The sequence below is a fragment of the Micromonospora sp. CNZ303 genome (genome assembly GCF_004345505.1).
Genome location: NZ_SLVT01000009.1, coordinates 57,473 through 172,332, shown reverse-complemented (window position 1 = coordinate 172,332; position 114,860 = coordinate 57,473). Strand labels below are relative to the sequence as shown.

The 114,860-nt window shown below is 74.6% G+C and carries 102 protein-coding genes and 1 pseudogene (2 of these 103 running past the window's edge); 45 read left to right on the top strand and 58 right to left on the bottom strand.

Annotated features, from left to right (window positions below; genetic code table 11):
* The 18 genes and pseudogenes from EV374_RS16610 to mraZ all read right to left on the bottom strand — a co-directional run.
* A protein-coding gene (locus EV374_RS16610) for a DUF167 domain-containing protein (protein WP_132236318.1) crosses the window boundary here: on the bottom strand, positions 1 to 229 show its 5' portion. It extends 71 nt beyond the left edge of the window; 229 of the gene's 300 nt are visible here — the first part of the coding sequence; it begins with the start codon at positions 227 to 229; its stop codon lies beyond the left edge, outside the window.
* Positions 230 to 247: 18 nt separating this feature from the next.
* Complete coding sequence (locus tag EV374_RS16605; RefSeq protein WP_132236315.1) at positions 248 to 871, bottom strand: hypothetical protein; 624 nt, start codon at positions 869 to 871, stop codon at positions 248 to 250.
* Between the two features lie 76 nt (positions 872 to 947).
* Entirely contained in the window at positions 948 to 1,760 is an 813-nt protein-coding gene (locus tag EV374_RS16600; RefSeq protein ID WP_132236313.1) for a DivIVA domain-containing protein, read from the bottom strand.
* A gap of 44 nt (positions 1,761 to 1,804) precedes the next feature.
* Positions 1,805 to 2,110 (bottom strand): YggT family protein, encoded by a 306-nt coding sequence (locus EV374_RS16595; protein ID WP_088999245.1) that lies wholly within the window; start codon positions 2,108 to 2,110, stop codon positions 1,805 to 1,807.
* Positions 2,111 to 2,140: 30 nt separating this feature from the next.
* Positions 2,141 to 2,836 (bottom strand): cell division protein SepF, encoded by a 696-nt coding sequence (locus tag EV374_RS16590; protein WP_132236311.1) that lies wholly within the window; start codon positions 2,834 to 2,836, stop codon positions 2,141 to 2,143.
* Between the two features lie 191 nt (positions 2,837 to 3,027).
* The gene (locus EV374_RS16585) at positions 3,028 to 3,774 is read right to left on the bottom strand and encodes a YggS family pyridoxal phosphate-dependent enzyme (protein WP_132236309.1); all 747 of its coding nucleotides are present in this window, start codon (positions 3,772 to 3,774) and stop codon (positions 3,028 to 3,030) included.
* 9 nt (positions 3,775 to 3,783) lie between these two features.
* Positions 3,784 to 4,899, bottom strand: a complete 1,116-nt coding sequence (ftsZ, locus tag EV374_RS16580; protein WP_132236307.1) for a cell division protein FtsZ — start codon at positions 4,897 to 4,899, stop codon at positions 3,784 to 3,786.
* A 245-nt stretch (positions 4,900 to 5,144) separates the two neighbouring features.
* Complete coding sequence (locus EV374_RS16575; RefSeq protein ID WP_132236305.1) at positions 5,145 to 5,960, bottom strand: cell division protein FtsQ/DivIB; 816 nt, start codon at positions 5,958 to 5,960, stop codon at positions 5,145 to 5,147.
* A complete protein-coding gene (gene murC, locus EV374_RS16570; protein ID WP_132236303.1) occupies positions 5,957 to 7,510 on the bottom strand; it encodes a UDP-N-acetylmuramate--L-alanine ligase in 1,554 nt (517 codons plus the stop codon). The genes EV374_RS16575 and murC overlap by 4 nt, the downstream gene beginning before the upstream one ends.
* Before the next feature lie 31 nt (positions 7,511 to 7,541).
* Positions 7,542 to 8,648, bottom strand: coding sequence for an undecaprenyldiphospho-muramoylpentapeptide beta-N-acetylglucosaminyltransferase (gene murG / locus EV374_RS16565; protein WP_132236301.1), 1,107 nt, complete (start codon positions 8,646 to 8,648; stop codon positions 7,542 to 7,544).
* Positions 8,648 to 10,060, bottom strand: coding sequence for a peptidoglycan glycosyltransferase FtsW (locus tag EV374_RS16560; protein WP_132236501.1), 1,413 nt, complete (start codon positions 10,058 to 10,060; stop codon positions 8,648 to 8,650). The genes murG and EV374_RS16560 overlap by 1 nt, the downstream gene beginning before the upstream one ends.
* A 308-nt stretch (positions 10,061 to 10,368) precedes the next feature.
* Complete coding sequence (gene mraY / locus EV374_RS16555; protein ID WP_132236299.1) at positions 10,369 to 11,496, bottom strand: phospho-N-acetylmuramoyl-pentapeptide-transferase; 1,128 nt, start codon at positions 11,494 to 11,496, stop codon at positions 10,369 to 10,371.
* Entirely contained in the window at positions 11,493 to 12,917 is a 1,425-nt protein-coding gene (locus EV374_RS16550) for a UDP-N-acetylmuramoyl-tripeptide--D-alanyl-D-alanine ligase (RefSeq protein WP_132236297.1), read from the bottom strand. Before EV374_RS16550 ends, mraY begins: the two co-directional genes overlap by 4 nt.
* Entirely contained in the window at positions 12,914 to 14,476 is a 1,563-nt protein-coding gene (locus EV374_RS16545; protein ID WP_132236295.1) for a UDP-N-acetylmuramoyl-L-alanyl-D-glutamate--2,6-diaminopimelate ligase, read from the bottom strand. The genes EV374_RS16550 and EV374_RS16545 overlap by 4 nt, the downstream gene beginning before the upstream one ends.
* A gap of 52 nt (positions 14,477 to 14,528) precedes the next feature.
* On the bottom strand, positions 14,529 to 16,742 hold the full coding sequence (locus EV374_RS16540; RefSeq protein ID WP_132236293.1) for a peptidoglycan D,D-transpeptidase FtsI family protein: 2,214 nt from the start codon (positions 16,740 to 16,742) through the stop codon (positions 14,529 to 14,531).
* Positions 16,743 to 16,747: 5 nt separating this feature from the next.
* Positions 16,748 to 17,353 (bottom strand): cell division protein FtsL, encoded by a 606-nt coding sequence (gene ftsL, locus EV374_RS16535; RefSeq protein ID WP_132236291.1) that lies wholly within the window; start codon positions 17,351 to 17,353, stop codon positions 16,748 to 16,750.
* Positions 17,343 to 18,456 (bottom strand): annotated as a pseudogene (gene rsmH, locus EV374_RS16530) (16S rRNA (cytosine(1402)-N(4))-methyltransferase RsmH). Before rsmH ends, ftsL begins: the two are co-directional and overlap by 11 nt.
* A gap of 204 nt (positions 18,457 to 18,660) precedes the next feature.
* On the bottom strand, positions 18,661 to 19,092 hold the full coding sequence (gene mraZ, locus EV374_RS16525; protein ID WP_132236289.1) for a division/cell wall cluster transcriptional repressor MraZ: 432 nt from the start codon (positions 19,090 to 19,092) through the stop codon (positions 18,661 to 18,663).
* Between the two features lie 355 nt (positions 19,093 to 19,447).
* On the opposite strand from mraZ, the gene EV374_RS16520 reads away from it, so the two are divergent.
* From EV374_RS16520 to EV374_RS16505, 4 genes are read left to right on the top strand one after another with little or no spacing between them, the layout of a single operon-like run.
* Complete coding sequence (locus tag EV374_RS16520; RefSeq protein WP_132236499.1) at positions 19,448 to 20,695, top strand: MurT ligase domain-containing protein; 1,248 nt, start codon at positions 19,448 to 19,450, stop codon at positions 20,693 to 20,695.
* On the top strand, positions 20,685 to 21,407 hold the full coding sequence (locus EV374_RS16515; RefSeq protein ID WP_132236287.1) for a type 1 glutamine amidotransferase: 723 nt from the start codon (positions 20,685 to 20,687) through the stop codon (positions 21,405 to 21,407). Before EV374_RS16520 ends, EV374_RS16515 begins: the two co-directional genes overlap by 11 nt.
* Positions 21,404 to 22,087 carry a VTT domain-containing protein gene (locus EV374_RS16510; RefSeq protein WP_132236285.1) on the top strand — a complete coding sequence of 228 codons (684 nt, stop codon included), beginning with the start codon at positions 21,404 to 21,406 and terminating at the stop codon, positions 22,085 to 22,087. Before EV374_RS16515 ends, EV374_RS16510 begins: the two co-directional genes overlap by 4 nt.
* A 58-nt stretch (positions 22,088 to 22,145) precedes the next feature.
* On the top strand, positions 22,146 to 22,988 hold the full coding sequence (locus EV374_RS16505) for a phosphotransferase (RefSeq protein WP_207914241.1): 843 nt from the start codon (positions 22,146 to 22,148) through the stop codon (positions 22,986 to 22,988).
* A gap of 64 nt (positions 22,989 to 23,052) precedes the next feature.
* On the opposite strand, the gene EV374_RS16500 is transcribed toward EV374_RS16505, so the two are convergent.
* Positions 23,053 to 23,709, bottom strand: a complete 657-nt coding sequence (locus EV374_RS16500) for a response regulator transcription factor (RefSeq protein ID WP_132236281.1) — start codon at positions 23,707 to 23,709, stop codon at positions 23,053 to 23,055.
* On the bottom strand, positions 23,706 to 24,953 hold the full coding sequence (locus EV374_RS16495) for a sensor histidine kinase (protein WP_132236279.1): 1,248 nt from the start codon (positions 24,951 to 24,953) through the stop codon (positions 23,706 to 23,708). Before EV374_RS16495 ends, EV374_RS16500 begins: the two co-directional genes overlap by 4 nt.
* A gap of 132 nt (positions 24,954 to 25,085) precedes the next feature.
* On the opposite strand from EV374_RS16495, the gene EV374_RS16490 reads away from it, so the two are divergent.
* Together EV374_RS16490 and EV374_RS16485 are read left to right on the top strand one after the other, a co-directional pair.
* The gene (locus EV374_RS16490) at positions 25,086 to 26,000 is read left to right on the top strand and encodes an ATP-binding cassette domain-containing protein (protein ID WP_486485797.1); all 915 of its coding nucleotides are present in this window, start codon (positions 25,086 to 25,088) and stop codon (positions 25,998 to 26,000) included.
* The gene (locus EV374_RS16485; protein WP_132236275.1) at positions 25,997 to 26,851 is read left to right on the top strand and encodes an ABC transporter permease subunit; all 855 of its coding nucleotides are present in this window, start codon (positions 25,997 to 25,999) and stop codon (positions 26,849 to 26,851) included. The genes EV374_RS16490 and EV374_RS16485 overlap by 4 nt, the downstream gene beginning before the upstream one ends.
* A 116-nt stretch (positions 26,852 to 26,967) precedes the next feature.
* Here EV374_RS16485 and leuS read toward each other — a convergent pair whose 3' ends face one another.
* Positions 26,968 to 29,802, bottom strand: a complete 2,835-nt coding sequence (leuS, locus tag EV374_RS16480) for a leucine--tRNA ligase (protein ID WP_132236273.1) — start codon at positions 29,800 to 29,802, stop codon at positions 26,968 to 26,970.
* Between the two features lie 580 nt (positions 29,803 to 30,382).
* Here leuS and EV374_RS16475 point away from each other — a divergent pair.
* The 3 genes from EV374_RS16475 to EV374_RS16465 are packed head-to-tail and all read left to right on the top strand — an operon-like array spanning position 30,383 to position 35,217.
* Positions 30,383 to 31,438 carry an AAA family ATPase gene (locus tag EV374_RS16475; RefSeq protein WP_132236271.1) on the top strand — a complete coding sequence of 352 codons (1,056 nt, stop codon included), beginning with the start codon at positions 30,383 to 30,385 and terminating at the stop codon, positions 31,436 to 31,438.
* Position 31,439: 1 nt separating this feature from the next.
* On the top strand, positions 31,440 to 32,738 hold the full coding sequence (locus tag EV374_RS16470; protein WP_132236269.1) for a DUF58 domain-containing protein: 1,299 nt from the start codon (positions 31,440 to 31,442) through the stop codon (positions 32,736 to 32,738).
* A gap of 16 nt (positions 32,739 to 32,754) precedes the next feature.
* On the top strand, positions 32,755 to 35,217 hold the full coding sequence (locus EV374_RS16465) for a transglutaminase TgpA family protein (protein ID WP_132236267.1): 2,463 nt from the start codon (positions 32,755 to 32,757) through the stop codon (positions 35,215 to 35,217).
* 256 nt (positions 35,218 to 35,473) lie between these two features.
* Here the strand turns inward: EV374_RS16465 and EV374_RS16460 are convergent, their stop codons facing one another.
* From EV374_RS16460 to EV374_RS16420, 9 genes are all read right to left on the bottom strand, one after another.
* Positions 35,474 to 35,869, bottom strand: a complete 396-nt coding sequence (locus EV374_RS16460) for a DUF3040 domain-containing protein (RefSeq protein WP_132236265.1) — start codon at positions 35,867 to 35,869, stop codon at positions 35,474 to 35,476.
* Positions 35,870 to 35,984: 115 nt separating this feature from the next.
* Entirely contained in the window at positions 35,985 to 37,244 is a 1,260-nt protein-coding gene (locus EV374_RS16455) for a DNA polymerase IV (protein ID WP_132236263.1), read from the bottom strand.
* A 52-nt stretch (positions 37,245 to 37,296) separates the two neighbouring features.
* Positions 37,297 to 38,478, bottom strand: coding sequence for an alkaline phosphatase family protein (locus EV374_RS16450; protein WP_486485796.1), 1,182 nt, complete (start codon positions 38,476 to 38,478; stop codon positions 37,297 to 37,299).
* Positions 38,475 to 39,239, bottom strand: coding sequence for a methyltransferase domain-containing protein (locus tag EV374_RS16445; protein WP_132236259.1), 765 nt, complete (start codon positions 39,237 to 39,239; stop codon positions 38,475 to 38,477). Before EV374_RS16445 ends, EV374_RS16450 begins: the two co-directional genes overlap by 4 nt.
* Before the next feature lie 57 nt (positions 39,240 to 39,296).
* Positions 39,297 to 39,470, bottom strand: a complete 174-nt coding sequence (locus tag EV374_RS32580; protein ID WP_165947806.1) for a hypothetical protein — start codon at positions 39,468 to 39,470, stop codon at positions 39,297 to 39,299.
* A 99-nt stretch (positions 39,471 to 39,569) separates the two neighbouring features.
* Positions 39,570 to 43,100, bottom strand: coding sequence for an error-prone DNA polymerase (locus tag EV374_RS16440; protein ID WP_486485795.1), 3,531 nt, complete (start codon positions 43,098 to 43,100; stop codon positions 39,570 to 39,572).
* A 306-nt stretch (positions 43,101 to 43,406) separates the two neighbouring features.
* Complete coding sequence (locus EV374_RS16430) at positions 43,407 to 44,969, bottom strand: Y-family DNA polymerase (protein WP_132236255.1); 1,563 nt, start codon at positions 44,967 to 44,969, stop codon at positions 43,407 to 43,409.
* Complete coding sequence (locus EV374_RS16425; RefSeq protein WP_132236253.1) at positions 44,966 to 45,766, bottom strand: hypothetical protein; 801 nt, start codon at positions 45,764 to 45,766, stop codon at positions 44,966 to 44,968. Before EV374_RS16425 ends, EV374_RS16430 begins: the two co-directional genes overlap by 4 nt.
* A gap of 87 nt (positions 45,767 to 45,853) precedes the next feature.
* A complete protein-coding gene (locus tag EV374_RS16420) occupies positions 45,854 to 46,303 on the bottom strand; it encodes an SAV_6107 family HEPN domain-containing protein (RefSeq protein WP_132236251.1) in 450 nt (149 codons plus the stop codon).
* A gap of 481 nt (positions 46,304 to 46,784) precedes the next feature.
* Here EV374_RS16420 and EV374_RS16415 point away from each other — a divergent pair, with 481 nt between their 5' ends.
* Genes EV374_RS16415 through EV374_RS16385 form a run of 7 tightly spaced genes read left to right on the top strand, consistent with a single transcriptional unit; the run spans position 46,785 to position 53,212 of the window.
* Positions 46,785 to 47,870, top strand: coding sequence for an EamA family transporter (locus EV374_RS16415; RefSeq protein ID WP_207914235.1), 1,086 nt, complete (start codon positions 46,785 to 46,787; stop codon positions 47,868 to 47,870).
* A gap of 34 nt (positions 47,871 to 47,904) precedes the next feature.
* Positions 47,905 to 48,393 (top strand): YbaK/EbsC family protein, encoded by a 489-nt coding sequence (locus EV374_RS16410; RefSeq protein WP_132236249.1) that lies wholly within the window; start codon positions 47,905 to 47,907, stop codon positions 48,391 to 48,393.
* Complete coding sequence (locus EV374_RS16405) at positions 48,390 to 49,136, top strand: monooxygenase (protein ID WP_132236247.1); 747 nt, start codon at positions 48,390 to 48,392, stop codon at positions 49,134 to 49,136. Before EV374_RS16410 ends, EV374_RS16405 begins: the two co-directional genes overlap by 4 nt.
* On the top strand, positions 49,133 to 49,708 hold the full coding sequence (locus EV374_RS16400; protein ID WP_132236245.1) for a GNAT family N-acetyltransferase: 576 nt from the start codon (positions 49,133 to 49,135) through the stop codon (positions 49,706 to 49,708). The genes EV374_RS16405 and EV374_RS16400 overlap by 4 nt, the downstream gene beginning before the upstream one ends.
* Positions 49,705 to 50,589, top strand: coding sequence for a carotenoid biosynthesis protein (locus EV374_RS16395; protein ID WP_132236243.1), 885 nt, complete (start codon positions 49,705 to 49,707; stop codon positions 50,587 to 50,589). The genes EV374_RS16400 and EV374_RS16395 overlap by 4 nt, the downstream gene beginning before the upstream one ends.
* On the top strand, positions 50,586 to 51,713 hold the full coding sequence (locus EV374_RS16390; RefSeq protein ID WP_132236241.1) for a glycosyltransferase family A protein: 1,128 nt from the start codon (positions 50,586 to 50,588) through the stop codon (positions 51,711 to 51,713). The genes EV374_RS16395 and EV374_RS16390 overlap by 4 nt, the downstream gene beginning before the upstream one ends.
* 11 nt (positions 51,714 to 51,724) lie before the next feature.
* Entirely contained in the window at positions 51,725 to 53,212 is a 1,488-nt protein-coding gene (locus tag EV374_RS16385) for a phytoene desaturase family protein (RefSeq protein ID WP_132236239.1), read from the top strand.
* Between the two features lie 111 nt (positions 53,213 to 53,323).
* On the opposite strand, the gene EV374_RS16380 is transcribed toward EV374_RS16385, so the two are convergent.
* On the bottom strand, positions 53,324 to 54,013 hold the full coding sequence (locus EV374_RS16380; RefSeq protein WP_132236237.1) for a CDP-alcohol phosphatidyltransferase family protein: 690 nt from the start codon (positions 54,011 to 54,013) through the stop codon (positions 53,324 to 53,326).
* 43 nt (positions 54,014 to 54,056) lie between these two features.
* Positions 54,057 to 54,974: a methylenetetrahydrofolate reductase [NAD(P)H] gene (gene metF, locus EV374_RS16375; RefSeq protein WP_132236235.1), complete on the bottom strand. Its 918-nt coding sequence runs from the start codon at positions 54,972 to 54,974 to the stop codon at positions 54,057 to 54,059.
* Between the two features lie 253 nt (positions 54,975 to 55,227).
* Here metF and EV374_RS16370 point away from each other — a divergent pair, with 253 nt between their 5' ends.
* Both EV374_RS16370 and EV374_RS16365 read left to right on the top strand, forming a co-directional pair.
* Positions 55,228 to 56,586: an NsdA family TPR-like regulatory protein gene (locus EV374_RS16370; RefSeq protein ID WP_486485794.1), complete on the top strand. Its 1,359-nt coding sequence runs from the start codon at positions 55,228 to 55,230 to the stop codon at positions 56,584 to 56,586.
* Between the two features lie 9 nt (positions 56,587 to 56,595).
* On the top strand, positions 56,596 to 57,678 hold the full coding sequence (locus EV374_RS16365) for a polyprenyl synthetase family protein (RefSeq protein WP_132236233.1): 1,083 nt from the start codon (positions 56,596 to 56,598) through the stop codon (positions 57,676 to 57,678).
* Positions 57,679 to 57,836: 158 nt separating this feature from the next.
* On the opposite strand, the gene EV374_RS16360 is transcribed toward EV374_RS16365, so the two are convergent.
* Entirely contained in the window at positions 57,837 to 58,229 is a 393-nt protein-coding gene (locus EV374_RS16360; RefSeq protein ID WP_132236231.1) for an Rv2175c family DNA-binding protein, read from the bottom strand.
* 164 nt (positions 58,230 to 58,393) lie between these two features.
* Here EV374_RS16360 and pknB point away from each other — a divergent pair, with 164 nt between their 5' ends.
* Together pknB and EV374_RS16350 are read left to right on the top strand one after the other, a co-directional pair.
* Complete coding sequence (pknB, locus tag EV374_RS16355) at positions 58,394 to 60,379, top strand: Stk1 family PASTA domain-containing Ser/Thr kinase (protein WP_132236229.1); 1,986 nt, start codon at positions 58,394 to 58,396, stop codon at positions 60,377 to 60,379.
* A gap of 2 nt (positions 60,380 to 60,381) precedes the next feature.
* A complete protein-coding gene (locus tag EV374_RS16350; RefSeq protein ID WP_132236227.1) occupies positions 60,382 to 61,245 on the top strand; it encodes a deoxyribonuclease IV in 864 nt (287 codons plus the stop codon).
* Between the two features lie 19 nt (positions 61,246 to 61,264).
* On the opposite strand, the gene EV374_RS16345 is transcribed toward EV374_RS16350, so the two are convergent.
* From EV374_RS16345 to EV374_RS16330, 4 genes are all read right to left on the bottom strand, one after another.
* A complete protein-coding gene (locus EV374_RS16345) occupies positions 61,265 to 62,239 on the bottom strand; it encodes a threonine aldolase family protein (RefSeq protein ID WP_486485806.1) in 975 nt (324 codons plus the stop codon).
* A 107-nt stretch (positions 62,240 to 62,346) separates the two neighbouring features.
* Positions 62,347 to 63,753, bottom strand: coding sequence for a class II 3-deoxy-7-phosphoheptulonate synthase (locus EV374_RS16340; protein ID WP_132236223.1), 1,407 nt, complete (start codon positions 63,751 to 63,753; stop codon positions 62,347 to 62,349).
* A 72-nt stretch (positions 63,754 to 63,825) separates the two neighbouring features.
* A complete protein-coding gene (locus tag EV374_RS16335) occupies positions 63,826 to 64,323 on the bottom strand; it encodes a hypothetical protein (RefSeq protein WP_132236221.1) in 498 nt (165 codons plus the stop codon).
* A gap of 236 nt (positions 64,324 to 64,559) precedes the next feature.
* Positions 64,560 to 66,185, bottom strand: a complete 1,626-nt coding sequence (locus EV374_RS16330) for a glycosyl hydrolase family 18 protein (RefSeq protein ID WP_132236219.1) — start codon at positions 66,183 to 66,185, stop codon at positions 64,560 to 64,562.
* A 169-nt stretch (positions 66,186 to 66,354) separates the two neighbouring features.
* Between EV374_RS16330 and EV374_RS16325 the strand changes: the two genes are divergently transcribed.
* Positions 66,355 to 66,849 carry a glutathione peroxidase gene (locus EV374_RS16325; protein WP_132236217.1) on the top strand — a complete coding sequence of 165 codons (495 nt, stop codon included), beginning with the start codon at positions 66,355 to 66,357 and terminating at the stop codon, positions 66,847 to 66,849.
* Positions 66,850 to 66,927: 78 nt separating this feature from the next.
* Positions 66,928 to 67,359 (top strand): hypothetical protein, encoded by a 432-nt coding sequence (locus tag EV374_RS16320; RefSeq protein ID WP_132236215.1) that lies wholly within the window; start codon positions 66,928 to 66,930, stop codon positions 67,357 to 67,359.
* A gap of 10 nt (positions 67,360 to 67,369) precedes the next feature.
* Here EV374_RS16320 and EV374_RS16315 read toward each other — a convergent pair whose 3' ends face one another.
* Entirely contained in the window at positions 67,370 to 67,810 is a 441-nt protein-coding gene (locus EV374_RS16315) for a DUF4259 domain-containing protein (RefSeq protein WP_132236213.1), read from the bottom strand.
* A 15-nt stretch (positions 67,811 to 67,825) separates the two neighbouring features.
* On the opposite strand from EV374_RS16315, the gene EV374_RS16310 reads away from it, so the two are divergent.
* Positions 67,826 to 68,710, top strand: coding sequence for an NADPH-dependent F420 reductase (locus EV374_RS16310; protein ID WP_486485793.1), 885 nt, complete (start codon positions 67,826 to 67,828; stop codon positions 68,708 to 68,710).
* Between the two features lie 299 nt (positions 68,711 to 69,009).
* Positions 69,010 to 69,957, top strand: coding sequence for a threonine/serine dehydratase family protein (locus tag EV374_RS16305; RefSeq protein WP_132236211.1), 948 nt, complete (start codon positions 69,010 to 69,012; stop codon positions 69,955 to 69,957).
* 48 nt (positions 69,958 to 70,005) lie between these two features.
* Here EV374_RS16305 and EV374_RS16300 read toward each other — a convergent pair whose 3' ends face one another.
* Complete coding sequence (locus EV374_RS16300; RefSeq protein WP_132236209.1) at positions 70,006 to 70,356, bottom strand: DUF2203 domain-containing protein; 351 nt, start codon at positions 70,354 to 70,356, stop codon at positions 70,006 to 70,008.
* A 172-nt stretch (positions 70,357 to 70,528) separates the two neighbouring features.
* Here EV374_RS16300 and EV374_RS16295 point away from each other — a divergent pair, with 172 nt between their 5' ends.
* Complete coding sequence (locus EV374_RS16295; RefSeq protein ID WP_132236207.1) at positions 70,529 to 71,821, top strand: DUF1343 domain-containing protein; 1,293 nt, start codon at positions 70,529 to 70,531, stop codon at positions 71,819 to 71,821.
* 190 nt (positions 71,822 to 72,011) lie between these two features.
* Here the strand turns inward: EV374_RS16295 and proC are convergent, their stop codons facing one another.
* From proC to EV374_RS16275, 4 genes are all read right to left on the bottom strand, one after another.
* A complete protein-coding gene (gene proC / locus EV374_RS16290; RefSeq protein ID WP_132236205.1) occupies positions 72,012 to 72,830 on the bottom strand; it encodes a pyrroline-5-carboxylate reductase in 819 nt (272 codons plus the stop codon).
* A gap of 71 nt (positions 72,831 to 72,901) precedes the next feature.
* Positions 72,902 to 73,930, bottom strand: coding sequence for a 6-phosphofructokinase (locus EV374_RS16285; protein ID WP_132236203.1), 1,029 nt, complete (start codon positions 73,928 to 73,930; stop codon positions 72,902 to 72,904).
* Positions 73,931 to 74,108: 178 nt separating this feature from the next.
* Positions 74,109 to 74,612 (bottom strand): pyridoxamine 5'-phosphate oxidase family protein, encoded by a 504-nt coding sequence (locus EV374_RS16280; RefSeq protein WP_132236201.1) that lies wholly within the window; start codon positions 74,610 to 74,612, stop codon positions 74,109 to 74,111.
* 61 nt (positions 74,613 to 74,673) lie between these two features.
* Complete coding sequence (locus tag EV374_RS16275; protein ID WP_089003323.1) at positions 74,674 to 75,171, bottom strand: polyadenylate-specific 3'-exoribonuclease AS; 498 nt, start codon at positions 75,169 to 75,171, stop codon at positions 74,674 to 74,676.
* Between the two features lie 251 nt (positions 75,172 to 75,422).
* Between EV374_RS16275 and EV374_RS16270 the strand changes: the two genes are divergently transcribed.
* Positions 75,423 to 76,115 (top strand): Crp/Fnr family transcriptional regulator, encoded by a 693-nt coding sequence (locus tag EV374_RS16270; RefSeq protein ID WP_132236199.1) that lies wholly within the window; start codon positions 75,423 to 75,425, stop codon positions 76,113 to 76,115.
* Positions 76,116 to 76,168: 53 nt separating this feature from the next.
* On the opposite strand, the gene EV374_RS16265 is transcribed toward EV374_RS16270, so the two are convergent.
* Complete coding sequence (locus tag EV374_RS16265) at positions 76,169 to 76,378, bottom strand: hypothetical protein (RefSeq protein WP_091629607.1); 210 nt, start codon at positions 76,376 to 76,378, stop codon at positions 76,169 to 76,171.
* A gap of 163 nt (positions 76,379 to 76,541) precedes the next feature.
* Between EV374_RS16265 and EV374_RS16260 the strand changes: the two genes are divergently transcribed.
* The gene (locus EV374_RS16260; protein ID WP_207914233.1) at positions 76,542 to 80,105 is read left to right on the top strand and encodes an adenylate/guanylate cyclase domain-containing protein; all 3,564 of its coding nucleotides are present in this window, start codon (positions 76,542 to 76,544) and stop codon (positions 80,103 to 80,105) included.
* A 25-nt stretch (positions 80,106 to 80,130) separates the two neighbouring features.
* Here EV374_RS16260 and EV374_RS16255 read toward each other — a convergent pair whose 3' ends face one another.
* The gene (locus tag EV374_RS16255) at positions 80,131 to 80,838 is read right to left on the bottom strand and encodes a lysophospholipid acyltransferase family protein (RefSeq protein ID WP_132236197.1); all 708 of its coding nucleotides are present in this window, start codon (positions 80,836 to 80,838) and stop codon (positions 80,131 to 80,133) included.
* Positions 80,839 to 81,110: 272 nt separating this feature from the next.
* Between EV374_RS16255 and EV374_RS16250 the strand changes: the two genes are divergently transcribed.
* From EV374_RS16250 to EV374_RS16235, 4 genes are all read left to right on the top strand, one after another.
* Positions 81,111 to 82,289 (top strand): histidine kinase, encoded by a 1,179-nt coding sequence (locus EV374_RS16250; RefSeq protein WP_207914231.1) that lies wholly within the window; start codon positions 81,111 to 81,113, stop codon positions 82,287 to 82,289.
* Entirely contained in the window at positions 82,286 to 82,957 is a 672-nt protein-coding gene (locus EV374_RS16245; RefSeq protein WP_132236195.1) for a response regulator transcription factor, read from the top strand. The genes EV374_RS16250 and EV374_RS16245 overlap by 4 nt, the downstream gene beginning before the upstream one ends.
* 256 nt (positions 82,958 to 83,213) lie before the next feature.
* The gene (locus tag EV374_RS16240) at positions 83,214 to 84,065 is read left to right on the top strand and encodes a DUF308 domain-containing protein (RefSeq protein ID WP_132236193.1); all 852 of its coding nucleotides are present in this window, start codon (positions 83,214 to 83,216) and stop codon (positions 84,063 to 84,065) included.
* A gap of 181 nt (positions 84,066 to 84,246) precedes the next feature.
* Positions 84,247 to 85,665, top strand: coding sequence for a trehalose-6-phosphate synthase (locus EV374_RS16235; protein ID WP_132236191.1), 1,419 nt, complete (start codon positions 84,247 to 84,249; stop codon positions 85,663 to 85,665).
* A 104-nt stretch (positions 85,666 to 85,769) separates the two neighbouring features.
* Here EV374_RS16235 and EV374_RS16230 read toward each other — a convergent pair whose 3' ends face one another.
* The 6 genes from EV374_RS16230 to EV374_RS16205 form a co-directional block, all read right to left on the bottom strand.
* A complete protein-coding gene (locus EV374_RS16230; protein WP_132236489.1) occupies positions 85,770 to 86,573 on the bottom strand; it encodes an alpha/beta fold hydrolase in 804 nt (267 codons plus the stop codon).
* Between the two features lie 14 nt (positions 86,574 to 86,587).
* On the bottom strand, positions 86,588 to 87,994 hold the full coding sequence (locus tag EV374_RS16225; protein WP_132236189.1) for an NAD(P)-binding domain-containing protein: 1,407 nt from the start codon (positions 87,992 to 87,994) through the stop codon (positions 86,588 to 86,590).
* Positions 87,995 to 88,085: 91 nt separating this feature from the next.
* The gene (locus tag EV374_RS16220) at positions 88,086 to 88,793 is read right to left on the bottom strand and encodes an endonuclease/exonuclease/phosphatase family protein (protein WP_132236187.1); all 708 of its coding nucleotides are present in this window, start codon (positions 88,791 to 88,793) and stop codon (positions 88,086 to 88,088) included.
* 10 nt (positions 88,794 to 88,803) lie between these two features.
* Complete coding sequence (locus EV374_RS16215) at positions 88,804 to 89,751, bottom strand: ROK family glucokinase (RefSeq protein WP_132236185.1); 948 nt, start codon at positions 89,749 to 89,751, stop codon at positions 88,804 to 88,806.
* A gap of 76 nt (positions 89,752 to 89,827) precedes the next feature.
* A complete protein-coding gene (locus EV374_RS16210; RefSeq protein ID WP_132236183.1) occupies positions 89,828 to 90,472 on the bottom strand; it encodes a hypothetical protein in 645 nt (214 codons plus the stop codon).
* A gap of 31 nt (positions 90,473 to 90,503) precedes the next feature.
* Entirely contained in the window at positions 90,504 to 90,959 is a 456-nt protein-coding gene (locus EV374_RS16205; protein WP_132236181.1) for an SRPBCC family protein, read from the bottom strand.
* Positions 90,960 to 91,153: 194 nt separating this feature from the next.
* Here EV374_RS16205 and EV374_RS16200 point away from each other — a divergent pair, with 194 nt between their 5' ends.
* From EV374_RS16200 to EV374_RS16180, 5 genes are all read left to right on the top strand, one after another.
* Positions 91,154 to 92,956, top strand: a complete 1,803-nt coding sequence (locus tag EV374_RS16200) for an AMP-dependent synthetase/ligase (RefSeq protein WP_132236179.1) — start codon at positions 91,154 to 91,156, stop codon at positions 92,954 to 92,956.
* Between the two features lie 14 nt (positions 92,957 to 92,970).
* On the top strand, positions 92,971 to 94,665 hold the full coding sequence (locus EV374_RS16195) for a sensor histidine kinase (RefSeq protein ID WP_132236177.1): 1,695 nt from the start codon (positions 92,971 to 92,973) through the stop codon (positions 94,663 to 94,665).
* A gap of 7 nt (positions 94,666 to 94,672) precedes the next feature.
* The gene (locus tag EV374_RS16190) at positions 94,673 to 95,341 is read left to right on the top strand and encodes a response regulator transcription factor (protein ID WP_007072219.1); all 669 of its coding nucleotides are present in this window, start codon (positions 94,673 to 94,675) and stop codon (positions 95,339 to 95,341) included.
* A gap of 190 nt (positions 95,342 to 95,531) precedes the next feature.
* A complete protein-coding gene (locus EV374_RS16185) occupies positions 95,532 to 96,341 on the top strand; it encodes an SAM-dependent methyltransferase (RefSeq protein ID WP_132236175.1) in 810 nt (269 codons plus the stop codon).
* The gene (locus EV374_RS16180; protein WP_132236173.1) at positions 96,292 to 98,112 is read left to right on the top strand and encodes a bifunctional diguanylate cyclase/phosphodiesterase; all 1,821 of its coding nucleotides are present in this window, start codon (positions 96,292 to 96,294) and stop codon (positions 98,110 to 98,112) included. Before EV374_RS16185 ends, EV374_RS16180 begins: the two co-directional genes overlap by 50 nt.
* 13 nt (positions 98,113 to 98,125) lie before the next feature.
* Here the strand turns inward: EV374_RS16180 and EV374_RS16175 are convergent, their stop codons facing one another.
* On the bottom strand, positions 98,126 to 99,250 hold the full coding sequence (locus EV374_RS16175; protein WP_132236171.1) for a glycosyltransferase family 4 protein: 1,125 nt from the start codon (positions 99,248 to 99,250) through the stop codon (positions 98,126 to 98,128).
* Positions 99,247 to 100,506, bottom strand: a complete 1,260-nt coding sequence (locus EV374_RS16170) for a M48 family metallopeptidase (RefSeq protein WP_132236169.1) — start codon at positions 100,504 to 100,506, stop codon at positions 99,247 to 99,249. Before EV374_RS16170 ends, EV374_RS16175 begins: the two co-directional genes overlap by 4 nt.
* Positions 100,507 to 100,742: 236 nt before the next feature.
* On the opposite strand from EV374_RS16170, the gene EV374_RS16165 reads away from it, so the two are divergent.
* The 4 genes from EV374_RS16165 (at position 100,743) to EV374_RS16150 (ending at position 104,006) form a co-directional block, all read left to right on the top strand.
* The gene (locus EV374_RS16165) at positions 100,743 to 101,255 is read left to right on the top strand and encodes a hypothetical protein (protein ID WP_132236167.1); all 513 of its coding nucleotides are present in this window, start codon (positions 100,743 to 100,745) and stop codon (positions 101,253 to 101,255) included.
* 77 nt (positions 101,256 to 101,332) lie between these two features.
* On the top strand, positions 101,333 to 102,178 hold the full coding sequence (locus EV374_RS16160; RefSeq protein WP_132236165.1) for a DUF4097 family beta strand repeat-containing protein: 846 nt from the start codon (positions 101,333 to 101,335) through the stop codon (positions 102,176 to 102,178).
* An 83-nt stretch (positions 102,179 to 102,261) separates the two neighbouring features.
* Entirely contained in the window at positions 102,262 to 103,218 is a 957-nt protein-coding gene (locus tag EV374_RS16155; protein ID WP_132236163.1) for an ATP-binding cassette domain-containing protein, read from the top strand.
* Positions 103,215 to 104,006 carry an ABC transporter permease gene (locus EV374_RS16150; RefSeq protein WP_132236161.1) on the top strand — a complete coding sequence of 264 codons (792 nt, stop codon included), beginning with the start codon at positions 103,215 to 103,217 and terminating at the stop codon, positions 104,004 to 104,006. Before EV374_RS16155 ends, EV374_RS16150 begins: the two co-directional genes overlap by 4 nt.
* A 75-nt stretch (positions 104,007 to 104,081) precedes the next feature.
* Here the strand turns inward: EV374_RS16150 and EV374_RS16145 are convergent, their stop codons facing one another.
* Positions 104,082 to 104,291 (bottom strand): hypothetical protein, encoded by a 210-nt coding sequence (locus EV374_RS16145; RefSeq protein WP_132236159.1) that lies wholly within the window; start codon positions 104,289 to 104,291, stop codon positions 104,082 to 104,084.
* Between the two features lie 144 nt (positions 104,292 to 104,435).
* Positions 104,436 to 105,929 carry an NYN domain-containing protein gene (locus tag EV374_RS16140; protein WP_132236157.1) on the bottom strand — a complete coding sequence of 498 codons (1,494 nt, stop codon included), beginning with the start codon at positions 105,927 to 105,929 and terminating at the stop codon, positions 104,436 to 104,438.
* Between the two features lie 127 nt (positions 105,930 to 106,056).
* Between EV374_RS16140 and EV374_RS16135 the strand changes: the two genes are divergently transcribed.
* From EV374_RS16135 to EV374_RS16115, 5 genes are all read left to right on the top strand, one after another.
* Positions 106,057 to 107,811 (top strand): DEDD exonuclease domain-containing protein, encoded by a 1,755-nt coding sequence (locus EV374_RS16135; protein WP_132236155.1) that lies wholly within the window; start codon positions 106,057 to 106,059, stop codon positions 107,809 to 107,811.
* 129 nt (positions 107,812 to 107,940) lie between these two features.
* Positions 107,941 to 109,728 (top strand): HD domain-containing protein, encoded by a 1,788-nt coding sequence (locus EV374_RS16130; protein WP_132236487.1) that lies wholly within the window; start codon positions 107,941 to 107,943, stop codon positions 109,726 to 109,728.
* 53 nt (positions 109,729 to 109,781) lie between these two features.
* On the top strand, positions 109,782 to 110,324 hold the full coding sequence (locus EV374_RS16125; protein WP_132236153.1) for an NUDIX domain-containing protein: 543 nt from the start codon (positions 109,782 to 109,784) through the stop codon (positions 110,322 to 110,324).
* Between the two features lie 143 nt (positions 110,325 to 110,467).
* Positions 110,468 to 111,316 carry a sugar phosphate nucleotidyltransferase gene (locus EV374_RS16120; RefSeq protein ID WP_132236485.1) on the top strand — a complete coding sequence of 283 codons (849 nt, stop codon included), beginning with the start codon at positions 110,468 to 110,470 and terminating at the stop codon, positions 111,314 to 111,316.
* Between the two features lie 36 nt (positions 111,317 to 111,352).
* Positions 111,353 to 111,640: an Lrp/AsnC family transcriptional regulator gene (locus EV374_RS16115; RefSeq protein ID WP_088999172.1), complete on the top strand. Its 288-nt coding sequence runs from the start codon at positions 111,353 to 111,355 to the stop codon at positions 111,638 to 111,640.
* A gap of 56 nt (positions 111,641 to 111,696) precedes the next feature.
* Here EV374_RS16115 and EV374_RS16110 read toward each other — a convergent pair whose 3' ends face one another.
* From EV374_RS16110 to qcrA, 3 genes are all read right to left on the bottom strand, one after another.
* Positions 111,697 to 112,374 carry a DUF4142 domain-containing protein gene (locus EV374_RS16110; RefSeq protein WP_132236151.1) on the bottom strand — a complete coding sequence of 226 codons (678 nt, stop codon included), beginning with the start codon at positions 112,372 to 112,374 and terminating at the stop codon, positions 111,697 to 111,699.
* A 177-nt stretch (positions 112,375 to 112,551) separates the two neighbouring features.
* Positions 112,552 to 114,183, bottom strand: a complete 1,632-nt coding sequence (gene qcrB / locus EV374_RS16105) for a cytochrome bc1 complex cytochrome b subunit (protein WP_132236149.1) — start codon at positions 114,181 to 114,183, stop codon at positions 112,552 to 112,554.
* Positions 114,180 to 114,860, bottom strand: the 3' portion of a protein-coding gene (gene qcrA, locus EV374_RS16100; RefSeq protein ID WP_132236147.1) for a cytochrome bc1 complex Rieske iron-sulfur subunit. The gene runs 408 nt beyond the window's last position; only the last 681 of its 1,089 coding nucleotides appear in the window; the start codon falls outside the window, past its right edge — the gene reads right to left on this strand; it ends in the stop codon at positions 114,180 to 114,182. Before qcrA ends, qcrB begins: the two co-directional genes overlap by 4 nt.

Genomic DNA, 114,860 nt, shown 5'->3' with positions numbered 1-114,860 from the left:
ACAGCTTGTCGCGGCTGGCCGCGCCGGCCCGCAACGACACCACGGCCGGCCGTACGCCCAGTGCCCCGGCCAGCGCCCGGCGGGCCGCCTCGGTGGCCCGCCCGTCGACGGCGGGGGCGTGCACCGCGATCACCAGGGCCGGCCCGTGCGGCCCGTCGAAGCGGCCGCCGACGCGGGCCCGGGCGGAGCCGGGCTTCACCCGGACCGCGACGGTCAGCGTGCCGGCCATCAGGAAGCGTCCCGCCGCTCAGATCCGACCGGCGTCGGCGAGCAGGGCGGTGTCGGGCGCGCAGCGGGCGCACGGGGTGAAGCCGAGGTCGACGGCCTCCGCGACCGGCAGCGGCTCGTGCTCCCGCCCCACCAGGTACGCGCAGTCGGCCAGGTGGTAGCGGGGCCGCCCGTCGACCACCCGCACCTCGGCGGCGAGGCGGGCCACCCGGGCGGCCTCGCCCGGCGTGACGTCCTGCGCGGGCGGCTCGTCGTCGTACGGTGCGGCGGGGCCGGCACCGGGCGTCGCGGCGGCCGGGACGGCGCCGTCGGTCACCGGCGGCTCGGGCGGTTGCCGCCACCCGGTGCCGTCGGCGTCGACCGTGGAAGGAACGTGCTGGACGGGGATCTCCGGCTCCGCCGGCGGCCCACCGGCGAAGGCCGGTCCGGCCGGGCGGGTCGCCCGACGGGGTCGCCACCCCGGCCGGCCCGGGTCCGCCGCCGCCCGGTCCGCGGCCGCCTGGCGGGCGCCCGCGACCAGCGCGACGGCGGCCAGCAGGCTGGCCGCGATGGAGATGGTCAGGAGAACGCTGGAGCCACCGGCCAGGCCGAGCACCAGCAGCACCACCGCGACGAGGATGAGCAGGAGACTGGCGACTATCACGGCTCACCCCCGCCGCGTCGTGCTGATGAGGCGAGGTCGGCGACCGTCATCGTGACGACGGTCGCCGACCGATGGTTCAGCGTCCGGTCTCGAGAGCGCCGGAGCGACCGCCGCCGCCGTAGGAGCCGGCGAGCCCTACGGTGGCCAGCCCGTTGCCGCCGCCGGCGGCCCGGGTGCCCTCACCACCACGGGTCATCTCGACCTCCAGGCCCTGGCCGCGGCCGTCGAGGTCACGCAGCTGGCTCTCCAGGTAGGCCTTGAGCCGGGTGCGGTACTCACGCTCGAACTGCTTGAGCTCCTCGATGTGCTTCTGCAGGGCCGTGCGCTTGGCGTCCAGGCCGCCCATGGCCTCCTGGTGCCGCTGGCGGGCGTCGCGCTCCAGGGCGTCGGCCTTGGCGCGGGCCTCGCGGGTGACCTCCTCGGCCTTGGAACGGGCCTCGGAGAGCAGCTGGTCGGCCTCGCGGCGGGCGTCGGAGACGTGGTCGTCGGCGGTCCGCTGGGCCATCATCAGCACCCGCAGCGCCTGCTGCTCACCGTCGGCGCCGCCGACGGCCGGGCCACCGGCGGAGCGGACCTGCTCCAGCTCGGCCTGCATCGCGCGGGCGGCCTGCTCGGCCGCCGCCTTGTCGCGCTGCACCCGGTCGAGCTGGGCCTTGACGTCGTTGAGCTCCGCCGCGAGACGGGCATCGCCGCCGGGGCCGGCGGGGGCGCCACCACGGCCGCCGCGCTCCACCTGGGCGCGCAGCTCGTTGTTCTCCTCGATGAGACGGGCAAGCTCGCGCTCGACCTCGTCCAGGAAAGCGTCGACCTCCTCCTCGTCGTAGCCCCGCTTGCCGATCGGCGGCTTTTTGAAGGCGACGTTGTGGACGTCGGCCGGGGTCAGCGGCATCGAAACTCCTCGGGTCAGTTGCGGCCGCGAAAGCGCGTCGGTCATCAGACGGTGCCGATGATCGACCGCCTCAACACGAACTCCATCAGCACGAACAGGATAACCAGGAGCACAAGTGAGGCCAGGTCGATGCTCACGGTACCAATTCGCAACGGAGGGATCACACGCCTCAACGCGTTGAGAGGGGGATCAGTGACGCTCCACACGATTTCCAGCCCCACCGATGCCCCACGCCCCGGCTGCCAGCGACGGCCGTACTGGAGGACGGCGCTCAGGACGAACCGGGCCAGTAGGACGAGCAGGAAGAAGTAGAGCACCAGATACAGCACTTGCAGCACGATCGACAACACGGCAGGCGACGTCCCTCGGGTCGGGCGGGGCTAGCTCAGGCTGAAGAAGCCGCCCTCGGCGATCTTGGCCTTGTCCTCCGCGGTGACCTGGACATTGGCCGGTGAGAGCAGGAACACCCGATTGGTCACGCGCTCGATCGTACCCCGCAGCCCGAACGCCAGGCCGGCGGCGAAGTCCACAAGTCGGCGCGCGTCCGCCTCGTCCATCTCGGTGAGGTTGATGATCACCGGAACGTTGTCGCGGAAGTGCTCACCGATGGTGCGCGCCTCCCGGTACGTGGTGGGGTGCAGCGTGGTGATCTGGTAGCGCTGCTCCTCCTCGGCGACCACCGCGCGCTCCCGGGGCTGCGCCTGCGGCGCCAGGGCCAGGTTGTCGCGGGTGTGGTAGGTCAGCGCGCCCGACGTGTCACCGGCCGACGGCCGGGTGATGGAACGGACGCTGGACCGCTCGGCCCGCTCCGCCCGGTCGGTGTCGCCCCGCTCGGCGTCGGCCACCCGACCGGCGGCGCGCTCGGAGAGCCGGCCACGGTCGCTCAGCCGGGACCGGGGCGCCGGCGGCTCCTCGGAGTCGTCCTCGTCGTCATCGGCGAACTCCTCCGAGTACCGGCTCTGCCGGTAACGCGAATCGCGGTAGCCACCCTTGTCGTAGCCACCGTCGTCGTAGGCCCGCTCGTCGTCCTCTTCGACCAGACCGAGCCAGACCCCCGCCTTGCGCAGTGCACCCATCCCGCGCCCTTCCCGTCCGCCGTGCGGCACGCGCCCCCGTGCCGTGTCGCTTGTCGCGAGTGGACCACTTCTGCCCACCGGAGCGGATCGGCAATCCCCTGGCACGCGATTCGCGTCGCGTGCCACGACCCCCGACAACGGGATGCCGATCCCCCAAACAACACAGATGTAATTTGCTTCCCGCGGTCAGGCTACCGCAGCGTGGGACGCATTCCGAGCAACGCGCTGCCGACGCGGACATGTGTCGCGCCGTACCGGATCGCGATTTCCAGGTCGCCGCTCATCCCGGCGGAGAGCGCGGCGGCTCCCGGGTGGACCGTCCGGAAGCCGGCGGCCACCTCGGCCAGCCGGGCGAACGCCCGCTCCGGCTCCCAGCCCAGCGGCGCCACCGCCATCAGGCCGGCCAGCCGCAGCGCCTCCGCGCCCGCCACCGTCTCGGCCACCGCGTCGAGCCCGGCGGCCGGGTCGGCCGAGCCGGGCAGCGCCCCGCCCCGGGCCGCGTCGCCGTCGATGCTGACCTGGACCAGCACGTCCAGCGGCCGGTCCCGCGCCGCCGCCGACGCCGCGTCCAGTGCCCGCGCCAGCCGAACGCTGTCGACCGAGTGCACGACGTCGGCGTAGCGGACCACCGACCGGGCCTTGTTGCGCTGCAACTGCCCGATGAAGTGCCACCGGGGCGTCACCCCTGCCGCGGCCACCTCGGCCGACTTGGCGGACGCCTCCTGGTCGCGGTTCTCCCCCATGTCGACGACGCCGAGGCCGGCCAGGGCCACCACGTCCCCGGCCGGGTAGGTCTTGGTCACCGCGATCATGGTGACCTCGGAGTCGTCCCGACCCGCGACGGCACAGGCCTCCGCGATCCGGGACCGTACGCGGCCCAGGCCGGCCGCGATCTCGGCGCGCCGGTCCGGGCGCACCGTGGCTGGGCTGTCGGTCATCGGCGGTACTCAGGAACCGTTCTTGAGAAAGTCGGGCACGTCGACGTCGTCGAAGAGCACCCGGCGGGGCGACTGCTGCGGGGCCGGCATGGTGGCCGGCGGCGCGACCGGGGCGCTCGGCTGCGCCGGCTGGTTCTGGTTGCTCTTGCGGGGCGGCTCGGCCGCCTTGTACGCCGGCGTGCCGCCGTCGAAGCCCGCCGCGATGACGGTGACCCGCACCTCGTCGCCGAGGGCGTCGTCGATGACGGCGCCGAAGATGATGTTGGCGTCGGGGTGGGCCGCGTCGGTGACGAGCTGGGCCGCGTCGTTGATCTCGAACAGGCCCAGGTCCGACCCGCCGGCGATGGAGAGCAGCACGCCGCGCGCGCCGTCCATGCTCTGCTCCAGCAGCGGGCTGGAGATGGCCGCCTCGGCCGCCTCGACGGCACGGTTCTCGCCCCGCGCGCTGCCGATGCCCATGAGCGCGCTGCCCGCGCCGCTCATCACGCTCTTCACGTCGGCGAAGTCCAGGTTGATCAGACCCGGCGTGGTGATCAGGTCGGTGATGCCCTGGACACCGGAGAGCAGCACCTGGTCGGCGGTGCGGAACGCGTCCATCATGCTGATGTTGCGGTCGCCGAGCGCCAACAGCCGGTCGTTGGGGATGACGATCAGCGTGTCGCACTGGTTGCGCAGCTCGTCTATTCCGGACTCCGCCTGCACCTGGCGGCGCTTGCCCTCGAACGAGAACGGCCGGGTGACCACGCCGATGGTCAGCGCGCCGAGCTTGCGGGCGATGTTCGCCACCACGGGCGCGCCGCCGGTGCCGGTGCCGCCGCCCTCGCCGCAGGTCACGAAGACCATGTCGGCGCCCTTGAGCACCTCTTCGATCTCGTCGCGGTGGTCTTCGGCGGCGTTCTTGCCGACGTCGGGGTTGGCGCCGGCGCCGAGCCCGCGGGTCAGCTCACGGCCGACGTCGAGCTTCACGTCGGCGTCGCTCATGAGCAGCGCCTGCGCGTCGGTGTTGATCGCGATGAACTCGACGCCCTTGAGCCCAACCTCGATCATCCGGTTGACGGCGTTGACGCCGCCGCCACCGATGCCGACGACCTTGATGACCGCCAGGTAGTTGTGCGGAGGTGTCATCTCCGGTCCTTTCCCTTCGAGATTGGCATGGGCCGACCGGGTAGGGCCTGGCCAGACCAGCGGCCGACGACAGCTGTCACCGGCGAGGATCAGGGTTGAACCCTCACCCTCTACTAGAGGCTTACTGTTATGTCAACCACTGATCCCCTTCCGGGCAACGTAAGCGCCCTCACGCGATGAGCCAAGGACCCGCTCGGCGTGTCGCCGCCGGAGCGGGGCGGGTCACGTCGCGGTGGAGCGGCCGGTCACCGCAGGGTGACCACGTCGGGCGCGCTGACGTCGATGGTGTCGGCCTTCCGGTCGAGCAGGGCGCCGGCCACCCGGGCCTTGTCCGCGCCCCGGGTCGCGTCCCCCCAGACCACCACCCGGTCGCCGCGCAGCCGCAGCGTGATCCGGGCCAGCCCCTGGACGGTCACGTCCACCAGCTCGGCGCGCAGCTGCGGGGTGAGCGCGCCGAGCACCTCCAGCGCCGCCCGGGTCGACCCGTCGTCCGGGCCCGGGTCGGCGAGCCGGACCACCGGCAGGCCGTCCGGCGGCCGCGGCACGCTCCGGAAGACCACGCCCGCGCCGTCGATCACCACGAACTGCTCCCCGCGCGGCACCGCCGCCACGCCGGTGCGCTCCGTCACCCGGACGACCAGCGTGTCCGGCCAGTCCCGGGTCACCACCGCCCGCTGGACCGCCGGCAGCTCGCCGACCCGCCGCGCGGTGGCGGCCAGGTCCACCCGGGCCAGCGGGGCGTCGTCGGGCACTGCCGCCGCGTCGCGGACCTGCACCGTCGTGACCAGCGCGGCGCCCTCGACGCGGACCTCGCGCACCCCGAACAGGCCGGTGCCGAGCAGGGTCCAGGCGACCAGCCCGGCCACCGCGAGCACACCCGCGGCGACCGCCCACGGCAGCGCCGCGCGCATCCGACGCTGCCGGGCCCGGGCCATGAACCGGCGGGTCGAGGCAGGGACCGCGTCGCTGCCGGCCCGGACCAGCTGCCACCGCCGCTGCGGCCCGCGCCGGCCGCCGCCGTCGGCGCCGGTGGTGCGCCCCCGCGCCGGACCGGGACTCATCCGGCCGCGGGCGCCGCGCCGTCCGCGACCGCGCCGCCGGCACCGCCGACGCCGGGGACGGTGCCGCCGATGGTGGTCGTGCCGCCGGCGTCGCCGCCGGGCGTCGTGCCCGCCGGCGCCGCCGGATCGGTGGTACGCGCCGAGAGCGCGGCCAGCAGCTGGTCCCCCATCAGCGAGATCGGCGGGGCACCCATGGTCACCACGACGTCGCCGGGGCGGGCCCGCCGGGCCACCTCCACCGGCGCGGCCTCCCACGAGTCCACGAAGACCTTCCGCTCCGCCGGCAGCGACACCGCCTCGATCAGCGCCGCCGATCCCTCCCCCGGCTCGCGCAGCTCGCCCGGGCCGAAGACCTCCAGCAGCACCAGCTCGTCGGCGATGGCCAGCGACTCGGCGATCTCCGCCTGGAGCTCGCGGGTGCGGTAGAGCCGGTAGGGCTGGAAGACCACGATCAGCCGGCCGTCCCCGGCCACCTCGCGCAGCGTCTGCAACGCCAGCGTCATCGAGGTCGGGTGGTAGGCGTACTCGTCGTAGACCAGCACGTCGTCCGCGACGCCCTTGCGTTCGAAGCGCCGCCGCACGCCGGGGAACGCCGCGAGCGCGCCCTCCGCCGCCTCCAGCGGCAGCCCCAGCAGGTACGCGGTCAGCACGGCCGAGGCGCTGTTGAGCCCCATGTGCCGTCCGGGCACCGGCAGCCGGAACTCGCCGAGCGACCGCCCGTCGATGCCCGCCAGGTAGCGCACGCCCCGGGCCGACGAGACGATGTCGGTCAGCCGCAGGTCGGCGTCGGCCGCCTCGCCGTAGGTGTGCACCCGGCGGCCCTCCGCGCGCAGCGTCTCGGCCAGCCGCCGCCCGCCCGGGTCGTCGGCGCAGGTGATGATGAAGCCCTCCGGGTCGGTGAGCCGGGCGAACTCGGCGAAGGCCGCCTCCAGCGTGGCGAGGTCGCCGTAGGTGTTCAGGTGGTCGGCCTCGACGTTGGTGATGATCGACACGTACGGGCGGTAGATGAGGAAGGAGCGGTCGCTCTCGTCCGCCTCGACCACGAAGTGCTCGCCCGTGCCGTGGTGGGCGCCCGAGCCGACCTCGGAGATCTCCCCGCCGATCACGAAGGACGGGTCCTGCCCGGCCTGCTGGAGCACCATGGTGACCATCGAGGTGGTCGTGGTCTTGCCGTGGGTGCCCGCGACCGCCACCGTCCGGCGGCCCGTCATCGCGGCGGCCAGCGCCTCGGAGCGGTGCAGCACGCGCAGACCGCGCCGGCGCGCCTCCACCATCTCCAGGTGGTCCTGCGGGATCGCCGAGGAGTAGACGACCGTGTCGACGCCGTCGAGGTTGGACGCCTCGTGGCTCATGTGGATCGTGCCGCCGAGGGCGCGCATGCCGGCCAGGGAGGGCCACTCCCGCAGCTCGCTGCCGGAGACCCGGATGCCCCGGGTCAGGAAGAGCCGGGCCAGCCCGCTCATGCCGACCCCGCCCACCCCGATCAGGTGGATCGTGCCCAGGTCCTCGGCGGTGAGCGTGCCGGCCGGGGTGAACTGTGCGGTGTTCATGCCGAGTACCTTCCCGTCGCGGTGCACCCACTCACGGGGCCACCGCCTCCAAGACGAAGTTGAGCAGTGCCTCGTCGCCGTCGCGGCGGCCGTACGCGGCGGCGGCGGAGCCCATCGCGTGCAGCCGGTGCGGGTCGCGGATCAGCGGGATGATCGTCCGCTCGACCCAGTCCGGCGTCAGCTCGGCGTCGTCGACGAGCAGCCCGCCGCCGGCCTCCACCACGGGCAGCGCGTTGCGCTTCTGCTCCTGGTTGCTGTGCGGGTACGGCACGTAGATGGTGGGCAGCCCGATGGCGGCCACCTCCGCGCAGGTCATCGCCCCGCCCCGGCCGAGCATCAGGTCCGCCGCGGCGTAGCCGGCCTCCATCTCGGACAGGTACGGCAGCGTCACGTACGGCACCGGCAGGTCGGTGGGGACCGGCACCGGCTCGTTGCGGGCGCCGATGACGTGCAGCACCTGCACCCCGTTGCGGGCGAGTTCCTTCGCCGCGCCGGCGACGGCGAGGTTGATCGAGCGGGCGCCCTGCGAGCCACCGGCGACGAAGAGCACCGGCAGGTCGGGGCGGAGTCCGAAGTGGGCCCTGGCGGCGTTGCGCATGGCGAACCGGTCCAGCCCGGCGATGCCCCGGCGCAGCGGCACGCCGACGACCCGCGCGTCGCGCAGGGCCTCGGCCTGGGCGGGCTGGTGCGGGAAGCCGACCGCCACGTGGCGGGTGAACCTCATCCCCAGCCGGTTCGCCACCCCCGGCGGCACGTTGACCTCGTGGATCACGATCGGCAGCTCGCGCCGCCAGGCGGCGAGGTAGGCCGGCACCGAGACGTACCCGCCGAAGCCGACCACCACGTCGGCGCGCACCTCGTCGATGACCTTGCCCGCGGCGCGGGCCGCGGTCCACATCCGGCCGGGGGTCTTGACCAGGTTCATGTTCACCGACCGGGGCAGCTGGTAGGCCGGGATCTGCCGCAGGTCGTAGCCCTGCGGCGGGATCAGCTCGTTCTCCAGGCCCTTCGGTGTCCCCAGACAGGTGATCCGGACGCCGGGGTCGTGTCGGCGCAGGCAGTCGGCGAAGGCGAGCAACGGGTAGATGTGCCCCCCGGTGCCACCTCCCGCGAGCACCACCGAACGCAGCGGACCCATCAACGTCTCCTCTCGTCCGCCGACCCGCGGCGGGTCCGGGCCAGCCGGACACCGCGCGGTGCGGCCACATCGTCCGGCCGCCGCTCCCGCGACCGGGGCACGGACCCTCGGGCAGCCGGGGGCGCCGCCGGACGGCGGCGCCGCCCGGGAAGCGGCGGCAACGGGGCCCAGAGTAGTCGGACCCATCGGGCCGGCGGACGGGCATGCAGTGCTCTGGCGGCGTCGGGTTCGGCGCGGGCGAAGGAGGCGAGCATCCCGATGGCGGCGAGGGTGACGACCAGGGCGCTGCCGCCGTCGGAGATGAACGGCAGCGGCACACCGGTCAGCGGCAGCAGGCCGACCACCCCGCCGATGTTGATCACCGCCTGGCCGACCAGCCAGGTGGTCGCCGCCGCGGCGGCGAGCCGGCGGAACGGGTCGTCGACCCGGCGGGCGATCCGCAGCCCGGTGTACGCCAGCACGGCGAAGAGCGCCACCACCACGACACACCCGACGACGCCCAGCTCCTCGGCGACCACGGCGAAGATGAAGTCGTTCTCCGCCGCCGGCAGCCACTGCCACTTGGCGATGCTCTTGCCGAGGCCGACGCCGAACCAGCCGCCGTTCTCGATCGCGTAGCGGGCCTGGGCGATCTGGTAGCAGCCCGCGTCCTTGCACGCGTCCAGTGGAGGCGGGTCGATGAAGGATGTCAGCCGGGCCAGCCGGTAGTTCTCCGCGCCCGTCTCGCCGGAGCCGGCGCCGAGCGAGGCCACCGCGACCAGCACGCCGATGCCGAGCAGGCCCACCGCGGAGAGCGCGGCGAAGACCCGCTTGCGCACCCCGGCCGCCCAGAGCAGCCCCACCACCAGGGCGAGCAGGCAGAGCATCGTGCCCAGGTCGTTGTAGCCGACGAGGACGAAGAGCAGGCCCACCACCGGGAAGAGCGGGGTGGCCAGCTCCCGCCACCAGCCCAGCGCGGCGCCCTTGCGGGCGATCACGTGGGCGCCCCAGAGCACCAGGGCGAACTTCGCGAACTCGGAGGGCTGCACCTGGATGCCGCCGACGAAGAGCCAGAGCAGCCGGGCCTCGATCGGGCCGATCTGGGCCGAGTCCTGCTTGGTCAGCCGGGCGTACACGAGCAGCAGGTTGAGCACCAGCAGCAGGCCGATGGCGGTGAACAGCAGCGGCCGGCCCAGCGCCCGGTAGGTCGTCGCCGGCAGCCGCTGGCACGCCCAGAACGCGACGATGCCGATCACCGCGAAGATCGCCTGCTTGACCAGCGACGTCGAGGCGTTGCCGTTCTCCGCGTAGTCCCGGACGCTGGTCGCGGAGAAGACCATGGTGAGGCCGATCAGCAGCAGCAGGCCGGCGCTGGACAGCAGCAGGTGGTAGGAGGCCAGCGGCCGGTCCAGCAGCCCGCGCAGCGCGGCCAGCCCGCCCGCCGGGTCCAGCCCGCGCGGCACCTGGGGACCGGGATCGTCCGGTCCCCGCGTCGCGGCAGGCGCGTCGCGCGTACGCCTGCCTCCCGCCGACCGCCCGGCCGTCCCCTCCGCCGTGACCTCGATGCCTCGTCCCTCCCCCACCCGACCATCATGGCGGTTCCGCCGGGTCGCCACCGGCGCAACCGCCCGGTCGGCGTGTCGGGCTTGCGCCGGGGGCCGCGCGCCGTCACGGCGGATGGACACGCCGCGGGGCCCGGGCGACGCGCGCCCGGGCCCCGCGGCGGGAACTGCCGGCCGGCTCAGGTCATGTTCGCGAGGAACTCGCTGTAGAACAGGCCCAGCGCGATGGCCACGCCGATCCCGGCGATGATCCAGAACCGGACCACGATGTTGACCTCGCTCCACCCGGCGAGCTCGAAGTGGTGCTGCAACGGCGACATCCGGAACACCCGCTTGCCGGTGGTGCGGAACGAGATGATCTGGATCACCACGGACATCGTGATGATCACGAAGAGGCCACCGATGATCGGCAGCAGCAGGATCGTCCGGGTGGACATCGCCATGCCGGCGATCAGGCCGCCGAGGCCCAGCGCGCCCGTGTCGCCCATGAAGATCCGCGCCGGCGAGGTGTTCCACCACAGGAAGCCCACGCAGGCCCCGGCCGCCGCGCCGGCGATCAGCGCGATCTCCAGCGGGTCCCGGACGGCGTAGCAGTAGTCCTGGGTGTAGTTCGGGTCGGCGCACCAGTGCCGGTACTGCCAGAACGCGATCAGCGCGTACGCGGCGAGGACCATCACCGAGGCGCCGGTGGCCAGGCCGTCGAGGCCGTCGGTGAGGTTGACGCCGTTGGTCGCGGCCATCACCACGAAGATGAAGAGAACCACCGCGCCGATCTTGGTGAGGTCGAGCGCCGGAATGTCCCGGATGAAGCTGAGCGTCGTGCTGCCCACGGTCTCGGTGTTGGTCTCCGCGCCCGAGGCGTCGGTCATGGTGCTCGGGAAGTAGAGCGCCACCACGCCGAAGACCGCGCCGACCAGGATCTGCCCGAGCAGCTTGCCCCGCTTGTTGAGCCCGCCGCTGTGCCGCTTGCGCACCTTGAGGAAGTCGTCGATGAAGCCGACGGCGCCGGAGAAGACCATCAGCCCCAGCAGCACCAGCGCGGTGATCGTCGGCTCGACCTGGGCGATCTGCGCGTCCGGCAGGGTCGTCAGCGCCAGGTGCCCGGCCACGTACGCGATGACCGTGGCCAGGATGAACACCACGCCGCCCATCGTCGGCGTGCCCTTCTTGCCCTCGTTGCTGGCGAGCCCGAGGTTCGATCGGATCGGCTGGCCGGCCTTCAGCCGGGCGAACACCTTGATCGCGATCGGTGTGGCGAGCAGCGAGACCAGGAAGGCCACCCCGATGGCGACGATGACCGCCCTCATGCGGCGCCGCCCCCCGTCGCCGTCGGATCGGATCCGTTGCCGGCGGCGTCCGCGCGCAGCGCGTCGGCCACCTCCCAGGTGCGGTACCGGGAGCCCTTCACCAGGACGACGTCGCCCGGTCGTAACTCGCTGCGCAGCACCTCGACGGCCGCCGCCTGATCGGTGAGCAGCACCGACTCTCCTCCCCAGTCACCTACCGATGTCGCGCCTTCGTGGATCGGCGCGGCCGGCTCGCCCACCACGAGCAGCCGGTCGACGCCCAGTTCGGCCGCGAGCCGGCCGACCTCGGCGTGCCCGTCGCGTTCGAAGGGACCCAGCTCGGCCATGTAGCCCAGCACCGCGACGGTGCGCCGCTCCCGCCCGATGCCGGTCAGCGCGCGCAGCGCGACCGCCATCGAGGCGGGGTTGGCGTTGTACGAGTCGTCGATCACGGTCACCCCGTCGGCGCGTTCGAAGACGTCCATCCGACGGGTGGAGACCAGCCCCATGGCGCCCAGCGCGATGGCCAGCTCGGCCAGCGGCATGCCCAGTTCGCGGGCCACCGCGGCGGCGGCGAGCGAGTTGGACACCTGGTGCCGGCCGGTCAGCCCGAGCCGCACCGGCGCGGTCCCCTCCGGGGTGACGAGGGTGTACGCGGGCCGCCCCCGGTCGTCCAGCGTCACGTCCTCGGCCCGCACGTCGGCGTGCGCCGCCTCGCCGTAGCGGACCACCCGGGCGACCGTACGCGAGGCCATCGCGTCGACCAGCGGGTCGTCGGCGTTCAACACGGCCAGGCCGTCGGCGGGCAGCGCCTCGACCAGTTCGCCCTTCGCCAGCGCGATCGTCTCCACCGAGCCGAACTCGCCGATGTGCGCCACCCCGACGTTGAGCACCACGGAGATCCGGGGCGGCACCACGTCGCAGAGGTAGCGCACGTGCCCCACCCCGCGGGCGCCCTTCTCCATCACCAGGTAGCGGGTCTCGGGCCCGGCCTGCAACGCCGTGTACGGGTGCCCCAGCTCGTTGTTGAACGACCCGGGCGGGGCGACGGTCGGGCCGAGCCGCGCGGTGAGCTGCGCGATGAGGTCCTTGGTGGTGGTCTTGCCCGACGAGCCGGTCAACCCGACGACGGTGAGCCCGGGCAGCCGGTCGACCACCGCACGGGCCAGCCGGCCCAGGGCGGCCAGCGCGTCGTCGACCAGCACCATCGGCACGCCGGGCACCGCACGGGTGCCGAGTACGGCCACCGCGCCGGCCGCCACCGCGCCCGCGGCGTAGTCGTGCCCGTCCACCTTCTCGCCCGGGAAGGCGACGAAGAGCGCGCCCGGGCGCACCTTGCGCGAGTCGAACTCGACCGGGCCGGTGACCCGGGCCTGCGGGTCGGCGCCGGCCAGCCGCCCGTCGACCGCCGAGGCGACCTCGGCCAGGCTGAGCGGGATCACCGCTGACCCGCCGGGTCGGCGAAGCGGGCGCGCAGCGCGCCGGCCAGCTCGGTGCGGTCGTCGAACGGGTGCACCTCGCCACCGATCTCCTGCCCGCGCTCGTGGCCCTTGCCGAGCACCGCGACCACGTCGCCCGGCTCGGCCAGCCGGACCGCCGCGTCGATCGCCGTCCGGCGGTCGGCCACCTCCTCGACGCGGGCCGTCGTGCCGGCGCGCCGGGCGCCGGCGAGCACCTCGGCCCGGATCGCCCCCGGATCCTCGGTGCGCGGGTTGTCGTCGGTCACCAGCACCACGTCGGCTCCCTCCGCCGCGGCGGCGCCCATCACCGGCCGCTTGCCCCGGTCCCGGTCCCCACCGGCACCGATCACGCAGATCAGCCGGCCCGCACTGAGCTCCCGCAGCGCCGCCAGCGCGGCGACGATCGCGTCCGCCTTGTGCGCGTAGTCGACCACGCCCCGGACCGGTCCGGGGGCGTTCACCAACTCCAGCCGGCCGGGAACCCCGCCGCACGCGGCGACCCCGGCGGCGGCGGTCTCCGGGTCCACCCCGGCGGCGACCAGCAGGGCGATGGCCAGCAGGGCGTTGGCCACGTTGTGCCGGCCCGGCAGCGCCACGCCGGCCGCCAGGGTCAGCCCGTCGGGGCCGTGCGCGGTGAACCGCTGCGCGTAGCCCTCGCCGCCGACCTCGTCGGCCCACCAGGTGGCGCTCGGGTCGCCCGCCGCCGAGTAGGTGACCGTCGCCGGGCGGTACAGCGACTTCAGCGCCGGGTCGTCGTGGTTGAGCACCTCGACCGCGCAGCGCCCGTCGAACAGCTGCGCCTTCGCGGCGAAGTAGTCCGCCGTGTCGGCGTGGAAGTCCAGGTGGTCGGAGCCGAAGTTGGTGTAGCCGCCGACGGTGAACCGGACCCCGCCGACCCGGCCCATCGCCAGGGCGTGGCTGGAGACCTCCATGACCACGGCGGTGACGCCGCGCTCGCGGGCGGCGGCCAGCATGGCGTGCAGGTCGGTGGCCTCGGGCGTGGTGCGCACGCTGTCGATCGCCAGGTCGCCGAGGCGGGTCTCGACGGTGCCGATCAGGCCGGTGGTGTGGCCGGCGGCGCGCAGGCCGGACTCGACCAAATAAGCCGTCGAGGTCTTGCCGGCCGTCCCGGTCACCCCGATCACCGTCAGTCCCTCGGTCGGGTCGCCGTAGACGGCGGCGGCGAGGGCGCCCAGCGCGGCGCGCGGGTCGGACACCACCAGCGCCGGCAGGCCCGCCTCGGCCGCCGCGTCGGCGCCCGCCGGGTCGGTCAGCACGGCCACCGCGCCGGCGGCCACCGCGCCGGCGGCGAACTCCGCGCCGTGCCGGCGGGCGCCCGGCAGGGCCGCGTACAGGTCGCCGGGGCGGACCTCCTGGCTGGCGTGGGTCACCCCGGTCACCACCAGCTCGGCGGCACCCTCCGGGGGCTCGACGGCGAGCCGGGCGGCGAGGTCGCCGAGCCGGACACCGATCACGGTACGGGGACGAGGATTGCCGGGCACGGCGTCAGACCCTACCCGGTCGTCCGGTTCCGGCCGCATTGCCGCCCCGGTGGTTCGTCCGCACTCACCGATGATGTCGCGGCGTGGCCGCTCAACGCGGATAGACCGTGAACTTCGGGGCCTTCTCCCCACTCGGCGGCACCCCGTAGTGACGCAGCGTGAACTGCATCATGTCCCGGAACGCGGGGGCCGCGATGTCCCCGCCCCCGCCGGAGGGGGTGTGCGCGAAGACCGCGATCACGTAGCGCGGCTTCTCGGCCGGGGCCATCCCGATGAACGAGGCCACCTCGCCGAGCTGCTTGCGCCCGTCGACCAGCCGCCAGCCGGTGCCGGTCTTGCCGGCGACCCGCCACTCGGGGATCGCCGCGGCCCTGCCGGTGCCGTCCTCGACCGTGGTGACCGCCTCCAGGATGGTCCGCAGCGCAGCGGCGTTCTCCGGGCTGAGCACCGACCGGGTGACCGGAGGGTCGGTCGGCGTACGCTTCCCGTCCGGCCCGATCACCTCCTTGACCAGGCGCGGCTGCACGTACGTGCCGTTGTTGGCGATCGTCGCGTAGACGGCGGCCATCTGCAGCGGCGTGGCGTCCACGCTGTGCCCGATCGGCACCGACCCGTACGACGACCCGCTCCACTCGTCGAGCGGCAGCAGCCGCCCGCTGGCCTCCCCGGGCATGCCCACCCGCGTCGGCTCCCCGAGGCCGAAGCGCTTCTGGTAGTCGATCAGGCGCTCCGGGCCGAGCTTGTCGGCGATCTGGATGGTGCCGACGTTGGACGAGTACGCCATCATGCCGGGCAGGCTCATCCGCTTTCCGTGCGCCTTGTGCGTGTCGGTGAACCAGACGTCGCCCATCTTGATGCCGTTGGCGATCGGCAGCGTCGTGTCGGGAGTGATCACGCGCTCCTGGAGCGCGGCGCCGAAGGTGATCGCCTTGTGCACCGAGCCGGGGTCGACCACGAAGCTGGTGGCCGCGTCCTCCCGGTCGGTCGGGTCGCTCGGTACGGGCTTCGCCGCGTTGTAGGTGGGGTGGCTGGCCTGGGCCAGCACCTCGCCGGAGGGGATCTCGATCACCACGGCGGCGCCGGTGCTGCCCTTGCTCTGCGCCATGTGCCGGCTCAGCATCCGCTGCACCATGAACTGCAGGTCGCGGTCGATGGTGAGCTGGAGCGAGCTGCCCGGCTTGGCCTTCGTGGTCTCGCTGTAGCCGCCGGGGATCGGGGCGGCCAGGTCGCCGAGGCCGACCTCGTAGACCCGCTTGCCGTCCTTGCCGCGCAGCACGTCGTCGTAGCGGGCCTCCAGCCCTTCCAGCCCGACCATGTCCTGGCTGGTGAAGCCGAGCAGGTTGGCCGCGAGGTCGCCGCCGGGCACCTCGCGCCGCTCGTCGCGGTGGGTGTAGATGCCGGGCAGTTCCAGGGCCGTGATCTTCCGGGCCTGGTCGATGTCCACCCCGCGGGCCAGGTATTCGAACTGCGAGTCGACGCCGTTGACCCGCTTGCGGGGCTTCATCTTCTCGGCCAGCTCCGAGGCCGGCATGCCGAGCAGCGGCGACAGTGCCCTGGCGGTGGCCTGCTGGTCCTTGATCTGGGTGGGGTCGGCGTAGACGTAGCGCGCCTCGACGCTGTGCGCCAGCGGGGCGCCGGACCGGTCGTAGATGGCGCCGCGCGCCGCCGGCAGCGTGACGGTGCGCAGCCGGTCGGCGAGACCACCGCCGGCGTACGCCGGAGTCTCCACGGCCTGGAGGACCACCAGCCGGATGCCGATGACGGCGAAGAGCGTCAGCGTGAGCACGGTGCCCAGCCGCAGCCGGCGACGGGGATCGGCCAGCCGGGGCGGCTTCGGCGGCTTGCGCGACGGCCGCCGGGCGGCCGGCCGGTCCGGCCGGCGGGCGGGGCGCGGGGCGGCGCGGCGGCGCGGCGCCGCCGGCTCGTCGTCGTGGCGCGGGGTGCGGGGCGTGACGGTGCGGACGACGCCGGAGCGGCCCGCCGCCTCCCGCCGGCCGGCCCGGCCGGCGCCGGCGCGCCCGCCGTCGAGGACCTGGAGGGCGGGGCGGAACGGGTCGCCGGAGCGCGTGCTGCGTGGCGTCCGGCGCTGCTCGGCGGGGCCGGCGTCGGCGTCCCGCTCGGCGCGACCGCCGGCGCGCTGCTCGCGCACGGTGCGCCCGCGAGGGGTGTACGCCCGGGCGTCGGAGATGCCACCGACCCCCGGCTCGCCGGAGCGCGGCTCGCCGCCCCGGCCCCCGGCGTTACGCGACGAACCGCGCCGGGAGCCTGTGGCGTCCCGGCGCGGTTCCTCCGATCTCGGCGGCACGGTCGTCAGCCTCCCGCGCCCTGCTGGCTGGTGATCGAGGGCTTGCCCCCGGCGGGCTGCGGCACGCCGATGACCTTGCCGTCGGGCAGCCGGATGTAGGCCGGCTCGCCCGCCTCCACCAGACCGAGCTTGCGGGCCCGGGCCTCCAGGTTGCCCGGGGCCTCCGCGTCGGCGATCTCCTTGTTGAGCTGCTGCTGCTCCACGTCGAGCTTGGCCTGCTGCTCCTGGAGCTTCTCCAGCCGGAAGGCGTTCTCGTTGATCTTCGTGTTGACCAGCAGGATGCCGAGCACCCCGCCGACCACCAGCACCAGCACCAGCGCGGCGAAGGGTGCCCGCGGCACCTTCACCGGCGGCGGCGGCGCCACCCGCAGCCGGGGCGGACGGGCCGTGACGGCGCTGTCCCGCTCGGCCGGACGCAGCGCGGCGCTGCCCTGGGTCGGGAACTCGCGCGCCCCCCGGGCGCGAGTCTCCCCCTGCCGGTCCGCGCGGTCCGCCCGCGGCGTGCCGGTACCGATGCGCGTGGCCCGCTCCGCCGCGGTCCGGCCCCCCGACCGCGGTGCGCGCTGCCCGCCGCCGGCGATGTCCCGACGGTCGCGCTTGTCAATAGTCATGTCCCTCCCCCTCTTCGTCCGTCCCTGTCCCGTCCCCCGGGGTCCGTCGGATCCGTGTCGGATCCGGGGGACCCCGCCCCTGGTTGGTGCATCGCCTTGACCCGCCGGCGGTACCGTTCGCGGTCGGTGCCGCCCTGCTGTGCCGCGTCCGGGTCGAGTCGCTCCGCGGCCCGCAGCCGCACTGACGCGGCCCGCAGGTTCGCGGCGACCTCCGCCTCCCCGGGGAGTTCGGCACCCCGGCTGAGCAGCCGGAACGTCGGACCGGACCCGGGCAGTTCGACCGGGAGGTCGACCGGGCCCTTGCTGCGGACCCGGTCGCTGAGCGCCGCCTTGGTGAGCCGGTCCTCCAGCGAGTGGTAGGACAGGACCACCATGCGGCCGCCCACGTTGAGCTTGTCGAGCGCGGCCGGCAGCGCCGTCTCCAGCGCTGCCAGTTCCTTGTTTACCTCGATCCGTAAAGCCTGAAACGTTCTCTTGGCCGGGTGTCCCCCGGTTCGTCGGGCGGGTGCCGGAATGGACTCCCTGACCAGTTCGGCCAGCCGCGCCGACGAGGTGATCCGGGCCCGCTCCCGCTCGCGGATGATCGCCGAGGCGATCCGGCCCGCGAACTTCTCCTCGCCGTAGACCCGCAGCACGCGGGCCAGGTCCGGATGGGCGTACGTGTTGACCACCTCCTCGGCGGTCACCCCCCGGGTCTGGTCCATCCGCATGTCCAGCGGGGCGTCCTGCGCGTAGGCGAACCCGCGGTCGGGTGCGTCGAGTTGCAGGGAGGAGACGCCGAGGTCGAACAGGATGCCGTCGATCGCCGGGTAGCCCAGCCGACCGAGCACCTCCGGCAGCTCGTCGTAGACGGCGTGCTCCAGGTGGACGCGGTCGGCGAAGCGGGCCAGCCGGACGCGTGCGTGAGCGAGCGCCTCGGTGTCCCGGTCCAGCCCGATCAGCACCGTCTCCGGATGCGCCTCTAGCACCGCCTCGGCGTGCCCGGCCAGGCCCAGCGTCGCGTCGACGTGGACCGTCCGCCCGCCCCGGCCCAGCGCGGGGGCCAGCAACTCGAGACACCGCTCGAGCAGCACCGGCACGTGCGTGCCGCGTAGCTCCCCCATGTCGACCCCCACTGGTGTGAAACCTTCGTCCTTCACGCGTCTGTCGTCGGACGACGCCGTGCCGTCGTACCGCCAGATCCCCATCCGCTCCCGCCGTCGGAGGCCGCGGCCCTCCGATCGGATCGTGCGCCTGGCACCGGGGAAGGGGTGCCAGGAACTCGAAAGCGGGTGGAGATCTCGCAGTACGTCGGGCGCCGTCACGCCCTACAGACCGCCGGGCAGCACCCCCTCCTCGATGTCGGCGAAGTCGTCTTCGCTCTCCGCGAGGTAGGTCTCCCAGGCAGCCTTGTCCCAGATCTCCACCCGGGTGCTCGCGCCGATCACGACCAGATCCCGGTCGAGGGCGGCGTAGTCCCGCAGGTGGGCCGGGATCGTCACCCGGCCCTGCTTGTCGGGCACCTCGTCGTGCGCGCTGGCGAAGAAGACCCGGCTGTAGGCTCGGGCCGCCTTGTTCGTCATCGGTTGCGCGCGCAACTGCTCCGCGATCCGCTGGAACTCGGGCATCGGGAAGGCGTAGAGGCAGCGATCCTGCCCTTTGGTTATCACGACACCCCCCGCCAGCTCGTCCCGGAACTTCGCCGGGAGGATCAACCGGCCTTTGTCGTCCAGGCGCGGGGTGTGGGTGCCGAGGAACATCGGCCCAACCCCCTCGCCCTTGAGCGGCGTTCGCGGCGCCGCTGACCCCCCGGGCCGGTGGGCCCTCCCGGCCTCACCACTGCGCCCCACTCTACTCCACTTCCCTCCACCCGCAACCAGAATCGCCCGCGTGGCGCGGCCTTTCGGCGCGCAAAACCGCACGTCAACCGGGGTGGAGCGGAGTGGAGGGCCGCGGGGCCCGCCGGGCCGGTCCGCTTTCCGACATAGATCGACTCCGTCCGGCTGAGCGGGTCCCGACCACCCCGCCGGAGCACCCCGGCCGAACGGTTCGCCGTCGGCGGCGATCTGGCGGGGTCGCCGGTCCGGTAACCTCGCTCGGGTGACGGACGCGAAGATGCCCCTGCGGGCAAAGGTGGCAAGCTCGGTGTCGCGGACCGCCGCGGCGCTGTCGCGGGCCGCGGGGCGCGGTGACGGCTCGGTGATCGGCGGCTGGATCGGCCTGAAGATCGACCCGGACCTGCTGGCCCACCTGTCGGCCGGGCGCGCGATCGCCCTGATCTCCGGCACCAACGGCAAGACCACCACCACCCGGCTCACCGCAGCGGCGGTCGGGGTGCTCGGCCGCGTCGCCACCAACTCGTTCGGCGCCAACATGCCGACGGGGCACACCTCGGCGCTCGCCAAGGCCGGCAGCACGCCCTACGCGGTGCTGGAGGTGGACGAGCACTACCTCGCCCAGGTGCTGGACGCCACCGAGCCGCACGTGGTGGCGCTGCTCAACCTCTCCCGCGACCAGCTCGACCGGGCCAAGGAGGTCGCCATGATGGCGCAGCTCTGGCGCGCCGCGCTGGTCCGGCACACCAACGTCCGCGTCGTCGCCAACGCCGACGACCCGATGGTGGTCTGGGCCGCGACCCCGCCGCCCAACCACGACCACCGCATCGCCCCGCCGCAGGTCACCTGGTTCAGCGCCGGGCAACGCTGGCACGACGACTCCTGGGTCTGCCCCGAGTGCGGCTCCACCATCCAGCGCTCCGGCGAACAGTGGTGGTGCAGCGGCTGCCCGCTGCGCCGGCCCGAGCCGCAGTGGACGGTGGAGGACGACGGCGTGCTCGACCCGACCGGCGCCTGGCACAAGGTCAAGCTCCAGCTCCCGGGCAAGGTCAACGTCGGCAACGCCGCGACCGCCCTGGCCGTCGCCGCCGAGTTCGGCGTCCGGCCCGTGGACGCGGTGCTCCAGCTCGGCAGCGTCACCTCCGTCGCGGGCCGCTACGCCCAGGTCGACCGGGACGGGCGCAACATCCGGCTGCTGCTGGCGAAGAACCCGGCCAGCTGGCTGGAGGCCTTCGACATGGCCGACGTCGCCCCGACGCTGCTCTCCATCAACGCCCGGGACCCCGACGGGCTGGACACCTCCTGGCTCTTCGACGTCGACTTCGCCCCGCTACGGGGCCGGCAGGTGCTGATCACCGGCGACCGCGCGTACGACCTCGCGGTCCGGCTCGAGGTCAACGACGTGCCCTTCCAGCATGTGCGGACGTTCGACGACGCCGTCCGGTCGGTGCCCCCGGGGCGCCTGGAGGTCATCGCGAACTACACCGCGTTCCAGGACATCCGAGCGGAGTTGGACCGTGTCAACTGAGAGCCTGCGCATCGTCTGGATCTACCCCGACCTGCTCTCCACCTACGGCGACCGGGGCAACGCACTGATCCTCGCCCGCCGGGCGCGGCAGCGCGGCTTCCCGGTCGAGGTGCTGGAGGTGCGTTCCGACCAGCGTCTCCCCTCCACCGCCGACATCTACCTCATCGGCGGCGGCGAGGACGGCCCGCAGGCGCTCGGCGCGCAGCGGCTGCTCGCCGACGGCGGCCTGCACCGGGCGGTCGCCCAGGGCTCGGTCGTGTTCGGGGTCTGCGCCGGCTACCAACTCCTCGGCACCTCCTTCTTCGCCAAGGGCACCCTCTGCGCCGGGCTGGAGCTGCTCGACCTCTCCTCCGACCGGGGGCCGACCCGCGCCGTCGGCGAGCTGGCCGGCGAGATCGACCCTCGGCTGGGCGTGCCGGCGCTGACCGGTTTCGAGAACCACGGCGGGCGCACCCACCTCGGCCCGGGGGTCTCCCCGCTGGCCCGGGTCACCGCCGGGGTCGGCAACGACGGCGCCACCGAGGGAGCGTGGCGGGGCAAGCTGCTCGGCACGTATTCGCACGGCCCGGCCCTCGCCCGCAATCCCGCCCTGGCGGACCTGCTGCTGCGCTGGGCCACCGGCGCGCACCAGCTCCCGCCGCTCGACGACACCTGGTCGGACCGGCTGCGCGCCGAGCGCCGCACCGCGGTGGCCGCCGCCGCCCGGGCATGATCCTGGCCGTCCGGCGGCTGCTGCGGCAGCCGTCGGCCGTCCGGTTCGCCCTGCTGCTGCTCCTGCTCGCCACCTTCGGGGCGGTGCTGCTCGTCGTCGACCTGCCCGAGGCGCGGGAACTGCCCGGGCTGGCCGACCGGCTGGGCGGCCTCGCCCCCGTGGCGGCGGTCCTCGGCGGGGCGCTGCTGCTGGTCGCGCTGGTCCCCCGGACCTTCATCACGCTCGCCTCGGGCGCGATCTTCGGTGCGCTGGAAGGCGCCGCGTACGCGCTGGGCGCCGCCCTGCTCGCGGCGGCGCTGGGCTTCACGGTCGGCCGCCTACTCGGGCGGGACTTCGTCGCCGAGCGGGTACGCGGCCGGCTGGCCCGGTTGGACGGTTGGTTCGCCCGCCAGAGCGTCCTCGGCGTGGTCACCGTACGGCTGCTGCCGATCGCCGGCTTCGGGCTGGTCAGCTACGGCTACGGCACCACCGGCGCCCGGGTGCTGCCGTTCCTCGCCGGCAGCGTGATCGCCTCCGCGCCCACCGCGTTCGGCTACGCGGCGGTGGGTGCGACGGTCACCTCCCCGGGCGACGTCAACTGGTTGGGCGTCGCGCCGGCCGCGCTCGGCCTGATCGCCAGCGTCGTGCTGATCCACCGCTGGTGGCGCGCCGAGCGGCAGCGCCGGCTCGGGCCGAGCTGAGGCCGTGATGCGCGGCGGGTCGCCCGGAGCGGGCGGGGCCACGGGGCCGGAACCCGAGGTGCGGCAGCCGACCGACGACGGTCGCGTCGACCCGATCGCCACCGGTCGCGTCGACCCGATCGCCACCGGTCGCGTCGACCCGATCGTCACCGAGGAGCGGCTGCGGGGCGGCTTCATCGCCGAGGTGGTCCGGGTCGGCGACACCGTCCGGCGTACGCCGCCGGAGAACGCCGAGTTCGTCGCCGCGCTGCTGCGGCACCTGGAGCGGGTGGGCGCGGACGTCGCGCCCCGCCACCTCGGCACGGACGAGCGGGGTCGGCAGGTGCTCAGTCACGTCGACGGCCGGGTGCCGTGGCGGGACAGGGAGGATCCGGCGTACTTCGCCGACCCGGCGCTGACCCGGCTGGCCGAGCTGCTCCGGCGGCTGCACGACGCCTGCGCGGGCAGCCCGCTGGCCGGCGACGCCGAGACGGTCTGCCACCGCGACCTGTCCCCGAAGAACACGGTGTACCGGCACTCTCCGGCCGGCCCGCTGCCCGTGGCGCTGATCGACTGGGACCTGGCCGCGCCCGGCCGGCGGGTCGAGGACGTCGCCTTCGCCGCCTGGCACTGGGCGGCGGCGGGGCCGGGAGCCGACCCGGTGGAGCTGGGCCGGCGCGCCCGACTGCTCTGCGACGCCTACGAGGCGGCCGGCACCGGGCCGCTCGCGCTGCCCCGCGCCGAACTGGTCGACGTGATGCTCGCCCAGATCGACGCGACCTGGCGCGGGATCGCGGCCGGCGCGGAGCGGGGCGATGCGGCCATGTGCCGGCTCCGCGACGCGGGGATCGCCGACACGGTGCGCCGCTGGCACGACTGGCTGGCCGGGCACCGCCCGGTGGTGGCGGCCGCGCTGCGCTGACCGGCTCCGCGCCGCACGGCGACCACGCTGCGCTGAACGCCCCGAGTGCGCCCGGTCGCGCGCCTCATCCCGTCGGGGAAACCAGCCCGGCCTCGTAGGCGGCGATGACGAGGTGCACCCGGTCGCGGGCGCCCAGCTTGCTGAACAGCCGGGCCACGTGCGCCTTGGCGGTGGCCGCGCTGATCACCAGCTCGGCGGCGATCTCGCCGTTGGACAGGCCCCGGCCGACGAGCGTCAGCACCTCGCGCTCCCGCTCGGTGACGCCGTCGAGGGCCCTGGTCGGGGCGGCGGGGGTCGGCCGGCGGGCGAACTCGGCGATGAGCCGGCGGGTGACCCCGGGGGCGATCAGCGCGTCCCCGGCGGCGACCACCCGGACCGCGCCGAGGATGTCGTCCAGCGCCATGTCCTTGACCAGGAACCCGCTCGCGCCGGCGCGCAGCGCGGCGTGCACGTGCTCGTCGTCGTCGAAGGTGGTGAGCACGAGGACGCGGGTGGCGCCGCCGTGCGCGGTGATCGCGCGGGTGGCCTGGATGCCGTCCATGCCGGGCATCCGCAGGTCCATCAGCACCACGTCCGGCACGACCTCGCGGGCCAGCCGCACCGCCTCGGTCCCCGTACCCGCCTCGCCGACGACGTCGATGTCGGGGGCGTCGGCGATGAGCACCCGCAGGCCGGCGCGGACCAGTGGCTGGTCGTCGACGAGCAGCACCCGGACGCTCACCGGTCCGCCGTCCCGGCCCGCGCTCCGACCGACTCCGTCGCCACGTGTGCTGCCGGTGGCGCCGGCGCTGCGGGGGGTGCCGGTAGCCACGCCGCCACCCGGAAGCCGCCCTCGGGACGGGGCCCGGCGTGGAACCGGCCCTCCAGCAGAGCGACCCGTTCGCGCATGCCGAGGATTCCGTGCCCCTCACCGCCGACCCGGGCGCCCCGACCCTCGTCGACGATCTCCACGACCACCTCGTCGAGGCTGTGCTCGGCGGTGACCCGGCACCGGTCGGTGCCCGCGTGTCGTACCACGTTGGTGAGCGCCTCCTGCACGATCCGGAAGGCGGCGAGGTCGACCTCGGCCGGAACGGGCCGCCGTTCGCCGACGCGCCGCAGGTCCACCCGCACCCCGGCGTCGGCGGCGGCGACGACCAGTCGGTCGAGATCGTCCAGCCCCGGCGTCGGGTCCAGCGACGCCGACTCCGACTGCGGGCGGCGCAGCGCGCCGAGCGTACGCCGCAGGCCGGCCAGGGTGTCGCGGCTGGTCGCCTCGATGGTGGCCAGCGCGGCGCGGGCCTGGGCCGGCTGGGTGTCGATGACCCGGGCGCCCATACCGGCCTGGATGGCGATCACCCCGATGCTGTGCGCGACCATGTCGTGCAGCTCGCGGGCGATGCGCAGCCGCTCGGCGGTGACCGCCTCGGCGGCGGTGTGCGCCCGGACGGCCGCGGCGTAGCCGCGCCGGGCCCGGACCGAGTTGCCGACGGTCCACGCGGTGACGACCGCCAGCACGGAGAGCGTGGCCCGGTTGATGGGGTCGCTGCTGGGGTTCGCGAAGCCCGCGGTGACCTGCACGACGAGCACCGCAACGGCCACCGGCACCGAGACGCGGCGGGATCTCCTCGCCGCGATCAGCCCCACCACCAGGTCGATCGCCAGGAACTGCGCGTACCAGATGTCGGTCAGGTAGCCGTCCTCCGGAACGTTGACGGCGACGGTGACCACGCACGCCGCGACGACCATCAGGGCCAGGGCCAGCACCGGGCGGCGGCGCAGCAGCCCGGCGGGCGGGGCCACGGCCAGCAGCGGAACCAGGTAGCGCTCGGCGAGCCACCAGTCGCCGAACCCCACGCCCGCCCGGCTCGACGCCACGACGGGGGCCATGAGCACGGCGAGCGGCAGCACCGCGACGCCGAGCCAGGGCAGCACCGCCCGCGCCAGCGCCGGGGCGCGGCGCGGCGGCGGGGTGGTCGCGTCCATGCGCACACGGTAGACAGCCCGTCGCCGCCCGCGCATCGGCCCACGGGCGTACGCCCCGGGGCCGGTCACCGGCCGCGGGGTGTGGCCGCCGGGGCGACGCCCCGCGACCCGCCGGCCGGCAGCGTGGGTGGGGTGATCGAACTTCAATCCCTGACGAGACGGTACGGCCGCACGACGGCCGTCGACGACCTCACCCTGACCGTGCGCCCCGGCCACGTGACCGGGTTCCTGGGCCCCAACGGGGCCGGCAAGTCCACCACGCTGCGGATGATCATCGGGCTCACCGCGCCGACCAGCGGCACCGTCACGGTGGACGGGGTCCGCTTCGCCGACCGGCCGCGCGGGCTACGCCACGCCGGCGCGTTGCTCGACGCCGGGGACGTTCACGGCGGGCGCAGCGCCGTCGCCCACCTGTCGGCCCTGGCCCGCAGCAACGGCATCGCGCGCGCCCGGGTCGACGAGGTGCTGCGGGAGGTGGGCCTGTCCGCCGTCGCCCGCCGGCGCATCGGCGGCTTCTCGCTCGGCATGCGGCAGCGGCTCGGGATCGCCGCCGCGCTGCTCGGGGACCCGCCCGTCCTGCTCTTCGACGAGCCGTTCAACGGTCTCGACCCGGGAGGGGTGCGCTGGGTACGGGACCTGTTCCGGCGGCTGGCGGCCGAGGGGCGCACGGTCTTCGTCTCCAGCCACCTGATGAGCGAGATGCAGAACTGCGTCGACCGGCTCGTGGTGATCGGCCGGGGCCGGCTGATCGCCGAGCAGGGCCTCGCCGAGTTCGCCGCCGGGAGCACCCGGGCCGACGTGACCGTCCGTACGCCCGACCCGGCGACCCTGTCCGCCGTGCTCACGGCCGAGGGCGCGCACGTCCGCCCGGACGACGCCGGGGCGCTCGTCGTGACCGGCCTGACCGCCGCGCGGATCGGCGACCTCGCGCTCGCCCACGGCGTCGGGCTGCACGAGCTGACCGCCCGTACCGCCTCGCTGGAGGAGGCCTTCATGGCACTCACCGCCGACAGCGTCGAGTATCTCGCCGGGGAGGGGACCCGATGACCGCCGTGACCCAGTCGACCCGCCGACCGACCGTGACCGGGGCGCCGGCCCGGTTCCGCGACCTGCTGGCCGCCGAGTGGATCAAGCTGTGGTCGCTGCGCTCGACCCGCTGGACGCTGCCGCTGGTCTTCCTGTTCGTGGTCGGGGTCAGCGTCAACGCCAGCCTCGCCGACCACCGGAACTGGCCGAGGTACCCGCAGGGGCGCCGGGAGATGTTCCACCTGTACGGGCCGGTGCGCGACGCCTTCCCCGAGGTCGGCTACCTGGTGCTGATCCTCGCCTCGGCCACCATCGGCGCCCTGACGATCGTCGGCGAGCACCAGAGCGGGCTGATCCGGGCCACGCTCGCCGCCGTCCCGGCCCGCCGCGCGCTGGTCGCGGCGAAGGCCGCCGTACTGGCCGGGGTCATGCTCGGCTTCGGCACGGTCACCGCGGCGACGTCGTTCTGGGTGTCCCAGGCGATCCTCGCCGACCGGGACGCCGGGTGGTCGATCGGCGAGCCGGGGGTGCTGCGCGCGGTCGTGGCGAGCGCCGTGCTCGTGCCCGTGTGCGCGCTGGTCGGGCTGGGTCTGGGCGCGCTCACCCGGCACGCCGCCGGGGCGGTGGCCGCCGCGACGGCGGTGCTCGTGCTGGTGCCGATGGCGGTGGACAGCGACGAGCACCGGTGGATCGCCGAGGCGTACAACGCCCTGCCCCTGACCGCCTGGCTACGACTGATCGAGGTGCATCCCGACGCCCTCAACCCGGACCCGTACCCGGCCACCGTCACCGGCTCCTGGCTCACCCTGGCCGCCTGGTCCGCGACCGCCACCCTGACGGCAATAACCCTGACCCACCGCCGCGACCCCTGACCCACCCCACCCGGCGCGTCGATCATGCAGTCGTGGTGTCCGGCTCATCCCGGCCCGGGGACCTTGTCCCCCACCACAACTGCATGATCGACGCCTTCGGCGCGGCGCGGCGCGGGTCAGGCCACCACGGAGACCATGCGGCCCTTGATGACGATGACCTTGCGGGGTTCCTTGCCGGCCAGCGAGGGTGCGACCGCCTCCAGGGCCGCCGCGCGGACGGTCTCCTCGGACGCGTCGGCGGGGACCTCGACGCGGCCCCGCACCTTGCCGTTGATCTGCACCGGGTACGTCACCGTCTCGGCCACCAGCAGCGCGGGGTCGGCGGTCGGGAAGTCCGCGTACGTCAGGGAGGTGTCGTGCCCCAGCCGGCGCCACAGCTCCTCGGCGACGTGCGGGGCGAACGGCGCCAGCATCAGCACCAGCGGCTCGGCCACCTCGCGCGGGGTCTCCGCCAGCCGGGTCAGCCCGTTGGTCAGCTCGATCAGCTTGGCGATCGCGGTGTTGAACCGGATCGCCTCCATGTCGCCGCGGACCCCGTCGACCACCTTGTGCAGCAGCCGCCGGGTCGCCTCGTCGGCGGGCGCGTCGGTGACCCGCAGCACGCCGGTCTGCTCGTCGACGACCGCCCGCCAGACCCGCTGCAGGAACCGGTACGACCCGACGACCGCCCGGGTCTCCCACGGCCGGGACACCTCCAGCGGACCCATCGACATCTCGTAGACCCGGAACGTGTCCGCCCCGTACGCGGCGCACATCTCGTCCGGCGTGACCACGTTCTTCAGGGACTTGCCCATCTTGCCGTACTCGCGGTTGACCTGGGTGTCGCCCAGGTAGAAGCCGCCGTCGCGCTCGGTGACCTCCTCGGCCGGCACGTAGGCGCCCCGGGCGTCGGTGTACGCGTACGCCTGGATGTAGCCCTGGTTGAACAGCTTGCGGAACGGCTCGAACGACGAGACGTGGCCCAGGTCGTACAGCACCTTGTGCCAGAAGCGGGCGTACAGCAGGTGCAGCACGGCGTGCTCGGCGCCGCCGACGTACAGGTCGGTGCCCCCGCAGTCGCCCTCGCCGCGCGGCCCCATCCAGTACGCCTCGTTCTCCGCGTCGACGAAGCGCCCGGAGTTCGTCGGGTCCAGGTAGCGCAGCTCGTACCAGCACGAGCCGGCCCACTGCGGCATCACGTTGGTCTCGCGGGTGTAGCGCTTCGGGCCGTCGCCCAGGTCCAGCTCCACCTCGACCCAGTCGCGCCGGCGCGACAGCGGGGTCTCCGGGTTGCTGCCGGCGTCCTCCGGGTCGAACGTGCGCGGCGAGAAGTCGTCCACCTCGGGCAGCTCGACCGGCAGCATCTCCTCCGGCAGGGCGATGGCCGCGCCGGTCTCGTCGTACACGATGGGGAAGGGCTCGCCCCAGTAACGCTGCCGGGAGAACAGCCAGTCGCGCAGCCGGTAGGTCACCGCGCCCGTGCCGTGCCCGTTGGCCTCCAGCCACTCGATGATCCGGGCCTTCGCCTCGGCCACCCCCAGGCCGTTCAGGTCCAGGCCGCGCTCGGGCGCGGCGCTGTTGACCGCCGGGCCGTCCCCGGTGTACGCCTTGCCGTCGAAGCCCTCCGCCGGCTGCACCGTACGCACGATCGGCAGGTCGAAGACCTCGGCGAACGCCCAGTCCCGCTCGTCCTGGCCGGGCACCGCCATGATCGCACCGGTGCCGTAGCCGGCCAGCACGTAGTCGGCGACGAAGACCGGGACCTGCCCGCCGGTGACCGGGTTGGTCGCGTACGCGCCGACGAAGACGCCGGTCTTCTCCTTCGTGTCGGCCTGCCGCTCGACGTCGGTCTTGGCCGCCGCCGCCTTGCGGTACGCCTCCACGGCCGCGCGCGGGTTGGCGTGCCCGCCGGTCCACGCGTCCTTCGTCCCCTCGGGCCAGACCGCCGGCGCCAGGGCGTCGACCAGCTCGTGCTCGGGGGCCAGCACCATGTAGGTGGCGCCGAAGACGGTGTCCGGACGGGTCGTGAACACCCGGATCGGCGCGACGGCGGTCGGGAAGTCGATGTGCGCGCCCGTGGAGCGGCCGATCCAGTTGCGCTGCATCAGCTTGATCGGCTCGGGCCAGTCCAGCGTGTCCAGGTCGTCCAGCAGCCGGTCGCCGTACGCGGTGATCCGCATCATCCACTGCTTCAGGTTGCGCTTGAAGACCGGGAAGTTGCCGCGCTCGGAGCGGCCGTCGGCGGTGACCTCCTCGTTGGCCAGCACGGTGCCCAGCCCCGGGCACCAGTTGACCGGCGCCTGCGAGACGTACGCCAGCCGGTGGTCGTCGACGATCCCCCGCCGCTCGGCGACGGACAGCTCCGCCCACGGCCGCCCGTCGGGGGTGGGCCGGTTGCCGCCCTCGAACTCGGCGATCAGCTCGGCGATCGGGCGGGCCCGCTTCGCCCCGGTGTCGTACCAGGAGTTGAAGACCTGCAGGAAGATCCACTGCGTCCACCGGTAGAAGTCGGTGTCGATGGTGGCCACCGAGCGGCGCTCGTCGTGGGCCAGGCCCAGCCGGCGCAGCTGCGCCTTGTAGCGCTCGATGTTGGCCACGGTCGTGGTCCGCGGGTGGGTGCCGGTCTGCACCGCGTACTGCTCGGCGGGCAGGCCGAACGCGTCGAAGCCCATGGCGTGCAGCACGTTGCGCCCCGCCATCCGCTGGTAGCGGGCGAAGCAGTCGGTGCCGATGTAGCCCAGGGGGTGGCCGACGTGCAGGCCCGCGCCCGACGGGTACGGGAACATGTCCAGGACGTACAGCTTCTCCGCCCCGGCGCGCGGGTGACCGGGGTCGGCCAGCGGGCCGGTCGGGTTCGGGGCGTGGAACGTCCCCTCCCGCGCCCAGGCGTCCTGCCAGCGCTGTTCGATCTCCTCGGCCAGGGCCGCGGTGTACCGGAACGGGGGAATGTCGGCCGGTGCTGCCTCACTCATGGCGTCTCCTCGCTTCGCTCGTCGCCGCCGGCCACGCCACGGCCGGGCTGGGTGCTGACCTCGCTCGGCGCGGTCATGTCGGTCTGGCTCGGGTCTGTCCGCCGCCGGCGCCGCGCCGCCCGAGGGCCGGCGCCGGTGCCGGTGCCGATCGCCGGGGCGTCCGGCGGAGGGCACAAAAAAGCCCCTCGCGCAGGAGGGGCCGCCGTGCTGTCGCGCGTCAGCGCATCAGCACGGCCCGGTAAGAAGCAGGAAGAATCCGGCCATGCCCGGGAGTGTACCCCGCCGTCCGGTCCCGCACGTCGCCCGCCGCCACGGGTCGGGACGGCGACCGCGGACGTACGCGCTGCGGCAGCCCTTCGTGATCATCGTCGGCACCGAGAGCAACGGTTCGTTCCCCCGACCCGGCGAATGTTCGGTGCGTAACCGACCGTCTACCTGCGGGGGTCGGCGACGGCGACAAACATGGTTAGCCTGAGATACCAGTGAGATTTCTGCGGCAGACGAGGCTCGGCGTCGCGAACCCTACGGCGGGTCCAGGTGCTCTATACAGAGCTGCCGTCCGGCGACGAGGAGGAGGCCCGTGACACAACAGACCTGGGACGAGGTGGGCGGCGCGTTGCCGCACGACGAGTTCCGTGCCGCCAGCGAAGCCATCGTGTCGAACATCGAACAGGTCATCGAGGGCAAGACCGCCACCGTGCGGCTCGCCCTGGCCGTCCTGCTCGCCGAGGGCCACCTGCTCATCGAGGACGTGCCCGGGGTCGGCAAGACCAAGCTCGCCAAGGCCATGGCCCGGTCGATCGACTGCACCGTGCGCCGCATCCAGTTCACCCCCGACCTGCTGCCCAGCGACGTCACGGGGGTCAGCGTCTACAACCAGGAGACGCACGACTTCGAGTTCCGCCCCGGTGCGGTCTTCGCCAACCTGGTCGTCGGCGACGAGATCAACCGCGCCTCGCCGAAGACGCAGTCGGCGCTGCTGGAGTGCATGGAGGAGCGCCAGGTCACCGTCGACGGCGTCACCTACCACCTCCAGACGCCGTTCATGGTCGTCGCGACCCAGAACCCGATCGAGATGGAGGGCACCTATCCCCTCCCCGAGGCGCAGCGCGACCGGTTCACCGCCCGCATCGCGATGGGCTACCCGGACCCGAGCGCCGAGCTGGCGATGCTCGACGGGCACGGCGCGACGGACCCGCTGGACGAGCTGCGTCCGGTCGCCGACGCCAACACCGTCCGGCAGCTGATCGGCCACGTCCGGCAGGTGCACGTCGCCGACGCCGTCAAGCAGTACGCGATCGACCTGGTCACCGCCACCCGCGAGGCCGCCGACCTGCGGCTGGGCGCCTCCCCGCGGGCGACCCTCCAGCTCCTGCGCACCGCCCGCGCGGTGGCCGCCCTGGAGGGGCGCGACTACGTCCTGCCCGACGACCTCCAGGTGCTGGCCGTGCCGGTGCTCGCGCACCGGATCATCCCCACCGCCGACGCCCAGCTCGCCCGGCGTACGACCGACGCGATCGTCTCCGAGCTGGTGCACCGGCTGCCGCTGCCGCACGATCGCGGGCGCTCCCCGTACGACACCCGCCCCACGGGCGAGGGCAACGGCCGAGCCACGTACGAGCCGCGGAGGCGGTGACGTGCGCGACGGGCTGCGCGGCCTGACCACCCGCGGCCGTTCGTTCGTGGCGGCCGCGGTCGCGGCGGCGGTCTCGGCCGGCATCCTCGGCGAGAAGGACCTGCTCCGGGTGGCCGTGCTGCTGGCCGTCCTGCCGCTGCTCGCCGCGGCCTACGTCGGGCGCAGCCGCTACAAGCTGGCCTGCAACCGGTCGCTGGACCCGCACCGGGTGCCCGTCGGGGCCAGCTCCCGGGTGGTGCTGCGGTTGCAGAACATGTCCCGCCTGCCCACCGGCACCCTGCTGCTGGAGGACCGGCTGCCGTACGCGCTGGGCAGCCGGCCCCGGGTGGTGCTGGAGCGGCTCGGCGCCCACCAGGCCAGCTCGGTGGCCTACACGGTGCGCGCCGACGTGCGTGGCCGCTACGAGGTGGGCCCGCTGGTGGTCCGGATGACCGACCCGTTCGGGTTGTGCGAGCTGAGCCGCGCCTTCCCGAGCACCGATCATCTGACCGTCATCCCGCAGGTCACGCCGCTGCCCTCGGTGCGCCTGCCCGGCGAGTACGCCGGCAGCGGCGACAGCCGGGCCCGCTCGGTGGCGGTGCACGGCGAGGACGACGCCGCCACCCGGGAGTACCGGATGGGCGACGACCTGCGCCGGGTGCACTGGAAGTCCACCGCGCGCACGGGCGAGCTGATGGTGCGCCGGGAGGAGCAGCCCTGGGAGAGCCGGGCCACCGTCGTGCTGGACACCCGCGCGTACGGCCACCGCGGCGACGGGCCCACGGCCTCCTTCGAGTGGGCGGTCTCCGCCGCGGCCAGCATCGCGGTGCACCTGCGGCAGGCCGGCTACAAGCTGCGCCTGGTCACGGGTTCCGGCGCGGACGTGGACGCGTCCGAGGGGGCCGGCGACGGGGTGCTCCTCGACCACCTCGCCGAGGTCCGGCTCGACAAGTTCGGTGAGCTCACCACCCTGGTGCAGCGGGTCCGGCAACGGGCGGACGGCGGCCTGATCATCGGCCTCTTCGGCTCGGTGAGCACGGCCGAGGCCGAACTGCTGGCCGGACTGCGGGGCAACGGCGCCACCTGCGTCGGTTTCCTGCTCGACAGCTCCACCTGGCTCAACCTGCCCGCCAAGGCCCGGGCCGAGGCCGACCACGCCCACGGCGCCGCCGCGCTGGCCATGTTGCAGAGCGGCTGGCGGGTCATCGGCGTCGACCACGGCACGCAGTTGCCCGCGCTCTGGCCGCAGGCGGCCCGCGGCTCGCAGGGCTTCGCACTGCGGGCGGCCATGGCCGAGACGGTGGCCGGCGGCATGCGATGAACGGAAGGGTCCCCTCATGATCGCCCACCGGAACCTGGGCTTCGTGGCCGCCGCGGCGACGCTGCTCGCCGCCGCGCCGCTGTCGGCCATCTTCGAACGCTGGACGTGGCTGATCCAGGCGACGATCGCGGTGGCCGTGGTCGCCGCCGTGGCCGCGCTCGCCCGGCTGGCGCGGGTTCCGCTCTGGGGCCAGGCACTGGGCATGCTGGCCGGCCTGACGCTGGCCCTGACCTGGCTCTTCCCCGGCGGCACCGAACTGCTGGGCATCGTGCCCACCCCGTCGACCTTCACGCACTTCGGCGAGTTGCTCGACGGCTCGCTGGAGGACATGCGCTCGTACGGCGTCAAGGTCCCCGACACCGACCCGCTGCTGTTCGTCACGGTGCTCGGGATCGGCGGGGTGGCCGTGGTGGTCGACGTGCTCACCGTCGGGCTGCGCCGGCCGGCGCTGGCCGGCCTGCCGATGCTGGCGATCTACTCGGTGCCCGTCGCGGTCTACGTGGACAGCGTCCCGGCGGTGCCGTTCGTCGTCGGCGCGGCCGGGTTCCTCTGGCTGCTGGTGACCGACAACGTCGACCGGGTCCGCCGGTTCGGCCGGCGCTTCACCGGCGACGGGCGGGACGTCGACGTCTGGGAGGCCTCGCCGCTGGCCGCCGCCGGCCGGCGGCTGGCGGCGGTGGGTGTGGCTCTGGCCGTGGTGCTGCCGCTGGCCGTACCGGGGATGACGGGCGGGCTGCTGGACACGCTGGGCGGTTCGGGCAACGGCAACGGCAACGGGCGCTCCGGGCAGGGCGGCACCGGCCGGATCGACCTGTTCGCGGCGTTGAGCGGGCAGCTCAACCAGTCCGAGGTCGCCGACCTGGTCAAGGTCACCACGAACGAGCCCCGCCCCTTCTACCTGCGCTTCGGCGTGGCCGACAAGCTCACGCCGAGCGGCTTCCGCGAGGGCACCCCCACGGGCCGGCCCGTCGACGACCTGCCGGCGCCGTCCGCGCGGGGCGTCGAGCAGCGGACGTACCAGGCCACGGTCGAGGTGACGAAGACCCTCAACATGCCGCTGCTGCCGGTCTACACCGAACCGGTGCGCTCCGAGGGCCTCAACGGCAACTGGGCGTACGACCCCAGCCTCCAGGTGGTCTTCTCCCACCGGGACAACTCGCGCGACAAGCGCTACTCGTTCGAGTACGTGCGCTCGACCTACACGCCGGCGGCCCTGCGCCGGTCGTCGCCGCTGCCGGCCGACCACGCCGTGCGGCGCCTGCATCCCACGCCGCCGCCGGTGCCCGAGGTCGAGGAGCTGGTCTCCACCCTGGTACGGGGCAAGGACACCGAGTACGACAAGGTCCGCGCGATCTACGACCACTTCTCCGCGGACAACGGCTTCACCTACTCGCTCAGCACCAAGGGCGGCACCAGCGGGCGGGAGATCATCGACTTCCTCGACAACAAGGTCGGCTTCTGCCAGCAGTACGCCGCCGCGATGACGTGGCTGGTCCGGGCCGCCGGCGTACCGGCCCGGGTGGCGTTCGGCTTCGCCAACGGCAGCAACTCCGGCGACGGCACGTACACGCTGACCAACCGGAACCTGCACGCCTGGACGGAGGTCTACTTCAACGAGGTCGGTTGGGTGCCCTTCGACCCGACCCCGGCGTACGGCGTGCAGGGCTCGACCCGGTCGGCCTGGGCGCCGGACATCGACGCCCCGGAGGCGGAGACGCCGACCGCAGGCCCGACGAGCGCCCCCGGCGACGTCGACCCGTCGGCCGGCCCGGCGGGGCCGGAGGGCCCCGAGGAGGACATCGACTCCGGCCTGGCCCTCGACGGCACCGCCCCGACCGACCAGGCCCCGGTCTGGCCCTGGTACGCCGCCGCGGCGGTGCTGGCCCTGCTCGCTCTGCTCGCCCTGCCGGCGCTGCGCCGCACGGCCCTGCGCCGCAAGCGCAGCGGCCCGGCGAAACCGGCCGCGGCGGCGGTGCGCCCCGGGGCCGCCGGCGACGCGCCCACCGACGGGCGACGCATGGTGGTGGTGGCGGACGCGGAGCGGGCGCGGGCGGACGCGCACGCCGCCTGGGACGAACTGCTGGACACGCTCGTGGACTACCGGGTCCGGGTGGACCGGACGGAGACCCCCCGGGCGACCGCCGACAGGCTGTCCCGGGAGGCGCTCACCGCCGACGCGGGGGCGACCACGGCAGTACGCCTGCTCGGCCGCGCCGAGGAACGCGCCCGCTACGCCCGCGATCCGCTGACCGGCGAGCAGCTCCTGCCGGCCCTGCGCACCGTACGCGCCGCGCTCGCCGCACAGACCGACCGGCGTACCCGCCTGGTGGCGGCGGTGCTGCCGCCGTCGGTGCTGCTGCGCTGGCGTACGGGCACGGCCGAGGCGTCGTCCCGGCTGGTGGCGGCGGGCGGTCGGGCCCGGCACCGGTTGCTGCGCTGGAACCCGCGTCGCCTGCTGGCCGGCCGCATGGCCCGCTGACCGACGGACGAACGGGCCGGTAGGGGCACCCGCCCCCGCCGGCCCGTCGCGTTCGCGGGGCTGCCGTCGCGGCCAACCGGCGTCACGGCCGTCAGGGGCCGACCGGGCTCAGGGGTCGACGAGGCACCGGCCGGATGCCGGGCATCGGGAGATGAAGAGGATGCACGCCCCCGGGGCGTGCGGAGTCGTCGGTGGCCGCCGGGCGTCCCGGCGGTCGACTGTCTGTCGCGCGGCCCGCCTCAGGGGCGGGCCGGGCTCAGCGGTGCCCCTCCGGGCGCTGCCGCCACCGGTCCTCCATCCGGTCCAGGATCGAGGGCCGACGACCCGACCGGCCGCGGGGGCGACGACGACTCGTCGTCCCGCCCACGACGTGCAGGTCCGGTGACTGCCCCCGACGGTGCGACTGCACCGCGAACGCGGCCGAGGCCAGCATGACGACGAAACCCGCCACTGCCAGCGGCGGAAGCTTGATCACCGCGCCATAGACCAACAGGGCCAGCCCAGCGATGATCACGCCGGCAGCGACGAGCAGGCGACGCCGCGCGTGGAAGCGCGGATCGCTGGCGCGCACGGCCGAGGCGAATTTGGGGTCCTCGGCAAGCGACCGCTCGATCTGCTCGAACAGCCGCTGCTCGTGCTCCGAGAGCGGCACGGCACTCCTCCCCGGTCACGTTGGTCGGCCCGGTCGGGCCGACAGACCGTGGCAGCCAACCGGCTGCTTACCCGCAAGTCTACGAGGGCCCTCGCGCGTCGGAAAGCGGGACGACCTACGGCCGGGGTGGATTTTCATTTCGTCGCCCCTCGCGGGGCCCGAGCAGACTGGCTGGACCTATGACGGACCGCCCGAAACGGGCAGCGGCGGCGTCGGCTGCGGCCTCCGCCTCCCGCCAGCCCCGCTCGGGCGCACCGAGGGTGAGCTGTCGCGGAGTCTCCCGCGCGGCGGCGAGCCCCTCGACCCGTACGCCGACCAGACGGACGGGCTCACCCGGGTCGAGCGCGGTGTAGAGCGCCCAGACGGTGTCGAAGATCTCCCTGGCGACGTCAGTCGGCACGCCCGCCGTGCGGGAGCGGCTGACGGTGCGGAAATCGGTCAGCCGCACCTTGAGCGACACGGTGCGCCCGACCTGCCCGGCCCGGCGCAGCCGGATGCCGACCTTCTCGGCGAGGGCGAGCAGCGCCCGGCGGATCTCCAGCGGGTCGGTGACGTCCACGTCGAAGGTCACCTCGGCGCCGATCGACTTCTCCGCCTGCTCGGGGGTGACCCGGCGCGGGTCGCGCCCCCAGGCCAGCTCGTGCAGGTGGGCGGCGGACGCCTCGCCGAGCGCCTTGCGCAGCATGCCGACCGGGGCCTCGGCGAGATCGCCGATCGTGGCCAGGCCCAGCCGCCGCAGCGTCTCGGTGGACCGCTCCCCCACCCCCCACAGCGCCGACACCGGCAGCGGATGCAGGAAGTCGAGCACCCGGGTGGCCGGGACGACGAGCAGGCCGTCGGGCTTGGCGCGGGTCGAGCCGAGCTTGGCCACGAACTTGCTCGGCGCGACGCCGACGGAACAGCTCAGCCCCTGCTCCCCCGCGACCCGCTCGCGGATGCGGCGGGCGATGGCGGCCGGCGGGCCGAAGAGCCGCCGGGCGCCCGCCACGTCGAGGAACGCCTCGTCCAGGGAGAGCGGCTCGACCAGCGGGGTGACGTCCCGGAATATCTGCATCACCGCGGCGGAGGCCGCCGAGTACTGCGTGAAGTCCGGCGACAGGTAGACCGCGTGCGGGCAGAGCGCCCGGGCCCGGGCGGTGGGCATGGCGCTGCGTACGCCGTAGCGCCGGGCCTCGTAGCTGGCGGAGCTCACCACCCCGCGCGGGCCGGTGCCGCCGACCACGACGGGCCGACCGCGCAACTCCGGCCGGCGGCGGACCTCGACCGAGGCGAAGAAGGCGTCCATGTCGACGTGCAGGATCGGGCAGCCGGAATCGTCGGCGTCCGGCCCGAACCGGGGATCGCCGCCCCGGGGCAACGACTGGCTGCGGCCCATCCCCGCAGGCTAGCCCGGGCCTGTGACATGCCACCCCGGCAGGCCCGGCCGGTCAGCCGCGTACGACCAGCAGCGGGATCGTCATCTCGGCCGCCGTGTCCGCCCCGTGGTACGCCACCAGCCGGGAGACCGCCGGCGGCTCGGAGCGGGAGGCGGTCACCGCGTACGTGCCGTTGCAGATCACCACCACGTCGCCGATGCGCGCCAGGTGTTCCTCCGCCACCGGACCGAACCAGCCGGCGGCCACCACCTCGTCGCGGGTACGCACCCGGGCCGCGTCGCCGAGCACCGCCGACCAGGCGGCCACCACGTCGTCCACGGCGCCGGGGGCGACGTGCAGGTAGCGGACCCGGGGCTCCCCGGCCACCACCTCCAGCCCGGCGCGCAGCCGGGGGTCGGTGTCCAGGTCGAAGCGGTCTTCGGCCGGCACGTCGAGCTGGCCGTGGTCGGCCGTGACCAGCAACGCGGCGTCGGGCGGCAATCCGTCGACGAGCCGGGCCAGCAGCCGGTCCACCTCGGCCGCGGCGATCCGCCAGGGCGCCGAGTCGACGCCCGTCAGGTGGCCGTGCCGGTCCAGGTCGGGGTGGTAGCCGGAGACCAGTGTGGGCCCCGCTCCGGCGGCGAGGGCGCCGAGCATCCGTTCGGCGAGCGCGTCGACGCCGGCCGCGCCGCGGTAGTCGCCGCCCCGGTTGGCGGCCAGCGTCAGCCCGCTGCCGCCGAACTCCGGCCGGCTCACCACGGTCACCGCGACCCCGGCGGCGCGGGCCCGTTCCAGCTGCGTACGCACCGGCTGCCAGCGCAGCGGCTGCGGGTCGGCAGCCCACTCGACGTGGTTGAGCACCCGGTCGGTCCCCGGCACCCGCACCGTGAACCCGAGCACGCCGTGCGCGCCGGGGGCGGCGCCGGTGCCCAGCGTCACCAGGCTGGTCGGCGTGGTCGACGGAAAGCCGGAGGTCAGCTGCCGCCCGACGGTGGCCGCGAGCCCCACCAGGGTCGGCGCGTACGGGGCGGCGGTCGGGATCTGGTGCCAGCCGAGACCGTCGACGAGCAGCACCGCGATCCGGCGTACCCCGGGCAGCGCGGCCCGCAGCCCGAGCGGGTCGGTGGCGCCGGGCACGTCGAGCACGGCGAGCGCGGACGGCAGGACGTCGGCGAGGCTGGCGTCGCCGTAGCGCGGCCCGACGATCTCCAGCGTGGGCCCGGGCGGGTGCGGCGGGCGGGTCGGGTCGGTCACGGGCGGCGGGCGAACAGGTGCAGCTGGGCGGCGAGGTCCCGCCAGGGCGCCCGCGCGGCGAGCGCCCGCTCCAACTCGACCAGGGCGGCGGGCTGGCCGTCGGCGACGGCGGCGGGGAGCAGGTCGGCGAGCACGCGTACGCCGTGGATCTGCTCGACCACGAGCCCGGCGGCGGTGAGCAGCGCGGCGGCGCCGTCGGCGTCGTAGCGCCGGCGCAGGGTGTCCCGGGTGCCGGCGGTGCCGGCCGGATCGGCGGCCAGCGCGGCGGCGACGTCCAGGTGCCCGTTCATGGCCCGGCCGAGCACGGCGGCGGCCCGGCTGGCGACGAGCACGCTCGCGGCGCCGCCCGGCCGCAGTGCGGTGACCAACGCCGCCACCACCGCCGCCGGGTCGTCGACGACCTCCAGCACGGCGTGGCAGAGCACCAGGTCGGCGCTGCCCGGCTCGACCAGGCCGGCGAGCGCGTCGCCGTCGCCCTGCACGGCGCGGACCCGCTCGGCCACGCCGGCCTCCGCGGCCCGGCGGGTCAGCGCGGCGAGCGCGTCGGGACTGGCGTCGACCACGGTGACCCGGTGCCCGGCCTGGGCCAGCGGCACGGCGAAGCCGCCCGTGCCGCCACCGACGTCGAGCACGGTCAGCGCGGTGCCGGCGCGGCGCTCCAGCTCGGCGCGCAGCACCGACCAGATCACGGCGGTACGGGGGGTCAGCGGCGGCCCGGCGAGCCGGCCTGGGGTCTGCTCCACCCGGTCGAGCCTAGTCACCCGGTCCAGCCGCACCGAGCCGCACCTGTGGCGACCCGGCCGGCTCCGGGTGGGAGGTCAGGACTCGCCGGCTGCGGCGTCGTCCTCGGCCCGCGACCGCAGGGCGTTGGCCACCGGGCCCTCGACGATCTCGTACTCGCGCGGCTCCGTGTGGTGGCTCGGGGTCCAACCTGCGCCGAGCCGGGTCCGCCGGGAGTTCGCCACCCCACCGCTACCGTCGTTGTTTCCCATGATCGTTCGTCCCCCTCGTGCTCGCGCGGGCCACTCTGCCCGCGCGAGCTGGAGTGTCCCTCCATCCGGCCCGGAAAACCGTAATGTGGATCACTGCCGTCAGCGGAAGTCGCGCGAGGGCGGACTGACCGGGGGCTCGATGGCGTCCAGCCGGTCGGCGGTGAGGTTGATCACTCCCTCGTGCCGTTGCAGCCGCCCCCGCACCACCAGCGCGGCGCTCGTGCGGGCCACCCGCCGGTAGCGCTGCCACAGGCCCGGGGAGCAGGTGACGTTGAGCATCCCCGTCTCGTCCTCCAGGTTGAGGAAGGTGACCCCGCCGGCGGTCGCGGGCCGCTGCCGGTGGGTGACGATCCCGCCGACCCGGATACGTCTCCCCGGCTCCACCCCGCCGAGCCGGGCGATCGGCACCGCGCCGAGCGCGTCGAGCCGGGGGCGGATGAAGCTCGCCGGGTGGCTCTCCGGCGACAATCCGGTCGCCCAGACGTCGGCGACCAGCCGCTCCACCGCCTCCATCCCGGGCAGGGTGGGCGCGGTCGCGCCGGTCACCGTGCCCGGCAGCCGGCCCGGCCGGTCCTGGGCCGCCGCGCCGGCGGCCCAGAGGGCCTGCCGCCGGGACAGCCCGAAACAGGCGAAGGCGTCCGCGGTGGCCAGCGCCTCCAGCTGCGCGGCGGTGAGACCCACGCGCCGAGCCAGGTCTGGCATGTCGCGGTACGGTCCGCGCGCCGCCCGCTCCGCCTCGATCCGCTCGGCCACCCCGTCGCCGAGGGTACGCACGCCGGAGAGCCCGAGCCGGACGGCGGGCCCGTTCAGCCCCCAGGCGTGCGGCGGCTCCCCCGACGCGCTGCCCCACCGGGTCTGCGGGGTGGACTCCAGCACCGCCAGCGCGCCGCTGGCGTTGATGTCCGGCCGGCGCACCTCCACCCCGTGCCGGCGGGCGTCGTCGACAAGCGTCTGCGGCGAGTAGAAGCCCATCGGCTGGGCGTTGAGCAGCGCGGCCAGGAACGGCCCCGGGTGGTAGCGCTTGAGCCAGGAGCTGGCGTAGACCAGGTAGGCGAAGCTCATCGCGTGGCTCTCCGGGAAGCCGTAGCTGGCGAACGCGGAGAGCTTGCGGAAGACGTCGTCGGCCAGCTCGCCGGTGATGCCCCGCTCGGCCATGCCCGCGTAGAGCCGGTCGGCGATGCGGGCCATCCGCTCCGCGGAACGCTTCGCGCCCATCGCCCGGCGCAGCTGGTCGGCCCCGGCGGCGTCGAAGCCCGCCAGGTCGATGGCGAGCTGCATGAGCTGCTCCTGGAACAGCGGCACGCCGAGGGTCTTCTCCAGCGCGTTGCGCATCAGCGGGTGCGGGTAGGTCACCGGCTCCTGGCCGTTCTTGCGCCGGATGTACGGGTGCACCGAGCCGCCCTGGATCGGGCCGGGCCGGATCAGCGCCACCTCGACCACCAGGTCGTAGAACTCGCGGGGCTTCAGCCGGGGCAGGGTGGCCATCTGGGCGCGGCTCTCCACCTGGAACACCCCGACCGAGTCGGCCCGGCAGAGCATGTCGTAGACCTCGGGATCGTCCAGCGTCATGTCCCCGAGGTCCAGGCTCATCCCGATCATGTCGTAGCCGTAGTGCAGCGCGGAGAGCATGCCGAGCCCGAGCAGGTCGAACTTGACCAGGCCGACGGCGGCGCAGTCGTCCTTGTCCCACTGGAGCACGCTGCGGCCCGGCATCCGCCCCCACTCCACCGGGCACACCTCGATCACCGGCCGGTCGCAGATCACCATGCCGCCGGAGTGGATGCCCAGGTGCCGGGGAAACGTCTGCAACTCGTTGGCGTACGCGACCACCTGCTCGGGGATGTCCGCCACGTCGACCGGGGCCACGGAGCCCCAGCGGTCGATCTGCTTGCTCCAGGCGTCCTGCTGGCCGGGCGAGAACCCGAACGCCTTGGCCACGTCCCGCACCGCCGAGCGGGGCCGGTAGGAGATGACGTTGGCGACCTGCGCGGTGTGCTCCCGGCCGTAGCGTGCGTAGACGTGCTGGATCACCTCCTCCCGGCGGTCGGACTCGATGTCGACGTCGATGTCGGGCGGGCCGTCGCGCTCCGGGGCGAGGAAGCGCTCGAAGAGCAGCCGGTGCCGGACGGCGTCCACGTTGGTGATCCGCAGCGCGTAGCAGACCGCCGAGTTGGCCGCCGAGCCCCGCCCCTGGCAGTAGATGTCCTGCTCACGGCAGAACGTGACGATGTCGTAGACCACCAGGAAGTAGCCGGGGAAGCCCAGCTCCTCGATCATGTTCAGCTCGTGGTCGAGCTGCGCGTACGCCCTCGGGTGCGCCTCGGGCGGGCCGTAGCGCTCGCGGGCGCCGGCGTGGGTCAGGTGGCGCAGCCAGCTCATCTCGGTGTGCCCGGGCGGCACCGGGTACGCCGGCAGCCGTGGCGCGACGAGCTGGAGGTCGAAGGCCAGCTCGGCCCCGAACTCGGCGGCCCGCGCCACCGCCCCCGGGTACGCGGCGAACCGGGCCGCCATCTCGGCGCCGCCGCGCAGGTGGGCGGTGCCGGCCGCGGGCAGCCAGCCGTCGATCTCGTCCAGGCTGCGCCGGGCCCGGACGGCCGCGACGGTGGTGGCCAGTCTCCGCCGGCCCGGGGTGGCGTAGTGCACGTTGTTGGTGGCCACCGTGGGCAGGCCGGCCGCCGCCGCCAGCTCGGCGAGCGCGTCGTTGCGGTCGGCGTCCACCGGGTGCCCGTGGTCGGTCAGCTCCACCGCCACCGTCTCCGCGCCGAACAGGGCGGTCAGCCGGTCCAGCTCGCGGGCCGCCGTATCCACCCCCTCGGTGAGCAGCGCCGACGGTACGTGCCCCTTGCGGCAGCCGGTGAGCACCAGCACGTGGTCGCGCAACTGCTCGGCGATCTCCTCCAGCTCGCCGTAGACCGGGCGGCCCTTCTCCCCGCCGCGCAGCTGGGCGCGGGCGATGGTCGAGGCGAGCCGGGCGTACCCCTCGTGGCCGTGGGCGAGCAGCAGCAGGTGCCGCCCGAGCGGATCGGGCTCGCCGTTCTGCGGGCCGGGCAGCTCCAGGGAGAGTTCGGCGCCGAAGATCGTCGGCAGGTGCAGCGCGCGGGCCGCCTCGGCGAAGCGCACCACCCCGTAGAAGCCGTCGTGGTCGGTGACGGCGAGCGCGGTGAGACCCAGCCGGGCCGCCTCCTCGGCCAGTTCCTCCGGGTGGCTGGCACCGTCGAGGAAGCTGAAGTTGGTGTGCGCGTGCAACTCGGCGTACGGCACCGCGTCGTCGGGACGGGCCACCTCGGGCGGCCGGTACTGCTCCCGCCGGCGGCTCCAGGCGGGAGAGTCGCCGCCGTCGGCGTCCACGGCCAACGGGTCGACCACGTGCAGGTGCCGCTCGTCGCGCGCCCGGCTGCCCTCCCCCGACCGACCCGCACCCGGCCGGTCCTCGCCCGACGCCCCCGACCGCCCCGCACCCGCTCGGCCCACACCCGGCCGCCCCACACCCGTCCGGCCCGCCTCCGGCCGGCCCGTGCCCATCCCGCCCGCACCCGGCCGGCCCGCGCCCGATCGGCCGGTGCCGGATTCCCGACCGGAGAGCACACGCTCCAACTCTGACCAGGGCAGCTTCGGGTTGTGGAAGCTCATCAGAGCCCCTCCGGGCGGGCAGCCGGAGAGATCTTGGTGAGTTTGAGCCCCTGGAGGGGCCGAAACTCACCAAGATCCGAGAGCCTGCGTCCGGCGGTCCCCTCAACGGGGCAACTCGACAGCGTCGGCGGGGCAGCTGGCGAAGCCTCACGCCGGCCGAGCCGACCCGCCGGCAGGGCTCCGCCTCGCGCAGACCGGGCCGCAGGCAAGGCTCCATCCCGGCCGAGCCGACCCGTTGGCAGGGCGTCGGGCCGGGCGGGGCGGCGGGGGCGGGGCGAGGGCCGGCCGAGGACCTCGGGCGGGCGCTCAGTCATAGATTGCCTCCACCAGCCACCGCCCGGCCTCGACGGCGAGCAGCAGGGCCGTACCGTCGGCCAGGCAGACCTGGAACCGGGCCCGGCGGCGGGCCTCGGACGGCGCCCACCAGCGCTCGTCGACCGGCCAGGGGCCGGCCCAGCCGACGATCTCGACCGGCCGGGCGGCGCCCACGGTCAGCCGGGCCGGCTCGGCGCTGACCTGGAGCCGCGCGCTGACCTCGACCGGTTCACCGGCGGCGTCGTGCACGACCGCGGCGAGCGGGTCGGGCAGCACCACGGCCGGCGCTGGTGGCGGCAGGCGGCCCGGCCACGGCGGCGGGACGGGCCGGGCCGGAAGGCGTTCGTCGCCCCACGGCACCAGGCGCACCTGGTCGGCCGGCGAGCGCCCGCCACCGAGCACCGCGGTGACGACCGCCTCGGGGCCGAGGATGCCCTGCACCCGGCTCAACGCCCGGTGCGCCCGCTCCCGCTCCTCGCCGGTCTCCCCCCACAGGCCGGGTTGCAGGCCGGCCTGCGCGACCACCCCGTCCGGGACCAGCCGCAGCCGGATGATGCCCGCCGTCGGGCGGGTCGGGCGGGTGCCGGCCCGGCCGGTGCTGCCGGACAGCCAGCCGTCGAGCTGCCAGCGCACCCGGTCGGCGATGGCCGCAGCGGTGAGCAGCCCGTCGTGCCGCCAGACCCGGTGCAGTTCCTGGCCGTGCGCGGTGACCGCCTCGATGCCGAGACGGGTGCAGGCCAGCCCGTGCGCGGCGAGCCGGTCGTGCAGCCGTTCGGCCAGTGCCCGGGCGGCGAAGGCCGCCGCGTCGACCCGGTCGAGCGGCTCGTCGTGGTCGGCGGTGACCGCGAGGTCGACCGGGGGTTGCCGGACCGCGAGCGGACGGTGGTCCCGCCCGGCCGCCAGCCGGTGGGCCAGCGCACCGTCGAAGCCGAACCGGGCCAGCACGTCGCCGGCGGGCAGCGCAGCGAAGTCGCCCAGGGTGCGTACGCCGAGCCGGCGCAGCAGGTCGGCCAGGGCCGGGCGGCCGAGCGCCTCCACCGGCAGGTCGGCGAGAAACCCCGGTGTCCCGCCGGGCGGAACGACCCGTCCGTCGCGGGCGGCCAGCCCGGCGGCGAAGACCCCGTCGGCGATGCCGACCTGGCTCTCCACCGCGCAGGCCTGGGCGACGTGCTCGACGATCCGCTCGGCGGCCGCCTCCTCGCCCCCGAGGTAGCGGCTCGGCCCCCGGGCCGCCACCGCGCACGCGCCGGGGCGTACCACCTCGACGCCGGCGACCAGTTCCTCGACGGCGGCGACCACCGGTTCGAACGCCCGTGCGTCCCGGCCGGGGTCGTACTCGACGGCGGTGAGCTGGGGGCATCGGCCCTGGGCCTCCCGTTTGCGCAGCCCTCGGCGCACCCCTTCGGCGCGGGCCCGCGCGGAGCAGGCGACCACCCGGTTGGCGTGCAGCACGGCGACCGGGTCGGTGGCCGGCACCCCGTCGACGATCTCCGCGGCGAGCACCGGCCAGTCCGGGCACCAGAGCAGCAGGGTCCGCACGGGCGCGGCGGTCACGGCGGACCGACCAGGGTGAGCGCGGCGCGACGGGACGGGACGGTGGGCGCGGGAGCGACGGCCGGGCCGACCTGGTGGAGCCGGCCGGCGGTCGACCGGCCGGTGACGGAGACGGCGGTGGCGGGAGCGGAGCGGGGAATGACCCGGGTGAGCCCGTCCCCGGGCAGCCAGACCTTGATCTCCTTGGGGCGGGCGGCGGCCCCACGGCCCCGCGCGGAGACGGTGACCTCGCGGCGACGCAGCCGGCCCCGCCCCTGCCCGAGCCCCTCCCAGGCGCCCCGGACCACCTGGAGGGTCACGTCCGCGCCGTCCCACCGCCCGTACGGGACGAGGACGCTGCCGCGCTGCCGGGCCCGGGCGGCCAGCCGGTTGGCGACCGAGGCGGAGACCGTCGTCGGCACGGCGGCGACCACGACGTCCACCCCGTCGATCAGCGCGGCGATGACGGTGGCCCACTCCGGGCCCGGGTGGGGCACCAGGGCGAGCCGGTCCAGGGCGATGCCCAACTCGGCGGCGGCGCCCGCCCCGAACGTCGGGACCCCGACCACGGCGCACCACGAGCCGGCCCGGGACGCCTCGGCGAGCAACGCCAGGACCAGCGAGGTGCCACCGCTGCGCCGGGGCTGGCCGGTGGCGACCGCGATCGTGCTGCCCCGTCGCAGCCCCCGGTTGGGCAGCAGCCCGGTCAGCTCGGGGGCCACCGGCAACAGCCGGTGACCGGTCGCCGGGTCCGGCGCGCTCGCCGGGCGCACCAGACCGGCCAGTGCGGCGGAACCGACCACCATCCGGCCCGCCATCGGACCTACCCCCCGTCGTGCTGTCGGATCAGACGTGCGCGTGCCCCGCCGGGGCCCCGGTCGCCGTCGGCTGGCCGGGTGCCCGGGTCAGGCCGCGAGGCCGTCGAGTGCCGGTTGGTGGGCCACGCCGAGCGCGGCCTCCACGACCGTGACGAACTGCTCGGCGGAGCGCAGCAGGTCGTCGGCCTCCCGGGCGGTCACGACCCGTGGGATGCCGGCCTCGGCGGCGGCCCGCTTGCCGGCGCCGAGGGCGAAGAACCGGGCCCACTCGTCGAGCTCGGGAGCGACACCGGAGAGCAGGATCCAGACGCTGGTCACCCGGTGGCGCCGGGTGGGGGCGGGACGCGCCCGGGCGGCGAGCACGGCCGCGGCCGCGCGGAGCGCGGCCAGGTGGGCGGCGGCGTAGCGGAGGCCGTCGGGGCGGGTCTGGGCGGCCTCGGCCAGCCCGCGCCGGGCCACCGCGAGAAGCTGGGCGGGGGTGCGGTGCGGCAGCACGTGCGCCGGCACCGTCGGTGCCTGAGCCGGGTTGGTCGGCATGGGACTGTCTCCTCCACGTGGCCGAGGCGCCGCCCCGGAGACGGCCCTGGGCCGCCGGCGGGACGCCGGGTCGAGTGGTGCGGAGGAAGACGCACCGGTGGGGTGGCCGGCCGGGTGTGGACGCTTCCCCACACCACACCCGGCCGGCGTTACCGGCGGGTTCGTCGCCCGCCGCCCGGGGGTCGTGGGCGGCGGGCGACGCTCCTGCCTGACGGGCCCGGACTCGCGACTGCCCGAGACCCAGGTGCGGCCCGCGGAGCCGCACCGCCCGGAGCCGCGCCGCGAAACACCGCCCCGGATGGTTGGAACGGGCGTTCGAGGCAATCGAACACTCGTTCTAACTGCTGCTGACAGTACACCCTCCCTCCGACGAAAATGCAACGTGTGGCGCGCGGACCTCGGACGACGTACGCAGGTGCCGGCTCCGGGCGTACGCCACCGCGGTCGGCGGCGGAGAGGGTCGCGGCGGTAGCCTCCGCCCGTGACCACCCCCCGCCCCGTCCTCGGGGTCGCCATGGTGCTCGCCTCGGCCGGACTCTTCGCCGTCAACGGCACCGTCTCCAAGCTGGTGCTCCGCGCCGGCCTGGACGCCCCGCAGCTCACCCTGCTGCGCGCCGTCGGCGCCGTCACCGGGCTGCTGGTGCTGAGCGTGCTGCTGCGTCCGGGGGCCCGCCGGCTCCGGGCCACCCCCGGCCAGCTGCCGCTGCTGATCGGGTACGGGCTGGCCGGGTTCTTCGCCGTACCGATGCTCTACTTCGTCGCCATCTCCCGGCTGCCGGTCGGGATCGGGCTGCTGTTCGAGTACACCGCCCCGCTGCTGGTCGCCCTCTGGGCCCGGTTCGGTCAGCGCAACCGGGTACGCCCGCGGCTCTGGGCCGGGCTGGCGTTGAGCCTGGTCGGCCTCGGCTGCGTGGCCGAGGTGTGGGGCGAGCTGAAGCTGGACGGCCTCGGCGTGCTCGCCGGTCTCGGGGCCGCGGTCTTCCTTGCCGCCTACTACGTGCTCGGCGCACACGGAACGGCACGCCGGGACACGTTGTCGCTGTGCACCTGGGCGTTCGGCGCCTCCGCCGTGGCGGGCCTGCTCACCCGCGCGGTCACCGTGGGCACCGGCGGCTGGGAACCGCTGGCCGCCGACACCGAGGGGGGCGTGCCCGTGGCGCTGCTCTGCGCGTACACGGTGGTGCTCGGCTCGATCGCGCCGTACCTGCTGGTGGCCGGGGCGATGCGGCACCTCCCCGCGACCAGCGTCGGGATCATCGGCATGGCCGAGCCGGTGCTCGCCTCGGCGGTCGCCTGGGTCGTGATCGGCCCCGGTGAGGCGCTCAACACCGCCCAGCTCACCGGCGGGCTCCTGGTGCTGGTGGGCGTCGCGCTGGCCGAGACGGCCCGGGTCGCCCCGGCCCGGACCACCGCGCCGCCCGCCCCGGACACAGGACCGCCCGCCCCGGACGCCGCATCGTCCGCCCAGGGCACCGGGCCGCCCGCCCCGGACGCCGCCACCGTCCCACCCGGAGCCGGCCGGACGGTGCTCCGCCCCGCCCGGCCGGGGCCCGGCACGGCCGGCTGAGCCGCCGACCGGCGTACCGGGAAGAATGGTCGACATGCAGCCACACCCGAACGTGCGGGCGGTGCAGGACGTGCTCGACGCCGCGGGCGCCCTGGACGGGTCCGGCGCGCCGAGCCTCGTCCGCCTGCTGCCCGACGCGGTCCACACCGCCGCTGCCGCCGCCGAGTCGCTCGGCGTCGCGGTCGGGCAGATCGCCAACTCGCTCGTCTTCGAGGCGGACGGCGCGCCGCTGCTGGTGCTCACCTCCGGCGCGCACCGGGTGGACACCGCCGGCCTGGCCGCGTCCATCGGGGTCGGCCGGCTGCGCCGGGCCACCCCGGAGTTCGTCCGCGCGCACACCAGGCAGGTGATCGGCGGGGTCGCCCCGGTCGGCCACCCGCGCCCGCTGCGCACCCTGGTGGACACCGCCCTGAAGTCGTACGACGAGATCTGGGCGGCCGGCGGCGTGCCGCAGGCGGTCTTCCCCACCACCTACCCGGAGCTGCTGCGGGTCACCGGCGGCGTCCCGACCGGGGTGGCGTGAGCGAGCGGGCCACCGTCCCGGAGCTGGTCACGCTGCACGTGTGGCGCACCTCCCGCGCCGCGCTGCCCCGGGCGTTGACCCGGATGGCGCTCGACCCCCGCCGGCTGCGGGCCGTGCCCGGCGTGCGGTTCGGCAAGCTGCTCGGCACCGGGACCGGCACCGGCTTCGGGCCGGGCGACGCCGACCTCACCCGGTGGGCGGCGCTGACCGTGTGGGACTCCACCGCCGCCGCGGCCGGCTTCGACGGCTCGCCGGTGGGACGCGCCTGGGCGCGGATCGCCCGCGCGTCCGTCCGGGTCGACCTGCGCCCGCTGAGCAGCCGGGGCGAGTGGTCGGGGCGCCGGCCGTTCGGGGAGCCGCCCGGCGGCCGGGTCAGCGGCCCCGTGCTGGCGCTGACCCGGGCCCGGCTGCGGCCCCGTCGGGCGGCCACCTTCTGGCGGGCGATCCCACCGGTGGCCGCCGCGCTGCACGCCGCGCCCGGCCTGCTGGCCCGCTTCGGCGTCGGCGAGGCCCCGCTGGGCTGGCAGGGCACGGTGAGCGTGTGGCGCGACCCGGCGGACCTCGTGGCGTTCGCGTACCGTCACCCGGAGCACCGGGCGGCGATCATGCGGACCCCCACCGAGGGGTGGTACGCGGAGGAACTCTTCGCGCGGTTCGAGGTGCGCGACGTGGTGGGTGACCGGGCGGTGCTGGGATGGGTCGCGGACGGCGACCCGGGAGCGGCGGAGGGTGTACGGGCATGAGGTTGGTGCGGTGGACGCCGGACGATCTCGTCCGACGGCTGGACGACGTGGTGGCCGTCTACGGCGAGGCGATGGGGTACCGCCCGGAGCTGCTGGAGTCCCGACGCGGCTACATCGCCACCCACGTACGCCGACCCGGCTTCCGCGCCGTCGCCAGCCTGACCAGCGAGGGCCACCTGGCCGGCTTCGGCTACGGCTACCTGGGCGGCTCCGGGCAGTGGTGGCACGACCAGGTCTGGCGGGCACTGGACGCCCCGACCCGGCAGCGCTGGCTGACCCACTGCTTCGAGGTGGTGGAGCTGCACGTCCGCCCGCCCGCGCAGGGGCACGGCCTGGGCGCGCGACAGCTGCGGGCCCTGCTCAGCCTGGCGGAGGGGACGACCACGCTGCTCTCCACCCCCGAGGCCGACGAACAGCGGTCCCGGGCCTGGCGGCTGTACCGCCGGTTCGGCTTCGCCGATGTCCTGCGTGACTTCCACTTCCCCGGCGACGAGCGCCCGTTCGGCGTGCTCGGCCGGGACCTGCCGCTGGAGCCCCCGACACCCACCCCGCCCGGCCGGCCCGTGCCATGACCCGACGGCTGTCCTGGGCGCTGCTGGCCGTGCTGGTGCTGGCGCAGATCTGCTACCCGCTGACCACCGGGGAGACCCGGGCCCGGCTGACCGTCGCCACCGTCGTGCTCGGCTACCTGCTCTCGGTGGGCCACGCGCTGCTCAGCCGGGGCCCGCGTACGGCGGTGGCGCTGGTCGCGGTGGCCACGGTCGGCGGGTTCGCCATCGAGGCGCTCGGCGTGGCCACCGGCTTCCCGTTCGGCAGCTACGACTACTCCGGCGAGCTGGGGCCGAAGCTGGCCGGGGTGCCGCTGATCATCCCGCTGGCCTGGACCTGGATGGCCTGGCCGGCCTGGCTGGCCGCCACCCGGCTGACCGGCGGCGACGCCGGTGCCAGGCCGAGCGCCGGGGACGGGCCGAGCGCCGGGGGCGGGCCGGGGCGTCGAGGCGGGCGGTTCCCCGTCCGGCGGATCGCGCTGGCCGCCGTCGGGCTGGCCGCCTGGGACCTCTTCCTCGACCCGCAGATGGTGGCCGAGGGCTACTGGGTCTGGCGGGACGCCACCCCCGCGCTGCCCGGCCTGCCCGGCATCCCGGTGAGCAACTACCTGGGCTGGCTGCTCTTCGCCGTGCTGATGATGAGCGCGCTGCGCCCGCTGGCCGGGCCCGCCGTGGCCACCACCGACGGGCGGGACGGCCCGATGTTCGCGCTCTGGCTGTGGACGTACTTCTCCAGTGTGCTGGCCCACGCGGTCTTCCTCGACCTGCCCGCCTCGGCGCTCTGGGGCGCGGTCGGCATGTCGGTGGCCGCCGTGCCGCTGGCGGTCACGCTGGTCCGCTCCCGCCGCGACGACCGGCACCGGCCCCGCCAGCCGCAGCGCCCCGGCGTCGACGCGACGGCATGACCGCCGTCCTCGCGCTGCTGCTCGGCGTGGCCGCGCTGACCGCGCACACCCTGGTCAACGCCGGCCGCTGGCTGCGCCGCCCGGCCGACCGGCCGGCGCCGGTCACCGAGCCGGTGGCGGTGCTGCTGCCGCTGCGCGACGAGGCCGCGCGGGTCACCCCGTGCCTGCGCGCGCTGCTCGCCCAGCGGGGCGTGCCGGGGCTGCGCGTGGTGGTGCTCGACGACGGGTCGACCGACGGCACCGCGGACGTGGTCCGCGCGGTGGCGGGCGACGACCCCCGGGTCACCCTGCTCGACGGGGTCGCCCCGCCGCCGGGCTGGCTGGGCAAGCCGCACGCCTGCTGGCAGCTGGCCACCCGGGCCGACCCCGTGGCGACCGCGCTGGTCTTCGTCGACGCCGACGTGGTGCTCGCCCCGGACGCGGTCGCGGCGGCCGTCACCGAGCTGCGCGCCGCACGGGTGACGCTGCTGTCGCCGTACCCCCGGATCCTGGTGGCGACGGTGGCCGACCGGCTGGTCCAGCCGCTGTTGCAGTGGCTGTGGCTCACCTTCCTGCCGCTGCGGGCGATGGAGCGCTCGCGGCGGCCGTCGCTGGCCGCCGCCGGCGGGCAGTTCCTGGTGGTGGACCGGGCCGGCTACGAGGCCGCCGGCGGGCACGCCGTGGTGGCCGGGCAGATCCTGGAGGACGTCGAGCTGGCCCGCGCGGTCAAGCGGGCCGGCGGCCGGATCGCCCTCGCCGACGGCTCGCGGCTGGCCGCCTGCCGGATGTACGAGGACTGGCCGCAGCTGCGCGACGGCTACTCGAAGTCGCTCTGGGCGACCTTCGGCAACCCGGGGGCGGCGGCCGCCGTGGTGGCCCTGCTGCTCCTGCTCTACACCGCTCCCCCGCTGCTGGCGGTCGTCGCCCTGGCCGCCGGCGCGCCGACGGTGGCCGCCGCGGCGCTCGCCGCCTACCTGCTCGGGGTCACCGGGCGGGCGGTCAGCGCCCGGGCGACCGGGGGCCGGTGGTGGCCCGACGCGCTGGCACACCCCGTGTCGGTCGTGGTCCTCGGTTGGCTGACCCTGCGGTCGTACCATCTGCGGAAGCGGCGTCGCCTGTCCTGGCGCGGCCGCCCCGTCACCTAGGGAGGCGCGGCATGGCGCGGATCGTGGTCGTCGGCGCCGGGGTCGGAGGGCTGGCCACCGCCGCCCGGCTGGCCGCCACCGGGCACCAGGTCACCGTGCTCGAACGCGCGGACACCGTCGGTGGCAAGCTCGGCCGGTACGTACGCGACACGCCGGCGGGCGCGTTCCACTTCGACACCGGGCCGAGCCTGCTCACCCTGCCCGACGTCTTCCACGACCTGTTCGAGGCGACCGGCGCGAAGCTCGACGAGTACCTGGACCTGACGCCGGTGGACCCGATCGTGCGGCACGTCTTTCCCGGCGGCGGCCCGGCCCTCGACTCGTGCGCGGACCCGGCCGAGTTCGCCGCCCGGATCGACGCGGCCTTCGGCGACCGGGCCGCCGCGGACTGGCAGCGGCTGTGGCGCCGGGCCGCGCGGGTGTGGCAGGCCTCGCACCGGGACATCCTGCGCCGCCCGATCGACTCCCCGCTGGACCTGGCCGCGCTGGCCTGGCGGCTGGGCGACCTGGCCGCCATCGGGCCGGGCCGGACGCTGCGCGGGCTGGGCCGGCGGCACCTGTCCGACCCCCGGCTGCGGATGCTGCTGGACCGGTACGCCACCTACACCGGCGCCGACCCGCGCCGGGCGCCGGCCGCGCTGGTCGCCGTGCCCTACGCCGAGCTGACCTTCGGCGGCTGGTACCTGCGCGGCGGGCTGGGCACACTCGCCGACGCGCTGCTGACCCGCTGCCTGGACCTCGGCGTGGTCGTGCGGACCGGCGCCACGGTCACCCGGATCGACGCCGCGGGCGGGCGGGTGCACGGCGTACGCCTGCGCGGCGTCACCGCCCCCGTCCCCGCCGACGTGGTGGTGGCCAACGTCGACGCGCTCACCCTCTACCGGGACCTGCTGCCCGACCCGCGCCGGCTGGCCGGACTGACCGACCGCAGCCTGGCCGGTTTCGTGCTGCTGCTCGGCCTGACGGGGGACTCCGGGCTGGCCCACCACAACGTGTTCTTCCCCGGCGACTACGACGCCGAGTTCGACGCGGTCTTCGGCCACCCGGGGCGCGGCGTGCGGGCCCGACCGGCGACGGATCCCACCGTCTTCGTCACCGTGGCCGACGACCCGGTGGTCCGGCCGGCCGGCCACGAGGCGTGGTTCGTGCTGGTCAACGCACCCCGGCACGGCACCGCCACCGGTGCCGTCGACTGGCGCCGGCCCGGCCTCGCCGAGGCGTACGCCGACCGGGTCCTCGACGTGCTGGCCGAGCGCGGCGTCGACGTGCGGGACCGGCTGGTGTTCCGGGAGGTCCGCACCCCGGCCGACCTGGACGACGCGACCGGCGCGCCCGGCGGATCGATCTACGGCACCGCCGGCGGCCTGCTGCGCCCGGCCAACCGGGGGCCGGCGGCCGGGCTGTGGCTGGTCGGCGGTTCCAGCCACCCGGGCGGTGGCCTGCCGATGGTGACCCTCTCCGCCCAGATCGTCGCCGACGACATCGGCCCCGCCTGGTAGCTCCTTCGGGTGTAAGGAAGGGCACCTTGTTAACGCCTGAGGTAGAGGAGGGCCCCTTCCTAACAAACACGGCACCCCGGTCAGAGGCCGTCCGGACGGGCCGGCGCGCGGTCAGCCGGCGTCGATCAGGGCCCGGCGGACGGCGGAGAGCAGCTGGCCGAGGCCGAACCCGGCCAACAGCACCCAGACGGCGGTCGCCATGGTGATCGTGCCGGCCGCCAGGTCCGGCTCGATCAGCCCGGTCAGCCCGGCCAGCAGCAGCCCGACCAGGGCCACCGAGACCCGGGTGGGGCGCTCCCCCACGGTCACCGCGCCGAGTTCCCGCATGCCGGCGGAGACCGCCCGGGCGCGGACGTACTCGTGCAGCCAGGAGAGCGCGCCGGCGGTCACCACGAGCGCCCCCGGCGCGCCGATCAGCCAGAACGCGGCCAGCCAGGCGACCTCGCCGAGCCGGTCGGCCAGCGAGTCGTAGACGTAGCCGAGCCGGGTGGTCCGGTTCGTGGCCACCGCCACCGCGCCGTCGACGCTGTCCGCCACCGCGGCGAGCAGCACGAACAGCGCCGCGAGGAAGGGACCGTTCTGCGGCCGTACGGCGAACAGCGGCACGCAGGCGCAGAGCAGCACGCCGACCACGGTGACCGGGGTCGGGCCGACCCGCAGCCGGCCCAGCACGAACCCGACGTGGTAGGCGAACCGCAGCCAGGCGCGGACGACGGGGGCCGCCGCCCGGGGGTCGAAGCCCCCGTGCAGCCGTGCCCAGGCCGTGGCGTACTCGTCCCAGTTCAGCTGTGTGCCCACCACGGAACAACCGTCGCACCGCCGCTCAGGTGTCGCGGCACCGGGGTCACACCCGCGCGTCGACCTGGAGGTTCTGCCACACCTCACGGGTGGCGGTGGAACGGTTGAGGGTGATGAAGTGGATCCCCGGCACGCCCTCGTCGAGCAGCCGCCGGCACATCTCGCTGGCCTGCTCGACGCCGAGCCTGCGCACCGCCTCCGGGTCGTCGGCGACCTTCGCGAACCGCTCGGCCAGGGCCGGCGGGAAGGGCGCCCCCGAGAGCTGCGTGGAGCGCTCGATGGTGCCGATCTGGGTCACCGGCATCACGCCGGCCAGGATCGGGGTGTCGCAGCCGGTGGCGGCGACCCGGTCGCGCAGCCGCAGGTAGTCGTCGGCGTCGAAGAACATCTGGGTGATCGCGAAGTCGGCGCCGGCCCGGCACTTGCGCACGAAGTGCTCGGTGTCGCTGTCGACGTCGGCTGAACGCGGGTGCTTGTAGGGGAAGGCCGCCACCCCGACGCTGAAGTCGCCAGCGTCGCGCACCAGGCGGACCAGGTCCTCGGCGTAGAGCACCCCCTCGGGGTGGCGCACCCATTCGCCGCCCGGGTCGCCCGGCGGGTCGCCCCGCACGGCGAGCACGTTGCGCACCCCGACCCCGGCGAGCCGGCCGATGACGTGGCGCAGCTCGGCCACGGAGTGGTTGACCGCGGTCAGGTGGGCCATCGGCAGCAGGGTGGTCTCGGTGGCGATCCGCTCGGTGACCGCGACGGTGGTGTCACGGGTCGACCCGCCCGCGCCGTAGGTGATCGAGACGAACGACGGGCGCAGCGACTCCAGCTCGCGGATCGCCTGCCACAGCAGCCGCTCGCCCTGCGGGGTCTTGGGCGGGAAGAACTCGAAGGAGAAGGTCGGCTGGCGGTCACGGATGAGCTCCCCGATCGCCGGCTGCGGATTGGGGAGGACCGATGGAAGACCGAGCGCCACGCCCCGACTCTAGCGGGCCGGGCCCTCCGGGCCGAGACCTTCCCACACTGGTGGACACGGACCGCACGGCCGCCGGCCCGGCCGGGGCCGGAAAGCGTCGTACCCCCGGAGTAGTCATGGGGTTGCGCGGGGGTGGGCCCGGCCGGAAGGCCGACCCGCCGGGGGCACGCGCGGGGGTCAGCATCCACCGGTGGCGCACGGTCCTGTTCCGGGGTACGCGCCACCGCCACGCCGACACCGTCCCGGAGGACCGATGACGCCGCCCCCGCCGCCCGGCCCGCAACTGCTCGGGCCGCTGCTCGCCCAGCTCCGGCTGGCCCGGGGCTGGAGCCAGCTACGGGTCGCGGCCGAGCTCTGCGCGGCGTCCGGCGTGCCGACCCTCAGCCGGCACGAGGTCTCCCGGTGGGAGCGGCAACTGCGCCTTCCCGGCGAGTTCTGGCTGGGCTGGCTCGCCGTGGTCCTCGCGGTGCCGGCCGACGTGCTGGCCACCGCCGCCGCCCGCACCCGCAGCCTCGGTCCGCCGCCGGCCTTCGGCGGGTCCCGTCCCCGGGCGGCGCTGCTTGCCCTGGCCCAGCGCTGGCTCGCCGACCCGCGCGCCGTGCTGCTGCCCGGCACGCCCGTCCGGCCCGCCGCCCGGGGCGACGGCGCGGGGCCGGTACGGCTGGCGGAGCTGCGCCGGCTCGACGACCTCGTCGGCGGGGCCGACCTGGCCGGGCTCGGGGCGTACCGGCTGGGACGGGCGGTGCGGGCGCTGTCCGGGTGCGTCCCCTCCGCACGCCCCCGGCTGCTGCCCGAGCTGGCCGAGTCCGCCCAGCTCGCCGGCTGGCTCGCCGCGGACGCGGGGGACACCGCCGGCGCCCTGGACGCGTACCGGCTGGCACTGCGCGCCGCCGCGACGGCCGGCGACCCGGCGCTCGCCGGGCACGTGCTCGGTTCGGCCAGCCACCTGCTCGCCGGCGTCGGCGACCCGGAGGGCGCGCTGGTGCTGGCCCGCACCGCGTACGCCGGGGCACGGCGGTCGGCCAGCCCCGGCCTGCGTGCCCTGCTGCTGCACCGGGTGGCCCTGGCCGCGGCGCTCGGTGGCCGGGCGGGGGCGGCCCGGCAGGCGCTCGACGCGGCCCGCCGGATGACCGACGCGCCGGAGCCGGGCCGGGAGCCGCCGTGGCTCTACTGGCTCGACGGGCCGGAGTTGGCGGCGATGACCGGCCGCGCGCTGGTCGCTCTGGGCCGGCCGATCCCGGCCGAGGCGCCCCTGCACGCCGTCCGGCGGCGCGGCCCCCGCACCTCCGCGATCTACGGCGGCTGGCTGGCCCGGGGCTACCTGCAACTCGGCGAGGTGGAGCGGGCCTGCGCGGTGGCCGGCGAGGCGCTGCTCGACGCGGTCCGCGCCGGGTCGCCCCGCGCACTGGGCCAACTGGCCGAGGTACGCCGGCGGCTGGCCGGGCACGGCGACGAGCCGGCCGTCCGGCGCCACCGGGCGCTCGCCGCCGCGGCGGCTCCGTACCTGCCCCGACCGGGGCCGCCACCTGGGCCGGTCGGCCGGCGGGCTCCCACGTGGCGTGCGGCGCGTCGGCCCCCCGGTGCCGCGACGGGGTCCACCCCGACCGGCTAGCGTCGTGGCGTGACCCACGCTGCTCCTGTTTCCCCCGTCGACCGCGCCGGGCTGCGCCAACGGATCGACAAGGCCCTGACCGAGTTCCTGGCGAGCCAGCGCGCCTGGATGGCCGGGGTCGACGACGCCCTTGCTCCGCTCGCCGAGGCGATCGAGGCGTTCGTCCTCGGCGGCGGCAAGCGACTGCGCCCGGCGTTCGCCTACTGGGGGTTCCGGGGAGCCGGCGGGGTGGACACCGACCAGGTGGTCACCGCCCTGGCGGCGTTGGAGTTCGTGCAGGCCAGCGCGCTCATCCACGACGACCTGATGGACCGCTCCGACACCCGGCGCGGCGAGCCGGCGGTGCACCGGCGGTTCGCGGCCCGGCACCGGGCGTCCGGTTGGGGCGGCGACGCTGACGGCTTCGGTGACTCGGCGGCGATCCTGCTGGGCGACCTGTCCCTGGTGTGGTCCGACGCCCTGCTGCACTCCGCCGGGCTGGACCCGCGCACGGTGGCCCGGGCCCGGCCGGTCTTCGACGCCATGCGCACCGAGGTCACCGTCGGCCAGTACCTCGACGTGCTGACCCAGGTCACCGGGGACACCTCGGTGGAGCGGGCCGGCAAGGTCGCCCGCTACAAGTCGGCGAAGTACACGGTCGAACGGCCGCTGCTGCTCGGCGCCGCGCTGGCCGACGCGCCGGCGGAGGTCCGGGCGGCATACTCCGCGTACGGGCTGCCGCTGGGCGAGGCGTTCCAGCTCCGCGACGACGTGCTGGGGGTCTTCGGCGATCCCGCCCAGACCGGCAAGCCGGCCGGCGACGACCTACGTGAGGGCAAGCGGACCTACCTGGTGGCGGCGGCCCTGGAGACGACCGACGAGGCGGGCCGGGAACTGCTGCTCGGCGGGCTCGGCGACCCCGGGCTGGACGAGGCCGGGGTCACCCGGCTGCGCGAGCTGATCGACGGCAGCGGGGCGCTGGCGCGTACGGAACAGCGGATCGGTGTGCTGACCGACACCGCGCTGGCGGCGCTGGCCGCCGTCGACCTGGACACCGAGGCCCGGCAGGCCCTGGTCGACCTGGCCATCGCCGCCACCCGCCGCGCCGACTGACCCGCCGCCCGGCCCACCCGCGCCGCCCGGCTGACCGCTGCCCCGGTCGGCCCGGACCGGCGTCGGCAGGAGCGACGGAGCCGGGAGGCCGCGCCCACCCGCGCGGGAGCGGGGCGGAGGGAGTCGGGAGGCCGGCGCCCACCCGCGCGGGAGCGGGGTCAGAAGCCCAGGGCCTGGGCCCGGCGCTTCACCTCGCGGGCCTGGTCGCCGGCGAGCGCCTTCGCGGGGGTGCCGCCCGGCAGGGTCTCGTCCGGCTCGTAGAGCCAGCGCAGCGCGCCCTCGTCGTCGTAGCCCCCGTCGGCCAGCAGGTTGAGCACGCCGGGCAGGTGCTTCAGCACCGTCTGGTTGGCCACCAGGTCGGCCGGTATCCGGCGGACGCCGTCGCGGCGTACCGCGATCAGCTCCCGGTCCCGGATCATCTGGTGGACCTTGCTGATCGACACGTCGAGGCGCTCGGCCACGTCCGGCAGGGTCAGCCAGTCGGCGGCGTCGGCGGGGCCGGCGGATTCGGGGCCGGGCACGGCCCGGTCGGCGGGTACTGAGTCGGTCACCGGACCACCCTGCCATGTCCCGCCCGGTCGGGGTCAACGGCACCCCCACGAGCCGGCTGAGCAGGGCCGACGGGGGAAGCGAGCGCGGCGGGGCAGTCCTGGTCGCACCCCATCTGTAGCATCCTGTTCAACCTTCACCCCCTGGACACATAGACTCCCTGCCGATGGACACACAGGTCGCCGACACGTTGCTGGGCTCGCTGATCGACGGGCGCTACCGCATCCGCGGTCGCGTGGCCCGTGGCGGCATGGCGACCGTGTACACCGCCACCGACGAACGCCTCGAGCGCACCGTCGCACTCAAGATCATTCACCCGTCCCAGGCTCCGGAACCAGGGGCGCGGACGGCGGGCTTCGTGGAGCGGTTCACCGACGAGGCGAAGACCATCGCCCGGCTGACCCACCCCAACGTCGTCGCCGTCTACGACCAGGGCAGACACTCGGGCCTGCCCTACCTCGTGATGGAGTACGTCCGCGGTCGCACCCTGCGCGACGTGCTCGCCGAGCGGCGCCGACTCAACCCCGACGAGGCGCTGGCCATCGCCGAGCAGATGCTCGCCGCGATCGCCGCCGCGCACCGGGCGGGGCTGGTGCACCGCGACGTGAAGCCGGAGAACGTGCTGGTCGCCGAGGCCCCCACCGGCGGCGCGGCCAACCTGGTCGACAGCGTCGTCAAGGTCGCCGACTTCGGGCTGGCCCAGGCGGTCGAGGCGAGCGCCGACGACGAGAACGGCAACCAGTTGATGGCCACGGTCGCTTACGTGGCTCCGGAGCTGGTCACCGACGGGCACGCCGACCCCCGCACCGACGTCTACTCCGCCGGCATCGTGCTGTTCGAGATGCTCACCGGTCGGGTGCCCTACGACGGGGACCGTCCGGTCGACGTCGCCTGGCAGCACGTCGACAACGACGTCCCGACGCCGTCGACCCTGGTGCCCGGCCTGCCCAGGGCGCTCGACGAACTGGTCGCCCGGGCCACCCGGCGTGATCCGGGCGCCCGGCCGACCGACGCCGGCGCGTTGCTGGCCGAGGTGCAGGCGGTCCGGGACGACCTGGGCGACGCGAACACGCGTACCGCCGTGTTGCGCCGGGTGTCCGACGAGCCGATGGCCGGGCCGACCATGATGGTCGCGGCGGTCCAGCCGGCCGAGCGGCCCGCCTGGGCCCGGCTGCCCGAGGGCGCCGCCCCCCGGGCGGGCCGTCGCCGGGCCGAGCCCGACGAGGGCGAGAGCCTGTGGTCTCGGCTGTCCGCGCTGCGCGCCCGGGTGATGGGCGATCCGCGCGGCCGCAGGGCGGTCATCGCCGCCGCGGTGGTGCTGGTCCTGCTGGTCGCCGGCGGCGGCTGGTGGCTGGCGGCCGGACGCTACACGGAGGCCCCGCAGCTGGTGGCGATGACCAAGGCCGAGGCGGAGGCGCAGGCCGCCCGCGTCGGGGTGGTCCTCAGCTACGCCGAACCGCGCTACGACGAGAAGGTCCCGAAGGACGCCGTCCTGGCGCAGGACCCGGCCTCGGCCACCCGGATCGTCAAGGGCGGCACGATCACGCTGATCCTCTCGCTGGGGCCGGAGCGTTTCCCGGTGCCCGACGTGGTGGGCAAGGAGTTCGAGCTCGCCGAGGCGGACCTGCTCGACGCGAAGCTGGTGGTGGCGAAGGGCACGGCCCGCTACGACGACAACCTGCCCGCGGGCGTCGTGTTGGAGACCAACCCGAAGGTCGGCGCCGAGGTGAAGCCGGGCGACAAGGTCACGGTCGTCCTCAGCAAGGGCAAGGCCCCGATCTCCGTGCCCAACCTGGTCGGCAAGAGCCTGGGTGAGGCCAGGACGATCCTCGCCCAGCTGGGCCTGGAGCTGGTGGAGCCCACCTACAAGGACTCCGACAAGCCCAAGGACGAGATCCTCGGGCAGAGCCCGGCCGACGGCACCGGGGTGGAGCGGGGAGCGAAGGTCAAGCTGGAACTCAGCAAGGGCCCGCCGCTGGTCGCCGTGCCCCGGGTCATCGACCTGCCCTGCCAGCAGGCCAAGCAGCTCCTGGAGAGCCAGGGCTTCCCGGTGGCGATCCAGTTCAACCCGAACGGCATCACCCGGTTCCAGAACCCGCCGGAGAACACGCAGGTGCCGCCGGCCACCCCGGTCACCCTCGGATGCATGTAGCGATGCCGGCACCCCAGCGGCTGGTCGGCTCGCACACGCCCACCTCCGGCGGCCTGGCGAGGGCCGCCCTGCCGTACGCCGACGCGGCCGGCTCGCGGGTCGTGCAGGTCTACGTGTCCAACTCGCGGGGCTGGGCGCTGCCGCCCGGCGACCCGGCCCAGGACGCGTTGTTCCGCGACGGCTGCGGCGAGCGGGGCGTGCCCGTCTTCATCCACGCGTCCCTGCTGGTCAACCTCGGCTCTCCCACCGCCAACACGGTCGAGCGGTCGGCGGAGACACTCGCCCACGCGCTGCGCCGGGGCCGGGCGATCGGCGCCGAGGGCGTGGTCTTCCACGCCGGCAGCGCGGTCGACGAGGGGTACGCCGAGGCCGCCATGCGGCAGGTACGCGAGACGCTGCTGCCGCTGCTCGACGAGGCGGCGGCAGCGGACGGCCCTCGGCTGCTGGTCGAGCCGAGCGCGGGCGGCGGTCGCTCGCTCGCCTCGCGGGTGGAGCAGCTCGGGCCCTACCTCGACGCGGTGGAACGGCACCCCTGGCTCGGGGTCTGCTTCGACACGTGCCACGCCTGGGCCGCGGGGCACGACCTGGCCGCCGAGGGCGGCATGACCGCGACGCTGGACACGCTCGTGGCGACGGTCGGGGCCGACCGGCTCCGGCTGGTGCACGCGAACGACTCGAAGGACCTCTGCGGTTCCACCCGGGACCGGCACGAGAACATCGGCAAGGGCACCATCGGCGAGCCGGCGTTCGCCGAGCTGATGGCGCATCCGGCCACCGCCGGCGTCCCGGTCGTGGTGGAGACGCCGACGGAGAAGCACGTCGGCCACGCCGCCGACATCGCCACCCTCAGGCGCCTGCACCCCTGACGCGGGGCCGGCGGGGCGGTCAGCCCCGCAGGACGCGGGTGAGGACCTCGACGGCGCGGTCGATGCCGGCGTCGTCGACGTCCAGGTGGGTGACCAGGCGGGCGGTGCGGGGGCCGAGCACCGAGACCAGGACGCCCTCGGCGCGGGCGGCGGCGGCCAGGGCGTGCGCGTCCAGCGGCGCCTTGGTCAGGTCCAGCGGCACCAGGTTGGTCCGGACGGTCGTGGCCAGCACCCCGAACGGGGCGATCGCCTCGGCGAGCCGGGCCGCCTTCGCGTGGTCGGCGGCGAGCCGGTCGACGTGGTGGGCCAGCGCGTACCGACCGGCGGCGGCCAGGATGCCCGCCTGCCGCATCCCGCCGCCCATCCGCTTGCGGAGCACCCGGGCCCGCGCGATCTTGTCGGCGCTGCCGACGACCAGCGAGCCGACCGGCGCGCCGAGCCCCTTGGAGAGGCAGACCGACAGGGTGTCGAAGAGGGCGCCGTACCCGGCCAGCGGCACACCGTCGGCGACGTGCGCGTGCCAGATCCTGGCTCCGTCGCAGTGCAGGGCCACGCCCGCGTCGTCGGCGATCCGGCGCAGCTCGCGCAGGGTGGCCAGCGGGATCACCCCGCCGCCGCCCCGGTTGTGGGTCTGCTCGACGGCGATCGCCCGGGTGGGGACCGCGTGGTAACCCTCGGGACGGACCATCGCGGCGACGACGTCCGGGTCGATGTCCGCGCCCACCGGTGACCAGGTCCGCGAGGAGATGCCGCCGTACGCCGCAGCGGCCCCGATCTCGTGCGTCACCACGTGCGCGTCGGCGTCGCAGAGCAGCTCGTCGCCCGGCGGCACGACCAGTTGCAGGGCGATCTGGTTGGCCATCGACCCGCTCGGGGCGAAGAGTGCCGCCTCATGCCCGAACAGCGCGGCGACCTCGGCCTCCAACGCGTTGACGGTCGGGTCCTCGCCGTAGACGTCGTCGCCGACGTCGGCGGTGGCCATCGCCTCCCGCATCCCCGGCGTCGGCCGGGTCACGGTGTCCGAACGAAGATCGACGAATACGTCAGCCACAGCAATCCCTTCGGCCAACGACTGCGGGGCTCGCAAGCTCACTCCTCGCGTCAGCCACGGAGCATCTCCGCCACGAGGAAGGCCAGCTCCAGCGACTGCTGGGTGTTCAGTCGCGGGTCGCAGGCGGTCTCGTAGCGGCCGGGCAGGTCGAGGTCCTCGATGCCCTGGGCGCCGCCGAGGCACTCGGTGACGTCCTCACCGGTCAGCTCCACGTGCAGCCCGCCCGGGTGGGTCTCCAGGCCCCGGTGCACCTCGAAGTAGCCGAGCACCTCGTCGACGATGCGGTCGAAGTGCCGGGTCTTGTAGCCGTTGGACGACTCGTGCGTGTTGCCGTGCATCGGGTCGCACTGCCAGACCACCTTGGCGCCGGCGGCGGTCACCTTGGCCACGATCGGCGGCAGGGCGTCGCGGACCCGGTGGTTGCCCATCCGGCTGATCAGGGTGAGCCGGCCGGGGACGTTCTCCGGGTTGAGCTTCTCGCAGAGCTCGATGGCCTCGTCCGGGGTCGTCGTCGGGCCGAGCTTCACGCCGATCGGGTTGGCGATGCGGGAGATGAAGTCGATGTGCGCCCCGTCGATCTGCCGGGTGCGCTCGCCGATCCACAGGAAGTGCCCGGACAGCCCGTACGCCCGGCGGTCGGAGACCCGGGTCAGCGCCCGGTCGTACTCGAGGGCGAGGGCCTCGTGCGAGCAGTAGAGGGTGACGGTGCGCAGCGCCTCGTCGTCGGTCATCCCGCAGGCCCGGATGAAGGCCAGCGCCCGGTCGATCTCGCGGGCGATCGCCTCGTAGCGCTCGCCGGCCGGGGAGTTCTTGACGAAGCCCTTGTTCCAGTCGTGCACGGCGTGCAGGTCGGCCAGCCCGCCGGCCAGGTACGCGCGGAGCATGTTCATCGCGGCGGCCGAGTTCGCGTACGCCCGGATCATGCGCTGCGGGTCGGCGACCCGGGCCTCCGGCGTCGCCTCCAGCGAGTTGATCATGTCGCCGCGGTAGGCGGGCAGGCCGCGCGCGTCGGTCGGCAGCGACCGGGGCTTGGTGTACTGCCCGGCGACCCGGGCGACCTTGACCACCGGCAGCGAGGCGCCGTAGGTGAGCACGATCGCCATCTGGAGCAGGGTACGGGCGTTGGCCAGCAGGTGGCTCTCGGTGTTGTCGGCGAAGGTCTCCGCGCAGTCGCCGCCCTGGAGCAGGAACGCCTTGCCCTCGCACACCAGCGCCAGCCGCTGGCGGAGCTGGTCGACCTCGTAGGGCGCCACCACCGAGGGGACCGTGTCGAGCACCTTGCAGACCTCGGCGACCTCCGCCGGATCCGGCCACGGCGGAATCTGTGTGCGCGGCAGCTCCCGCCAGCGGTCGAGGCCGAGGGCCGCGTCCTCGGCGGAGTCGACGGTCGGACGGCTGGTCTGCAGCCCAGGGCTGCCCACCGCGGGATGGCTCAGCTGATGCCACTCATGGCGCATGACAGAAAGCGTACGGCGAGCGGCCCGGCGACCGACCGGCGAGGGGGATGGTTCCGGCAGGTGAGAGCCGGCTCACCCGGACACGGGCGAGGCGGGGGCGGCCGGGGAGGCGGCGTTGCCGCCGGGTGCCTCGGCGGCGATGCACCAGTCGGCGCCGTCGCGGGTGACCGTGAACAGCAGCGGCCGGGTGAGCGTGCGGGAGCCGGCGGCGACCGAGATCGACGTGCTCACCTCCTGGCCCCGGGGACCGGAGCGGATGTCGGTGATCTCGGCCTGCGGCACCGTGAAGTGGTCGGCGAAGTCGCCGTTGGGGCCGGTCGCGGCGGCGTCGAAGCTCTCCTGGAGGGCGGCGCAGAGCTGGCTGCGCCCGGCCGCGACGTCCTTGGCGGTCATCGCGTCGAGGTAGGCCTGCACCCGCTCCCGCGACTTCGTGGTGGCCTCCTCGGCCGGGGCCCGCCCGGGCTTGGTCGCCGGATCCTCCTCCTCGCCGATGCCGCAGCCGAGCAGGACGAGGGGAAGGGTCCCGAGCAGCACGGCGCCCGCCGCGAGCCTTCCGCGCGTCGCGCGCATCGCCACCTCCGTCGCCGTGGACATCGAGCCCGTTGAGCGGCGAGTCTGTCACATCGACGCCCGTGCCCGGACGCCGCCGCGCCCGAACCGCCCGGTCACCGGCACGCGTCGTGCCCGTGCCCGGACGCCACCGGGCCGACGCGGGACACTCCCCCGCGTCGACCCGGGCACAGCGGGCGGGGAGGGACCGGTGCGTGGTCCCTCCCCGCCGTGTGGGTGGTGCGTCGGCCCTCGGCTCAGCCGAGACCGCCCTTGATGGCGCCGATCAGCTCGCCGTTGCCGGTGTCACCGGAGAGCTCCCAGAAGAACGCGCCACCGAGGCCCTGGTTCTTCGCGTACGTCATCTTGCCGTTGATCGTGGAGGGGGTGTCGTAGCTCCACCAGTTGCTGCCGCACTTGGCGTACGCCGTGCCGGCGACGGTGCCCGTGGCCGGGCAGGTGTTCTTGAGGACCTTGTAGTCCTCGATGCCCTGCTCGTAGGTGCCCGGGGCGGGGCCGGTGGCGGTGCCACCCGGGGCCGTCTGGGTCACCCCGGTCCAGCCCCGGCCGTAGAAGCCGATGCCGAGCAGCAGCTTGTCCGACGGGATGCCCTTGCTCTTGAGCTTCTGGATCGCCGCGTCCGACCAGAAGCCCTGCTGCGGGATGCCGGCGTACGAGGTGAGCGGGGAGTGCGGGGCGGTGGGGCCCTGCGCGTTGAAGGCGCCGAAGTAGTCGTACGTCATCGGCATGATCCAGTTGAGGTGCGTCGCGGCGCCGGCGTAGTCGGTGGCGTCGATCTTGCCGCCGTTGCTGCCGTCCGCCGTGATCGCGGCGGTGACCAGCGCGGACGAGCCGAACTTCGACCGCAGCGCGCTGACCACGTTCTTGAAGGCGTTCGGGCCGCTGCTGTCGCAGGTGAGCCCGCAGGCGTTCGGGTACTCCCAGTCGACGTCGATGCCGTCGAAGACGTCCGCCCAGCGCGGGTCCTCGACCAGGTTGTGGCAGCTCTCGGCGAACGCGGCCGGGTTCTGCGCGGCCTGGGTGAAGCCGCCCGACCAGGTCCAACCGCCGAAGGACCAGATCACCTTCAGGTTCGGGTACATCTTCTTGAGCTTGCGCAGCTGGTTGAAGCTGCCGCGCAGCGGCTGGTCCCAGGTGTCGGCGACGCCGTCGACGCTGTCCGCCGCGGTGTAGGCCTTCTCGTAGTCGGCGTAGCTGTCACCGATGGTGCAGCGGCCGCCGGTGGTGTTGCCGAAGGCGTACAGGATGTGGGTCAGCTTGGCGGCCGAGCCGCTCGTGTGGATGTTCTTCACGTGGTAATTGCGGGCGTAGACGCCCCACTGCGCGAAGTAGCCCACGACCTTCTTGCCGCCCGGGCCCGGCGGCGGGGTGGTCGGCGGGGGCGTGGTCGGCGGCGGGGTGGTCGGCGGCGCCGTGGTGGGCGGGGTGGTGGTCGGCGGCGCAGTGGTGGGGGGCGGGGTCCCGCCGCCGCACGGCGCGCCGTTGATCGTGCAGTTCAGCGGCGCCTTGTACGCGCCGGTGCCGTTGTAGCCCCAGCTGAACGAGGCGCCCGCCGCGATCGGGCCGGCCCAGCTCTTCTTGACGGCGACGTAGTGGTCGCCGGTGCGCGTGACGTCGGCGTCCCAGGAACTGCTGATGCTGGTGCCCGACGGCAGGTCGAACTCGATGCGCCAGGTGCTCACCGGGGCGCTCGTCCCGTTGGTGACGGTCACCCGGGCCTCGTGACCGGTCCCCCAGTCCTGCGCCTTGGCGAAGCCGGCGGTCACGCTGCCGGCGCCGAACGCACTGGCCATCGGGACCGTGGCGGCGGTGACCGCCATCACGGCGCCGACCCAGAGGGCCCGGCGGAGCGATCTCTTCATGCGGCGTCTCCCTAAACAGTTAGGAAACTTTCCAGATTGTTGGTGAGACGCTACTCACGCCGTCATCCATTCGTCAAGATGTCGATGTATCGATTTACTTTGGGAGCGCGACCAGCCCTCCGGCCGCTCCCCCGGGCGACGGCCCGGCGACGCCACGTAGCCTCGACCCATGACCGTCTTCGACACCCGGATCGACGCCCTGGCCGGAGGTCCGGCCGACCTCTCGCGGCACCGCGGGCACGCGCTGCTGGTGGTCAACGTCGCCTCGCGCTGCGGCCTCACCCCGCAGTACGCCGGCCTCCAGGCGCTGCACGACGAGTACGCCGACCGCGGCCTGGTGGTGCTCGGCGTGCCCTGCAACCAGTTCGCCGGCCAGGAGCCGGGCAGCGCCGAGGAGATCAGCGACTTCTGCCAGGTCAACTACGGGGTGACCTTCCCGCTGACCGAGAAGGTCGACGTCAACGGCCCCGGCCGCCACCCGCTCTACGCGGCGCTGGTCGACACGGCCGACGCGGAGGGCCACGCCGGCGACGTGCGGTGGAACTTCGAGAAGTTCCTCGTCGCCCCGGACGGCACCGTGGCGGCCCGGTTCGCGCCCACCGTCGAGCCCGGCTCGGCCGACCTGCGCGCCGCGATCGAGAAGGTGCTGCCCTCGGCGGCCTGAGGGCGCCCGCCTCGGCCGTGCCGCTGCGTGCCGAACGGACTACGATCGGCGACACCTGGTCCGGGCGGAGGGGGCGGGATGTTCTTCGCGGTGCAGCCGGCACTCACACCGGGCCAGGTTCCGCCCGAGCACCACGTCAGCATCCAGCGTCCGCTCGACGCCGGTCGGGTGGTGCTCGACGCCGCCGTGCCCGACGACGTGCTGCGCGACCACGGCCGCCTGCGGCACCTCCCGCCGGCTCCCGCGCACCTCGACGGCGCGGCGCGGCACCGCTTCACGCTGGAACACCTGCGCGGCCGGTTCGAGGACGCGACGTCCTACATCCGGATGCCGACCGAGGACCTGCCGCCGTTCGCCCGGGAGCTCCTCGCGGCGGCCAGGCCGGTGGTGCTCGTCTGGACCGACCCGACGACCGGCGGACGCGTCGAGCGGGTGGTGGTGGCGGTCCGGCGCGACGGCGATCCGGGCGGCCGGAGCGGGCACGCCCCGCCCGGCCCCCGCCGGCCGTGACCCCCGCGCCTCAACCCCCGACGACGACGGCCCCGGTCGGATCGGCCAGCGCGGCCCGGATCGGGGCGAGCGCGGCGGCGAACTCGTCGAGCTCCCCGGCCTCCTCCCAGAGCTCGGCCAGCTCGGACCCGTCGGCGAGCACCCGGTCCAGCGCCCGCAGGGCCAGCGCCGGCAGCTCCGCGGTGAGCGCCAGACGCCCGCCGGCGGTGAGGAAGTCCGGCGCGTACGCCGAGTCGACCGGCGGGCCGCCGGGGAGGTGCGCGGCGACCACCGCCGACGCCGCGACCGCCTTGGCGCCGGGCCACGAGTCCAGGAAGTCGCCCTCCCGCACCGCCTCGCGCAGCGCCAGCTCGACCAGCCGGGGCCGCCGCTCCGGCGACGCCTCGTCGAGGTCGGCGCACCAGTCCGCCGCCGCGTCGTTGTCGAACGGTCCCGCCGCCCACGTGCCCATCGCACTCCCCGTTCCGTGTTCGCAAGTGGAGGCAGGCTAGCCGCCGGGGCCGACATCGTTCCCGCCGCGACGGCGGTGCGGGCCGCCCGGCGGGCGTTGTCCCGAAGCCGGCCCCCAGCCCCCGGGCCGGCAGTACGTTGGGCGGGCGGCGCACCAGACACCAGACGGAATTGTCGACCACACCGGTGGGGAATACCGCCACCGCGAACGAGGTTGGGAAGCGACATGACAACTGTGGGACTGATCGGCAGTGGACACATCGGCGGCACGGTGGCGCGGCTGGCGGTGGCCGCCGGCTACGACGTCGTGCTGAGCAACTCGCGCGGCCCGGAGACCCTGAAGGATCTCGTCGAGGAGCTGGGCCCGCGCACCCGGGCGGCCACGGCCGGCGAGGCCGCGGCGGCCGGCGACCTGGTGGTCGTCACCATCCCGCTGAAGGCGTACCGGGACGTGCCGGTCGAGCCGCTGGCCGGCAAGCTCGTGCTGGACACCAACAACTACTACCCGGAGCGGGACGGCCGGTTCCCCGAGCTCGACTCGGGCTCCACCACCAGCAGCGAACTGCTCCAGCGGCACCTGCCGCAGTCGCGGGTGGTCAAGGTGTTCAACAACATCTTCTTCAAGCACCTGCACTCGCTGGCCCGGCCGACCGGCGCCGACGACCGCAGCGCGCTGCCCATCGCAGGCGACGACGCGGGCGCGAAGGCGGAGGCCACCGCCTTCCTCGACCGGATCGGCTACGACGCCGTGGACGCCGGCGCCCTCGCCGAGAGCTGGCGCTACCAGCCGGACACCCCCGCCTACGGGACCATCTACTCGGCCGACCCGGCGGACTGGGAGCGCGAGGCGCCGGCCGACACCGCCAGGGTGCGGGCCGCCCTGACCGAGGCCACCCGCTGAGCGGTCGCCCCTCCGGCCGGCACCGCCGCACCATCCGCCCACCGTGGCGCGACGGCCAGTTGGGGCCAGACTTTCGCCCTCCGTCCTGATGCCTGCGTAGCATCTGGGTGAGCGTGAACTGGAGTCGGCTGACGCCGACGCTACGGGCGGGTGACTCGACCTGCGGAACGCACGGGCGGACCCGGCCACGTACCACGGACCGGTGCCACCGCGACCACACTGCGAGGCGCTGGCCCACGAGGTACGGACGAGCAGGTGCCACGGGCGGTGCAGCCGGGCCCCCGGGCTAGGCTGCGACGGTGCAGCTCACCACCGTGGACGACATCATCACGGCCGAGAAGCGCATCGAGGGGCGGGTCGCCCGCACGCCGCTGCTGCCCTGCCCTCGCCTCGGCGACCCGCTCCGGCTCGACCTCACGGTGAAGGCGGAGAACCTCCAGCACACCGGCAGCTTCAAGGTGCGGGGCGCGCTGAACGCGCTGCTCGCCCGCGTCGAACGGGAGGGGGCGCCCGCCGGGCTGACCGCCTTCTCCGCTGGCAACCACGCGATGGCCGTGGCCTTCGCCGGTCGCACCTTCGGTCTGCCGACCGTCGTCTGCATGCCACCGCAGGCGGTGCCGACAAAGATCGAGGCGGTCCGGCGGTACGGCGGCGAGGTCGTCCTCACCGACGACCTGCTGGGCACCTGCCAGGCCCTCGCGGCGGAACGCGGCTACCACCTCCTGCACCCGTTCGACGAGCCGGACGTCATCGCCGGTCAGGCCACCGTCGGCAGGGAGATCCTGGCCGACGGTCCGCCGCCGGAGCTGGTCCTCGTGCCGATGGGCGGCGGCGGGCTGATCAGCGGGGTGGCGTCGGCCGTCCGGGCGGCGGTCCCCACCGCCCGCGTCGTCGGGGTCGAGCCGGCCACCGCCAACGCGGTCGGCCACGCGCTGCGCACCGGCGGCGACGCCCTCGCGGTACGGCCGACGTCGATCGCCGACGGGCTGGCGGCACCGTTCGCCGGGCGGCACACCCTGGCGCACGTCCGCGCGCTCGTGGACGAGGTGGTCGAGGTGTCCGAGGAGGACATTCGGGCCGCCTGGTGGGAGTTGCTGGACGCGACGAAGCTCCTGGTCGAACCGTCCGCCGCCGTCACGCTCGCCGCGCTGCGGGCCGGCCTGGTCGACGCCGGACCGGGCACCCGTACGGTGCTGGTCCTCAGCGGCGGGAACGTCTCCCCGGCCACGCTCGCGTCCCTGGCCTGACGCACCACCGGCGCGGCCGACGGGCCAACCGGTCCCCGCCGGGCCGGATCAGAGCGGGCGGCGGCCGGCGAAGCCGCACTCCGCCCGGTGGTACCAGCGCACGTCGGTGTCCCCCTCCAGCCAGCACCAGAGCACCGGCCGGCCGTCGCGCTCGCCGGGGAAGTCGAGCAGGACCGGCGCGATCCCCTTGACCTGGATGTCGTGGGAGTGCACCTCCTCGACTAGGGCGTGCAGCCGCGCCTCCAGCCCCTTGACCTCGGCCAACCCGCCGAGCGAACTGGCGCCCCGGTCGGCCAGGTCGACGCGCAGCTCGGCCAGGTCGGCCCGCAGCCGGATCAGCTCGTCGACGCGCGGGCTCAGGGTGGCGATCAGGTGGCGGGCCTGGGCGAGGGTGAACACCGGGCCAGTATGGAGCACCGCCCGACCGGTGGGCCCGCACCACGCGCCGCCGGGGCGGCAGGTCCGACAGCGCCGCCGGCCGGACCCGTTCACCCCCGGCTTTGTAGCTAACCTTCCTTGACGGGGCATCAACGTGTAGCTAAGTTTCGACCAAACCGACGGGAGGGTCGACATGGAGCGAAGGAAGTTCCTGGCCGGAGCGGGTGCGGTGACCGCGGGCGCGGTCGCGGCGACGGCACCCGGCGCGGCCGGTCACGCCGCGCCCGGCATCCGCCACGTGGAGACCGGGCTCGACGTGCTCGTCCGGTCCGACTTCGCCGAACTCGCCGGCCAGCGGGTCGGGGTGATCTCGAACCCCACCGGCGTGGACTCGGCCTACCGGCACCTGGTCGACCTGATGCACGCCTCCGGCACGGTGCGGCTGGCCGCCGCCTTCGGCCCCGAGCACGGCTTCCGCGGCTCGGCGCAGGCCGGCGGCAGCGAGGGCACCGGCATCGACGCCCGCACCGGAATCACCGTCTACGACGCGTACGGCGCCTCGCTGGCCAAGTGGGAGACCATGTTCACCCAGGCCGGCGTCGACACCGTCGTCTTCGACATCCAGGACGTCGGCGCCCGCTTCTACACCTACATCTGGACGATGTACACCTCGATGATGGCCGCGGCCCGGACCGGCAAGCGGTACGTGGTGCTGGACCGGCCGAACCCGGTCGGCGGCCGGGCCTACGGGCCGATGATGACCGCCGGCTACACCTCGGGGGTGGGCCTGAAGGAGATCGTCCAGCAGCACGGCATGACCGTCGGCGAGCTGGCCCGGTTCTTCAACGCCGAGTTCCTGCCCGCCGAGGCCGGCCGCCAGGTCGACCTGCACGTCGTGAAGTGCCGGCACTGGAAGCGCGACAAGCTGGCGGCCGACACCGACCTGCCCTGGGTGCTGCCCAGCCCGAACATGCCCACCACGGACACCGCGCTGGTCTACCCCGGCACCGGCCTGTTCGAGGGCGTCGCCTCGCTCACCGAGGGCCGGGGCACCTGCAAGCCGTTCGAGCTGATCGGCGGGCTGGCCGACGACTTCGACTACCACTGGTCCGACCGGCTCAACGCCCGCGAGCTGCCCGGCGTCGAGTTCCGCGAGGCGTACTTCACGCCGACGTCCGCCGGGCAGAAGCCCGCGCTGCTCAACAAGCTCTGCGCCGGCGTCGAGGTCAAGGTCGTCGACCGCGCGAAGTACGACCCGATCCGCACGGCGGTCGCGATGCTGGTGGAGGCGCACAAGTACGAGGCGTTCGCGTGGCGGCGCGACTCGTGGGACACCGTGCGTCCGTACTGGATCGACAAGCTGACCGGGTCGCCGCGGCTGCGTACGATGATCGACGCGGGCGCCGACGTGGACGACGTGGTCGGCGCCTGGGCCGACGAGCTGGCGGACTTCAACCAGCTGCGCAAGCCCCACCTGCTCTACTAGCGACCCCCTCGGCCGACGCGCCGATCCGAACGATCAAGATCGGCCGGGTCGGCGGACCGCACTTGAGATCTTGGTGGGACATGGCCCCTGCAGGGGCCATGTCCCACCAAGATCCACAGCCATCCTGAAGACCGGGACGAAACTCCCGGACAATGGACGAAGTGCGAGCGTCGGGCCGGAAGCGAAAGAGTCAGTCCGCCTGGGCGGCCAGTTCGCGGGCGCGGTCGCGGGCCGCTTCCAGCGCGGCGAGCATCGCCGCGCGGACGCCGTGCTTCTCCAGCTCGCGCACGGCGGAGATGGTGGTGCCGGCCGGTGAGGTGACCGCCTCGCGCAGCTTCACCGGGTGCTCGCCGGAGTCGCGCAGCATCACGGCCGAGCCGATGGCGGTCTGCACGATCAACTCGTGCGCGACCTGCCGGGGCAGGCCGAGCAGGATGCCGGCGTCGATCATCGCCTCGACCAGCAGGTAGAAGTACGCCGGCCCGGAGCCGGAGAGCGCGGTCACCGCGTCCTGCTGGGACTCGGGCACCCGGACGGTCGAGCCCAGCGGCTTGAACATCTCCTCGGCCAACGCCAGGTGCGTGCCGGTGGCGTGGGCGCCGGCGGAGATCGCCGTCATCGCCTGGTCCACCAGGGCCGGGGTGTTGGTCATCACCCGCACCACGGGCGTGCCCTCGGGCAGCCGGCGGTTGAAGAAGCTGGTCGGCAGGCCGGCGCAGAGGGAGATGACCAGCTTGTCGGCGGGCACCTTCGGCCCGATCTCGTCCAGCAGCGTCGCCGCGTCCTGCGGCTTGACGGAGACGGCGAGCACCTCCGCCTCGTCGACCGCGGTCAGGTTGTCGACCACCCGAACGCCGTAGCGGGCGGACAGCTCCTCGGCGCGGGCGGGCCGGCGGGCGGTGGCGAGCAGCCGGTCGACCGGCCAGCCCGACCGCAGCAGCCCGGAGAGCATCAGCTCGCCGATCTTGCCGGCCCCGATGACCGCGACCGTGTGCACCGAACCCGCCATTGCCGTCGTACCCCCTCGAAATGGACCGGCGTCGCGACGGGCCGGACGCCCGCCGCGACGCCGGGGATGGATCAGCTGCCGAAGAAGACCTCGGCCTCGGCGTACCGCTCCAGCGGCACGGTCTTCAGCTCGCGGGTGGCCTCGGCCAGCGGAACGCGGACGATGTCCGTGCTCTGCATGGCGACCATCTTGCCCCAGTCGCCCTCGTGGACCGCGTCGATCGCCTGGAGGCCGAGCCGGGTGGCGAGCACCCGGTCGAAGGCGCTCGGGGTGCCGCCGCGCTGGATGTGCCCGAGCACGACGGTGCGGGCCTCCTTGCCGGTCTTGGCCTCCAGCTGCTCGGCGAGCCACTGGCCGATGCCGCCGAGGCGGACGTGGCCGAACGCGTCGAGTTCCTGGTTGTGCAGGACCATCTGGCCGTCGAGCGGCTGGGCGCCCTCGGCGACCACGACGATCGGGGCGTACTGGTGCTGGAAGCGCTTCTCGACGTAGCCGGCGACCTGCTCGACGTCGAACTGCCGCTCCGGCAGCAGGATCACGTTGGCGCCACCGGCCAGGCCGGCGTGCAGGGCGATCCAGCCGGCGTGCCGGCCCATCACCTCGACCACCAGGGTGCGGTGGTGGCTCTCGGCGGTGGTGTGCAGCCGGTCGATCGCCTCCATGGCGATGTTGACGGCGGTGTCGAAGCCGAAGGTGTAGTCGGTGGCGCCGAGGTCGTTGTCGATCGTCTTCGGCACGCCGATGACGTGGACCCCGAGCTCGTGCAGCTTGGTGGCCACGCCGAGGGTGTCCTCGCCGCCGATCGCGATGAGCGCGTCCACGCCCTGCGCGGCGAGGTTCTCCTTGATCCGCTCGACGCCGTTCTCGATCTTGAAGGGGTTCGTCCGGGACGAGCCGAGGATGGTGCCGCCGCGCGGCAGGATGCCGCGGACCTCCGCGATGCCCAGGGGGCGGGACAGGCCCTCCAACGGGCCCTTCCAGCCGTCCCGGAAACCCACGAACTCGTGGCCGTAGCTGGCGACGCCCTTGCGGACCACCGCCCGGATGACCGCGTTGAGGCCTGGGCAGTCGCCGCCGCCGGTGAGCACGCCGATACGCATGATCGCTCATCCTCCTGGGAGCATCAGGTGAAGCCCGATTTGCCCCAGGATATGTGTCGAATCAAGACCATCGGCGCCGTTGCCGGCCCGGGGCGGGCCGTCAGTGCGCACTGTAGTCGCCGCGGGCGTACGCCGACACCGCGCCCCGGGCCGGTCCCACCGGCGGGCGGCCTACCGGTCAGTAGCTGACCTCGTGGTTCTCCCCCACCTCCGGCGGCTTGCCGGTCACCGCCGCCTTCGCGTAACCGAACAGGTTCACCACCGTGCTCGACGGAGAGTCCCAGTACTCCGCGGATCCGGCGTGCACCTTGAGCAGGGTGAGTCCGGGGGTCTCCAGCCCGTCCGGGAACCAGGCCTTGAGCACCGGGTTCCACAGCTGCTCGGCCTTCGCCCGGTCGTACTCCTCCCGGGCCGTGCCCGCGACCGACACCCAGGAGTTGCGCCGGGAGTCGGAGAAAGAGACGTTGACCTCGGGGTTGACGCGGATCTGCCGGACCTTGGCGGAGTCGGCGTACGCGAAGAACCACAGGTCGCCGTCGAACTCCGCCTCCTGCAACCCCATCGGACGGCTCACCATCCGGCCGTCCACGGCGATCGTGGTCAGCATGCAGATGCGGGCCTCGCGGACCAGCTCGGTCACCCGCCGCCGGGCCTCGGCGGCGTTGGTCGGTTCGTTGCTCATTGGGATTCTCCCTCACATCGGCTCGACGTCGCACCGGTGCCCGGGACAGAACCGACCAAACCTACGAACCGGTCATCGCCCGCCACCGGGCCAGGTTGTGCCGGGCGTCGACCAGCGCGTCGTGCCGCGCCGCGTCGGCGTCCGGCAGCGGCGGCCGGCCCCGGTCGTCCCAGAGCTGGCGCAGGTCCTTGGTGAACCGGGGGATCTCCCGGGGCAGCGCCGGCATGGCGCCCCACAGCTGGGCCAGGGCGACGTGGTCGTACGCGGCGTACCAGGCCCACAGCTCCAGCTGCTCGCCCGGGCGGTCACGGACCGGCTCGACGAGGAAGTCGTACAGCTCGTCGCGGATGCGCTCGCGGGAACGCCAGGCGCGGTTCGCCGGGGAGGGCAGCTTGTCGAGCACGTTGCGGCGCACCCAGGGCACGGCCCGCGAGTCGTCGAACTCGGTCGAGACGGCGTAGAACTCGCGGCCGTACTCGTCGACGACGCCGATCGACACCAGGTCGACGAGCCGGCCGTCCTCGATGAACTCGCAGTCGTAGAAATAGCGGTAGACCATCGCCCGTCATCCTCGCCCACGCCCTCGACGTCGCAACGACCGGGGCGGCCGGATCGCCCCCCACCACGCCGGTCGTCGCAGCTCGGGAGTGTCACGGAAGTGATTTGAGGGGTGTACAGCAAGCGACCGGACCGTCATGATCTGATGTGTACCGCTACCGGACGCCGAACCGGTGTCAGTTCACCTCGTCGAGGGCCTTCAGGTTCACCCGGTGAGCGAGTTGTGGTCCTTGACCGGGGAGGGGTTGGACCGTGGAGATGCGCATGCCGGAGCCGGGTGACGCGCTCACGGGTGTGGAGATGTTCGCCGGGCTGGAGCCGGAGGTCCGGCAGCGGGTGATCGCCGCGGCGGTCCCCCGCACGTACCGCAAGGGCCAACTGCTCTTCGTCGAGAACGACCCCGGCGAGTCCCTCATCGTCCTGCGTCGGGGCGCGGTCGCGGTCTTCCGCACCGCGCCGACCGGCGAACGCGCCGTACTGTCGGTCATCCGTCCGCCGGACGTGCTGGGCGAGGTCTCCCTGCTCGACGCCTCCACCCGCTCCGCCTCGGCCGAGGCGATCGAGGACTGCGCCGCGCTCGCGCTGTCCCGGGGCGCGTTCATGGAGCTGGTGCACTCCAACCCGCGCATCCTCGACGCGGTGATGCGCTCGCTCGGCGGGCTGATCCGACGGCTGACCGAGCAGAACGCCGACCACGTCTTCCTGGACCTGCCCGGCCGGGTGGCCAAGACCCTGGTGCGGCTGGCCGGCGAGAGCCAGGCCCCGATGATCACCATCGAGCTCAACCAGAGCCAGCTCGCGGAGATGGCCGGCGGCTCGCGGCAGAGCGTCAACCAGGCGATCGGGTCGTTCGCCAACCGGGGTTGGCTGCGCACCGAGGGCCGGCGCATCGTGGTCACCGACGTCGCGGCGCTGCGCCGCCGCGCCGGCATGAGCGAGCGCTGAGGCGTACGCGAAAAAGGGCCGGAGCAGCCGCTCCGGCCCTTTCGTGCGGGGTGTCAGGGAGTGTTGCTGCCCGGCCCGACCCAGTTGGTGCTGCCCGGCCCGACCCACTCGGTGCCGTCCTTGCCGCCACCGGACTGCTCGCTGACGATCCCCTGCGCCTGGAGCGCGGCCAGCGTGGCGGCGTCCACGTCGACGGAGTCGCCCGCGAGGTGGCTGACCCCGCTGCCGTCGGTCCAGTCGCTCTGCAACATCACGTACACCATCGGGAATCCCCCTGTGGTCAATGGTCGACAATCAGCCGCCTGACTGTAACCGCAGGACCGGCCGGTGGACTGTCCACAAGCCAACAGCCCGGTACCCGACAGCTGGACGGACGGCGATACTGACACCGGAACGGTGCCGATCACGGCACCGGCGGGATCGCGAGTGGAGGGCGTCATCGCCACGCAGTGTGACCGCTGTGGACGCACGGCTGCCGCGGGCGACCGCTTCTGCGGCGGCTGCGGCAACGAGCTGGGCGCGGTCTGTCCGCACTGCCTGCGCCCGCTCGCCCAGGACGTGGCGTTCTGCACCTCCTGCGGCGCCGCCCGGCCGGGCAGCGAGCGACAGCCGGCCCCGCAGGAGGACCGCCGCCGGGTCAGCGTGCTCTTCGTCGACCTGATCGACTTCACCCCGTACGTCGAGCGGGCCGACCCGGAGCTGGTCCGCGGCATGCAGACCGGGTTCTTCTCGGCCGCCCGTCGCGTCGTGGGGCAGTACGGCGGGGTGGTGGAGAAGTACATCGGCGACGCGGTGATGGCCCTGTTCGGCGCGCCCGTGGCGACCGAGACCGACGCGCTGCGCTGCGTGCGGGCCGGGCTGGAGCTGCAACGGGTGCTGACCCGGTTCGCCCCCGCCGGCGCCGACGCGCTGCGCTTCCGGGTCGGGGTGGCCACCGGCGAGGCGCTGGTCGACGTCGCCGCCGCCCGCGACGGCGGCCAGGCGATCGTGGCCGGCGACGTGGTCAACACGGCCTCCCGGATGCAGTCGGTCGCGCCGCCGGGCGGGGTGCTGGTCTGCGGCGTGACGCACGCCCTCACCCGGGACGCGATCCGCTACTCGGAGCAGCCGCCGGTCACCCTGCGCGGGCGGTCGACGACGACCGAGGTGTGGCTGGCCCTGTCCCCGGTCCGCCGCCAGCCGACGGACCGGCAGCCCGACGTCACGCCGCTGATCGACCGCGAACACGAGCTGGGGATGCTGGTCAACGCCCTGCACCGGTCGTTGCGCGACCGCCGCCCGCAGGTGGTGACCGTGTTCGGCCGGGCCGGGCTGGGCAAGAGCCGGCTGGTCCGGGAGCTGTACCGGCACGTGGACCGGCTGGTCGACGAGCCGCTGACCTGGCGGATCGGGCGGTGCCCGCCGTTCGGCGAGAACGTGACGTTCGCGGCGCTGGCCGACATCGTCAAGTCCGAGGCCGGCATCCTGGACACCGACCCGGCGTCGAGCGCGGCGCAGCGGCTCGCCTCGGCCGTCGGCGAGCTGGTCGGCCCGGGCGAGCGGCAGCGCCTCGTCGACGCCCTGCGGCCCCTCGTCGGCCTGCCGGGCACCGCGCTGCCGGCCGAGGAGACCGGCTCGGCGTGGCGGCGTTTCCTGCTCGCCCTGGCCGCGCGCCGGCCGACCGTGCTGGTCTTCGAGGACCTGCACTGGGCCGACGACGCGATGCTGCGCTTCGTGGAGCTGCTCGGCACCGCCGCCCGGGACGTGCCGCTGCTGCTGCTCTGCACCGCCCGACCGGAACTCGTCGACCGGGACCCGAGCTGGGCGGGGACGATCACCGGCTCGGTGACCATCACCCTGCCCCCGCTGCGGGACACGGGCATCGCCGCGCTCTACGCCCACATGTTCGGCCGGGCGGCGTTCTCCGCCGACATGCTCACCCCGCTGATCGAGGTGGCCGGCGGCAACCCGCTCTACGCCCACGAGTACGTCCGGATGCTGATCGAGCAGGGCGCGCTGCGCCAGTCCGTGCGGGGCTGGTCGCTGGAGAAGCACCTCGACCTGCCGATGCCGGAGAGCGTGCACGCCGTCATCGCCAACCGCATCGACCTGCTCGACGCCAAGGAGCGCACGGTGCTGCTGGCCGCCGCCGTGGTCGGCGTGCAGTTCTGGCCGGGGGCCGTGGCCGCCGCGCTCGGGCAGCCCGTCGAGTCGGTGGAGCGCGCGTTGCGCCGGCTGGAGCAGCGCGACTTCGTGCACGAGCAGGCCGCCTCCACGATGGCCGGGCAGCCCGAGTACCGGTTCCGGCACGTGCTGGTGCGCGACGTCTGCTACCAGCGGCTGCCCCGTACCGAGCGAGTGGCGCGGCACGAGCGGACGGCGCAGTGGCTGGACATGCTCTCGCAGAGCCGGGACACCGACCTGGCGGAGGTGCTGGCCCACCACCGGTGGGCGGCCCACGAGATCGCCCGGTCGCTGGGCATGGAGATGGCCCGGTTCGCCGGCCCCGCCCGGGCCGCGCTGCACCGGGCGGCCCGCCGGGCGTACGCGCTGCACAGTCTCGACGTCGCGGCGAGCCACGCGGGCCGGGCGCTCGGGCTGGCCGACGACTCCGACCCGCTCGACCGGCTCCAACTCGAGCTGCTCAGCACCGAGATCTCCTTCTACCGCGACGGCAACGTCTTCCTCTCCGGCGGCGGGCCCGAGCAGGTGCAGGCGCTCGCCGACCGGCTGCTGGCGCACGACGACGACGCCTGCGCGGCGCGCGCCTGGACGCTGCTCGGTCAGGCCGCGTGGCTGCGCGCCGACCGGGCCGCCGCGCTCGCCTGCCTGGACCGGGCCGTCGCGCTCTTCGACCCGCTGCCGGACAGCCCGCAGAAGGCGGACGCCTACGCCGAGCTGGGCCGGCTGCACATGCTGAACTACGAGCGTGATCCGGCGGTCGCCGCGGCCGACCGGGCGGCGGAGATCGGTGAGCGGCTGGGGCTGACCGAGACCCGCACCAACGCCCGGATCACCTCGGCGACCGCCCGCTACCAGGCGGGTGACCGGTCCGGCCTGGACGACCTGCACGCGATCGTCGAGCTCAGCCGCGCCAATCAGCTGATCGCCCTGCCCCGGGCCATGCAGAACCTCGCCTACGCCGTCTGCGAGGAGGGCGACTGGCTGCGCTCGGACGCCCTGCTCTCGTCGTCGCCGACCCGCAAGGCCAGCGGGCAGACGCTGACCACGAGCTACTCGGCCGAGGCGATGCGCGCCTGGTTCGAGGGCGACTTCGACCGGCTGCTGGCCGCCGCCGAGGCCTTCGTGGACACCCCGACCGGCAGCTGGGACATGCAGGTCCGCGGCCTACGCTCCTGCCTGCTGGTACTGCGCGGCGAGCGGGTGCCGCCGGCGCGCTCCCACTCGGACGACGACGCCGCCGCCACGTTCAGCGACGACGTGGCGGCGGCGCTCGACGCCGCCCGGCGCAGCGGTTTCCACCGGCCGCACTGGACGATGCTGGGGATGGGCGCGCTCTGCCGGGCCCTGCAGGGACGCCGGCAGGAGGCGACGGCGCTGATCGACGAGCTGGCCGACTCCTGGTCGGTGGTGCCCGCCATCGCCAGCGGCGAGTGGATCCCGGCGGCCGGATACGCGGCCAGCCTCGCCGGGCGGGAAGCGGCGGCCCGGGTACGCGCGATGCTGGACCGGGTGGGTCACCGCACACCCTGGTCCGAGGCGGCGCGCCGAACGGTGGCCGGTGCGCTGGCCGCCGCGGACGGCGACCACCGGCGGGCCGCGGAGCTGCACCTGGCCGGCGCCGAGATCTACGCCGGCATCCCGGACGTGACGGACCGGATGCTGGCGTTGACCTTCGCGACGGTGGAGCTGGAGCGGGCCGGCGAGTCGACGGCGGGCCGCCCGGAGCTGGCCGAGCTGCGCGCCTTCGCGCTGCGCAACGACGCCCCCGTCCTGCTGGACCTGGCCCGCCCCCCGACGACCGCCGCCGACACCGCCCTGGCCTGCTGACCGGGCGACGCGGGCGGGCGGCCCGTCAGGCGGGGACCGGCTCGCGGGGGACCGGGCCGGCGGGCGGGCTCTTGACCTTCTGGGCGTACATGTCGACGTACTCGCGGCCGGAGAGCTCCATCAGCTCGTACATGATCTCGTCGGTCACCGCGCGCTCGACGTACCGGTCACCGGCCATCCCGGCGTAGCGCGAGAAGTCCAGCGGTGGGCCGAACCGGATCCGCACCCGGGCGATCCTGGGGATCAGCTTGCCGGGCGGCTGGATCTCGTCGGCGTTGAGCATCGCCGTCGGGATGACCAGGGCGCCGCTCTCCAGGGCCAGCCGGGCCACGCCGGTCTTGCCCCGGTAGAGCCGGCCGTCCGGCGAACGGGTGCCCTCGGGATAGATGCCGGCGATGCCCCCGGCGCGCAGCACCCGCAGCTGGGTGTCCAGGGCCGCCCTGGCCGCCCGGCCGCCCGAGCGGTCGACCGGGATGGTGCCGGAGCCGACGAAGAACATCTTCGTCAGCCAGCCCTTGACGCCCTTGCCGGTGAAGTACTCGGCCTTGGCGATGAACGTCACCCGCCGCTTCACGACCAGCGGCGTGAAGATGGAGTCGGAGAACGACAGGTGGTTGCTGGCGAGGATCACCGGCCCGGTGTCGGGCACGTGGTGCAGCCCCTCGACCTGCGGGCGGAAGACCAGCCTCAGCAGCGGGCCGAGGAGCACGTACTTCATCAGCCAGTACAGCACCGGCGTCCTTTCCAGGTGTGGTCGCGAGGCCGCCGCGTCGCCACGGGTCGTCGTGGGCATGAGCCTACGAACCCGATGCCGGCCGCCACAACGTGATCCGGCCCGCGTGGCGCGCAGCGTCCATCCCGGACGGCCGCAGCCGGACGGCGGGCGGGCGGTGTCGCCTGTCGACGTACCGCCGCCCGTCGCGGATACGACGCGCGGCGACGGTCGGTCGGGACACCCGTCGGCCCCGCGGGCAGGCCGGCGGCACCTACGCTCGTGGTGTGCGGGTGACCGGGGCGCGACGGGGAGCGGGCAGGCTGGTCCGGCTGCCCCGGGCCGCCGTGCTGGACCTGCTCATCGGCGTCGCCGTCTCGGCCGTCGTGGCGGCGGCGATCACCGCGAACCTGGGCGGCGACCGGGGCCGCGACGCTCCCGCCTACCTGTTCGCCGTCGGGCTCGGCGCGCTCGTGCTCCTGCGCCGCCGCGCGCCGACCACCGTGCTGGTGGTCAGCGCCGCGGGCCTGGTCGCCTACTACGTGGCCGGCTACCCGCCGGTCGGGCTGGCCCTCCCCCTCGCCGCGGCGCTCTACTCGGCGGCCGAGGCCGGGCAACTGCGCTGGGCGGTGCTCGTGGGGCTCGGCCTGCTCGTCGTCTCCACCGCGTTCCGCACGGCGGACGGCGCGAGCGTCGCGTACCTCATCGGCTTCGAGCTGGCCTCCAGCGTCGCCATCATGGCCGCCGCGGTCGCCCTCGGCGACGGGGTCCGGTCCCGGCGGCTGCGGCGCCGGGAGCAACGGTGGCGGCTGCGGCAGCTGGAGCGCGACCACGCCCGGGAGGCGGCGCGCCGCGTCGAGGAGGAACGGCTCCGGATCGCCCGGGACCTGCACGACGTCATCGCCCACCACATCTCCGTCATCTCGCTGCACGCCGGCGTGGCCGACGAGGCCCTCGACGACGACCCGGCAGCCGCCCGGGCCGCCCTGGGGCACGTCCGCTCGGCCACCACCCAGGTCGCCCGGGAACTGCGCACCACCCTCGGTCTCCTGCGCGACCCGGCCGTGGCCGAGCCCCGGCAACCGGTGGGAGGGCTGGCCGGGCTGGACGCCCTGGCCGCCGGCGCGCGGGCCACCGGGCTGCGGATCGCCGTCCACCGGCAGGGCGAGCTGACCGGGCTGCCCGCCGCGGTCGACTCGACCGCCCACCGGCTGATCCAGGAGGCGCTGACCAACACCCTGCGCCACGCCGGTGCGCGCACCGTCGAGATCGACGTCGTCCGTGGCGCCGGCACCCTCGCCGTCGCCGTCCGCGACGACGGCCGTGGGCAGCGCGAGGACACCCCGCGCGGGTACGGGCTCGGCGGCATGCGGGAGCGCACCGCCCTGCTCGGGGGCACCGTCACCGCCGGCAACCGACCCGGCGGCGGCTTCGAGGTACGCGCCGAACTACCCCTGGGAGGGACCACGTGATCCGGGTGGGACTCGTCGACGACCAGCACCTGGTTCGCGCGGGGCTGCGTGCGCTGCTGAACCGGGCGCCGGACATCGAGGTCGTCGGGGAGGCGGGCGACGGCGACGCGGCGTACCGGCTGGCGGTCACCGAGCGGCCGGACGTCCTGCTGATGGACGTCCGGATGCCGGGCACGGACGGCATCGAGGCCACCCGCCGGATCGTCGCCGACGAGCGGCTGACCGGCGTACGGGTCGTCGTGCTCACCACGTTCGACACCGACGAGTACGTCTTCGAGGCGATCCGGGCCGGCGCGTCCGGCTTCCTGCTCAAGGACACCGGCCCCGACGAGCTACGGGGGGCGGTGCGGATCGTCCGGGCCGGGGAGGCCCTGCTCTCCCCCGCGGTGACGCGGCGGGTCATGACGGCGGTACGCGCCGGTGGGCGGGAGCCGGACCCGGCCCGGCTGGCGGCGCTGACCGCCCGGGAGCGGGAGGTCCTGGCCGAGGTGGCCGCCGGCCGGTCCAACGACGAGATTGGCGCGGTCCTGCACATCAGCCCGGCGACGGCACGCACGTACGTGAGCCGGCTGCTGGCCAAGCTGCACGCCCGGGACCGGTCGCAACTCGTCGTGGCGGCGTACGAGAGCGGTCTGGTGCGGCCGGGTTCACCGCCCGGCCCGGGCTGACCGGCGGTCGCGCGCTCGTCGGCACCGGCGGCCCCTCGGGCGGTGCCGCAGGCGGGCTCCGTTGAAAAACATTCAGCAAGAACGGACATAAATCCCCGGTCGCGACCTGCGACAGGGCCTCTGACTTCGTACGCCGCGCCACAAGGCACTCCCGGAACCGGGTCCGGACGTGTCACGATTCAAGGCACGGCGTGCGGGTCGGCGCCGACGGGGCTCAGGCGGCCGCGCCGCGGGCGCGTGATGAGGAGGATGTCCGGTGTCAGCGGGTGGGGCCCGCCGGGGACGGCGGGACAACGGGCTCGACGCGAGCGAGTACGCCATCGCCGGCGACGTGGATCCGCGCGTCGGTGAGCACCTGCTCGACGTCCTGGCCGCCGGTGGGATCGCCGCCTACCTCCAGCCCTCGGCCGACCTGAACCCGGTCACCCGCACCACCACCGTGCCCGCCCGCCCCGTCGACCGGCTCTACGTCGACCGCTCGCACCTGAGGACCGCGCGGGACTACCTGACCCAGCTCGCGGACGAGACGGCCCCCGAGAAGCCCCGCGCCGACGAGCCGGACATCGAGGCCGAGTGGGCCCGTATCGTCGCCGGCTTCCACACCACCGCCCCCCGCGGTGGCGACAACCCGTGGCCCGCCGCCGAGGACGTGGACGACCCGCCCGGGCCCGCCGCCGGCCCGGTGACCCTCGGCACGCCTGACGAGCCCGCCGGGCCGACCGCCACCGACGTGCGACGGTTGCCGTACGCGGCCGACATCTCGGGCGTCTCCCTGTCGCGGGGCCGCCACGACGAGCCGTCGTTGCTCGACGGGCTGGACACCTTCGGCGCGGACCTGCCCGACGACGAGTCGGAGGACGAGCGCTACACCCCGCCGCCGCCCCCGCCCCTGCCGCGCTTCTCGAAGTACACGGTGGTCGGGGTGCTGGCCATCGTGGTCGGCTTCGTGCTCTTCCTGTTCCCGTCGCTCTTCCCCGTGGCCGACCCGTCGGTGGTCAACCTGTTCGGGTTCACCGGCATCCTCGCCGGCTTCGTCGCGCTGATCTGGCGGCTGCGCCCCGGTGGCGACGACGACGAGCGCGACCCGGACGACGGCGCAGTCGTCTGACCAGCGAGCTGTCCGCCGGCGCTCCTGCCCGCATCCCGGGACGACGGACGCCCCGAGCCCGGTGCGCAACACTGGTGTAACTTACTGTCAGTAGGAATACCGCTGTCCGTCACATCCCTCGCTGACTGCCCGGTTGTTCCTCCGCTGCGGCGGTCACTCCCTGCTGATCGGAATGCCCGAGATGCGACAGAGTTCCCTCGTGGTGGTGGCCAACCGCCTGCCCATCGACGACAGTGTGGCGCCCGACGGGGCCTGCGAATGGCGCCGCAGTCCCGGCGGCCTGGTCAGCGCCCTCCATCCCCTCCTGCGACACACCCCGGCGACGTGGGTGGGGTGGGCCGGCGGCACCGGCCCGGCGCCCGCGCTGCCCGACGTGGACGGCGTCCGCATGCACACCGTTGCGCTGACGACCGACGACCTGCGCGACCACTACGAGGGCTTCGCCAACGCCACCCTCTGGCCGCTCTACCACGACTCGGTGGAGCAACCGGAGTACCACCGCAGCTGGTGGGAGGCGTACCAGCGGGTCAACCAGCGGTTCGCCCAGGCCACGGCCGACGTGGCCGAGCCCGGCGCGCTCGTCTGGGTGCAGGACTACCACCTGCAACTGGTGCCCGGCCTGCTCCGGGAGCTGCGGCCGGACCTGCGGATCGGCTTCTTCCTGCACGTGCCGTTCCCACCGCCCGAGCTGTTTATGCAGCTCCCGCGGCGGGCCGAGCTGCTGCGCGGGATGCTCGGCGCCGACCTGATCGGCTTCCAGCGCTCCCAGGCCGCGCACAACTTCGCCCAGCTGGTGGCGAAGGTGCTGGACGTCCCCGCCACCGACCGGCGGATCGCCGTCGACGACCGGGTGGTCCGGATCGGCGCCTTCCCCGTCTCCATCGACACCGCCGAGATGGCCGCGCTGGCCGCCCGGCCCGACGTGGCCGACCGGGCCGCCCGGCTGCGCCATGACCTCGGCAGTCCCGAGCAGGTGATCCTCAGCGTCGACCGGATGGACTACACCAAGGGCATCGAGCAGCGGCTCAAGGCGTACAGCGAGCTGATCGCCCACGGGCACGTCAAGGTGCGCGACACCGTGCTCGTGCAGGTGGCGGTGCCCAGCCGGGAGCGGGTCGGGCAGTACCAGATCCTCCGCGAACGGGTGGAGCGCGAGGTCGGGCGGATCAACGGCGAGTTCGGCCGGGTCGGCGAGCCGGCGATCCACTACCTGACCCAGCCGTTCGACCGCGCCGAACTGGCCGCGCTCTACCGCGTCGCCGACGTGATGGCGGTGACCCCGCTGCGCGACGGGATGAACCTCGTCGCCAAGGAGTACGTGGCCGCCCGGGTCGACGACACGGGCGCGCTGCTGCTCAGCGAGTTCGCCGGCGCCGCCGCCGAACTGCCGCAGGCGTACCTGGTCAACCCGCACGACCTGGAGGGGCTCAAGCAGGGGCTGCTCGCGGCGCTGCGGGCGGGCCCGGACGACCTCGGCGCGCGGATGCGGGCCATGCGGGCGCACCTGCACCGGCACGACATCCGCGCGTGGGCCCGCTCCTACCTCTCCGCCCTCGACGACAGCGGCTCGCTGCTGACCCGGCTGGGCGCCGCCGGCTGAGGCGACCGGCCCGGCCCGCGCCACCGCCGTCCGGTCGCGCGGGGCAGTCACGTTTGGCCGGTCGGCGCGGGGCAGTCACGTGCGGCCGGCCCGGCCCGGGGCGGTCAGGGCCGGCCGGTCGGCGCGGGGTCCTTCTCCAGCCAGTCCAGGATCGCGTCGACCGGCTCCCGCCACCGGGCGTCGAGCATCATGTCGTGCCCCATGCCGGGGAAGAGCAGCGGGGCGGAGCCGTACCGCCGGGCCGCCCGGGTCAGCGCCGTCGACGGCACGACCCGGTCGTCGGGGCTGCCCAGCACCAGCACCGGCGGGTTGCCCACCGCCGGCTCGGCGGCCCGCCCGGTCAGCAGCTGCCACTGGGCACGCCGGCCGGCCCGCCCCAGCCGGCCCGCGTAGCCCCGGGCCTCCGCCTCGGGCAGCTCCCGGCTGAACAGCTGCCGGCGGTGCAGCCGCAGCGGCCCGCCGAACACCGCCGGCAGCGTGCCGACCGGGTTGCGGCGCAGCGCCGCCCCGAACGTCGCCCAGCCGCCGAACACCGGCGCGACCAGCACCGCGGCCCGGGCCGGGTAGCGGGCCAGCGCGTGGGCCACCACGAGCGCCCCGGCGCCGTGCCCCACCAGCACCGCCTGGCGCGGCAGGCCCGCGGCCACCTGGGTCACGTCGTGCGCGTACGCCCGCAGCGTCGCCTCCGGCGCCGGCCCGCTGCCGCCGTGCCCGCGCAGGCTCAGCGCGTACGCCGGGAAGCCCCGGGACGCGGCGTGACCGAGCCAGTGCTCGGCGAACGCCCAGGCACCGTGCCCGAAGCCCGGTACGAAGAGCAGCGGCGGGCGTCCCTGTTCCACCTCGGGGGTCACGCCGAGCACCTCACGCCGGACCGGACGGACCGGGCGGGCCCACTCCCGCCCGCGCATGATCCGCACCTGACTCACTGTTCCTCCAGGTCGTGCAGCGCGCGTTGGACCGCGCGCAGGTAGTCGGCGTGGCCGACCTCGAACCAGTGCCGGCTGCTGTCCTTGACGGGCCCGGCGTAGCGCTCCCCCGCCTTCGCCGCCACCCGGGCGGCGAAGGCCGCCGCCCGGTCGGGACGGGTCACGCGCAGCCGCAGCAGCCGGGCGAAGAGCACCGACTGCCAGTGCGACAGGGGGAAGATGCCCGAGTCCGGCTGCACCAGCCCGGCCACGGCCAGCGTGGGGCGACCGGGGACGAAGGCGTTCAGCCAGAGCTTCGGGCGGCCCTCCCCCGCGTCGTCGCCGAGCACCTCCGGGTCGAGGAACTCGAAGCGCGGCAGGTACCCGGTGGCGAAGACGACCAGGTCCGGGTCGATCTCCCGGCCGTCGGAGAGCTCGACGGCGTACGGGTGGAAGCGGACGACGTCCGGCACCGGCGCGATCCCGCCGTGGCCCACGTAGTAGACGAGCTGGCTGTTGGCGATCGGGTGCGTCTCGTAGACCCGGTGGTCGGGCTTCGGCAGGCCGAACCGGGTCAGGTCGCCGACGGTCAGCCGCAGCGTCCAGTGGTAGAGCCACTGCCGCACCCGCAGCGGCACGCGCAGCGCCAGCAGCGCGTCGTTGACCTGGTCGGCGGGGCGGCCGAGGACGTACTTCGGGGCGTACCAGTAGCCCCGGCGGGTCGAGTGCCAGCAGCGCGACGCCTGTTGGGCGGCCTCGACGGCGATGTCGCAGCCGGTGTTGCCGGCGCCCACCACCAGCACCCGCTTGCCGCGCAGTTGCGCGGGGTCCTTGTAGGACGAGGCGTGCATGACCTCGCCCCGGAACTCCTCCAGCCCCTCGTAGCGGGGCAGCTTCGGCGACCAGTTGTGGCCGTTGGCGATCACCACGGCCGCGTAGCGGGAGGTGCGTTCCGGGCCGTAGCCGCCGGTGCTGCGGGTGGTCACGTCCCAGCGGTCACCGGCCACGGGCTCCACCCGGACGACCTCGGTGCCGAACCAGATGTGCCCGCGCAGGTCGAAGTGGTCGGCGTACCGCTCGAAGTACGACAGCAGCCGGCTGTGGTGCGGGTAGTCCGGCCAGTCGTCCGGCATCGGGAAGTCGGGGAACTGGGTGAACGGCCGCGACGAGATCAGGTGCGTGCTCGCGTACACCGGGCTGCGGTCGTGCCGCCAGTTCCAGGCGCCGCCGACGCCGGTCTCCCGCTCGTAGCAGTCGACGCCGAAGCCGTGTTCCTTCAGGTTCTTGATCGCCGTCAGACCGCTGGCCCCCGCGCCGACGACGCAGACGGTGTCGCCCCGGTCGGAGACCGGCCGGCCGTCGCGGGTCAGGGCGAGAGTGCTCGCCTCCGGGTCGGGCCGGCCATGGTCGGTGGAGGTGGACACCGGGATCTCCTTTTGTGCGGCACGAGTGCCGGGTCGCGCAGCATCCTCTCCACAACGGAGCGGGTTGTCCAGCCCCGGCCGCGACGGACGGTCAGTCGGCGGCCGGCAGCAGCAGGTCGACCAGGACCGGGAAGTGGTCGCTCGCGCGGCGGGTCTGCGGGGTGTCCACCACGTCGTAGTCGACCACCGTGATCCGTGGATCGACGAAGAGGGCGTCGATGCGCCGCCGGGGGTCCGCGCAGGAGTAGGTGAGCCGGTCGGCCCGGTCCATCGCCACGGCGGCGTCGGTCAGCCCGCGCGCCACGGTGGCCCAGGCCGGCCCGTCCGGCCCCTCGTTCAGGTCGGCCGCGGCGACCACCGGGGTGGTCGCGGCGTCCAGCTCGCGCTTGAACAGCGCGGCCTGCGCGGGCCGCTCGGCCGGGTCCGTGGACAGGTGCGACCCGGCCAGGGCGAACCGGGCTGCCCCGGCGACCACGCACTCGGCGTACGCGGCGCCGCGCAGGTGCCGGCCGGGGGTGAGCGGGAAGCGCTGGCAGCGGTCGGCCACCACCCGCACCCGCAGGCTGGTCAGCAGCAGGTTGCCGAGCGCGGGCAGCCCGCCGGCGGCCACCACCAGACCGAAGGACTCCGCCAGCGCCGCCGACTTCTGCCGCCACCGGAACCGGCGCGGCCCCTCCTGCACGATCACCACGTCCGGCCTGGCGTCGCGGACGACCGCCGCCAGCGCGGCCGTGTCGTCGCGCTGGCTGTGGATGTTGTACGACACGACGCGCAGCGGCACGCCCGGACTCTGCGTCACGGTCACCGCCTCAGATCCGGCGGGCCAGGTCGGCGGCGCCGATGACGCCGGCGGTGTTGCCCAGCTCGGCCGGGCGGATCTCGGCGACGGGGAGGCGGCTGCGCTGGGCGAGCGCGTTGGCGAACGACCTGCGGGTCGGGCCGAGCAGCAGGTCGCCGGCCTCGATCACCCCGCCGCCGACGACGAGCACCTGCGGGTCGAGGATCTGCGCCATGTCGGCGAGGCTGGTGCCGAGCCACCGGCCGACCTGCGCGAACGCCTCGGTGGAGACCGGGTCGCCGGCCTGCGCGGCGGCGGTGACCATGGGCCCGGTGACCGCCTCGGCCTCGCCGCCGGCCAGTTCCAGCAGGCCGGTGGCGCGGTGCGGCTCCTGCCGGGCGGCGGCGCGGGCGAACCGCACCAGGGCGCTGCCGCTGGCGTACTGCTCGATGCAGCCGAGCCGGCCGCAGCCGCACTGGTGACCGTCCGGCACCGTCAGCATGTGGCCCAGCTCGGCGGCGATGCCGTTGGCGCCCCGCAGGAGTTCCCCGCTGAGCACGATGCCGCCGCCGACGCCGGTGCCGATGGTGAACATGACCATCGAGTCGTCGGCCTCGCGGGCCGCGCCGTAGCGGAACTCCGCCCAGGCCGCCACGTTGCCGTCGTTCTCCACGATCACCGGCAGGCCGGTGGCGGCGCTGACGTAGTCGCGCAGCGGCTCGTCCCGCCACGCCAGGTTCGGGGCGAACAGCACGGTCGAGCGGCTGGCGTCGATCCAGCCGGCCGCGCCGATGCCGACCGCCTCGATCGCGTGCCCGGAGGCCAGCTCGCGGACCAGTTCGATGATGACGTCGCGGGTCTTGGCGACATCGTCGGCGGGGGTGTCCCGTCGGGCCTGCACGAGGACCGTGCCGGCGGCGTCCACGACACCACCGGCCACCTTCGTGCCACCGACGTCGACTCCGATGGTCAGCGTCACCGCCGCCACTCCCCTCTGCTGTGCTGCCCGCACCGGCGCCGGCGGACGACCGGCGCGTGGTCGGGATGTGCGTTGGTCAGGCCCCGTCGCCCGGAGGTTGCCCGCCCTCGTCCCCCGGTGCCCGGGACGTGGGGACCACGGGCCCGTCGGTGGACGTCCGGACGGTCCCCGGGGCGGCCTGCCCGGCGACGTCGACGGGCGGTACGGCGGCCGGGGCGGCCTCGTCCTCCGCCCGCGTGGCGGCGGACCAGACGTCCCGTTCCGGTGCCGGCTGAGAATCATGCCCGCTACGGGTGGCCTCGCGCCACACGTGGTCGTCCCCGCCTGCCGGACCCGGGGTGGCCGCCGGCCCGGCGGGGGCGTCGGCGGAGGGCTCGGGCGGGGTGAACGCGCGCAGCAGGCTGGCCACACCGGCGGCCAGGTCGCCCGCGCCGGTGGCGAGGCGCTCGGCGAACTCGGGACTCGGATCGCGCAGGGCGGCGATGCCCCGGCAGACCGGGCAGACGCAGCATTCGGCCGCGCCGGTGGCGAAACCGCCCGCGGGCGACCCGGTCGACGCACCCGGGCTGCCGCTGTGACCGAGGACACTCGACACGATCCCACCGAGCGGACCCCACTGGCCGCCCTTCGAGCCGGCCGCGGCCAGCCGGGCGGCGGCCAGCGCCGTGGCGACCAGACGTTCGGCCTCTTCCCGGGCCGAACCCGGATCCGTTGCACCCATGGTCGGCTCCCCTACCCTGCCGCCGGACGCGTCACTGCGCCGCACCGGATGCTTCTACCCGGCGCTTGAGCTGCTTCAACGCGGTATCCATGATCATTTTTTCGGCCTTGCGGCGGAACATGCCGAGCATCCCGACGGAAAGCTCGACCTCCAGGGTGTAGGTCACCGTCGTGCTGCCGTCCGGGTTGCTGTCCAGGTCGTACGAGCCGCGCTGGAACTTCTGCATCTTCGAGGGCTCCACCAGGTGCCACTCGATCCGGGAGAGATCCTCGGCGTACTCGTAGGCCAGCACGTACTCGTCGGCCAGCACACCGGCGTCGATCGTGAAGCGGACCTGGCTGGCGTAGCCGTCCTCGTACTCCTCGATCACCTCGACCCGCCGCATCGCCTCGGTCCACTCCGGGTAGCTCGGGAAGTCGCAGATGACCGCCGCCACCCGCTCCGGTGACGCGCCGACGACGATCGACTGGGTGGAGGTGTCCGCCATGCAGGGAGGCTACCCGGCACCGGCGGCGCCCACGCCGCGCCGCCCCCGGCACGCCGGATCGAGGCGTCCGGCGGCGACCAGCGGGCAGCCTGGGCGACCTGCCTTTTCGCCCCGGCCGCCGGGGCGGGTAGGTTTCGACGGAGCCGACCCGTGGTGGCGGCCCGCCCGGCCAGTGTGAGCACGAGGGAGTGCAGGTGCGCGAGTTCTCCGTCCCGCCGATCGTCACCGTCGGCGACGCGGCCAACCTCACCGACCCGGTCTGGGACAACGCCGAGGTCGCCCCGGACGCAGTCCAGTTCGTCCGCCCCACCGGCGCGGGGGGCGCCTGGGCCGACGTCACCTGCCGGCAGTTCCGCGACGAGGTCGTCGCGGCGGCCCGGGGCCTGGTCGCCGCCGGCGTCCAGCCCGGCGACCGGGTCGGCCTGATGAGCCGCACCCGCTACGAGTGGACCCTGCTGGACTACGCGATCTGGGCGGCCGGCGCGGTCACCGTGCCGATCTACGAGACCTCCAGCGCCGACCAGACCGCCTGGATCCTGTCCGACTCCGGCGCGGTGGCCTGTGTGGTGGAGAGCAGCGCGCACGCCACCCTGGTCGCCGGCGTCCAGGACCGGCTGCCCGAGCTGCGTCACGTCTGGCAGATCGACCTCGACGCCGTGGCCGAACTGGTCCGGGCCGGCGAGGCGGTCGACCCGGCGGAGATCGACCGGCGGCGGGCCGCCGTCCGCGCCGACGACCTCGCCACCATCATCTACACCAGCGGCACCACCGGCCGGCCCAAGGGCTGCGTGCTGACCCACCGGAACATGTACGCCGACATCGCCAACGCCGTGCCGGTGCTGCCCAACCTCTTCCGGCCGGGCGCCTCGACCCTGCTCTTCCTTCCGCTGGCGCACGCCTTCGCCCGGCTCATCCAGATCGGCGTGGTGCAGGCGCGGGCCACCATGCGGCACTGCGCGGACACCAGGAACCTGGTCGGCGAGTTGCAGGAGTTCCGCCCCACCTTCGTGCTCTCGGTGCCCCGGGTGTTCGAGAAGGTCTACAACGGCGCCAAGCAGAAGGCCGAGGCCGACGGCAAGGGCAGGATCTTCGCCCGCGCGGAGCAGGTCGCCATCGCGTACAGCGAGGCGCTGGAGACCCCAGGCGGCCCCGGCCTGGCGCTGCGCGTGCAGCACGCGCTCTTCGACAAGCTGGTCTACCGCAAGCTGCGGGCGGCGCTCGGCGGCCGGTGCCGCGACGCCATCTCCGGCGGCGCCCCGCTCGGCGCGCGGCTCGGCCACTTCTTCCGCGGCATCGGCGTGAACGTGTGCGAGGGCTACGGCCTGACCGAGACCTCTCCCGCCGCCGCCGCGAACCTGCCCGACGCCACCCGGATCGGCTCGGTCGGCCGGCCGCTGCCGGGGGTCACCATCCGGATCGACGACGACGGCGAGATCCTGATCGCCGGCGATCTGATCTTCAAGGGCTACTGGCGCAACGAGGCGGCCACGGCCGAGGCGCTCAGCGCGGACGGCTGGTTCCGCACCGGCGACCTGGGCCAGCTCGACAACGACGGCTTCCTGAGCATCACCGGCCGGAAGAAGGAGATCATCGTGACGGCCGGCGGCAAGAACGTCGCCCCGGCCGTGCTGGAGGACCAGGTCCGGGCCCACCCCCTGATCAGCCAGTGCGTGGTGGTCGGCGACCGGGCGCCGTTCATCGCCGCGCTGGTCACGATCGACGAGGAGGCGCTGCCGCGCTGGCTCGCCTCGGCCGGCCTGCCCGAGGACACCCCCGTCGAGAAGCTGCGCGACCACGACGGGCTGCGCGCCGAGATCCAGGGCGCCGTCGACGCCGCGAACCAGGCGGTCTCCAAGGCCGAGGCGATCAAGGTGTTCCGGATCCTGCCGCGCGACTTCACCGAGGCGACGGGTGAGCTGACCCCGTCGCTGAAGGTCAAGCGCCAGGTGGTGCACAAGTCGTACGCGGCGGAGATCGCCGACATCTACCGGGCCTGACTACGATCCGTCACGTGCCCGCCTCGACGCCCCCCCGGCCCCAGCCGCATCCCCTCGCCGCCGCCGCGCGCGTGGTCATGCTGGCGCTCGTCGCCGTCCTGACCCTGTACGCCACGCACGACCCCGGCCAGCTCTGGTGGATCGCGCTGCTGGCGGTCGCCGGGCTGCCCGCCCTGCTGGCGCCCGAACACCGGCCCGTCGGCCCGCTCAGCCGGGTGGCCGAAGTGCTGGTGCTGGGGCTGGCCGCGAGCCAGGTCGCCGCCGTGGCCACCGTCGGCGGGGACGTCGGCGGGCTGGGCGCCTCGGCGGTGCTGCCCTACCTGGCGGTCCCGGTGACCGTCACCGCGCTGCGCCGCCGGTTCCGCGAGGGCGTCGCCCTGCTGGCCGTCGCGGCGGCCACCCTGCTGGTGGCGGGTGCCCTCACCGAGACCGACGGCCAGCGGCAGATCAGCGAACTCGGCTACCTGGTGATCTGCGCCCAGTGGCTGATCCTGGCCGGGCTCGGCCTCGCCGCCGCCAGCGGCCTGCACCGGGTCATGCAGGTCCGCAACGAGGGCAAGCCGCAGCCGTACGCCGAGGCGACCCGGCTGCTCACCCAGCTGCGTACCGTGGCCCGGCAGCTGCCCGGGGCCACCCTGGACCCGGGCGGCATCTCCGAGCACCTGCTGGAGGAGCTGCGCACCGTGGCCCGGGCGGACCGGGCGGCCGTGCTGTCGGCCAGCGGCGGCGGCCGGCTGGTGGTGCTCGCCCAGGTGGGCGTGGAACGGGTCGACTGGGAGACGACACTGGACGCGGACTCGGCCATCGCCGACGCGTGGGCCAGCCAGCAGCCGCACACCGCCGCCCGCTCGCAGGCCCGGTCGCACCGCGGCGGCGACGTGTCCGCCCTGATCGTGCCGCTGGTGGCCGGGGTGCGCACCGTCGGACTGGTGGTGCTGGAGGCGGACGCGGCGCAGGCGTACCCGCCCGGCGTGGTGTCCCGGGTGACGGGGCTGACCCGCCCGGCCGCGCTGCGGCTGGAGGCGGCGCTGCTCTTCGACGAGGTCCGTTCGCTGGCCACCAACGAGGAGCGGCAGCGGCTGGCCCGGGAGATCCACGACGGGGTGGCGCAGGAACTGGTGATGGTCGGCTACGGCATCGACAACGCCCTGGCGTACGTCGACGAGGACCCGCAGGAGACCGCCGAGGCACTACGCACGCTGCGCGGCGAGGTGACCCGGGTGATCACCGAGCTGCGGCTGAGCCTCTTCGAGCTGCGCAGCGAGGTGGACCGGCACGGCGGCCTGGCTGCCGCGATCGCCGAGTACGCCCGCACGGTCGGCGCCTCCGGCGGACTGCGGGTGCACCTGTCCCTGGACGAGTCCACCGCGCGGCTGCCCGCCGCCACCGAGGCCGAGTTGCTGCGCATCGCCCAGGAGGCGGTCACCAACGCGCGCAAGCACGCGGGCGCGTCGAATCTCTGGGTCACCTGCGAGGTCGACCCCCCGTACGCGCAGATCGAAGTGTCGGATGACGGTCAGGGGATCGCTGACCAGCGGTCCGACGGGCACTACGGTCTTGCGATCATGGCCGAGAGGGCGGAACGTATCCGGGGCCGGTTGGAGATCAGGCCGCGGCAACCGAGCGGCACGACCGTGGCGGTGGTGCTCGGCTCCTCGCCCCGGCGCGATAACGTGCGCGGTAGCGCAGCGGCAGTAGAAGGGGAGTAACCCGAGGATGACCACAAGTCCGACACCGGCCACCCGTACCAAGGTCCTCCTTGTCGACGATCACGACCTGATCCGCAAGGGCCTGCGGCACGCGTTCGAGCGCGACCGGCAGTTCGAGGTCGTCGGGGAGGCCGCCACGGCGGCGGAAGGGGTGCGCCAGGCGGGTGCACTGCAGCCGGACGTGGTGATCATGGACCTGCGGCTGCCCGACGGCAGCGGCCTGGAGGCCACCCGGGCGCTGCGCAAGTCGAGCGCCTCGATGGGCATCGTCGTGCTCACCATGTACGCCGGCGACGACCAGCTCTTCGGTGCCCTGGAGGCCGGGGCCAGCGCCTTCGTGCCCAAGACCGCGCCGGCGGACGAGGTGGTCGCCGCCGCCCGGCACGCCGCCTCCTCCCCCAGCGCCTTCACGGCCGCCGACCTGGCCGAGGCGATGAAGCGCCGGCTGGCCCCGTCCGGGCCGCAGCTCTCCCCGCGCGAGGGGCAGGTGCTGCGGCTGCTCGCCGACGGGATGAGCGTGGCGGGCATCGCCAAGCAGCTCTTCGTCAGCGAGTCCACCGCCAAGACCCACATCTCGAAGCTCTACGAGAAGCTGGGCGCGGCGAACCGGGCCCAGGCGCTGATGACCGCGCTGCGGCTCGGTCTGCTCGAGGCGCCGGACGCCCCGAAGTTCTGACCGCTCCCGCCGGGAGCCCGACGACGTACCACCGACGGGTCCGCGACCGCCGAAGGGCGCGGACCCGTCGTCGTCGCATCGCGCGGCGGCGTCGAAGGGTTCGCGGCGCGCTATGGTCTCCCGGGCGGTGAGCCGGCAGAATACCGGCGCGGGCAACGGTGTCCCGCACACCGACAGGAGGGGTGAACGCATGCAGCGGCCGGACTGGGCACCCGACGAGATCGACATCGAACGCCCCAGCGTGGCCCGCATGTACGACTACTACCTCGGCGGCTCGCACAACTTCGCGGTCGACCGGGCGGCGGCCCAGGCGATGGTGGCGGCGGTGCCGGAGGCCCCGCTGATGGCGCAGGCGAACCGGGCGTTCCTCCGCCGGGCGGTGCAGTTCCTCCTCGACGCCGGCATCCGGCAGTTCCTGGACGTCGGCTCGGGCATCCCGACCGTCGGCAACGTGCACGAGATCGCCCAGCGCGAGGCCCCCGACGCCCGGGTGGTCTACGTCGACGTGGACCCGGTGGCGGTGGCCCACAGCCGGGAGATCCTGGAGGGCAACGACCGTGCCGTGGTGGTGCAGGAGGACCTGCGCCGTCCCGAGCGCATCGTCGCCCACCCCGACGTCCGCCGGCTGCTCGACTTCGACCAGCCGATCGCCGTGATGATCGTGGCGGTGCTGCACTTCGTGCCCGACGACGACCGGCCGGCCGAACTGCTGCGGACGCTGCGCGAGGCGCTGGCGCCGGGCAGCTACCTGGTGCTGTCGCAGACCAGCGGCGACGGCCGTGGCGACGACGAGCGGGCCGACGCCGAACGGGTCTACCGGCGGACCGACAATCCGCTGTGGATCCGCAGCCGCGGCGAACTCACCGCCCTCTTCGACGGCTTCGAGCTGGTCGACCCCGGCGTGGTCTGGGTGCCGCAGTGGCGCCCGGACTCCCCCGACAGCGCCGAGGATGCCGAGCGGGCGGCCTTCATCGGCGGCGTCGGGCGACTCGGTGGCTGAGCCGCCCGGGGCGGCCACCGTCGCCCCGACCGGCACCACTGTGCGGCACCCGTCCCGCCCGGGCACCTTCGCCCGGGCGTGGGCCAAGGCCGTCTCCGGCACCAGTTACCTGCCGATGACCCAGGCCCAACTGGAGGCGCTGCTGCAACGCCTCACCGAGGAACTCGCGGCGGCGCTGCTGGCCGAGCCGATCGACCTGCGGGTCGGCCACCGGGTGGGCACCGAACTGGTGGCCGCCCACATCGCCTCGGCCGAGGCGCTGGGTCGTACGGTCGAGGTCGTCCAGCTCCGCCTGGCCCGCGACCTCGGCCTGGTCGAGGAGGAGGTCGAGGACCGGCTGGCCCGGCTGCTGGCCGCCGTGACCACCGGTTACGCCCGCGCGATGCGGGACCGGACACTGGACGAGCAGGAGACGATCCGCCGGGCCGCGATGACCGCCCGGGCGGAGGCCGAGCGGGCGTTGCGCAGCAGCGAGGCGCGCTTCCGCCACCAGGCCACCCACGACCCGCTGACCGACCTGCCCAACCGCACGCTGTTGACGGAGCGCCTCAGCGCCGCCATCGACTCGCCCGCCGAGGGCTCGGCGCGCCTCGGCGTCTGCTTCCTCGACCTCGACCGCTTCAAGGTGGTCAACGACTCGCACGGGCACCAGGTCGGCGACGGGCTGCTGGTGGCCGTGGCGGACCGGCTCCGCCTGGCCCTCGACGGGCATCTGGTCGCCCGGCTCGGCGGGGACGAGTTCGTCGTCCTGGTCGAGGGCACCACCGGCACCGACGACGCCGTCGCCGTCGCCGAGGCCGCCCTCGCGGCGGTACGCGAGCCGGTGCTGGTGGACGGGCACGAGCTGAGCGTCTCGGCGAGCATCGGCATCGTCGAGCGGGAGGTCGCCGGCACCTCCCCCGGTGACCTGATGCGGGCGGCCGACAGCACGCTGCACTGGGCGAAGGCCGCCGGTGGCGCCCGCTGGGCGCTCTACGACGCCGACCGGGACCGCCAGGACCTGGCCCGGTACGCGCTCTCCGCGGCCATCCCCGCGGCGCTGGAGCGGGGCGAGTTCTACCTCGACTTCCAGCCGCTGACCTCGCTGCGCGACGGCCGGGTCCTCGGCATGGAGGCCCTGGTGCGCTGGCGGCACCCGGAGCTGGGCGTCCTGCGGCCCGACAGCTTCATCGGGCTGGCCGAGGAGACCGGGCTGATCGTCCCGCTCGGCGGGTGGGTGCTGGCCGAGGCGTGCCGGCAGGCCGAGAGCTGGGCCGTCGGCACCGGGCCGGCCCCGTTCGTCAGCGTCAACCTGGCGGTGCGGCAGGTACGCCGCGCCGGCCTGGTCCAGGAGGTACGCGCGCTGCTGCGGCACACCGGGCTGTCGCCCGAGCGGCTCCAGTTGGAGATCACCGAGAGCACCATGATGAGCACCGCCGAGGAGCCGGTCCGGGCCCTGCGGGTGCTCGCCGACCTCGGCGTCCGGATCGCCATCGACGACTTCGGCACCGGCTACTGCAACCTGGCGTACCTGCGGGACCTGCCGGTGACCGAGCTGAAGGTGGCCGGGGAGTTCGTGGCCGGGCTGCGGGCGCCGGAGGCCCGGGCCGACGAGCGGATCCTCGCCTCGCTCGTCTCGCTGGCGCACGCGCTGGACCTGACCGTGACCGCCGAGGGCGTGGAGACCGCCGGGCAGGCGGAGCGGCTGCGGGCGATCGACTGCGACGCCGGCCAGGGCTGGCACTTCGGCCGCCCGGACTCCGCCGAGCGCGTCCTGGCCCGCCTGCGCTGAGACCGCGGCGCCGTCAGCCGGCGAGCAGGGCGGCCATCCGCTGCGCCTGCGCCTCCCAGCGCCACTCCCGCTCCACCCACGCGCGACCGGCCGCGCCGAACTGGCGGGCCAGGTCCCGGTCGGCGAGCAGCGTGGCCACCCGGTCGGCGAGCTGGGCGACGTCACGGCCACGGACCACGAAACCGGTCTCGCCCTCGCGGACCGCGTCCGGCGCGCCACCGGAGTCGCCGGCGACCACCGGCAGGCCGGTCGCGGAGGCCTCCAGGTAGACGATCCCGAGCCCCTCGACGTCCAGGCCCCGGTTGCGGGTGCGGCAGGGCATGGCGTAGACGTCGCCGGCGGCGTAGTGGGCCGGCAGCTCAGCCGACGGCACCGAGCCGGTGAAGACCACGTCCCGGTCGACGCCCGTCTGGCGGGCCAGCTTCTCCAACGTGGCCCGGTAGGGCCCGCCGCCGACCACGAGCAGCGCGGCGTCGGGCACCCGGCGGCGGATCTCGGGCATCGCCCGGATCAGCATGTCCTGCCCCTTGCGCGGCACCAGCCGGGACACGCAGACCACCACCGGGCGGTCGGCCAGCCCGAGCCGGAGCCGGACCGGTTCGCCGTCGACCGACGGGTGGTAGGCGTCCACGTCCACCCCGGGGGCGAGCCGGTGCAGCTCGGTCACCCCGTGCAGCGCCCGCTCCAGCCGCACCCGGGTGTACTCGCCCAGGTAGGTCGTCACGTCGACGCCGCGCCCGATGCGCCGCAACGCGGCCCGGGCGGCCGGCAGCGCGGCCCAGCCGACCTCGTGCCCGTGGGTCAGCGCCACCGCCCGACGGATGCCCGTCCGGCGGCGCAGGCCCGCGGCGAGCAGCCCGAGGGGGGCCGCCGCGCCGAACCACACCGTGTCGCAGTCGTACGCGCGCGCCAGGCGGGCCGCCCGGCGGGCCACGAGCGGCGTGGGCAGCAGCACCCGGGTGCGGTCCCGGACCACCTCGAACGGCTGGTCGGCGTCGAACTTCTCCGCGCCCCGCCACGTCGAGGCGTAGACGACCACCGACCCGGCGGGCTGGCGCACCGCGAGGTTGTGCACGAAGGACTGGATCCCGCCGGGGCGCGGCGGGAAGTCGTTGGTGATCAGCAGCGTACGGCTCATCGGCCGGCCTCCCTGGCGTGGGCGCGGGCGGCGGCCATCCGCTCGACCGTGGACGGGTGCGTGGCGGAGTAGAGGTATTCCCAGCGTGGCGGATCGGGGTCGGCGAGGTTGATGCCGGCGAGCCGCCGCTGCATCGCCTCGAAGGCGGCCGGGTCGCCGGTCAACGCGAGCGCGTGCGCGTCGGCGCGCGCCTCCACCCGCCGCGACATCAGCGCCTGCGCCGGCGCGGAGACCAGCCCGGCCACCGTCACCAGGGCGACCAGCAGGGGGAACGCGCGCGGCTGGGCGACCGAGTCGACGCCGGCCAGCCGCAGCAGCGGGCCGGCGGAGCCGAGCAGGTAGAGCGCGACCACCGCGGCGGCGGCGCCCAGCGCCCCGGTCAGCGTGCCGACCGCGACGTCCCGGTCCTTGGCGTGCCCCAGCTCGTGGGCGACCACGGCGGTCACCTCGGCCGGCGTCGCCTCGCGCAGCAGCGTGTCGTAGACCACCACCCGCCGGGTCGGCCCGAGCCCGGAGACGTACGCGTTGACCGCCCGGGTGCGGCGCGAGGCGTCGGCGACCAGCACGTCGCGCACCGGGACACCGTCCCGGGCCGCCAGTTGCGTCAGCTGGGTGCGCAGCGGGCCCTGCTCCATCGGGGTGAACCTGTTGAAGACCGGCTCCACGAGCACCGGCAGCACGAAGGAGAGCAGCACCACCAGGGTCGCCGCGCCGGCCGCGCCGAACGCCCACCACCAGCGCGGCGACAGCCGGACGACGGTGTAGAAGCCCAGCAGCGCCACCGCTCCGATGACGGCGCTGACCGCGTAGGACTTGAGCAGGTCGACGGTCCAGCCGCCCCAGCCGTTGGTGCTCAGTCCGTAGCGGGTGAGCACGGCCTGCCGCCAGGCGGCGAACGGGAGGGTCACCAGGTCGGCGACGAGCACCACGGCGAGCCCGCCGAGGACGGCCTGGGCGGCCCAGTGGTCGCCGAACGGGCGCCCGGCCAGCTCGACGAGCCGGCTGCCCAGCGGGGTCAGGCCGAGCAGCAGGGCCACCAGCAGGCCGATCGCGATGGCGGCCCAGCCGGCGGGGCGCAGCGCGGAGCGGAACTCCCGGCTGCGGGCCACCTGCTCGGCGGGGAGGTCGCCCAGCGCGGCGAGCTGGTCGGCCCGGGGTGCCGGCGGCCGGTGCCAGGGAATCAGCAGCGCCGCCGCGACGAGGAGGGCGAGGGTCAGCCCGGCGAGGGTGAGCAGCGCCCAGCCGCGCGGGGTCACCGCGGCCGTCCTGGCGTCGCGTCGTCGCGAGCAGTGCGCATCCGTACCCGCGTCATGCCGCCGCTCCCTCCGCCGTGACCGCCCATCCTATTGCCCGCCGCGCCGCCGCCCGCGCGGCCCGGCCCGCGCGGTCCCGGCAGCGGATCCACCCCCTCTGGCGTCACCGTTTGCCATCATGACGCCATCCGAAGCCATTAGAGCTTGCTATGACGCCATCTTGATGCCATAGTGACGTCATGGATCTGACGTCGTATGTCGACAACCTCCGGCAGGAACTGGCCGGCGTCGCCGAACTCGGCGGCGACGAGGCCCGCGCACTCGCCGAGCGACTGGCGGGGCCGCTCGACTCGGCGCTCCGGCTGGCGCTCCTGGACGCGCTGACCGCGGCGGCGGCCGAGATCACCCGCGACCTGGCGCCCGGGTCGGTCGAGCTGCGCCTGCGTGGGCGGGAGCCGAGCTTCGTCGTGACGCCACCGCCGGCCGGCCCGGAATCGCAGGGCGAGGCCGCGGCCCCCGAGCCGGCCGTCCCGCCGGCGGACGCCGAGGAGGGCGCCACCTCGCGGATCAGCTTCCGCCTCTCCGAACACCTCAAGAGCCGCATCGAGGAGGCGGCCGCCCGCGACGGCCTCTCGGTCAACGCCTGGCTGGTCCGGGCGGCCACGGCCGCCGTGGCGTCCAGCGGGGCGGGCCGGCAGCCGCAGCGACGCGCCCCGTCCAGCGGGCAGCGCTACACCGGCTGGGCCCGCTGAACCGCCCGCCGGTCCGCCGCACGCCTCCGACCATCCGTCCCGCTCCGGGACGTCCACCCGCCAGAAGGGACCACGCCGTGCCCACATTCGACACCCCGACCCCCATCTCGGCCACCGTCGACCTCGTCGTCGGTGACGTCCAGCTCACCGCCACCGACCGCACCGACACGCACGTCGAGGTCCGCCCGAGCAACGCCGCCACCGAAGCCGACGTACGGGCCGCCGAACAGACCCGGGTGGAGTACGCCGACGGCCGGCTCGTCGTCAGGTCGCCCCGGCAGCGCGGGTTCGGGCTGTTCGGCAAGCCCGGCTCGGTCGACGTGACGATCGGGTTGCCCACCGGCTCGCACCTGCACGGCGACGCCTCCGTGGCGGCGTTCCGCGGCAGCGGCCGGCTCGGCAGTTGCCGGGTCCGGATCGCGACCGGCGACATCCAGCTGGAGCAGACCGCCGACGTGGACCTGGACACCTCCGCCGGCGGCGTCCGCGTCGGGCAGGTGGCCGGTGCGGCCCGGATCAGCACCGGATCAGGGCGGATCCAGGTGCAGCAGGTCGACGGCGACGCCGTGGTCAAGAACTCCAACGGTGACAGCTGGCTCGGCACGGTCACCGGCGAGGTGCGGGTGAAGGCCGCCAACGGCGAGACCACCGTGGACCGCGCGCACGGTCCGGTCACCGCCACGGCCGCCAACGGCGACATCCGCATCGGCGAGGTCTCGGCGGGCACGGTGTCGGTCCGCACCGCGACCGGCGGGCTCGACATCGGCGTCCGCTCCGGCACCGCCACCCTGCTCGACCTGCACACCCAGCTCGGCCGCGTGGACAACCACCTCGAGGCGTACGAACCGCCCGGCGAGCCCGAGGGCGCCGTGCGGGTGACCGCCCGGACCTCCTTCGGCGACATCGTGATCCGCCGCTGCTGAACCACCGCTCCGCCCGCCCGACCGACCGGCTTCGACGGCCGGCCCGCCTTGACCGGCCCGACGGCCGGCGTGAAGGAGAAGACATGCCACCCAGCTCGGCCCCGGCGGCCATCACGGTCACCGGCCTCCGGAAGTCCTTCGGCGATCACGTGGTGCTCGACGGGATCGACCTCACCGTCGCCGCAGGGACGATCTTCGCCCTGCTCGGCCCCAACGGCGCCGGCAAGACCACCACCGTGCAGATCCTGTCCACCCTGATCGGCGCCGACTCCGGCGAGGCGCGGGTGGCCGGTCACGACGTCGCCCGGGAGCCTGACGCAGTACGCGCCGCGATCGGCGTGACCGGCCAGTTCTCCGCCGTCGACGGACTGCTCACCGGCGAGGAGAACCTGCGGCTCATGGCCGACCTGCACCACCTGCCCCGGGCCGAGGGACGGCAGCGCGCGCGGGGCCTGCTCAGGATGTTCGACCTGGTCGAGGCCGCCGGCAAGCCCGCCGGCAGCTACTCCGGCGGGATGCGCCGGCGACTCGACCTGGCCATGGGTCTGGTCGGCCGCCCCCGCGTCGTCTTCCTCGACGAGCCCACCACGGGACTCGACCCGCGCAGCCGGCAGGCCATGTGGCAGATCGTCCGGGACCTGGTGGCGGACGGCGTCACCATCCTCCTCACCACCCAGTACCTGGAGGAGGCGGACCAGCTCGCCGACCGGATCGCCGTGCTCGACCACGGCCGCCTGGTGGCGGAGGGCAGCCCGGCGGAACTCAAGCGGCTCGTCCCCGGCGGGCACGTCAGCCTGCGTTTCGCCGACCGGGCCGCGTTCGACACGGCCGTCCGGGTGCTGCCCGGGCAGTCCCGCGACGCCGCCGAGCTCACCCTGCACGTGCCCGGCGACGGCGGTGTCCGGTCGCTGCGGGACCTGCTCGACCTGCTGGACAGCGAGTCGATCGCCGTGGAGTCGCTGTCCGTGCACACGCCCGATCTCGACGACGTCTTCCTGGCCCTCACCGGCCGGCCCGAGAAGGTGGGAACCCCCCGATGAGCACTGTGACGTACGCCGTCCGCGACTCCGGCACGATGCTGCGCCGCAACCTGCGCCGCTGGGTGCGCTACCCGTCGATGACGGTGCTGCTCGTCGGCATGCCCGTCATGCTGCTGCTGTTGTTCGTCTACGTCTTCGGCGGCACCCTCGGCGCCGGGCTGGGCGGCGGTGCGGGCGACCGGGGCGACTACGTCAACTACGTGACCCCGGGGATCCTGCTGATGACCGCCGGCCTGGCGGCCACCGGGACGGCGGTGTCGGTCGCGATGGACATGACCGAGGGCATCATCGCCCGCTTCCGGACCATGGCGATCGCCCGGGCGTCGGTGCTGACCGGCCACGTGCTGGCCAGCCTGGCACAGAGCATGCTCGGCCTGGCGATGGTCACCGGGGTCGCCCTGCTGATCGGATTCCGGCCCACCACGGGCCCGCTGGCCTGGCTGGCCGCCGCCGGCGTGCTGGTCATGACCGCCTTCGCCTTCGTCTGGCTCTCGGTCGCGCTGGGGCTGGTCTCCAAGAGCGTCGAGACGGCGAGCAACCTCCCCATGCCGCTGACCTACCTGCCCTTCATCGGCAGCGGGTTCGTGCCCACCGACTCCATGCCCGACGGGCTGCGGCAGTTCGCCGAGTATCAGCCCTTCACCCCCATCATCGAGACCCTGCGTGGCCTGTTGACCGGCGGGCCGGTGGGGACGAACGCCGCGCTCGCGGCGGCCTGGTGCGCCGCCATCGCGCTGGTCGGCTATCTCTGGTCGAAGAAGCTGTTCAACCGGGACCCGTCCCGCTGACCGTCGTCACCGACGCCCGTTCCCCGAGCCACCGGCCCGGGGAACGGGCGTCGTCGGGGCACCGGCCGTGGCCCGTCACGCGACGCGGCGGCGTCGGGTGCGCCCGGCCGACCCGGGGGCGGGCAGGACCTCCACCTCGAACCCGGCCCGGGCGAACACCTCGATCGCCCGGGCCTCCGCGCCGTCCAGCCCGGCGGCCGGGGACGAATCGTCGAGCAGGGCGGTCACCAGGCAGTCGCCGCAGCCGGTCCCCCGGATACCGCACCCCGCGCAGTCGATGAGCATCTCGCCTCCTGATGCGCTGCGGTGACCGGGCGCGGCGTCACCGTCGCCGCCCGAGCACCGTCGGTCACCACGACGGTATGCAGGGGGTACGACAGAAAAGGGACAACCGGTCGCGGACGGCCCGAAAGCGATCAAGCACCCCGATCAGGAACGGGCCAGGCGGCGCAGCAGCGAGTCGGCGCCGAGCGGGTACGCCCCGTGCCGGCGTACGCCGTCGGCGACCTCCCGGTCGGAGGAGACCACGACCACCGGCCGCCCCGGCGGCTCGGCGCGGACCAGGCGCCGGATCAGCTCGTCGGCGGTCTCCCCCTTACGGGAGAAGAGCACCCGTACGCCGCGCGGCGCCGGCGGCAGCCCGTGCATCCGTTCGGCGCCGTCGAAGACCACCGTGACCTCGTCGCCGGTCTGCGCGGCGATCCCGCCCAGGCCGGTGATCAGCCGCTTGCGCTGCTGTTCCAGGGACATCTCGCCGAAGCCACGCTTGGTCACGTTGTAGCCGTCGACCACGAGGTGCGCCCGGGGCAGGGCGAGCAGCTGGTCGAGGCGGGCCGGGTCGTCGGTGTCCCGGGCGCGCGTCGCGGCGCCGGCCGCCGGGGCGGCGGTCTGGTCGGCGAAGGCGTCGGCGACGAAGTCTGCGGGCAGCTTGTCGACCGGGTCGAGCGCCAGCTCGCGGCGCAGCCCGACGGCGGCCTGCCCGATGGTCTCCAGCAGTAGCCAGAGCCGGGCGTCGTCGACCGAGCGGGCCTCCTTGGCGCTGGCCCGGGCGACCCCCGCCGCCGCCTCCGCCTCGGCCAGCCGGGCCCGCACCCGGCGCAGCTCGGCGTCGGCGTCCGCCGTCGCACGGGCGGCCCGCCCCCGCTCGGTGGCGAGCAGCTCGGTGGCCTTGCGCTCGCGGGCCTGCGTCTCGCGCAGCGACCGGGTCAGCTGCCGGCTCTCCTCGCGCAACTGGCCGAGCTCCTCGCGGACCCGGGCCAGCTCGTCGCGGAGCTTCTCCGCCTCGACCCGGGCCACCGCCCGGTCGTGCTCGGCGCGGGTGGCCCGCTGCTCGGCCTCGCGGACCAGCTCGGCGACCACCGCGCTGTCGGCCTCGGCGCGGACCGCCGCGCCGCTGGCCTCGATCAGCTCCCGCCAGCCCCGGGGGCGGGCCAGGTAGGCCAGCGCGGCCACCTCGACCGGGTCGGCGGCGGCCGGCGCGGTGCCCTCCAGCACGGCGGCGCCCAGGTCGCCGGTGTCGGCGAGGACCCGGGCGGTGATCCGTTGGCGGAACAGCGGGTCCGCGGTGAGCTGGGCGGCGATGGCCGGGGCGCCGAGCCGCGCCCGGCGGTTGGGGGCGAACTTGGCGACCCGGCGCAGCGGGACCGGCACCTCGTCGGCGGGCAGCCCGGGCAGCACCGTCGCGGTGAGCGCCACGATGCGTTGCCGGACCGCCTCCGGCAGCACGGGCTCCGGCTCGGGCGCCGCCGCCTCGGGCGCCTCGGACGCCTCAGACTCGGGCGCCTCGGACTCGGGCGCCGAAGCCTCGGCGGCCGCGGCGCCGGGCGGGGTGGTCCCGGCGGGGGTGCCCTCACCGGGGTCGCGCGCAGCGTCGACCGGATCCTCCTGCCGGAGGCGGTCGTCGTGCGGCTCGGTGAGGGGCATGTGGCAAGTCTCCCACCGCGACCGGGCCCACCGCCCGGTGAGTGAGCCGATCTCTCATCCTAGACCGGTGGTGACGTCTGATGCCGTTGGGACGGGAGTGTCGGACCGGACCGTTAGCGTGCCGCCGATGGCACAGACCGAGTACGTCCAGGAGCCGCTGGCCGGTTTCGACCCCGGCGCGGGCGGGGTCGACCCGGCGCTGCCGCTGTACGCGACGACGTTCGTGGTGGTCGACCTGGAGACCACGGGCGGCGCGCCGGACGGCGGCGGGATCACCGAGATCGGCGCGGTCAAGGTGCGCGGCGGCGAGGAGCTGGGTGTGCTCGCCACCCTGGTCAACCCCGGCGTGCCGATCCCCCCGTTCATCACTGTGCTCACCGGCATCACCCAGGCCATGCTGGTGCCGGCCCCGCCGATCGAGCAGGTGCTGCCGAGCTTCCTCGAGTTCGTCACCGACGCCGTGCTGGTCGCCCACAACGCCCCCTACGACGTGGGCTTCCTCAAGGCCGCGTGCGCGAAGCACGGCTACCGCTGGCCCAACCCGCGGGTGCTCGACACCGCCGCGCTGGCCCGCCGGGTGCTCACCCGCGACGAGGTGCCCAACCGCAAGCTCGGCACCCTCGCGGCCTACTTCCGCACCGCCACCCAGCCGACCCACCGGGCCCTCGACGACGCCAAGGCCACCGTCGACGTGCTGCACGGGCTGATCGCCCGGCTGGGCGGGCACCGGGTCGACACCGTCGGCGACGCCATCGAGTTCGCCCGGGCGGTCACCCCCACCCAGCGGCGCAAGCGGCACCTGGCCGAGGGCCTGCCCAAGGCGCCGGGGGTCTACATCTTCCGGGCCGCCGACGACCGGCCGCTCTACGTCGGCACCTCCGGCGACATCGCCACCCGGGTGCGCAGCTACTTCACGGCGGCGGAGAAGCGGGCCCGCATCTCCGAGATGCTCGCCGCCGCGGAGCGGGTGGAGGCGGTGGAGTGCGCCCACTCGCTGGAGGCGGAGGTCCGCGAGCTGCGGCTGATCGGGGCGCACGCCCCGCCGTACAACCGGCGGTCGAAGTTCCCGGAGCGGGTGCTCTGGCTGAAGCTGACCGACGGGCCCTACCCCCGGCTGTCGGTGGTCCGGGCCATCTCCCCCGGCGACGCCGCCTACCTCGGCCCGTTCAGCTCCCGTCGGGCGGCGGAGCTGGCCGCCGCCGGCTTCCACGACGCCGTGCCGCTGCGCCAGTGCACCCACCGGCTCTCGCTGCGCACGGTCACGCCGGCCTGCGCGCTGGCCGAGCTGGGTCGCTGCCCGGCGCCCTGCGAGCACCGGATCTCCCCGGAGGAGTACGACGCCCGCGCGGTCGCGCCGTTCCGCACCGCCACCGCCAGCGATCCGCAGCGGGTGGTCGACGCCCTGCTCGCCCGGATCGACACGCTCTCCGACGCCCAGCGCTACGAGGAGGCGGCGGTGGCCCGGTCCCGGCTGGCGGCGGTGCTGCGGGCGACGGTGCGGATGCAACGGCTGACGGCGTTGACCGGGATCGCCGAGCTGGCCGCCGCGCGTCCGGCGGCCCGCGGCGGCTGGGAGCTGGCGCTGGTGCGGCACGGCCGGCTGGCCGGGGCGGGGGTCTCACCCCCCGGCGTCCACCCCCGACCGACGATCGCCGCGATCCGGGCGACCGCAGAGACCGTCCCGCCCGGCCACGGCCCGGTCCCGCGCGCCTCGGCCGAGGAGACCGAACGCATCCTGTCCTGGTTGGAGCGACCGGAGACCAGGCTGGTGGAGATGTCGTCCGGCTGGGCGTCCCCGGTGGCCGGTGCGGCCCGCTTCCGCGACCTGCTGCGCAAGGCTGAGAACGCCGCTTCCCACCAAAGCTCGACCGAACGCCCATGACCAAGTGACCGATCGGACTACCTCCACTCCCTTAGGCTGTTAGAGAAGTGCAGTCCTGCCCGTTTCGTGGGCCTGCTCCCGGTTGCCGGGTGTCGGCGGCCGTGGAGCCGGGGTGAGGAGGTGTCCCACGTGGACGTCGACGCCGGACACGGCGCCGCCCTGGGGGGCGCCCTTCCGACCCAGGCGGGCGAGCTGCCACTGGCCCGCCGGCTGCGCTCGCTGCTGAGCTGGCCCACCGCCGACACCGACCCGGTCAGCCACCTCGTCCGGACCCACCGGACGATCCATCCCGGCACCGAGCCCTCCGTGCTGCGCCGGGCCTACACCATCGCGGAGAACATGCACCGCGGGCAGTTCCGCAAGAGCGGCGAGCCCTACATCACGCACCCGTTGGCGGTGGCCCAGATCTGCGCCGAGATCGGCATGGACGCCATCACCCTGGTCGCCGCGCTGCTGCACGACACCGTGGAGGACACCCGCTACACCCTCCAGGCGCTCGCCGAGGACTTCGGGCCGGAGGTGGCGCACCTGGTCGACGGGGTGACCAAGTTCGACAAGGCCTTCTACGGCAAGGCCGCCGAGGCCGAGACGATCCGCAAAATGATCATCGCGGCGGGCAAGGACGTCCGGGTCCTGATCATCAAGTTGGCCGACCGGCTGCACAACATGCGCACCCTGGGCGTCCGGTCCGCGGCGTCCCGGGAGCGGATCGCCCGCAAGACGCAGGAGGTGCTGGTCCCGCTCTGCGACCGGCTCGGCATCCAGACGCTCAAGCGCGAGCTCGACGACGTGGTGCTGCTGCACCTGGAGCCCGACGAGCACGCCCGGATCGCCCGGCACGTGCACGACCGGCCCGGCTGGGACGCGTACCTCGACGAGGTGGTCACCCACGCGAAGTCGGCCCTGCGCCGCAGCCGGGTGGACGCGGCGGTGACCCCCCGCTCCCGGCACCTCTACTCGATCTGGAAGGACACCGTGGCCGGTGGCCACAGTGCCCCCTTCGACCTGCCCCGCATCGTGATCGTGGTGGACGGCCCGGCGACCGACTGCTACGCGGCGCTCGGCGCGGTCCACGGCGTGTGGCGGCCGGTCCCCGGCCGGTTCAAGGACTTCATCGCCTCCCCCAAGAACAACCTCTACCGCTCGCTGCACACCACCGTCTGCGGGCCCAGGAACCGCACCGTGGAGGTGCTGATCCGCACCGTGGAGATGCACCGCTCGGCGGAGTACGGGGTCGCCGCCGACTTCCGCTTCCCGCGCTCCGGCGGCGGCACGGCCCGGACGGAGCAGCTCGACTGGCTGCGCCGGGTGCTCGACTGGGAGCAGGACGCGGCCGACCCGGCCCAGTTCCTCGAATCGCTGCGCTGCGACCTCGCCGAGGCGCAGATCCAGGTCTTCGCCGACGGACGACAGGTCGTGCTGCCCGCCGGGGCGACCCCGGTGGACCTCGCGTACGAGTTGGGCACGGCGCGGGGCGACCACTGCCTCGCGGCGCGGATCAACGGCCGGTTGGCCCCGCTCTCCTCCGAACTGGACGAGGGCGACGTGGTGGAGATCTTCACCGAGACCGACGCGGCCAACGGCTTCGACGCCGACGTCGCCCCGCGTGGCCCCCGCCGGGAGTGGCTCGGCTTCGTCAAGTCGCCGCAGGCGCAGATGCAGATCAGCCGGTGGTTCGCCGAGCACACCGAGCCCGGCATCTCCATCACCGACAAGGTCCGCCTCGGCCGGGCCACCATCGGGCTGGCCCTGCGCAAGCACGACCGGGGCCTCGCCAGCGACCTGCCGCTGCTGCGGCTGTCGGAGGAGTTGGGCTACCCCGACCTGGAGACGCTGCTGGTCGCGGTCTTCGACCGGGTGATCGAACCGGACACGGTCGTACGCCAGCTCATCGACCTGGTGGACCACCGGCAGTGACCGCCCCGGGCCCGGGTGGTCCGAACGCTCCTCGCGGCCACTAGCCTGGACGCATGATCCCCCGCTCGCGCGCCACCGGTCGAGCCGTCGCCTACCAGGTCTTCTACCGGCTGCCACTGCCGGTACGCCGCCGCCTGGTCCGGCTGGCCGTGCCGAAGTACATCGTCGGCGCGGTCACCCTGGTCCGGGACAGCGAGGCGGAGGGCGCGGGCCGGTTGCTGCTGCTGCGTCAGCCGCCCGGTAGGGGCTGGGGGCTTCCGGCCGGCCTGTTGCAGAAGGGCGAGGCGCCGGTGGTGGGTGCCGCCCGGGAGCTGCACGAGGAGTCCGGTATCCGGCTGTCGCCCCGGCAGCTGAGCCCCGCCGTGCCGAACGCCGTGGTGCACGCCAAGGGCTGGGTGGACGTCGTGTTCACCGCCGAGGTGCCGGCGTCGAGCACCGAGTTGAAGGTCGACGGGGCCGAGGTCTACGAGGCCGCCTGGCACCCGCTGGACGACCTCCCCAAGTTGACCTGGCCGACCGCCCGCCTGCTCGCCTACTACGACATCGGGCCGCTGGCCGGGCAGTTCCCGCCCCCGGTGCCCGACAAGAAGCCGTGACCGCAGCCCCGGGCGAGCCCGGCCCGGCAGCCGCCACCGAGGCCGGTCGCAGCCCGGCAGCCGCCTCCAGAACCGGCCGCGTCCCGGACCCCACCGCCGAGACCGGCCACGGCCCGGCAGTCCCCCGGGCGGAGGTATGCGCGGTGGTGCTCGCCGCCGGCGAGGGCACCCGCCTGCGGCCGCTGACCGAGCGGCTGCCCAAGGCCCTCTGCCCGGTCGGCAACGTGCCGCTGCTCGACCGGGCGCTGCACCGGCTGGCCGGGCTCGGCCTGGTCGGGCCCGGCCGGGTCGCCGTCAACGCCTGCTACCTCGGCGACCAGGTCGTCGAGCACGTCGGGGACCGCGCCCACCTCTCGGTCGAGCCGGGCGACCCGCTCGGCACCGCCGGCGGCGTGGCGAACCTGCGGGACTGGATCGCCGGGCGCGGGGTGCTGGTCGGCAACGCCGACGCGTACCTCGCCGACCCGGCCCGTCCCCCGGGCCCCGACATCGCCGCGCTGCTGCACGACTGGGACGGCGACTCCGTACGCCTGCTCGGCCAGCCCGCCCCTGACCCGGCGGCACCGGGCACCTTCGACGGCCACGTCTTCACCGGCTTCTCGCTGCTGCCGTGGCGGCTGGTGCGGGAGCTGCCGGTCGGGTTCGGCGACCTCGTCCGGGCGCTCTGGCGGCCGGCGGAGGCGGCCGGCGCGCTGACCGTCGTGCCGTACCCCGGCACCTTCTACGACACCGGCACTCCGGCCGACTACTTGGCGGCCAACCTGCACGCGGCCGGCGGCGGCAACCTGGTGGACCCGACGGCCACGGTGACGGGCCGCTGCCGCTCGGCGGTGGTCGGCGCGGGCGCCGTCGTGCACGGCGACGTGGAGCGGGCGGTGGTCTGGCCCGGCGCCACCGTCGGCCCCGGCGAGCACCTGCGCGACGCCGTACGCGCCGGCACCGCCCTCACCGTCCCCGGCACACCGCCGCCCCCGGGCCGGGGAAGCCTCTAGCATGGGCGACGACGCCGACGAACGGAGAAATGTCCCGTGATCACCGCGATCGTGCTGATCGACTGCGCCACCGACTCGATCCCCGAGGTGGCCGAGAACCTGGCCAACCTGCCCGGCGTCAGCGAGGTCTACTCGGTGGCGGGCCACGTCGACCTGATCGCGATGGTCCGGGTCCGGGAGTTCGAGCAGATCGCCCAGGTGATCGCCGGCAGCATCTCGAAGGTGCCCGGGGTGCTCAACACCGAGTCGCACATCGCCTTCCGGGCGTACTCCCAGCACGACCTGGAGGAGGCCTTCGCGATCGGCCTCGCGAACGCCGACTGACGGAGCCCGGCGGGCGGCCCGCCCGGAGGCGGACCGCCCGTCGTGGTGAGGCGACGTCAGCTACCCGCGGGAGCCGGCGTCTCGATGGTGCCGCCCGGAGCCGGCGACTCGGTGGTGGTGCCACCCGGAGCCGGGGTCTCGGTGGTGCCACCCGGAGCCGGCGTCGTGCCGCCCGGGCTCGGGGTGCCGCTGGCGCTGGTCTGCGGCACCGGGATGCCCAGCTGCTCCGCCAGCTGCACCAGCGCGTCGTAGTGCGCCTGCAGCGTCGGCAGGGCGGTCTGGGCCAGCTGGACCACCGACTGTTCGGAGCCCTGCGAGATCTCCGTCTGGGTGGCCTGGATGGCCTGGACGTGGCCGGCCAGCTCGCTGGTCACCCAGAGCCGGTCGAACTCCTCGCCGCTGGCGTTGTTCAGCTGGTCGATGACGGACTGCTGATCCGCGGTGGGCTCACTCGGCAACTCCACGCCCAGCTGCGACGCGGTCTGCTGCACCGTCTGGTCGAGCTGGGTGTGGTCCGTCTTGAGCCGGGCGCCCAGGTCCTTGACCCCCTGGCTCTGGCCCTTCTGCTGGGCCAGGTCACCCGCGGTGATCTCGAACAGATTCACCTGGTGCACGGCCTGCAGGTACTGGGTGTCCTGCTGCGACGGCTGCACCGCGGCCTGTGCCGCCGCGGCCGGCGCGATCCCCACCAGCACCAGCGCGGCCAGCAGGCCGAGGCGTTTGATACCCAACATGCTTCCCCCCCTTGAGACGTTGGATCGCACGGATACCCGGCTGACCGGGGTTATTCCTGCGATCCCCCGTCGGGGAGGCGACCGACCGACACGCCCGTGCCGGACCGTCGGGGGGCGGAAACGGACGTGGCGCCCGCCGGAGGACTCCGGTGGGCGCCACGTCGAGGTGTCGCGGGGTCAGCGGCGGCTCTCGCCGCTGCCGATCTCCTCCCGCTCCGGTCGGGGCTCGACCGGCGGGTGCCCCGGCGAGACCGGCGCCTCGGCCGGCTTCTCGATCGGGTAGAAGAAGCCCCGGATGGCCGGGCCGAGGGCGCCGAGCCGGTTCATCTTCTTCGGCACGACCCAGCCGGCGTACGGCAGCGCGCCGTGGCCGTCGCCGTGCCCGTCGGCCGCCGCGAGCGGCTGGTGCACCTCTTCGAACCGGCCGTCCGGCAGGCGCCGGATGATGCCGGTCTCGACACCGTGGGCGAGCACCTCCCGGTCGTGCTGCTGGAGACCCAGGCAGATCCGGTAGGTGACGTAGTACGCCAGCGGCGGCAGCACCAGCAGGCCGATGCGGCCGGCCCAGGTCATCGCGTTCAGGCTGATCTGGAACTTGTCGGCGATGACGTCGTTGGCGCCGGAGAGGGTCAGCACCACGAAGAACGCCAGCGCCATGGCGCCCAGGCCGGTCCGGGCCGGCACGTCCCGGGGACGCTGGAGCAGGTTGTGGCTCCTGGTGTCCTTGAGGCGCCGGGCCTCCAGGAACGGGTAGAGCGTCGACAGGCCGACCAGGATGCCCGGCAGCACGACCGTCGGCCAGAACAGCGGCGGGATCACGTACCCGTCGCCGATCGGGATGTTGATCTCCCAGTTGGGCATCAGGCGGGTCGAGCCGTCGAGGAACATGACGTACCAGTCGGGCTGGCTGGCGGCCGAGACCACCCACGCCTCGTACGGGCCGAACAGCCAGATCGGGTTGATCTGGAACAGGCCGCCCATCAGCGCGATCACGCCGAAGACGACCATGAAGAAGCCGCCCTGCTTGATCGCGTAGCGGGGGAACATCCGCTCGCCGACCACGTTGCCGTTGGTCCGGCCGGGGCCGGGCCACTGGGTGTGCTTCTGCTTGAAGACCAGGCCCAGGTGGGCGCCGATCAGCGCGAGCAGCAGGCCCGGGACGAGCAGCACGTGGGCGATGTAGAACCGGCTGATGATGATCGTGCCCGGGAACTCCCCGCCGAAGACCGACGAGGTGACCCAGGAGCCGATCACCGGGATGGAGAGCATGATCGCCGAGGCGATCCGCAGGCCGGTGCCGGAGAGGCCGTCGTCCGGCAGCGAGTAGCCGGTGAAGCCGGCGAGGAAGCCGACCCAGAACAGCAGCGAGCCGATGATCCAGTTGGTCTCACGCGGCTTGCGGAACGCGCCGGTGAAGAAGACCCGGAGCATGTGCACCACGATGGCGGCCATGAACAGCAGCGCCGACCAGTGGTGCATCTGCCGCATGATCAGGCCACCGCGGACGTCGAACGAGATGTCCAGGCTGGAGGCGTACGCGGCCGACATCGGCGTGCCCCGCAGCGGGGCGTAGCTGCCGTTGTAGACGACCTCGGTCATCGCCGGCTCGTAGAAGAAGGTCAGGAAGACGCCGGTCAGCAGCAGGACGACGAACGAGAACAGCGCGATCTCGCCGAGCAGGAACGACCAGTGGTCCGGGAAGACCTTGTTCAGCAGCCGACGCAGCGGGGTGGCCACCTGGAAGCGGTCGTCCACTCCCCGGGCGACGTTCCCCGGGACTGCTGCCTTGTCAAACTTGCGCCGCTTCACGGCCGCTCCCAGAAGTCGGGCCCGACGGTCTCGGTGTAGTCGGACTTGGCCACGAAGTAGCCCTCGGAGTCCACCTCGATCGGCAGCTGCGGCAGCCGTCGGCTGGCCGGGCCGAAGATGGGCCGGGCGTTGTCGGTGATCAGGAACTGCGACTGGTGGCACGGGCAGAGCAGGCGGTTGGTCTGCTGCTCGTACAGGCTCGCCGGGCAGCCGGCGTGCGTGCAGATCTTGGAGAACGCGGCGTAGTTGCCCCACATGTAGTCGCCGTGCTGCTCACGCTCGTTGGCCCGGCGCGACTTCTGCGCGTCGGAGTCCCGCAGGTGGATCAGCAGGGTCGGCGAGTCCGCGTGCAGGTTGCTCACGCCGTGGTCGATGCCGGGGAAGACGGTGATCTGGCCGCCCGCGCTGACGTCCGCCGGGCGGACCGGCCGGCCGTCCTCGCGGACCAGGCGGATCTTCTCGCCGCTCTCGGTCGGGGCGAAGCCCGTCCTGAACATCTGGTTGTTCTTGTGCGGCTGGGAGATCAGGCCGCCGACCAGGGGCGCCGCGGCGACCGCGCCGACCGGCGCGAGACCGGCCAGCAGCGAGATGCCGAGCAGCGGCCGGCGCTTCACGCCCAGCTCGTCGGCCATGTAGAGCATGGTCTGGCCGGTGATGATCCGGTCGTCGGAGGCGAC

Coding starts and splice junctions, on each gene's coding strand:
- EV374_RS16210 (WP_132236183.1), bottom strand. CDS start 90,472: ATGGGTGCAACGGATCCGGGTTCGGCCCGGGAAGAGGCCGAACGTCTG.
- EV374_RS16265 (WP_091629607.1), bottom strand. CDS start 76,378: ATGGTGTACGTGATGTTGCAGAGCGACTGGACCGACGGCAGCGGGGTC.
- EV374_RS16165 (WP_132236167.1), top strand. CDS start 100,743: ATGGATCTGACGTCGTATGTCGACAACCTCCGGCAGGAACTGGCCGGC.
- EV374_RS16395 (WP_132236243.1), top strand. CDS start 49,705: ATGACCCGACGGCTGTCCTGGGCGCTGCTGGCCGTGCTGGTGCTGGCG.
- EV374_RS16370 (WP_486485794.1), top strand. CDS start 55,228: ATGACGCCGCCCCCGCCGCCCGGCCCGCAACTGCTCGGGCCGCTGCTC.
- EV374_RS16180 (WP_132236173.1), top strand. CDS start 96,292: ATGCCGAGCGGGCGGCCTTCATCGGCGGCGTCGGGCGACTCGGTGGCT.
- EV374_RS16340 (WP_132236223.1), bottom strand. CDS start 63,753: ATGCGCCATGAGTGGCATCAGCTGAGCCATCCCGCGGTGGGCAGCCCT.
- EV374_RS16345 (WP_486485806.1), bottom strand. CDS start 62,239: ATGCGGGAGGCGATGGCCACCGCCGACGTCGGCGACGACGTCTACGGC.
- EV374_RS16155 (WP_132236163.1), top strand. CDS start 102,262: ATGCCACCCAGCTCGGCCCCGGCGGCCATCACGGTCACCGGCCTCCGG.
- EV374_RS16330 (WP_132236219.1), bottom strand. CDS start 66,185: ATGAAGAGATCGCTCCGCCGGGCCCTCTGGGTCGGCGCCGTGATGGCG.
- EV374_RS16575 (WP_132236305.1), bottom strand. CDS start 5,960: ATGAGTCCCGGTCCGGCGCGGGGGCGCACCACCGGCGCCGACGGCGGC.
- EV374_RS16440 (WP_486485795.1), bottom strand. CDS start 43,100: ATGAGCTTCCACAACCCGAAGCTGCCCTGGTCAGAGTTGGAGCGTGTG.
- EV374_RS16135 (WP_132236155.1), top strand. CDS start 106,057: ATGGCACAGACCGAGTACGTCCAGGAGCCGCTGGCCGGTTTCGACCCC.
- EV374_RS16400 (WP_132236245.1), top strand. CDS start 49,133: ATGAGGTTGGTGCGGTGGACGCCGGACGATCTCGTCCGACGGCTGGAC.
- EV374_RS16520 (WP_132236499.1), top strand. CDS start 19,448: ATGCCCCTGCGGGCAAAGGTGGCAAGCTCGGTGTCGCGGACCGCCGCG.
- EV374_RS16190 (WP_007072219.1), top strand. CDS start 94,673: ATGACCACAAGTCCGACACCGGCCACCCGTACCAAGGTCCTCCTTGTC.
- murC (WP_132236303.1), bottom strand. CDS start 7,510: ATGAACACCGCACAGTTCACCCCGGCCGGCACGCTCACCGCCGAGGAC.
- EV374_RS16545 (WP_132236295.1), bottom strand. CDS start 14,476: ATGCGGCCGGAACCGGACGACCGGGTAGGGTCTGACGCCGTGCCCGGC.
- EV374_RS16385 (WP_132236239.1), top strand. CDS start 51,725: ATGGCGCGGATCGTGGTCGTCGGCGCCGGGGTCGGAGGGCTGGCCACC.
- EV374_RS16320 (WP_132236215.1), top strand. CDS start 66,928: ATGTTCTTCGCGGTGCAGCCGGCACTCACACCGGGCCAGGTTCCGCCC.
- EV374_RS16275 (WP_089003323.1), bottom strand. CDS start 75,171: ATGGTCTACCGCTATTTCTACGACTGCGAGTTCATCGAGGACGGCCGG.
- EV374_RS16390 (WP_132236241.1), top strand. CDS start 50,586: ATGACCGCCGTCCTCGCGCTGCTGCTCGGCGTGGCCGCGCTGACCGCG.
- EV374_RS16285 (WP_132236203.1), bottom strand. CDS start 73,930: ATGCGTATCGGCGTGCTCACCGGCGGCGGCGACTGCCCAGGCCTCAAC.
- EV374_RS16465 (WP_132236267.1), top strand. CDS start 32,755: ATGATCGCCCACCGGAACCTGGGCTTCGTGGCCGCCGCGGCGACGCTG.
- EV374_RS16425 (WP_132236253.1), bottom strand. CDS start 45,766: ATGGCGGGCCGGATGGTGGTCGGTTCCGCCGCACTGGCCGGTCTGGTG.
- EV374_RS16455 (WP_132236263.1), bottom strand. CDS start 37,244: ATGGGCCGCAGCCAGTCGTTGCCCCGGGGCGGCGATCCCCGGTTCGGG.
- EV374_RS16585 (WP_132236309.1), bottom strand. CDS start 3,774: ATGACCGACAGCCCAGCCACGGTGCGCCCGGACCGGCGCGCCGAGATC.
- ftsL (WP_132236291.1), bottom strand. CDS start 17,353: ATGACTATTGACAAGCGCGACCGTCGGGACATCGCCGGCGGCGGGCAG.
- EV374_RS16230 (WP_132236489.1), bottom strand. CDS start 86,573: ATGCGCGGGCGGGAGTGGGCCCGCCCGGTCCGTCCGGTCCGGCGTGAG.
- mraY (WP_132236299.1), bottom strand. CDS start 11,496: ATGAGGGCGGTCATCGTCGCCATCGGGGTGGCCTTCCTGGTCTCGCTG.
- leuS (WP_132236273.1), bottom strand. CDS start 29,802: ATGAGTGAGGCAGCACCGGCCGACATTCCCCCGTTCCGGTACACCGCG.
- EV374_RS16315 (WP_132236213.1), bottom strand. CDS start 67,810: ATGGGCACGTGGGCGGCGGGACCGTTCGACAACGACGCGGCGGCGGAC.
- pknB (WP_132236229.1), top strand. CDS start 58,394: ATGGACACACAGGTCGCCGACACGTTGCTGGGCTCGCTGATCGACGGG.
- proC (WP_132236205.1), bottom strand. CDS start 72,830: ATGGCGGGTTCGGTGCACACGGTCGCGGTCATCGGGGCCGGCAAGATC.
- EV374_RS16295 (WP_132236207.1), top strand. CDS start 70,529: ATGGAGCGAAGGAAGTTCCTGGCCGGAGCGGGTGCGGTGACCGCGGGC.
- mraZ (WP_132236289.1), bottom strand. CDS start 19,092: ATGTTCCTCGGCACCCACACCCCGCGCCTGGACGACAAAGGCCGGTTG.
- EV374_RS16510 (WP_132236285.1), top strand. CDS start 21,404: ATGATCCTGGCCGTCCGGCGGCTGCTGCGGCAGCCGTCGGCCGTCCGG.
- EV374_RS16590 (WP_132236311.1), bottom strand. CDS start 2,836: ATGGGTGCACTGCGCAAGGCGGGGGTCTGGCTCGGTCTGGTCGAAGAG.
- EV374_RS16140 (WP_132236157.1), bottom strand. CDS start 105,929: ATGCCCCTCACCGAGCCGCACGACGACCGCCTCCGGCAGGAGGATCCG.
- EV374_RS16495 (WP_132236279.1), bottom strand. CDS start 24,953: ATGGACGCGACCACCCCGCCGCCGCGCCGCGCCCCGGCGCTGGCGCGG.
- EV374_RS16175 (WP_132236171.1), bottom strand. CDS start 99,250: ATGAGCCGTACGCTGCTGATCACCAACGACTTCCCGCCGCGCCCCGGC.
- EV374_RS16280 (WP_132236201.1), bottom strand. CDS start 74,612: ATGAGCAACGAACCGACCAACGCCGCCGAGGCCCGGCGGCGGGTGACC.
- EV374_RS16205 (WP_132236181.1), bottom strand. CDS start 90,959: ATGGCGGACACCTCCACCCAGTCGATCGTCGTCGGCGCGTCACCGGAG.
- murG (WP_132236301.1), bottom strand. CDS start 8,648: ATGGGTCCGCTGCGTTCGGTGGTGCTCGCGGGAGGTGGCACCGGGGGG.
- EV374_RS16600 (WP_132236313.1), bottom strand. CDS start 1,760: ATGCCGCTGACCCCGGCCGACGTCCACAACGTCGCCTTCAAAAAGCCG.
- EV374_RS16335 (WP_132236221.1), bottom strand. CDS start 64,323: ATGCGCGCGACGCGCGGAAGGCTCGCGGCGGGCGCCGTGCTGCTCGGG.
- EV374_RS16350 (WP_132236227.1), top strand. CDS start 60,382: ATGCCGGCACCCCAGCGGCTGGTCGGCTCGCACACGCCCACCTCCGGC.
- EV374_RS16410 (WP_132236249.1), top strand. CDS start 47,905: ATGCAGCCACACCCGAACGTGCGGGCGGTGCAGGACGTGCTCGACGCC.
- EV374_RS16125 (WP_132236153.1), top strand. CDS start 109,782: ATGATCCCCCGCTCGCGCGCCACCGGTCGAGCCGTCGCCTACCAGGTC.
- EV374_RS32580 (WP_165947806.1), bottom strand. CDS start 39,470: ATGGGAAACAACGACGGTAGCGGTGGGGTGGCGAACTCCCGGCGGACC.
- EV374_RS16325 (WP_132236217.1), top strand. CDS start 66,355: ATGACCGTCTTCGACACCCGGATCGACGCCCTGGCCGGAGGTCCGGCC.
- EV374_RS16420 (WP_132236251.1), bottom strand. CDS start 46,303: ATGCCGACCAACCCGGCTCAGGCACCGACGGTGCCGGCGCACGTGCTG.
- EV374_RS16485 (WP_132236275.1), top strand. CDS start 25,997: ATGACCGCCGTGACCCAGTCGACCCGCCGACCGACCGTGACCGGGGCG.
- EV374_RS16150 (WP_132236161.1), top strand. CDS start 103,215: ATGAGCACTGTGACGTACGCCGTCCGCGACTCCGGCACGATGCTGCGC.
- ftsZ (WP_132236307.1), bottom strand. CDS start 4,899: ATGACACCTCCGCACAACTACCTGGCGGTCATCAAGGTCGTCGGCATC.
- EV374_RS16185 (WP_132236175.1), top strand. CDS start 95,532: ATGCAGCGGCCGGACTGGGCACCCGACGAGATCGACATCGAACGCCCC.
- EV374_RS16235 (WP_132236191.1), top strand. CDS start 84,247: ATGCGACAGAGTTCCCTCGTGGTGGTGGCCAACCGCCTGCCCATCGAC.
- EV374_RS16145 (WP_132236159.1), bottom strand. CDS start 104,291: ATGCTCATCGACTGCGCGGGGTGCGGTATCCGGGGGACCGGCTGCGGC.
- EV374_RS16110 (WP_132236151.1), bottom strand. CDS start 112,374: ATGTTGGGTATCAAACGCCTCGGCCTGCTGGCCGCGCTGGTGCTGGTG.